Source organism: Porphyrobacter sp. AAP60, from assembly GCF_001296025.1.
Lineage (GTDB): Bacteria > Pseudomonadota > Alphaproteobacteria > Sphingomonadales > Sphingomonadaceae > Erythrobacter.
This window is the reverse complement of the sequence record NZ_LJHV01000002.1, coordinates 110105-222693: the sequence shown is the minus strand read 5'-3', so window position 1 is coordinate 222693 and position 112589 is coordinate 110105. Positions and strand designations below refer to the sequence as shown.

The 112589-nt window shown below is 62.5% G+C and carries 110 protein-coding genes, 5 tRNA genes, 1 other RNA gene and 1 pseudogene (2 of these 117 running past the window's edge); 47 read left to right on the top strand and 70 right to left on the bottom strand.

Features of this window, described 5'->3' with window-relative positions; all coding sequences use genetic code 11:
• The 10 genes from IP79_RS01605 to IP79_RS01565 all read right to left on the bottom strand — a co-directional run.
• A protein-coding gene (locus tag IP79_RS01605) for a potassium transporter Kup (protein ID WP_054117498.1) crosses the window boundary here: on the bottom strand, nucleotides 1-1741 show its 5' portion. It extends 194 nt beyond the left edge of the window; 1741 of the gene's 1935 nt are visible here — the first part of the coding sequence; its start codon is at nucleotides 1739-1741; its stop codon lies beyond the left edge, outside the window.
• A 149-nt stretch (nucleotides 1742-1890) separates the two neighbouring features.
• Nucleotides 1891-2541, bottom strand: a complete 651-nt coding sequence (locus tag IP79_RS01600; protein WP_054117497.1) for a tetratricopeptide repeat protein — start codon at nucleotides 2539-2541, stop codon at nucleotides 1891-1893.
• A complete protein-coding gene (locus IP79_RS01595) occupies nucleotides 2538-2972 on the bottom strand; it encodes a cytochrome c-type biogenesis protein (protein WP_054117496.1) in 435 nt (144 codons plus the stop codon). The genes IP79_RS01600 and IP79_RS01595 overlap by 4 nt, the downstream gene beginning before the upstream one ends.
• The gene (locus IP79_RS01590; protein WP_054117495.1) at nucleotides 2969-3499 is read right to left on the bottom strand and encodes a DsbE family thiol:disulfide interchange protein; all 531 of its coding nucleotides are present in this window, start codon (nucleotides 3497-3499) and stop codon (nucleotides 2969-2971) included. Before IP79_RS01590 ends, IP79_RS01595 begins: the two co-directional genes overlap by 4 nt.
• Before the next feature lie 3 nt (nucleotides 3500-3502).
• Entirely contained in the window at nucleotides 3503-5488 is a 1986-nt protein-coding gene (locus IP79_RS01585) for a heme lyase CcmF/NrfE family subunit (RefSeq protein WP_054117494.1), read from the bottom strand.
• A 27-nt stretch (nucleotides 5489-5515) separates the two neighbouring features.
• Nucleotides 5516-5977 carry a cytochrome c maturation protein CcmE gene (gene ccmE, locus IP79_RS01580; protein WP_054117493.1) on the bottom strand — a complete coding sequence of 154 codons (462 nt, stop codon included), beginning with the start codon at nucleotides 5975-5977 and terminating at the stop codon, nucleotides 5516-5518.
• A 12-nt stretch (nucleotides 5978-5989) separates the two neighbouring features.
• Nucleotides 5990-6133, bottom strand: a complete 144-nt coding sequence (locus IP79_RS15360) for a hypothetical protein (protein ID WP_156318013.1) — start codon at nucleotides 6131-6133, stop codon at nucleotides 5990-5992.
• Nucleotides 6130-6888, bottom strand: a complete 759-nt coding sequence (ccmC, locus tag IP79_RS01575; RefSeq protein ID WP_054117492.1) for a heme ABC transporter permease CcmC — start codon at nucleotides 6886-6888, stop codon at nucleotides 6130-6132. The genes IP79_RS15360 and ccmC overlap by 4 nt, the downstream gene beginning before the upstream one ends.
• Before the next feature lie 97 nt (nucleotides 6889-6985).
• The gene (locus IP79_RS01570) at nucleotides 6986-8053 is read right to left on the bottom strand and encodes a Leu/Phe/Val dehydrogenase (protein ID WP_054117491.1); all 1068 of its coding nucleotides are present in this window, start codon (nucleotides 8051-8053) and stop codon (nucleotides 6986-6988) included.
• A 47-nt stretch (nucleotides 8054-8100) separates the two neighbouring features.
• A tRNA-His gene (locus tag IP79_RS01565) sits at nucleotides 8101-8177 on the bottom strand.
• A 234-nt stretch (nucleotides 8178-8411) separates the two neighbouring features.
• Here IP79_RS01565 and IP79_RS01560 point away from each other — a divergent pair.
• The gene (locus IP79_RS01560) at nucleotides 8412-9047 is read left to right on the top strand and encodes a prolyl hydroxylase family protein (RefSeq protein ID WP_054117490.1); all 636 of its coding nucleotides are present in this window, start codon (nucleotides 8412-8414) and stop codon (nucleotides 9045-9047) included.
• 96 nt (nucleotides 9048-9143) lie between these two features.
• Here IP79_RS01560 and rpmE read toward each other — a convergent pair whose 3' ends face one another.
• The 10 genes from rpmE to pyrH form a co-directional block, all read right to left on the bottom strand.
• Nucleotides 9144-9368 carry a 50S ribosomal protein L31 gene (gene rpmE / locus IP79_RS01555; protein WP_054117489.1) on the bottom strand — a complete coding sequence of 75 codons (225 nt, stop codon included), beginning with the start codon at nucleotides 9366-9368 and terminating at the stop codon, nucleotides 9144-9146.
• A 114-nt stretch (nucleotides 9369-9482) separates the two neighbouring features.
• The gene (fabZ, locus tag IP79_RS01550) at nucleotides 9483-9959 is read right to left on the bottom strand and encodes a 3-hydroxyacyl-ACP dehydratase FabZ (RefSeq protein ID WP_054117488.1); all 477 of its coding nucleotides are present in this window, start codon (nucleotides 9957-9959) and stop codon (nucleotides 9483-9485) included.
• Between the two features lie 19 nt (nucleotides 9960-9978).
• Nucleotides 9979-10659: an OmpH family outer membrane protein gene (locus IP79_RS01545; RefSeq protein ID WP_054117487.1), complete on the bottom strand. Its 681-nt coding sequence runs from the start codon at nucleotides 10657-10659 to the stop codon at nucleotides 9979-9981.
• Entirely contained in the window at nucleotides 10659-13427 is a 2769-nt protein-coding gene (gene bamA / locus IP79_RS01540; protein WP_082336946.1) for an outer membrane protein assembly factor BamA, read from the bottom strand. Before bamA ends, IP79_RS01545 begins: the two co-directional genes overlap by 1 nt.
• Nucleotides 13428-13654: 227 nt before the next feature.
• Nucleotides 13655-14752, bottom strand: a complete 1098-nt coding sequence (gene rseP, locus IP79_RS01535) for an RIP metalloprotease RseP (RefSeq protein ID WP_054117486.1) — start codon at nucleotides 14750-14752, stop codon at nucleotides 13655-13657.
• Nucleotides 14753-14768: 16 nt separating this feature from the next.
• Nucleotides 14769-15935, bottom strand: coding sequence for a 1-deoxy-D-xylulose-5-phosphate reductoisomerase (gene dxr, locus IP79_RS01530; RefSeq protein WP_054117485.1), 1167 nt, complete (start codon nucleotides 15933-15935; stop codon nucleotides 14769-14771).
• Nucleotides 15936-15942: 7 nt separating this feature from the next.
• Entirely contained in the window at nucleotides 15943-16707 is a 765-nt protein-coding gene (locus tag IP79_RS01525) for a phosphatidate cytidylyltransferase (protein ID WP_054117484.1), read from the bottom strand.
• Complete coding sequence (gene uppS, locus IP79_RS01520; RefSeq protein ID WP_054117974.1) at nucleotides 16694-17335, bottom strand: polyprenyl diphosphate synthase; 642 nt, start codon at nucleotides 17333-17335, stop codon at nucleotides 16694-16696. The genes IP79_RS01525 and uppS overlap by 14 nt, the downstream gene beginning before the upstream one ends.
• 139 nt (nucleotides 17336-17474) lie before the next feature.
• A complete protein-coding gene (gene frr / locus IP79_RS01515; protein WP_054117483.1) occupies nucleotides 17475-18032 on the bottom strand; it encodes a ribosome recycling factor in 558 nt (185 codons plus the stop codon).
• Between the two features lie 34 nt (nucleotides 18033-18066).
• Nucleotides 18067-18786 (bottom strand): UMP kinase, encoded by a 720-nt coding sequence (pyrH, locus tag IP79_RS01510; RefSeq protein WP_054117482.1) that lies wholly within the window; start codon nucleotides 18784-18786, stop codon nucleotides 18067-18069.
• An 84-nt stretch (nucleotides 18787-18870) separates the two neighbouring features.
• On the opposite strand from pyrH, the gene IP79_RS01505 reads away from it, so the two are divergent.
• Nucleotides 18871-19713, top strand: a complete 843-nt coding sequence (locus IP79_RS01505) for a metallophosphoesterase (RefSeq protein ID WP_054117481.1) — start codon at nucleotides 18871-18873, stop codon at nucleotides 19711-19713.
• A gap of 42 nt (nucleotides 19714-19755) precedes the next feature.
• Here the strand turns inward: IP79_RS01505 and tsf are convergent, their stop codons facing one another.
• Together tsf and rpsB are read right to left on the bottom strand one after the other, a co-directional pair.
• Nucleotides 19756-20682 (bottom strand): translation elongation factor Ts, encoded by a 927-nt coding sequence (tsf, locus tag IP79_RS01500; protein ID WP_054117480.1) that lies wholly within the window; start codon nucleotides 20680-20682, stop codon nucleotides 19756-19758.
• A 143-nt stretch (nucleotides 20683-20825) separates the two neighbouring features.
• Nucleotides 20826-21608 (bottom strand): 30S ribosomal protein S2, encoded by a 783-nt coding sequence (gene rpsB / locus IP79_RS01495; protein WP_054117479.1) that lies wholly within the window; start codon nucleotides 21606-21608, stop codon nucleotides 20826-20828.
• A 290-nt stretch (nucleotides 21609-21898) separates the two neighbouring features.
• Between rpsB and IP79_RS01490 the strand changes: the two genes are divergently transcribed.
• Complete coding sequence (locus IP79_RS01490; protein ID WP_054117478.1) at nucleotides 21899-22165, top strand: hypothetical protein; 267 nt, start codon at nucleotides 21899-21901, stop codon at nucleotides 22163-22165.
• Here IP79_RS01490 and pssA read toward each other — a convergent pair.
• The 4 genes from pssA to IP79_RS01470 form a co-directional block, all read right to left on the bottom strand.
• Nucleotides 22101-22997, bottom strand: coding sequence for a CDP-diacylglycerol--serine O-phosphatidyltransferase (gene pssA, locus IP79_RS01485; protein WP_082336943.1), 897 nt, complete (start codon nucleotides 22995-22997; stop codon nucleotides 22101-22103). The two genes, IP79_RS01490 and pssA, sit on opposite strands and share 65 nt — an antisense overlap.
• 10 nt (nucleotides 22998-23007) lie before the next feature.
• The gene (locus tag IP79_RS01480) at nucleotides 23008-23760 is read right to left on the bottom strand and encodes a phosphatidylserine decarboxylase (protein ID WP_054117477.1); all 753 of its coding nucleotides are present in this window, start codon (nucleotides 23758-23760) and stop codon (nucleotides 23008-23010) included.
• A gap of 40 nt (nucleotides 23761-23800) precedes the next feature.
• Nucleotides 23801-24961, bottom strand: coding sequence for a beta-ketoacyl-ACP synthase III (locus IP79_RS01475; RefSeq protein WP_233994044.1), 1161 nt, complete (start codon nucleotides 24959-24961; stop codon nucleotides 23801-23803).
• Nucleotides 24962-25419: 458 nt separating this feature from the next.
• A tRNA-Tyr gene (locus tag IP79_RS01470) sits at nucleotides 25420-25505 on the bottom strand.
• 169 nt (nucleotides 25506-25674) lie between these two features.
• Between IP79_RS01470 and rlmB the strand changes: the two genes are divergently transcribed.
• Complete coding sequence (gene rlmB, locus IP79_RS01465; protein ID WP_054117476.1) at nucleotides 25675-26466, top strand: 23S rRNA (guanosine(2251)-2'-O)-methyltransferase RlmB; 792 nt, start codon at nucleotides 25675-25677, stop codon at nucleotides 26464-26466.
• A 48-nt stretch (nucleotides 26467-26514) separates the two neighbouring features.
• Nucleotides 26515-27405 carry a hypothetical protein gene (locus IP79_RS01460; protein ID WP_054117475.1) on the top strand — a complete coding sequence of 297 codons (891 nt, stop codon included), beginning with the start codon at nucleotides 26515-26517 and terminating at the stop codon, nucleotides 27403-27405.
• An 82-nt stretch (nucleotides 27406-27487) separates the two neighbouring features.
• On the opposite strand, the gene IP79_RS01455 is transcribed toward IP79_RS01460, so the two are convergent.
• The 8 genes from IP79_RS01455 to IP79_RS01425 all read right to left on the bottom strand — a co-directional run bounded on the left by IP79_RS01455 (nucleotide 27488) and on the right by IP79_RS01425 (nucleotide 36725).
• Nucleotides 27488-27760, bottom strand: a complete 273-nt coding sequence (locus IP79_RS01455; protein ID WP_054117474.1) for an HU family DNA-binding protein — start codon at nucleotides 27758-27760, stop codon at nucleotides 27488-27490.
• Nucleotides 27761-28006: 246 nt separating this feature from the next.
• Complete coding sequence (lon, locus tag IP79_RS01450; protein ID WP_054117473.1) at nucleotides 28007-30415, bottom strand: endopeptidase La; 2409 nt, start codon at nucleotides 30413-30415, stop codon at nucleotides 28007-28009.
• 126 nt (nucleotides 30416-30541) lie between these two features.
• Entirely contained in the window at nucleotides 30542-30883 is a 342-nt protein-coding gene (locus tag IP79_RS01445; protein WP_054117472.1) for a YbaB/EbfC family nucleoid-associated protein, read from the bottom strand.
• Nucleotides 30884-30897: 14 nt separating this feature from the next.
• On the bottom strand, nucleotides 30898-32685 hold the full coding sequence (locus IP79_RS01440) for a DNA polymerase III subunit gamma/tau (protein WP_054117471.1): 1788 nt from the start codon (nucleotides 32683-32685) through the stop codon (nucleotides 30898-30900).
• A 59-nt stretch (nucleotides 32686-32744) separates the two neighbouring features.
• Nucleotides 32745-32839, bottom strand: an RNA gene (gene ffs, locus IP79_RS15150) — signal recognition particle sRNA small type.
• A gap of 35 nt (nucleotides 32840-32874) precedes the next feature.
• On the bottom strand, nucleotides 32875-33153 hold the full coding sequence (locus IP79_RS01435) for an ETC complex I subunit (RefSeq protein ID WP_054117470.1): 279 nt from the start codon (nucleotides 33151-33153) through the stop codon (nucleotides 32875-32877).
• Between the two features lie 111 nt (nucleotides 33154-33264).
• On the bottom strand, nucleotides 33265-35694 hold the full coding sequence (hrpB, locus tag IP79_RS01430) for an ATP-dependent helicase HrpB (protein WP_054117469.1): 2430 nt from the start codon (nucleotides 35692-35694) through the stop codon (nucleotides 33265-33267).
• A gap of 20 nt (nucleotides 35695-35714) precedes the next feature.
• Nucleotides 35715-36725 carry a polyprenyl synthetase family protein gene (locus IP79_RS01425; protein ID WP_054117468.1) on the bottom strand — a complete coding sequence of 337 codons (1011 nt, stop codon included), beginning with the start codon at nucleotides 36723-36725 and terminating at the stop codon, nucleotides 35715-35717.
• A gap of 68 nt (nucleotides 36726-36793) precedes the next feature.
• On the opposite strand from IP79_RS01425, the gene IP79_RS01420 reads away from it, so the two are divergent.
• Nucleotides 36794-37114, top strand: coding sequence for a chorismate mutase (locus IP79_RS01420; RefSeq protein WP_054117467.1), 321 nt, complete (start codon nucleotides 36794-36796; stop codon nucleotides 37112-37114).
• Here the strand turns inward: IP79_RS01420 and IP79_RS01415 are convergent.
• The 5 genes from IP79_RS01415 to IP79_RS01395 all read right to left on the bottom strand — a co-directional run bounded on the left by IP79_RS01415 (nucleotide 37111) and on the right by IP79_RS01395 (nucleotide 41071).
• Nucleotides 37111-37512, bottom strand: coding sequence for a hypothetical protein (locus tag IP79_RS01415; RefSeq protein ID WP_054117466.1), 402 nt, complete (start codon nucleotides 37510-37512; stop codon nucleotides 37111-37113). The two genes, IP79_RS01420 and IP79_RS01415, sit on opposite strands and share 4 nt — an antisense overlap.
• A 183-nt stretch (nucleotides 37513-37695) precedes the next feature.
• On the bottom strand, nucleotides 37696-39039 hold the full coding sequence (locus tag IP79_RS01410; protein ID WP_233994043.1) for a sensor histidine kinase: 1344 nt from the start codon (nucleotides 39037-39039) through the stop codon (nucleotides 37696-37698).
• A 121-nt stretch (nucleotides 39040-39160) separates the two neighbouring features.
• Nucleotides 39161-39838, bottom strand: coding sequence for a response regulator transcription factor (locus tag IP79_RS01405; RefSeq protein WP_054117465.1), 678 nt, complete (start codon nucleotides 39836-39838; stop codon nucleotides 39161-39163).
• A 122-nt stretch (nucleotides 39839-39960) separates the two neighbouring features.
• Nucleotides 39961-40278 carry a PepSY domain-containing protein gene (locus IP79_RS01400; RefSeq protein WP_054117464.1) on the bottom strand — a complete coding sequence of 106 codons (318 nt, stop codon included), beginning with the start codon at nucleotides 40276-40278 and terminating at the stop codon, nucleotides 39961-39963.
• A 67-nt stretch (nucleotides 40279-40345) separates the two neighbouring features.
• The gene (locus IP79_RS01395; protein WP_054117463.1) at nucleotides 40346-41071 is read right to left on the bottom strand and encodes an SIMPL domain-containing protein; all 726 of its coding nucleotides are present in this window, start codon (nucleotides 41069-41071) and stop codon (nucleotides 40346-40348) included.
• Between the two features lie 114 nt (nucleotides 41072-41185).
• Here IP79_RS01395 and IP79_RS01390 point away from each other — a divergent pair, with 114 nt between their 5' ends.
• From IP79_RS01390 to IP79_RS01380, 3 genes are read left to right on the top strand one after another with little or no spacing between them, the layout of a single operon-like run.
• Nucleotides 41186-43030, top strand: a complete 1845-nt coding sequence (locus tag IP79_RS01390; protein WP_054117462.1) for an ABC-F family ATP-binding cassette domain-containing protein — start codon at nucleotides 41186-41188, stop codon at nucleotides 43028-43030.
• Nucleotides 43027-43644 (top strand): uracil-DNA glycosylase family protein, encoded by a 618-nt coding sequence (locus tag IP79_RS01385; protein WP_233994042.1) that lies wholly within the window; start codon nucleotides 43027-43029, stop codon nucleotides 43642-43644. Before IP79_RS01390 ends, IP79_RS01385 begins: the two co-directional genes overlap by 4 nt.
• A gap of 43 nt (nucleotides 43645-43687) precedes the next feature.
• Complete coding sequence (locus tag IP79_RS01380; protein WP_054117461.1) at nucleotides 43688-44044, top strand: nuclear transport factor 2 family protein; 357 nt, start codon at nucleotides 43688-43690, stop codon at nucleotides 44042-44044.
• A 10-nt stretch (nucleotides 44045-44054) separates the two neighbouring features.
• Here IP79_RS01380 and IP79_RS01375 read toward each other — a convergent pair whose 3' ends face one another.
• Complete coding sequence (locus tag IP79_RS01375; protein WP_054117460.1) at nucleotides 44055-44537, bottom strand: DUF6456 domain-containing protein; 483 nt, start codon at nucleotides 44535-44537, stop codon at nucleotides 44055-44057.
• Nucleotides 44538-44634: 97 nt separating this feature from the next.
• On the opposite strand from IP79_RS01375, the gene IP79_RS01370 reads away from it, so the two are divergent.
• Complete coding sequence (locus tag IP79_RS01370) at nucleotides 44635-45213, top strand: helix-turn-helix domain-containing protein (protein ID WP_054117459.1); 579 nt, start codon at nucleotides 44635-44637, stop codon at nucleotides 45211-45213.
• Nucleotides 45214-45238: 25 nt separating this feature from the next.
• Nucleotides 45239-46423: a glycosyltransferase gene (locus tag IP79_RS01365; RefSeq protein ID WP_054117458.1), complete on the top strand. Its 1185-nt coding sequence runs from the start codon at nucleotides 45239-45241 to the stop codon at nucleotides 46421-46423.
• Nucleotides 46424-46540: 117 nt separating this feature from the next.
• Here IP79_RS01365 and secF read toward each other — a convergent pair whose 3' ends face one another.
• The 3 genes from secF to yajC are packed head-to-tail and all read right to left on the bottom strand — an operon-like array spanning nucleotide 46541 to nucleotide 49516.
• Nucleotides 46541-47518: a protein translocase subunit SecF gene (gene secF / locus IP79_RS01360; RefSeq protein ID WP_054117457.1), complete on the bottom strand. Its 978-nt coding sequence runs from the start codon at nucleotides 47516-47518 to the stop codon at nucleotides 46541-46543.
• A 13-nt stretch (nucleotides 47519-47531) separates the two neighbouring features.
• Nucleotides 47532-49130, bottom strand: a complete 1599-nt coding sequence (secD, locus tag IP79_RS01355) for a protein translocase subunit SecD (protein WP_054117456.1) — start codon at nucleotides 49128-49130, stop codon at nucleotides 47532-47534.
• A gap of 56 nt (nucleotides 49131-49186) precedes the next feature.
• Nucleotides 49187-49516 (bottom strand): preprotein translocase subunit YajC, encoded by a 330-nt coding sequence (gene yajC, locus IP79_RS01350; protein ID WP_054117455.1) that lies wholly within the window; start codon nucleotides 49514-49516, stop codon nucleotides 49187-49189.
• 197 nt (nucleotides 49517-49713) lie between these two features.
• On the opposite strand from yajC, the gene IP79_RS01345 reads away from it, so the two are divergent.
• Nucleotides 49714-49790 (top strand) — tRNA-Pro (locus tag IP79_RS01345).
• Between the two features lie 310 nt (nucleotides 49791-50100).
• Here IP79_RS01345 and IP79_RS01340 read toward each other — a convergent pair.
• Both IP79_RS01340 and IP79_RS01335 read right to left on the bottom strand, forming a co-directional pair.
• Nucleotides 50101-51843 carry a BCCT family transporter gene (locus tag IP79_RS01340; RefSeq protein WP_082336942.1) on the bottom strand — a complete coding sequence of 581 codons (1743 nt, stop codon included), beginning with the start codon at nucleotides 51841-51843 and terminating at the stop codon, nucleotides 50101-50103.
• A gap of 619 nt (nucleotides 51844-52462) precedes the next feature.
• Nucleotides 52463-52816 (bottom strand): hypothetical protein, encoded by a 354-nt coding sequence (locus tag IP79_RS01335; protein WP_054117454.1) that lies wholly within the window; start codon nucleotides 52814-52816, stop codon nucleotides 52463-52465.
• Nucleotides 52817-52993: 177 nt separating this feature from the next.
• Between IP79_RS01335 and IP79_RS01330 the strand changes: the two genes are divergently transcribed.
• Genes IP79_RS01330 through IP79_RS01300 form a run of 7 tightly spaced genes read left to right on the top strand, consistent with a single transcriptional unit; the run spans nucleotide 52994 to nucleotide 59296 of the window.
• Nucleotides 52994-54142, top strand: a complete 1149-nt coding sequence (locus tag IP79_RS01330) for a glycosyltransferase (RefSeq protein ID WP_233994041.1) — start codon at nucleotides 52994-52996, stop codon at nucleotides 54140-54142.
• Nucleotides 54142-55062 (top strand): glycosyltransferase, encoded by a 921-nt coding sequence (locus IP79_RS01325; protein WP_054117453.1) that lies wholly within the window; start codon nucleotides 54142-54144, stop codon nucleotides 55060-55062. The genes IP79_RS01330 and IP79_RS01325 overlap by 1 nt, the downstream gene beginning before the upstream one ends.
• Complete coding sequence (locus IP79_RS01320; protein WP_054117452.1) at nucleotides 55059-56111, top strand: glycosyltransferase; 1053 nt, start codon at nucleotides 55059-55061, stop codon at nucleotides 56109-56111. The genes IP79_RS01325 and IP79_RS01320 overlap by 4 nt, the downstream gene beginning before the upstream one ends.
• Nucleotides 56108-57211, top strand: coding sequence for an acyl-CoA dehydrogenase family protein (locus IP79_RS01315; RefSeq protein ID WP_054117451.1), 1104 nt, complete (start codon nucleotides 56108-56110; stop codon nucleotides 57209-57211). Before IP79_RS01320 ends, IP79_RS01315 begins: the two co-directional genes overlap by 4 nt.
• A gap of 47 nt (nucleotides 57212-57258) precedes the next feature.
• The gene (locus tag IP79_RS01310) at nucleotides 57259-57873 is read left to right on the top strand and encodes a PIG-L deacetylase family protein (protein WP_233994040.1); all 615 of its coding nucleotides are present in this window, start codon (nucleotides 57259-57261) and stop codon (nucleotides 57871-57873) included.
• A complete protein-coding gene (locus tag IP79_RS01305) occupies nucleotides 57870-58451 on the top strand; it encodes an SAM-dependent methyltransferase (RefSeq protein ID WP_054117449.1) in 582 nt (193 codons plus the stop codon). The genes IP79_RS01310 and IP79_RS01305 overlap by 4 nt, the downstream gene beginning before the upstream one ends.
• Complete coding sequence (locus IP79_RS01300; protein WP_054117448.1) at nucleotides 58448-59296, top strand: glycosyltransferase family 2 protein; 849 nt, start codon at nucleotides 58448-58450, stop codon at nucleotides 59294-59296. The genes IP79_RS01305 and IP79_RS01300 overlap by 4 nt, the downstream gene beginning before the upstream one ends.
• A gap of 32 nt (nucleotides 59297-59328) precedes the next feature.
• Here the strand turns inward: IP79_RS01300 and IP79_RS01295 are convergent, their stop codons facing one another.
• Entirely contained in the window at nucleotides 59329-59967 is a 639-nt protein-coding gene (locus IP79_RS01295) for a DUF1989 domain-containing protein (protein ID WP_054117447.1), read from the bottom strand.
• Nucleotides 59964-60725 (bottom strand): guanitoxin biosynthesis heme-dependent pre-guanitoxin N-hydroxylase GntA, encoded by a 762-nt coding sequence (gene gntA / locus IP79_RS01290; protein WP_233994039.1) that lies wholly within the window; start codon nucleotides 60723-60725, stop codon nucleotides 59964-59966. The genes IP79_RS01295 and gntA overlap by 4 nt, the downstream gene beginning before the upstream one ends.
• 305 nt (nucleotides 60726-61030) lie before the next feature.
• On the opposite strand from gntA, the gene IP79_RS01285 reads away from it, so the two are divergent.
• Nucleotides 61031-61387: a PRC-barrel domain-containing protein gene (locus IP79_RS01285; protein ID WP_054117446.1), complete on the top strand. Its 357-nt coding sequence runs from the start codon at nucleotides 61031-61033 to the stop codon at nucleotides 61385-61387.
• Nucleotides 61388-61546: 159 nt separating this feature from the next.
• Here IP79_RS01285 and IP79_RS01280 read toward each other — a convergent pair whose 3' ends face one another.
• Complete coding sequence (locus tag IP79_RS01280; RefSeq protein ID WP_197273705.1) at nucleotides 61547-62224, bottom strand: Crp/Fnr family transcriptional regulator; 678 nt, start codon at nucleotides 62222-62224, stop codon at nucleotides 61547-61549.
• 566 nt (nucleotides 62225-62790) lie between these two features.
• Between IP79_RS01280 and IP79_RS01275 the strand changes: the two genes are divergently transcribed.
• Both IP79_RS01275 and IP79_RS01270 read left to right on the top strand, forming a co-directional pair.
• On the top strand, nucleotides 62791-64929 hold the full coding sequence (locus tag IP79_RS01275) for a PAS domain-containing protein (RefSeq protein ID WP_054117445.1): 2139 nt from the start codon (nucleotides 62791-62793) through the stop codon (nucleotides 64927-64929).
• Nucleotides 64930-64943: 14 nt separating this feature from the next.
• Nucleotides 64944-65309, top strand: a complete 366-nt coding sequence (locus tag IP79_RS01270; protein WP_054117444.1) for a response regulator — start codon at nucleotides 64944-64946, stop codon at nucleotides 65307-65309.
• A 41-nt stretch (nucleotides 65310-65350) separates the two neighbouring features.
• Here the strand turns inward: IP79_RS01270 and IP79_RS01265 are convergent, their stop codons facing one another.
• The 3 genes from IP79_RS01265 to IP79_RS01260 are packed head-to-tail and all read right to left on the bottom strand — an operon-like array spanning nucleotide 65351 to nucleotide 66720.
• Complete coding sequence (locus IP79_RS01265) at nucleotides 65351-66190, bottom strand: Crp/Fnr family transcriptional regulator (RefSeq protein ID WP_082336940.1); 840 nt, start codon at nucleotides 66188-66190, stop codon at nucleotides 65351-65353.
• Nucleotides 66191-66244: 54 nt separating this feature from the next.
• Nucleotides 66245-66394 (bottom strand): hypothetical protein, encoded by a 150-nt coding sequence (locus IP79_RS15610; RefSeq protein WP_197273704.1) that lies wholly within the window; start codon nucleotides 66392-66394, stop codon nucleotides 66245-66247.
• Nucleotides 66391-66720 (bottom strand): nuclear transport factor 2 family protein, encoded by a 330-nt coding sequence (locus tag IP79_RS01260; protein WP_054117442.1) that lies wholly within the window; start codon nucleotides 66718-66720, stop codon nucleotides 66391-66393. The genes IP79_RS15610 and IP79_RS01260 overlap by 4 nt, the downstream gene beginning before the upstream one ends.
• A 105-nt stretch (nucleotides 66721-66825) precedes the next feature.
• Here IP79_RS01260 and IP79_RS01255 point away from each other — a divergent pair, with 105 nt between their 5' ends.
• The 3 genes from IP79_RS01255 to IP79_RS01245 are packed head-to-tail and all read left to right on the top strand — an operon-like array spanning nucleotide 66826 to nucleotide 70808.
• Entirely contained in the window at nucleotides 66826-67731 is a 906-nt protein-coding gene (locus IP79_RS01255) for a LysR family transcriptional regulator (protein WP_054117441.1), read from the top strand.
• A 55-nt stretch (nucleotides 67732-67786) separates the two neighbouring features.
• Nucleotides 67787-69751 (top strand): SLC13 family permease, encoded by a 1965-nt coding sequence (locus tag IP79_RS01250; protein ID WP_082336939.1) that lies wholly within the window; start codon nucleotides 67787-67789, stop codon nucleotides 69749-69751.
• 52 nt (nucleotides 69752-69803) lie between these two features.
• Complete coding sequence (locus tag IP79_RS01245) at nucleotides 69804-70808, top strand: XdhC family protein (RefSeq protein ID WP_054117440.1); 1005 nt, start codon at nucleotides 69804-69806, stop codon at nucleotides 70806-70808.
• 26 nt (nucleotides 70809-70834) lie between these two features.
• On the opposite strand, the pseudogene IP79_RS15735 reads toward IP79_RS01245, so the two are convergent.
• The 3 genes and pseudogenes from IP79_RS15735 to IP79_RS01235 form a co-directional block, all read right to left on the bottom strand.
• Nucleotides 70835-71314: pseudogene (locus IP79_RS15735) on the bottom strand (nucleotidyltransferase family protein); the annotation flags it as partial.
• A 1-nt stretch (nucleotide 71315) separates the two neighbouring features.
• Nucleotides 71316-73580, bottom strand: coding sequence for a xanthine dehydrogenase family protein molybdopterin-binding subunit (locus tag IP79_RS01240; RefSeq protein WP_054117439.1), 2265 nt, complete (start codon nucleotides 73578-73580; stop codon nucleotides 71316-71318).
• On the bottom strand, nucleotides 73580-74068 hold the full coding sequence (locus tag IP79_RS01235) for a (2Fe-2S)-binding protein (protein WP_324608158.1): 489 nt from the start codon (nucleotides 74066-74068) through the stop codon (nucleotides 73580-73582). The genes IP79_RS01240 and IP79_RS01235 overlap by 1 nt, the downstream gene beginning before the upstream one ends.
• Before the next feature lie 211 nt (nucleotides 74069-74279).
• Here IP79_RS01235 and IP79_RS01230 point away from each other — a divergent pair, with 211 nt between their 5' ends.
• The 6 genes from IP79_RS01230 (at nucleotide 74280) to IP79_RS01205 (ending at nucleotide 79616) form a co-directional block, all read left to right on the top strand.
• Nucleotides 74280-75188, top strand: coding sequence for an HpcH/HpaI aldolase/citrate lyase family protein (locus tag IP79_RS01230; protein ID WP_054117438.1), 909 nt, complete (start codon nucleotides 74280-74282; stop codon nucleotides 75186-75188).
• A 70-nt stretch (nucleotides 75189-75258) separates the two neighbouring features.
• The gene (locus tag IP79_RS01225; protein WP_054117437.1) at nucleotides 75259-75672 is read left to right on the top strand and encodes a holin family protein; all 414 of its coding nucleotides are present in this window, start codon (nucleotides 75259-75261) and stop codon (nucleotides 75670-75672) included.
• Nucleotides 75673-75720: 48 nt separating this feature from the next.
• Nucleotides 75721-76161, top strand: a complete 441-nt coding sequence (locus IP79_RS01220) for a type II 3-dehydroquinate dehydratase (protein ID WP_054117436.1) — start codon at nucleotides 75721-75723, stop codon at nucleotides 76159-76161.
• Between the two features lie 107 nt (nucleotides 76162-76268).
• Nucleotides 76269-76781 carry an acetyl-CoA carboxylase biotin carboxyl carrier protein gene (gene accB, locus IP79_RS01215; protein ID WP_054117435.1) on the top strand — a complete coding sequence of 171 codons (513 nt, stop codon included), beginning with the start codon at nucleotides 76269-76271 and terminating at the stop codon, nucleotides 76779-76781.
• Between the two features lie 4 nt (nucleotides 76782-76785).
• A complete protein-coding gene (accC, locus tag IP79_RS01210; protein ID WP_054117434.1) occupies nucleotides 76786-78135 on the top strand; it encodes an acetyl-CoA carboxylase biotin carboxylase subunit in 1350 nt (449 codons plus the stop codon).
• A 170-nt stretch (nucleotides 78136-78305) separates the two neighbouring features.
• The gene (locus IP79_RS01205; RefSeq protein ID WP_054117433.1) at nucleotides 78306-79616 is read left to right on the top strand and encodes an NAD(P)/FAD-dependent oxidoreductase; all 1311 of its coding nucleotides are present in this window, start codon (nucleotides 78306-78308) and stop codon (nucleotides 79614-79616) included.
• Here IP79_RS01205 and IP79_RS01200 read toward each other — a convergent pair.
• The 3 genes from IP79_RS01200 to IP79_RS01190 are packed head-to-tail and all read right to left on the bottom strand — an operon-like array spanning nucleotide 79613 to nucleotide 80919.
• Nucleotides 79613-79987 carry a hypothetical protein gene (locus tag IP79_RS01200; RefSeq protein WP_156318011.1) on the bottom strand — a complete coding sequence of 125 codons (375 nt, stop codon included), beginning with the start codon at nucleotides 79985-79987 and terminating at the stop codon, nucleotides 79613-79615. The two genes, IP79_RS01205 and IP79_RS01200, sit on opposite strands and share 4 nt — an antisense overlap.
• 24 nt (nucleotides 79988-80011) lie before the next feature.
• Entirely contained in the window at nucleotides 80012-80404 is a 393-nt protein-coding gene (locus IP79_RS01195; RefSeq protein WP_233994038.1) for a GFA family protein, read from the bottom strand.
• A gap of 53 nt (nucleotides 80405-80457) precedes the next feature.
• Nucleotides 80458-80919, bottom strand: coding sequence for an Lrp/AsnC family transcriptional regulator (locus IP79_RS01190; protein ID WP_054117430.1), 462 nt, complete (start codon nucleotides 80917-80919; stop codon nucleotides 80458-80460).
• A gap of 272 nt (nucleotides 80920-81191) precedes the next feature.
• Between IP79_RS01190 and IP79_RS01185 the strand changes: the two genes are divergently transcribed.
• From IP79_RS01185 to IP79_RS01170, 4 genes are all read left to right on the top strand, one after another.
• A complete protein-coding gene (locus IP79_RS01185) occupies nucleotides 81192-82967 on the top strand; it encodes a histidine kinase dimerization/phospho-acceptor domain-containing protein (protein ID WP_054117429.1) in 1776 nt (591 codons plus the stop codon).
• Nucleotides 82968-82984: 17 nt separating this feature from the next.
• Nucleotides 82985-83986 carry a polysaccharide deacetylase family protein gene (locus IP79_RS01180; protein WP_054117428.1) on the top strand — a complete coding sequence of 334 codons (1002 nt, stop codon included), beginning with the start codon at nucleotides 82985-82987 and terminating at the stop codon, nucleotides 83984-83986.
• Between the two features lie 79 nt (nucleotides 83987-84065).
• Nucleotides 84066-84138, top strand: a tRNA-Ile gene (locus tag IP79_RS01175).
• 27 nt (nucleotides 84139-84165) lie between these two features.
• Nucleotides 84166-84242 (top strand) — tRNA-Pro (locus IP79_RS01170).
• A gap of 111 nt (nucleotides 84243-84353) precedes the next feature.
• Here IP79_RS01170 and IP79_RS01165 read toward each other — a convergent pair.
• The gene (locus IP79_RS01165) at nucleotides 84354-85769 is read right to left on the bottom strand and encodes a M28 family peptidase (protein WP_054117427.1); all 1416 of its coding nucleotides are present in this window, start codon (nucleotides 85767-85769) and stop codon (nucleotides 84354-84356) included.
• A gap of 121 nt (nucleotides 85770-85890) precedes the next feature.
• Here IP79_RS01165 and ettA point away from each other — a divergent pair, with 121 nt between their 5' ends.
• Nucleotides 85891-87564 (top strand): energy-dependent translational throttle protein EttA, encoded by a 1674-nt coding sequence (ettA, locus tag IP79_RS01160; RefSeq protein WP_054117426.1) that lies wholly within the window; start codon nucleotides 85891-85893, stop codon nucleotides 87562-87564.
• A gap of 113 nt (nucleotides 87565-87677) precedes the next feature.
• Nucleotides 87678-88322, top strand: coding sequence for a diguanylate cyclase domain-containing protein (locus tag IP79_RS01155; protein ID WP_156318009.1), 645 nt, complete (start codon nucleotides 87678-87680; stop codon nucleotides 88320-88322).
• A gap of 2 nt (nucleotides 88323-88324) precedes the next feature.
• On the opposite strand, the gene IP79_RS01150 is transcribed toward IP79_RS01155, so the two are convergent.
• Complete coding sequence (locus IP79_RS01150; protein ID WP_054117424.1) at nucleotides 88325-88912, bottom strand: pyridoxamine 5'-phosphate oxidase family protein; 588 nt, start codon at nucleotides 88910-88912, stop codon at nucleotides 88325-88327.
• 190 nt (nucleotides 88913-89102) lie between these two features.
• Here IP79_RS01150 and IP79_RS01145 point away from each other — a divergent pair, with 190 nt between their 5' ends.
• Complete coding sequence (locus tag IP79_RS01145) at nucleotides 89103-90194, top strand: RcnB family protein (protein WP_054117423.1); 1092 nt, start codon at nucleotides 89103-89105, stop codon at nucleotides 90192-90194.
• A gap of 54 nt (nucleotides 90195-90248) precedes the next feature.
• On the opposite strand, the gene IP79_RS01140 is transcribed toward IP79_RS01145, so the two are convergent.
• Nucleotides 90249-90806: a cytochrome b gene (locus tag IP79_RS01140; RefSeq protein ID WP_233994037.1), complete on the bottom strand. Its 558-nt coding sequence runs from the start codon at nucleotides 90804-90806 to the stop codon at nucleotides 90249-90251.
• Between the two features lie 106 nt (nucleotides 90807-90912).
• Here IP79_RS01140 and IP79_RS01135 point away from each other — a divergent pair, with 106 nt between their 5' ends.
• Nucleotides 90913-91581 carry a prolyl hydroxylase family protein gene (locus IP79_RS01135; RefSeq protein ID WP_054117421.1) on the top strand — a complete coding sequence of 223 codons (669 nt, stop codon included), beginning with the start codon at nucleotides 90913-90915 and terminating at the stop codon, nucleotides 91579-91581.
• A 9-nt stretch (nucleotides 91582-91590) separates the two neighbouring features.
• Here IP79_RS01135 and IP79_RS01130 read toward each other — a convergent pair whose 3' ends face one another.
• Nucleotides 91591-93207 carry a lysine--tRNA ligase gene (locus IP79_RS01130; RefSeq protein ID WP_197273703.1) on the bottom strand — a complete coding sequence of 539 codons (1617 nt, stop codon included), beginning with the start codon at nucleotides 93205-93207 and terminating at the stop codon, nucleotides 91591-91593.
• Between the two features lie 215 nt (nucleotides 93208-93422).
• On the opposite strand from IP79_RS01130, the gene IP79_RS01125 reads away from it, so the two are divergent.
• Together IP79_RS01125 and IP79_RS01120 are read left to right on the top strand one after the other, a co-directional pair.
• The gene (locus IP79_RS01125; protein ID WP_233994078.1) at nucleotides 93423-96062 is read left to right on the top strand and encodes an ATP-dependent DNA helicase; all 2640 of its coding nucleotides are present in this window, start codon (nucleotides 93423-93425) and stop codon (nucleotides 96060-96062) included.
• A complete protein-coding gene (locus tag IP79_RS01120) occupies nucleotides 96059-96598 on the top strand; it encodes a SixA phosphatase family protein (RefSeq protein ID WP_054117418.1) in 540 nt (179 codons plus the stop codon). The genes IP79_RS01125 and IP79_RS01120 overlap by 4 nt, the downstream gene beginning before the upstream one ends.
• On the opposite strand, the gene IP79_RS01115 is transcribed toward IP79_RS01120, so the two are convergent.
• Complete coding sequence (locus IP79_RS01115; protein ID WP_054117417.1) at nucleotides 96595-97224, bottom strand: SOS response-associated peptidase; 630 nt, start codon at nucleotides 97222-97224, stop codon at nucleotides 96595-96597. The genes IP79_RS01120 and IP79_RS01115 overlap by 4 nt on opposite strands.
• A 6-nt stretch (nucleotides 97225-97230) precedes the next feature.
• Nucleotides 97231-98163: a 4-hydroxybenzoate octaprenyltransferase gene (ubiA, locus tag IP79_RS01110; RefSeq protein WP_054117416.1), complete on the bottom strand. Its 933-nt coding sequence runs from the start codon at nucleotides 98161-98163 to the stop codon at nucleotides 97231-97233.
• Between the two features lie 38 nt (nucleotides 98164-98201).
• Between ubiA and IP79_RS01105 the strand changes: the two genes are divergently transcribed.
• A complete protein-coding gene (locus tag IP79_RS01105) occupies nucleotides 98202-98960 on the top strand; it encodes a 16S rRNA (uracil(1498)-N(3))-methyltransferase (protein WP_054117415.1) in 759 nt (252 codons plus the stop codon).
• 84 nt (nucleotides 98961-99044) lie between these two features.
• Entirely contained in the window at nucleotides 99045-100415 is a 1371-nt protein-coding gene (locus IP79_RS01100; protein WP_054117414.1) for a glutamate--cysteine ligase, read from the top strand.
• Nucleotides 100416-100424: 9 nt separating this feature from the next.
• Here the strand turns inward: IP79_RS01100 and IP79_RS01095 are convergent, their stop codons facing one another.
• The 5 genes from IP79_RS01095 to IP79_RS01075 form a co-directional block, all read right to left on the bottom strand.
• On the bottom strand, nucleotides 100425-101828 hold the full coding sequence (locus IP79_RS01095) for a methyltransferase family protein (protein WP_054117413.1): 1404 nt from the start codon (nucleotides 101826-101828) through the stop codon (nucleotides 100425-100427).
• 138 nt (nucleotides 101829-101966) lie between these two features.
• Nucleotides 101967-103313 (bottom strand): PQQ-binding-like beta-propeller repeat protein, encoded by a 1347-nt coding sequence (locus IP79_RS01090; RefSeq protein WP_054117412.1) that lies wholly within the window; start codon nucleotides 103311-103313, stop codon nucleotides 101967-101969.
• 25 nt (nucleotides 103314-103338) lie between these two features.
• The gene (locus IP79_RS01085) at nucleotides 103339-104124 is read right to left on the bottom strand and encodes a tetratricopeptide repeat protein (RefSeq protein WP_054117411.1); all 786 of its coding nucleotides are present in this window, start codon (nucleotides 104122-104124) and stop codon (nucleotides 103339-103341) included.
• 177 nt (nucleotides 104125-104301) lie between these two features.
• Nucleotides 104302-105435, bottom strand: a complete 1134-nt coding sequence (locus IP79_RS01080; RefSeq protein ID WP_054117410.1) for a glycosyltransferase — start codon at nucleotides 105433-105435, stop codon at nucleotides 104302-104304.
• A gap of 5 nt (nucleotides 105436-105440) precedes the next feature.
• Entirely contained in the window at nucleotides 105441-106307 is an 867-nt protein-coding gene (locus tag IP79_RS01075) for an alpha/beta fold hydrolase (RefSeq protein ID WP_054117409.1), read from the bottom strand.
• A 73-nt stretch (nucleotides 106308-106380) separates the two neighbouring features.
• Here IP79_RS01075 and IP79_RS01070 point away from each other — a divergent pair, with 73 nt between their 5' ends.
• Entirely contained in the window at nucleotides 106381-107808 is a 1428-nt protein-coding gene (locus tag IP79_RS01070) for a protein adenylyltransferase SelO family protein (RefSeq protein ID WP_054117964.1), read from the top strand.
• A gap of 112 nt (nucleotides 107809-107920) precedes the next feature.
• Nucleotides 107921-109333 (top strand): succinylglutamate-semialdehyde dehydrogenase, encoded by a 1413-nt coding sequence (gene astD / locus IP79_RS01065; protein WP_054117408.1) that lies wholly within the window; start codon nucleotides 107921-107923, stop codon nucleotides 109331-109333.
• A gap of 115 nt (nucleotides 109334-109448) precedes the next feature.
• On the opposite strand, the gene IP79_RS01060 is transcribed toward astD, so the two are convergent.
• Nucleotides 109449-110150, bottom strand: coding sequence for a hypothetical protein (locus IP79_RS01060; protein WP_197273702.1), 702 nt, complete (start codon nucleotides 110148-110150; stop codon nucleotides 109449-109451).
• 280 nt (nucleotides 110151-110430) lie between these two features.
• Here IP79_RS01060 and rarD point away from each other — a divergent pair, with 280 nt between their 5' ends.
• Entirely contained in the window at nucleotides 110431-111363 is a 933-nt protein-coding gene (rarD, locus tag IP79_RS01055; protein ID WP_054117406.1) for an EamA family transporter RarD, read from the top strand.
• A gap of 115 nt (nucleotides 111364-111478) precedes the next feature.
• Here rarD and pyrC read toward each other — a convergent pair whose 3' ends face one another.
• The gene (gene pyrC, locus IP79_RS01050; RefSeq protein WP_054117405.1) at nucleotides 111479-112516 is read right to left on the bottom strand and encodes a dihydroorotase; all 1038 of its coding nucleotides are present in this window, start codon (nucleotides 112514-112516) and stop codon (nucleotides 111479-111481) included.
• 38 nt (nucleotides 112517-112554) lie between these two features.
• Here pyrC and IP79_RS01045 point away from each other — a divergent pair, with 38 nt between their 5' ends.
• A protein-coding gene (locus IP79_RS01045) for a YgfZ/GcvT domain-containing protein (protein WP_054117404.1) crosses the window boundary here: on the top strand, nucleotides 112555-112589 show its 5' end (the start). It continues 700 nt past the right edge of the window; 35 of the gene's 735 nt are visible here — the first part of the coding sequence; its start codon is at nucleotides 112555-112557; its stop codon lies beyond the right edge, outside the window.

The window sequence follows — 112589 nt, the reverse complement described above, 5'->3', positions numbered from 1 at the left end:
CGCAGCGCTCCAGCTTTTTCAGCCCGAGCGGCACGTCGGTTTCCTCCATGAAGCCATAATGCAGCACGGCACGGTAGAATCCGTCGCCCAGATCGGTCATCTCGCAGCGCGCTTCGGGATCGACATAGGGGACATCGGCAATGCTGATCGTCAGGATCACCACACGTTCGTGCAGCACCTTGTTGTGCTTGATGTTGTGCAGCAGCGCAGACGGCACGCCTGCCGTGCTCGATGCCATGAAGATCGCTGTGCCGGGGACGCGGAAGGCGGAGTTCTTGGCCGACTTGGCGAAAATCTCCAGCGGCAGCGCGCTTTCGCTCATCCGTTCGCGCATCAGCGTGCGTCCGCGCGCCCATGTGGTCAGCAGCGTGAAGATCACGAACCCGATGGCAAGCGGCACCCACCCGCCCTGCGGCACCTTGATGAGGTTCGCGCCGAAATAGGCGACATCCACGATCAGGAAGGCGATCACCAGCGGCAGCGCCTTCCACAGCGGCCAGCGCCACAGCGAGAGCAGCACCGCGGCCAGCAGCAGCGTGTCGATGAACATCGCGCCCGTCACCGCGATGCCATAGGCGGCAGCCAGATTGCTTGAAGACTGGAAGAACAGAACCAGCAGGATCACCATCACCATCAGGCCCCAGTTGATCGCCGGAATATAGATTTGCCCTGCCGCCGAAGCGCTGGTGTGGCGAATGTCCATCCGCGGGATGAAGCCCAATTGGATCGCCTGCTGAGTCAGACTGAAAGCGCCGGAAATCACCGCCTGGCTGGCGATGATCGTGGCCAGCAAAGCGAGGATGATGACCGGCACCCGCACCATATCAGGGATCATCAGGAAGAACGGATCTTTGATCAACGCTGCCGCCGCCTCGGGCGAGGTTTGCGACAGCACCATCGCGCCTTGACCCATGTAATTGAGCATCAGCGCGGGAAACACGAAGGTCAGCCACGAAATGCCGATTGGCTTGCGGCCGAAGTGGCCCATGTCCGCATAAAGCGCCTCGGCCCCAGTCACCGCCAGCACCACGCTGCCGAGCGCGACAAAGGCGACAAAGCCATCGGTGACGAAGAAATTGACCGCATTCAGCGGATTGATCGTTTCCAGAATAATTGCCGGATTGGCGGAGAGATGCATCACGCCAAGCGTCGCCAGCATGCCGAAATAGGTCAGCATGATCGGGCCGAACAGCTTGCCTACCCGTTCCGTCCCGCGGGATTGGAGCGCGAACAGGCATACCAGAATCGCCACCGCTGTCGGCACGATCCACGGTTTGAAGCCGGGGACAATGTATTGCAGACCCTCGGTGGCAGACAGCACCGAGATAGCGGGCGTAATCATGCTATCGCCATAGAACAGTGCCGTGGCGAACACGCCCAGCAGGATCAGCGGCGCGGTCCACCGGCGATTGTCCGATGCGCGGCGGATCAGCGCCAGCAGCGCCAGACTGCCCCCTTCACCCTTGTTGTCGGCGCGCATGATGGTGAAGACGTATTTGAGCGTCACCACCATCATCATCGACCAGAACACGAGGCTCAACACCCCGTGGATATGGGCGGCATCCGGGGTGATGCCCGGCACGCCGTTGTGCGAAGCGAAGGTTTCGCGAAACGCGTAAAGTGGGCTGGTGCCGATATCGCCAAAAACCACCCCAACTGCGCCTGCGGCAAGCGTCAGGGTGGAGGCTTTTGGCCCATGGGCATGAGCGGCCGAAGCGGCGGGTGATGCTGTGGTGATCATCTCAATCGGATTTCCCGCTGCTCCGGTACTGCCCATCCCGTCCAGACGACTCGTCTAGTGGACACTGGCCGGAAAGGCCGCGCGCCTAGCACTACGCTTTCGCACCTGCAACATTGCCGCGCCGGTGACAAGCTGGAGACATAATGCTGCTATTGCCCCTGCAACATCGGAGCGCGGGCGATCATGTCATCCAGCCGGGCGATTTCCGCCTCCAGATCCGCACGCCAAGGCGCATCGGGCGGGGAATTTGCGACAAGTCCGGCCCAGACATTGCGCGCCGCGCGGACTTCACCGCTTTGCAGGTAGGCCACGCCAAGAATGTATTCCGCGCCCGGATGGGCCGGATCAACCGCCTTGGCCCGCGAAAAAGCCTGCACGGCCGGCGGCGTGACAAAGCCATCGGCATGGCCAACCAGCGCCATTCCCAGCGCCAGCCAGCTTTCCTGATCATCCGGGTTCTCGGCCAAGCCCCTCCGCAGCATCGTCGCCGCATCGGCGAACTGACCGCGCCGGGCAAAGGCATCGGAGGTCAACAGATAGGATGGTGGCGGCTGCGTGCGATCGAACAAAGCGGCGCGCCCTTCAACCATCGCCTCGCCTTGCGTGCTGGCCGCGGCAACAGGCCCTTGTTTGGGTGCGGCGGGCTGACCGGGCACGCCCTGCCAGGCATAGCCTGCGAGGCCGAACACCAGCGCCGCGCCGAACAGCGTCAGGCCTTCACGCGGGAGCTTCAGAACCAGCACCGCAAACGCAAATGCCGCCAGCGCCAAAGCGCCCACTGCCAGCCAGCCTTCGATCATGTCGGCTCTCCATCGGCAGCGTCGCTGCGCCGCTTGCCCAGACGCCGTGCCAACACCGCGCCGACGATCAGGATCAGCACCACAGGAATTGCAAACAAGGGCCACGTCGTCGCACTGACGGTGGGGTTATAGCTGACATAGTCGCCATAGCGCGCAATCAACCAGCTGCGGATCTGATCCGGGCTTTCGCCTGCCAGAATGCGGCTGCGCACCTGATGGCGCATGTCGCCTGCCATCGGCGCATCGCTATCAGCGATGCTTTGCGATTGGCACTTGAGGCAGCGCAGCGTGTGCATCAGCGCGGTGGCCTCGGCCTCCAGCCGGGGATCGTCGAGCTGGTTATAGGCATAGGGCGCAGGCGGCATTGCGTCCTGCGCGGTCAGGGGCATCGCAAGCAGCGCTGCGAGGAAAGCCAGCACAGCGCGGATCATCGGGCCTTCTCCAGTTCCGCCAACAGCAGCGCCACGTCATCTTCGCGGATATCGCCGATGTGCTGATACCGGATCACGCCCGCCGCATCGATCACGAAGGTTTCCGGTACGCCCGACGATCCGATGGCGAGCTGCACCTCGGAAATATCGTCTGCCCCGACGCGGCTGTAGGGATTGCCATAACGGGTGAGGAAGTTGGCAACATCGGCAGGCCGATCGCGAATGGCGATGCCGATAATTTCCACACCCTGCGCTTGCAGTGCTTCAAGCTGCGGGGCTTCGGCAATGCAGGGCAGGCACCAGCTCGCCCAGATATTCAGCAGGCGCGGCTTGGTGCCGACAAAGTCCGCCTTGGCCGCTCCGGGCAGGCCTTCAAACGCGGGCTTCAACGCGAAGTCCGGCAGCGGCTCACCGATCATCGTGCTTTCGACGAACTGGCTCTTTTCCTGCGTAAGCATATAGCCTGCCAGTCCCGCGAAAAAGGCGAACAGGGCGAGCGGCACCCACAGGAACAAACGGTTGCGCATGGCTTACTCCGCCGGCACCGGCGCAGCAGCGCCCAGTGCCGCGAGATCGGCGCGGCGCTCTTCGCCCACCTCGCTTGCATGGCGGCGCTTCACATCAACCCGCACGCGGCCGACGATTGCCAATATGCCGCCCAGCGAGATCAGCAATGCGCCGTACCAGATGAACGTCACAAACGGCTTCCACCACATGCGGATTTGCCAGCGCCCGTCTGCGGCCTGATTGCCGAGAACAGCGTAAAGCTGTCCGTCCCAGCGGGTCAGCAGCGCGCTTTCGCTGGTCGATTGCTGCGGCGACCAGAAATTGCGGGCCTGAGGAACAAGGATCACCGGCTCTCCGCCATCGCGGCTGACGGCAATGCGCGCTTCCAGTGCTGTCCAGTTTGGCCCCGCCACGGGCGTTACGCTTTGCAAGGTGAAGCTGAAATCACCGACCTGTTCGGTTCCACCCGGAGCGACCGCGGCAAGCCGTTCCTGACTGAACGCGCCTTCGCAAGCCATCCCGAACAGCGAAACCGCCACGCCGAAATGCGCCAGCACCATGCCCCAGGTTGCCAGGGGCACACGGGCGAGTTTGCGTCCGCGCAATGGCAGGAATGATGCCAGTGCCAGCGCGGCAGCCAGCCCAAGGCCGAGCAGTGGCAGGAACGGATAGTCGCCAACCATCGCCGTAACCGCGATCACTGCGATCAGCACGGCCGCAAGCATCAGCATTTCAAACTGGATGCGCGCAGGCTTGTCTTCCTTCCAGCGCAGCAACGGGCCAACCGCCATGACAAGGAACATCGGCACCGCGAAAATCGCGCTTGCCGGGTTGAAATAAGGCGGGCCGACTGAAACGCGCACGTCGAATGCCTCGGTCACCAGCGGGTAAAGGGTGCCTAGCAGCACGATCGCCAGAATCGCGGAAAGCATCACGTTGTTGAACACCAGCGCGCCTTCGCGGCTGGAGAAGGAAAAGCGCTTGCCCTCGGCCACGGCGCCCGCACGCAGGGCGAAAATGGTGAACGCCCCGCCGATATAGAGAAGCAGCAGGACAAGGATGAACGCCCCGCGTTCGGGATCGACGGCGAAGGCATGGACGCTGGTCAGCACACCCGACCGCACCAGAAACGTGCCCAGCATCGACATCGAAAAGGCCAGCACGCCCAGCATGATCGTCCACGTCCGCAGCGCATCGCGCGCGGCCAGCACACTGACCGAATGCATCAGCGCGGTCGCCGCAAGCCATGGCATCAACGAGGCGTTTTCAACCGGGTCCCAGAACCACCAGCCGCCCCAGCCCAGTTCGTAATAGGCCCAGTATGATCCGGCGGCGATCCCGAAGGTAAGCAGTACCCATGCCCCCAGCACCCACGGGCGCAGCACCCGCGCAAAGGCCGGGTTGACCTGATTGGTGAGCAATGCGCCCATCGCCAGACTGAAGGCGACCGAAAGGCCGACATAGCCTGCATAAAGCGTTGGCGGATGGATCGCGAGGCCGATGTCCTGCAGCAGCGGGTTCAATCCGGTGCCCTCCATCGCAGGTACGGGCAACCGTTCAAACGGGTTCGAAGACAGTAACAGGAACGCGTAAAATCCCAGCGCCACAAACCCCTGCACCGCCAGCGTGGCACCCATCGTGCGTTCGGGCAGGCGACGCTCGAATGCGGCGAGCAATCCGCCCGACGCGGCCAGCACGCCGACCCATAGCAGCATCGATCCTTCGTGATTGCCCCAGGTGCCGGTGAGTTTATAGACCAGCGGCTTCATCGAGTGGGAATTGCTGGCAACCAGTTTGATCGAAAGATCGGTGATCGCAAAGGCCCACAGCAGCAAGGCGAAAGCCAGCACGGCCAGAAAGGCCTGCACCACGGCGGCAGGGCGCGCATAGATCGCCAGCGGGTTGACCTCGCCTTCGGCGGCCTTGAGCGCAAACGCGCCCGAAACCATTTGCAGCACCGCCAGCGCAGCGGCGAGCCACAGGGCAGCCAATCCGATTTCGGCAATCATTGCTTGGCCCTCGTTGGTGTCACGCTGCTAATCCAGACCCACTGTGGTGTCGGCAGCCATCTTGGCGGCCTGCTGCGTGCCCATGCCTTCCAGCTCTTTGGGCACGTAATTCTCGTCATGCTTGGCGAGCAGGTTGGTGGCCATGAACACGCCGTTCGGGCCAAGGCTTCCTTCGGCCACCACACCCGAATTTTCAACGAACAGATCGGGCAGGATACCGCTGTAACGCACCGGGATCGCGTCGGCAGTGTTGCCGGTGACCATGAAATTGACTGTTACGCCGTCGGCTTCGGTTTTGATCGATCCGGCCTGCACCATTCCGCCCAGACGCACCGCCTGCCCCACTTCGGGCGGGGTCGCGGCCATCTGTTCGGGCAGGTAGAAATAATTCGCCTGATTGCGCAGGCTCCACGCCGCCAGCAACCCGGCACCGATGATCGCCACCAATGCGATAACGACAAGAATCAGACGTTGGTGCTTGGCTTTCATTTCGGTTTCCTGTCAGCGCCGTTTGGTCGCATCGCGCCGTGCCTCGGCCTGCGTCATCGCGCGCCATGCCCATAGGATCAGCGCCGCCAGTGCTATACCGCCGACAGCATAGGCCAACAGCACGAAATCCCACTGGTTCAATTGTTCGCGCATCATGCCTGCTCCATCGCCGGAGCAGCGGCGAGCGGCGCATCATCATCCAGCGCCCGGCGGCGCAGGCGTGCCTCGACCTGTCCCTGGGCGATCAGGGCGCGCATCCGCATCAGCACAATCGCGCCGAACAATAACGAAAAGCCCGCCACGGCGACCAGCAGCGGCACCAGAAATGTCGCCTCGATCGCGCTTTTGCCCGCGGTGATGCTGGGCGGCTGGTGAAGCGAGTTCCACCATACCACGCTGCGGTTGATTATCGGAACATTGACCGCGCCCACAATCCCGAAGATCGCGGCGATCTTGTTCGACCCGCCCTCGCGCGCGGTGGCCTGCGTCAGGGCGATATATCCGGCGTAAAGAAACAGCAGCACCAGCATCGAAGTCAGCCGCCCGTCCCATTCCCACCAGGTGCCCCAGGTCGGACGGCCCCAGATCGATCCGGTGGCAAGGCAGATCGCGCAGAACACCATGCCCGGCACGGCAATCGCCCGCGCGGAAATCGCGGCGAGCGGGTGCTTCCAGATCAGCAGCATGGCGCTGGAAATCGCAATTCCGGCCCATCCGCCCATGCCCAGCCATGCGGCGGGCACGTGAATGAACAGGATGCGCACCGTCTCGCCCATCAGCCGGTCTGGCGGCACCATGAACAGGCCCCACGCCACAGACCCGACAGACAGCAGCAGCCCGCCCCAGAACAGGAACGGTGTCAGCCACTTTGCAAGGGCAAGGAATCGGGTGGGGTTGGCGTAAATGTGCATGGGTTTTCGCGTCTGGCCGGGCTTGTAGCCTTACACCCGTTCCCGACAAGAGAGCAAATGGTGCAACGGGTGTTTCGTTCCCGGTGCAAAGCTTGCTTCAGCCGCGCCCGATGAGCTTCTGGGCCATCCGGTCAGCCACCACATCGGACGAAATGCCCGTCGCCGCGCTTTCCTGCCAGATCTGTTCCAGCCTTCCGGGGATTTGCGCCACCAGCGCGTTCACTTCGGCAATGTCCCCGATGCGCCCCTGATTGCGCGCCAGATACTCGGTCGCGACCGAGATGATGCCGCCCGCGTTGATGACATAGTCGGGCGCATAAAGGATGTCGCGCGCCGCCAGCAAGGCGCCGTGACCGGCCCGGGCCAGCTGGTTGTTCGCCCCGCCCGCCACAATTGCGCAATCCAGCCCGGCGATGCCTGCATCATCGAGAATCGCACCCAGCGCATTGGGGCTGAACACGTCGCACGGCGTTTCCATGATCGCATCGGTGCTGGCGGTTGCCGCGCCCAGTTCCTGCGCGAGCGCGGCGGCGCGCGAAGCGTTGATATCGGCCAGCGTCAGCTTCGCGCCGTCCTTCGCCAGCAGGCGGGCAACCCCGCCGCCGACGCTGCCTGTACCTTGTACAGCGACGTGAACGCCCGCGAGGCTATCCTTGCCCAGCTTGTGCGCCACGGCCGCCTTGATCCCGAGATAGATGCCGTAAGCGGTGAAGGGGCCGGGATCGCCGCCCGCACTGCCCTCGCCCGCAACGGGAAGCCCCGAAACATGCGCCGTGCGGCTCGAAACGGCGACCATATCCGCCTCGGAAATGCCGACATCTTCGGCGGTGACGTAACGCCCGCCCAGCCCTTCGACTGCATCGCCGAAGGCGGCGAGCATTTCGGGCGTCTTGATCCGCTGTTCATCAGCCAGAATCACTGCCTTGCCCCCGCCCATCGGCAGACCGGCCATGGCGTTCTTGTAGCTCATGCCCCGCGACAGGCGCAGCGCATCGCGCATCGCGCCTGCGGGATCATTATAATGCCAGAAACGGGTGCCGCCCGCTGACGGGCCGAGATGGGTGGAATGCACCGCGATAATCGCTGTCAGGCCGCTTGCCCGGTCATGCACCAGCTGCACAAGTTCGTGTGCATCGAAATCGGGTTCGGCCCAGAACGCGGTCATATCAGTCCCCTGTCCGGCGCGGAACCAAACTGGCCGGGAGGGGATGATGGGGCGACCGACGGGGTTCGAACCCGCGACCTCCGGTACCACAAACCGGCGCTCTAACCAACTGAGCTACGGTCGCCACATGTCCCTGCCCGCATACCACCGTAACGGTCGCTGCCAAGCCCGCGCGAAGAAGGCGCGGTTTACGCATGGCTGATGCGCGGTCAACCCCGGTTTCGGCAGGGTTCGCGCCTCTTGCACAAAGGCCTGTTCAAGGGAAGCGAAAACTGTTTTCCCATGGTTTGCACGCAAGATTGTTACGCGGCCTGTGAAACCATTGCCAAGTCTTGCGCCGGAATTATCCTTGAAAGCGATGAACCAGACCAGCGAATCCATCGCCGCACGGCTTTCAGCGCATTCAGGCATGCAGCGCTTGCCCAGCCCCAAGGCCGAACTGTTCCAGCACAGGCGATTCGCAGACCCCGATCTGTGTGCGGCCCTGATCGCGCTGATCGAGCAGGATCGTCGCCCGTCCACTATCGCGGATGACAATGGCGATCCGGTGTTCCGCACCAGCGAGACCTGCGATCTTGCCGCCGATCTTCCCGCAGTCCGCCAGATCGAAGCGATGATCACCGCGCTGTCCGGTATTGACCCGGCGTTTGGCGAACCGCTGCAAGGCCAGCGTTACGATGTCGGGCAGGAGTTCAAACCGCACACGGATTTCTTTGCGCCGGGCGGGCGTGATTTCCAGAAGTTCTGCGCGCTCTCGGGCAACCGCACCTGGACCTACATGGTTTATCTCAATGATGTCGCAGCAGGCGGCGCAACGCGGTTCAAGCTGCTGGACAAGACGTTCCAGCCCGAAGTCGGCAAACTGCTGTGCTGGAACAACCGGTTATCCGACGGAGGCGTCAACCACGCGACGCTGCATCACGGGATGAAAGTGCGTAAGGGCGTCAAATACGTGATCACCAAATGGTATCGCGAAAAGGAATGGCACGGCTGACGCCAGAAACGAAAAAGGCGACCCCGTCAGGCCGCCTTCCTCCCACGGTCTTGCGACCGCGAACTGTTGCGCGCGGCCCGTGGGCCGCACAGCATCTTACTTTTTGAGGCTGAGCCCGCCGAAACGCTTGTTGAACTGGGCCACGCGGCCACCTTCGGAAGCCTGCTGACGGCCACCGGTCCAGGCCGGGTGGCTCAAGGGGTCGATTTCAAGCGACATGGTGTCGCCTTCCTTGCCCCAGGTCGAACGGGTCTGATATTCGGTACCATCGGTCATCTTGACCGTGATCAGGTGGTAATCGGGGTGACCTTCGGCCTTCATGATGCGTGTCCTTTGCAGCGTGGCGCCGGTACCGACCGGCGCTGCTATGAATGGGAAGCGCGCGCCTTAGTGGGGAACGCGGGGGAATGCAACCTCGGATGACGACTCCCGCGATCAGGCGGGCGGATCAGTCATCATGGCCGTAAACTCGACCTCGCAGGTCGTCTTCCCCTCGACGCTTGCCACACCCTTGAACTTGTAGACGCGGCTGCGCTTCTGGGTGAATTCGACGTGCAGGTCGAGCAGACAGCCCGGTGTCACGGGGGCGCGGAACTTGGCGTTTTCGATCCCCATGAAGATCACTAGCTTGCCGGTGCCAGCCAGCTCCATTGTCTCGATACCGAGAATGCCGGCAGCCTGCGCCAGCGCCTCGATCTGCAGCACGCCGGGCATGATCGGCGCGCCGGGAAAATGGCCCTGGAAGAACTGTTCGTTCATGCTCACGGCCTTGACCGCGTGGATCCGCTCACCCAGCGTGATCGACCTGACCCGGTCAACCAGCAACAGCGGGTAACGGTGCGGCAAGGCCTTGAGGATCTTGACGATGTCGTAATCCAGCACCTCGGCCGGTGCGTTACCCGCTTCGCTCATTACTCGTGCTCCGTCAGTATCAGCGGCCAACCGGCGCAGTGGTGGCGGCAGGCTGGGCCTGCTGCTGTTGCTGCGCCATCTGCGCGGCGATCAGACGCTGCTGGATTTCCTGATAGAGAGACACGCCCTCACGGCTCGGCTGCCAGCCCTGCGGCGGGACCACGCCGGCCGATGGCACCTTGGCGTTCAGCGCAGTGGTCACCTTCTGGGTGATGTCGGCTTCCGGCGGTGCATAGAGCAGCGAGCCCGGATCGATCACGACCTTGATCTGGTCGCGCGTCGTCACGTCCTGCAAGGCGGCGGCATACTGCACGATGATCTGTTCGATCGCATAGATACGCGCACCGTCGATCTGGTTGTTGAGTGCCTGAATTTCCTGCTCCAGCGTCTGCAGCTTGGTGAAATCGGCAGAACCCTGCTTGGCAGCGAGTTCGGCATCGTCAACCTGCTTGTCGCCATTGGTGTCGAACGAGCCGAGCAGCGTCTGGCGCTCCTGCGCCTTGGCACGGCGCAGGTCGTTCTGCTGCGCGTAGGTCTGGTTGATCTGTTCGTAGGCGTTCTGGAACGCGGTGGTGCCGATGATCGTGCGCGAAACATCGACCGTCGCCATCCGGCCTTCGACCTGGGCCTGAGCGGGAAGCGCAACCAGCGCGGTCAAAGCAAGACCAGCCGGAGCGAGAATCGTCTTGAAGATAGTCATCAGAATTGGGTTCCTACGTTGAATGTAAAGCGGCGCTCGTCATCGCCCGGCACCTTGCGGATGGTCTGGGCGAAATCGATGCGGAACGGTCCGAAGGGCGAGTTCCAGTTCACCCCGATCCCGGCGGTGATACGCGGGCTGGGCGAATCGCCAAGGAAGGTTTCCCTGATCGCGCTGCCCTGCCGCACAAACCGTTCGTTAGCGGTGCCATCGGGCGCAAAAGCGGCGGTGGTGGCATCAAGCACCGGCTGACCGCCGATAAGCACCGGCTGACCGGCGTCGTCAAGACGGGTAGTCAGGAACAGCGGGTTACCCTGCGCATCACGCTGCTGCAAACCGGTCGGGTTGTCCTGCAGAACCGGCGTTTCCACGCCCCACAGCGCGCCGATGTCGGCCCAGATCGAGGGACGCAGACCCAATTCGCGAGCGCCCGAACCAAGCGGAATTTCCAGCTCGGCGCGGCCCAGATAGTAATTGCGACCGCCAATGGCGTCGTCGCGGGTCTGGTTGCGATCGGTAATCAGCACAGGAGTGCCATCGGCGCCGGTCACATAACGCTGGGTCAGGATGCGCGGGCCGACGCCGCGAATCCGGAAGCCGCGGAACTGGGGTTCGCCCAGGAAGAAACGGTCGTTGAGGAAGATATCGTCAACGCCCTCGCCCGTCCTTTCGCTCAGCGGTATGATCGTGCCGCCTTCAGCCAGAACCGAGAAGATGAAGCCCGAATTGCCGAGACCCCAGAACTGCTGCGCACGGCCGCGGAACCGTACGTAGCGCACGTCCCCGCCCAGGCCAGCAAATTCGCTGCTGAGCGAAACGGTCTTGCCGCGGGAAGGACGTATCCGCGAGTTCAGCGAGTTATAATTGAGGCTCAGGCCGACGATCGAGCTCAACCGCGTGCCGATGGCATCGCACAGGAAACGCCCGGCCAGCAGCGGATCGCATTCGCGCCTGCCGTCACCATCAAGATCGGAGAAGAACAGGTTCTCGTCGAGCGTCACGTCTTCGTAGTTCAGCGTGTAGCTGCCGATCAGCGACATATATTCCGTCAGCGGCACACCGGCACGCATCGAAAAGCCGGTGGTCGATTGCTTGAAGGTCGTGTTGCGATCGCGGTTGGTGAAGTTGAAGCTGTTGAAATCGCGGCGGTAGATATCGATCCCGCCGGAAATATTGCGATCGAAGATATAGGGATCGGAAAAACTGACCTGCGCCGAGCGCGAGAATTGCGAATAGTTGACGCTGAGCCCGATCGTCTGCCCGCGACCGCGGAAGTTCCGCTGGCGGATCGAGCCTGCCAGAATGAACTGTTCGATTGACGAGAAACCGGCCGAAAACTGCAATTCGCCCGTGGGGCGTTCCTCGACGTTCGCTTCCAGAATGATCCGGTCAGGCGCGCTGCCTTCGGTCTGGCTGACTTCGAAGTTTTCCTGGAAATAGGCCAGCGAATTGATGCGCGCGGTGGTGCGCTGCACGCCCAGGCTGTTGAAGGCATCGCCTTCTGCCAGGCGGAACTCGCGGCGTACGACCTTGTCCTGCGTCAGCGTATTGCCGTTGATATCCACCCGTTCGACATAGACGCGCGGCGCCTCGCGCAGGATGAAAGTCACGTTCATCTTGAGATTTTCAGGATCGCGGCTGAAGCGCGGCTGCACGTCGGCAAAGGCGTAACCGAAGCGGCCTGCCAGCTCGGTGAGCTGCTCGACCGTGTCCTCGACCGTCTTGGCGTTGTAGAAATCGCCTTCCTTCATAGGCAGCTGAGTGCTCATCACGTCACTGTCGAAGTCGCGCAGCTGGCTGTCGACCTTGACCTCGCCGAAGTTGTACCGCTCGCCTTCCTCGACCACGTAGGTGATGATGAAATCGCGCTGATCGGGCGTCAGTTCGGCCACCGCCGAAACAACCCGGAAATCGGCGTAACCTTCGGTCAGGTAGAACTGGCGCAGCTTCTGTTGGTCAAACGCCAGACGATCGGGATCGTAGCTGGTGTTGGAGCTGAAGAAACTGGTCAGGCGTGCCTGCTTGGTCACCATTTCGCCGCGCAGTTCGCCGTCCTTGAACTTCTCGTTACCGAGAATGTTGATCTGGCGCACCTTCGACTTCGGGCCTTCCGAAATCTCGAACACGATATCGACCCGGTTCTGCGGCAACTGCACCAGCTTGGGTTCGACCTTGGCGGCGAAACGGCCCTGACGCTTGTACAATTCGATGATGCGCGAAACATCGGCGCGCACCTTGGAACGGGTGAAAATCTGGCGCGGCGACAGCTTGATTTCGGGCAGGATCTTGTCGGGCTTGAGGCGCTCGTTGCCCTCCAGCACGATGCGGTTGATCACCGGGTTTTCCACCACGGTGATGACAACATTGCCGCTGTTATTGGCAATCGACGCGTTGGCGAACAACTCGGTCGCGTAGAGATCTGAAAGCGCCTCGTCAGCGGCAACCGCGGTGTATTCCTGCCCGGCGCGCAGCCGGATGTAGCTGAGGATAGTGGTCGGCTCGAGCCTTTCGGCCCCGACGACGTTGATTGTCCTGATTACGTTGGCGCTGGCGGCAGGTGCGGGCGCCGCAGTAGCTTGGCCAGTGGTTTGCGGAGCAGCTTGGGAAGCAGGCTGCGGCTGGGGTGCGCCGGTTTGCGCCTGCGCAAAGGCCGCGCCGGGCATGCCGGCCAGCATCGAACCACAGCACAGCATCGCGGCATAGCGGCCGCGCCGCGCTTTCGAACGTGCTGAAGTGCCATTGACCGGCACTGCGCCCGTCTCGCTCATTCGGTTCATGCAGCTAAAATCCCGTTCCAACCGTCCGTGTCACGTCCCTGCGACCCTGAACGTGCAAACTTGCAAGTGACTTTGCGCGACCCCCAACCGGATCGTGCCTCGGCCACGGTTCCCGCCTCTGCCCGATGTGCCTTGCGCAATCAAGCCGCCGGGGCGCGGATTGCGCCCCGCTCACCGTGCTTTTGCACGGCAAACCATCCGCGCATCCCGGCCCGGCCTCAACTTCCGAACAGGGGTAGCGAGAACAGATCATTCACCGTCACCACCACCATCAGCGTCAGCACCAGCGCGATGCCGGTGCGGTAAGCCCACTCGGTCGCCTGTGGCCCCACCGGCTTGCGGCGAATAGCCTCGGCCGCGTAGAACACCAGATGCCCGCCATCCAGCGCGGGGATTGGCAAGAAGTTGATGAATGCCAAATTAAGCGAGATCATCGCGGCCAGCTGGATAAAGGCAACCAGACCAAGACTCATCTGTTCGCCCGAGTATTTCGCGATCTTCAGCGGGCCGCCCAGTTCCTTGATGGATCGTTCGCCGCCAATGATCTGCTTGATACCGGTGATCATCATCATCGTGGCTTCGCCGGTCTGGCGGACGGCGAGCGGGATCGATTCGATCACGCCCACATCTTCCAGCACATATTCTCCGCCCGAAGGTGCAACGCCCAGCAAGCCGATATCGGTCTTGTTGCCGAACTTGTCGGCTATGCCGACCCGCGCCGTGGTCACCGGAATATCAAGCTCGGCTCCCGCACGTTCCACGGTGAACACCATCCGCGTGGCGGGGCGCAGGGCCACCTGCGTCTTGAGATCGCTGAAATCGATCACTTCGGAACCATTGATGGCTATAATGGTGTCGCCCACCTGCATCCCGGCCTGCTGTGCCACGCTGTCTTCGGAAAAAGCACCGATGGTGCGCGAATCCTCGGCCCCGGCGATGGTCGGCTTGCCCATGATGGCAAACAGCGCGGCAAAAATGGCGATTGCCACCACAAGATTGGTGACCGGCCCCGCCGCCACGATCAGAGCGCGTTTCCACAAGGCGGCGTGCTGGAAGCTGCCTTCCTCGCGCGGAGCCGAAGCATCCGGAACGCTCGCCGGGTTCATATCGCCCTTGAACTGCACATAGCCGCCCAGCGGGAGCGCCGACAGCTTCCAGCGGGTGCCTTGCTTATCGGTATAGCCGGCCAGTTCCTTGCCAAACCCGACCGAGAAGGCATCCGCCTTCACGCCAAACAACCGGCCGACCAGCAGGTGGCCAAGTTCATGCAAGGTGATCAGTGGGCCGAGCAACAGCAGGAACCCGACCACGTACATCCAGAAAGGGGGTGCTTCAAACAAGGGCGTTGGTCTCCAGCAGGCTGCGGGCTTGCAGCCTTGCAGATTGGTCTACGGCCAGCACTTCATCAAGGCTGGCAGGGCGCGGCGCATCATTGCTGCGGGCCAGCGTCTCTTCGACCAGTGCCGCGATCCGGGTGAACCTGATCTGACCGGCGAGGAAAGCGGCGACCGCAATTTCGTTGGCGGCGTTGAGGATTGCGGGCGCGCTGCCCCCTGCCCGGATCGCCTCACGCGCCAGCCGTGTGGCGGGAAAACGGGTTTCGTCAGGCGGGAAAAAGGTCAGCTCGCCAATCGCTGCCAGATCCAGCGCGGGCATAGGCGTATCCATCCGCCGCGGCCATGCAAGGCACGAGGCGATCGGCACGCGCATGTCCGAAGGACCAAGCTGTGCCAGCGTCGACCGGTCGCGGAACTCGACCATCGAATGGATCACGCTTTGCGGGTGGATCACAATGCCCAGCTTTTCGAGCCCGACGGGGAACAGGTGATAGGCCTCGATATATTCGAGCCCCTTGTTCATCATCGTGGCCGAATCGACGCTGATCTTCGCCCCCATCGACCAGTTCGGATGCGCCACGGCTTCGGCGGGAGTGGCAGCGTGAAGGCGTTCGGCCGACCATGTCCGCAGCGGGCCGCCGCTGGCTGTCAGCGTGATCTTCGCCACATCGGACATGCGATTGCCGCTGAGGCACTGGAAAATCGCATTATGTTCGGAATCGGTGGGAAGCAGGGTCGCGCCGTGCTTGGAGACCGCCTCCATCATCATTTCGCCAGCCGAAACCAGCGCTTCCTTGTTGGCGAGCGCGATGGTGCCGCCGCGTTCGATTGCCGCCATGACCGGGGCCAGCCCTGCGCAGCCGACAATCGCCGCGACCGTCATATCGACCGGACGCGCAGCTGCTTCGACCAGCGCGGCGCGGCCACCTGCGGCTTCGATCCCGCTGCTGCCGAGCGCATCGCGCAATTCGGGCAGGCAGCTCTCATCGCTGACCACCGCAAGTTTCGCGCCGAATTCAATCGCCAGCGCCGCCAGTTCCGCCGCGCTGCAATGGGCGGTCAGCGCGTCGATCTGCCAGGCGTCACGATTGCGCCGCACCAGATCGAGCGTCGATGCGCCAATCGATCCGGTGGCACCAAGCAGGGTGAGCGTGCGTGTCATCCCCGCATCATCCCAGCAAAACGGGCACTGTGGCAATCACAAACAGCATGAAGAACACCGCGAGAAAGCCGTCGAGCCGGTCAAACAGCCCGCCATGCCCCGGAATCAGCGCGCCCGAGTCCTTCACCCCTGCGCGCCGTTTCATCCAGCTTTCGAAGAAATCGCCCGCCTGCGCGAGCACCGCGATCAGCACCCCGCCGACCACCGCCATACCCAGACCGAGCGCGGTGTAGCCGGGCATGACCGCCGGGCCGAAATCGCTGATCTCCACCACCACGCCCACCAGCGCGGCCAGCACCGCCCCGCCGCCAAGCCCGGCCCAGGTCTTGGACGGGCTGATGCGCGGCGCGATCTTCGGCCCGCCGATGGCGCGACCAGCGAAATAGGCGCCGACATCGACGGCAACGACGGGAAGGATGAACGCTGCAAGCACTTCCAACGGGCCATATCCTGTGGCCTGCGGATCGAACGGAAACACCTGCCGCCCGTTGCGCACCACGAGCATCGCCAGCGCCGCCCCGCCGATATAGATCACCCCGCCGAAGAACCACAGGGTTTCAACCACAGCCGATGCGCCGAAGCGACCCACCAGCTTGTTCCATTCCCACAGCACACCGAGCCCCAGTGCGAGCACGAATGCGGTCCAGAACCAACCGCCCAGCCACAGCGCCCCGCCTGCGATCACCAGCATGACGATGGCCGAAGCCAGCCGCACCGGCAGATCGGTCACGCCTGCCTTGGGATTGCGCACTCTGATCTTACCGTCCGCCAAAGCGCCGCTCCCTCCGGGCAAAATCATCAAGCGCCTGCGCCAGATGCGCAGGTTCGAAATCGGGCCATAGCGTATCAACGAACAGCATCTCGGCATAGGCCGATTGCCACAGCAGAAAATTCGACAAGCGGATTTCGCCGCTGGTGCGGATCAGCAGATCGAGCGGTGGCAGATCGGCGGTGTCGAGATTGGCCGCGATGCTATCCACCGTCACCGAACCTTCCGCTGCCGCCTTGGCCGCAGCCCGCGCAATTTCATGCTGCGCGCCGTAATTCAGTGCCACCGCCAGCGTCTGATTGCCGTTTGCGGTCTGCGCCAGCGCATCTTCCAGCATCGCGACGATATCGGGCGCGAGCGATTGCCAATCGCCGATGATCTTCAGTTTGACGTTGTTGGCGACGAATTCGGGCAGATCGGATTTGATGAACTTGCGCATCAGGTTCATCAGATCATCAACCTCGTCTTCCGACCGTTTCCAGTTTTCGGAAGAAAAGGCGTACAGCGTCAGGCATTCCAGCCCCATCGGGCCAAGCCCGCGCACCAGCCGCCGCACCGCTTCGACCCCGCGCTGATGCCCCACTGCGCGCGGCAACGCCCGTTTCTTGGCCCAGCGGCCATTGCCATCCATGATGATGGCGACATGCCTGGCGCGGTCGGTAGTCAAAACTGTCCCCACGCATTCCGTTCGTGTCGAGCGAAGTCGAGACACTGGCGCAAGGCCTCTCGACTACGCTCGAGGCGAACGGAAAAGGAGGCGTCGCAGCCACTCACTGCGTCAGGATTTCCTGTTCCTTCTTGGCGGCTGCCTCGTCGGTTTCCTTGACGTATTGATCGGTCAGCTTCTGCACCTGCTCTTCGGAACGCTTGCGATCGTCTTCCGAGATTTCCTTCTTCTTCTCGTCGGTCTTCAGGCTTTCCATCGCATCGCGGCGCACGTTGCGGATCGCGATCTTGGCCTTTTCGGCATATTGGCCCGCCAGCTTTGCGAGTTCCTTGCGGCGATCCTGCGTCAGATCGGGGATCGGCAGACGCAGCGTCTGACCGTCGATAATCGGATTGAGGCCCAGATTGGCGTGGGCGATGCCCTTTTCCACCGGGGTCATGTTCGATTTATCCCACACCTGCACGCTCAGCATCCGCGGTTCGGGCGCGGAGACTGTGGCGACCTGCGACAGCGGCATCATCGAACCATAGACCTCGACCATCACCGGATCGAGCAAAGTGGTGTTGGCACGGCCGGTGCGCAGGCCCTGAAGATCGCTTTTCAGCGCTTCGACTGCGCCCTTCATCCGGCGCTCGACATCGGCCTTGTCATATTGCGGCATGGGTTGGGTTTCCTTTTGTCAGCTGTCTTGCACGTTACTGGTCTTGCACGATGGTCTGGACGCCCTCGCCCGACAATACGCGGGCAAGGTTGCCTTTCTCGCGGATCGAAAAGACCACGATCGGGATCTTGTTATCACGGCACAGCGCCACGGCGCTGGCGTCCATCACCCTGAGATTGTCTGCCAGCACGCGGTCATAAGTTACTGTATCGAAACGGGTTGCCTGCGGATTATGCTTGGGATCGCTATCATACACCCCGTCAACGCTGGTGCCTTTCAGCAGCGCATCGCATTTCATTTCGGCAGCGCGCAAGGCTGCGCCGCTATCGGTGGTGAAGTACGGCGCGCCAACACCTGCGGCAAAGATCACGACGCGGCCCTTTTCCAGATGGCGTTCGGCGCGGCGGCGGATCACCGGTTCGCAAACCTTGTCCATCTCGATCGCGGATTGCACGCGGGTCTGCACACCCAGTTGTTCCAGCGCGTTCTGCATGGCGAGCGCGTTCATCACCGTCGCCAGCATCCCCATGTAATCGGCCTGCGCACGGTCCATCCCCTGCGCCGCGCCCGCCATACCGCGAAAGATATTGCCGCCGCCGATGACGAGGCAGATTTCGAGCCCCGTTTCCTTGGCAGCCTTCACCTCGCCCGCAAGATCGGCGACAAAGGCCGGATCGATCCCGAACTGCTGATCCCCCATCAGCACTTCACCTGAAAGTTTCAGGAGGACGCGCTTGATTTCGGGGATGGACATAGGGAAATGGCTCTCTGGCGGAAAACGGCTGCGGTGCGGCCTTTATCGGGGCGTGGCGGTGCTGCCAAGGGGATAGCGGTGCAAATGGGCAAGACAATGTTCCGCAGGGCGGCCTTGCTGGTGCTCGCACTCGCCTGCGCGCTTGCCGCGAAGGTCTGGTATGACACGATGCGCGACCCCGTGGTGGAACGGCTGGTGGTGGAAAGCCCCGCCCTGCCCGCAAGCGCTGCGCCCGTCACCATCGCGCTGCTGGCCGATATCCATGTCGCCGGGCCGGACATGCCGCCCGAACGGCTCGAACGGATTGTTGCGCAGGTCAACGCGCTCGAACCCGATCTGGTCGCGATCGCGGGCGATCTCGTCAGCGAGAAACGCACCGCCACGCGGGTTTACTCCGCTGCCGAGGTTGTTGCCCCGCTGGGCCGGCTTTCCGCGCCGCTGGGGGTGATCGTGGTGCCGGGCAATCATGATCACTGGTTTGCATGGGATGCGCTGGCCGCTGAACTGGCGCGCTATCCGCAAATAACGGTTCTTCGCAATCAGGCGGCGCAGCGCGGCCCACTGGTGATCGGCGGCGTGGACGACGATTTCACCGGCCGCGCCGATCTGTCTGCCACCGCCGCCGCGATGCCGCGCGGTGCGGGCGCGCGGATCATCTTGACGCACAGCCCCGACATTTTCCCGCAGGTTCCGGTCGATGTCGATCTTGTGCTGGCCGGGCACACGCATTGCGGCCAGATTGCATGGCCATGGGGCGGCGCGCCTGCGACGATGTCGGATTATGGCAACCTTTATGCCTGCGGGGTGACGCGCCAGCACGGCAAGACTCTGGTGACCAGCGCGGGCCTTGGCACAAGTCTCCTGCCGGTGCGCCTTTTTACCCACCCGGAAATCTGGCTGATAGAAATACGGCCGCCGCAGCGATAAGCTGCGACGGCCGTTTTTTTCCGGTATCCGTAGGAAGAAGGATCAGCCCTTGACGGCAGCAGCCACTTCAGCGGCGAAATCGACTTCTTCCTTTTCGATGCCTTCGCCCAGCTGGAAGCGGACATAATCGACCAGCTTGATCGACTTGCCAGCATCCTTGGCAGCCTTGGCGATGTATTCTTCAACCGTCGCCTTGCCATCCTTGACGAAGATCTGGCTGAGCAGGGCGTTTTCCTTGGCGAACTTCTTCACCGCGCCTTCAACCATCTTGGCCTGCACGTCAGCAGGCTTGCCGCTTTCGGCAGCCTTTTCGGCGGCGATCTTGCGTTCACGCTCGATCACTTCGGCGTCGAGGCCGTCGGCATCGAGCGACTGCGGGAACATGGCGGCAGCGTGCTGCGCGATGTCCTTGCCCAGCGCGTTCAGCGTGTCGGCGTCCGCATCCGATTCCAGCGCCACGAGCACGCCGATCTTGCCGAGGCCATCGGCGGCCGCATTGTGGACGTAAGGCACAATCGCGCCCTGCGTCACGCTGACCGACTTGATGCGGCGGATCTGCTGGTTTTCACCAATGGTAGCGACGTTGTCGGTCAGCTTTTCAGCGACTGTCCCGCTATCGGGATAGGCAGCGGTCTTGAGCGCTTCGACATCATCGTTGCCCTGGGCCAGCGCCACAGCGGTGGCCTTGGTGACGAAGTCCTGGAACTTGTCATTCTTGGCGACGAAATCGGTTTCCGAGTTGATCTCGACCGCAACGCCGCGGGTGCCTTCGACCCTCACGCCGACGAGGCCTTCAGCCGCAGTGCGGCTCGACTTCTTCTGGGCGGTGGCGAGGCCCTTGGCACGCAGCGCGTCAACCGCAGCTTCGATATCGCCGCCCGCTTCGGTCAGCGCCTTCTTGGCGTCCATCATGCCAGCGCCGGTGCGCTCGCGCAGCTTCTTCACATCGGCGACAGAAATATCGGCCATGGGAAATTCCTTTTCTTATGTTTGTCAGACGCCCGGCCCTGCCGTCCTTTGAGGGGGGCAATGCCGGGCGCGCTATACAGGGATTGTGACGCGCGATTGACGGAAGGGGCCAATAAAGCCCCTTCCGCCGATCACGCTTGAAATCAGGCTTCGGCGTCTTCCGCAGCCGGTTCTGCAGCAACAGCTGCTTCTGCCGGGGGCTCAGCCATCGCGCCGAAATCGCTCGACACGTCAGCCTGGAACTTGCCCTTGCCGGCCAGTGCCGCTTCGCCGATGGCCTGGCAGTACAGACGCACCGCACGGCTCGCATCGTCGTTGCCCGGAACCGGGAAAGCGATGTGGCTGGGATCGACATTGGTATCAAGGATGCCGATCACCGGAATGCCGAGCACGGCTGCTTCCTTGATCGCGAGGTCTTCCTTGTTGGCGTCGATCACGAACATCACGTCCGGAATGCCGCCCATGTCGCGGATGCCGCCAAGCGACATTTCCAGCTTCTCGCGTTCGCGGGTCAGCTGAAGCACTTCCTTCTTGGTCAGGCCGCTGGTGTCGCCCGAGAGCATTTCTTCAAGGCTCTTGAGACGGCGGATCGAACCCGAGATCGTCTTCCAGTTGGTGAGCATCCCGCCCAGCCAGCGGTGGTTGACGAAGTGCTGGCCCGACATGCGCGCAGCTTCAGCGATCGGTTCCTGCGCCTGACGCTTGGTGCCGACGAACAGCACCTTGCCGCCCGAACGCACAGTCGATTCGACGAAATCGAGCGCACGCGCGAACAGCGGCACGGTCTGCGAAAGGTCGATAATATGCACACCGTTGCGCGCGCCGAAAATATACGGCTTCATGCGCGGGTTCCAGCGGTGGGTCTGGTGGCCGAAGTGAGCGCCGGCCTCGATCAGTTGCTGCATCGTGACGACTGGTGCCGCCATAGGTAATTCCTTTCCGGTTGTTCCTCTGGAAGACTGGAACCGCGCTGCGGAGATCCCGCAAACGGCACCGGTATGTGCGCCTTCCATGTGAATTTGCAGCGGGAGCGGGCTGAATGCCCGCCTCGCTGCGAGCGCGCCCTTAGCGACAGGTTGGAACAAAATCCAGCCCTGTTTCCTTATCCCCGACGAATAATCGCCCGCGCTCTCAATGAAAGCCGCTTGACACGCCGGAACATGTAGGGAACAAAGCGACGGGAACAAAGATCGAACACACGTCAGGGGAAACCACCATGATCGCCGCCATGCTCACCTTTGCCATTGTCTTGTTGTTCACGTTCATCGGCGCAGCCGCGGTGCTGACCATTGCCGATTGCGCCGTGAAGGCACGCCATGCCTATGCGCAGCTGATGCGCGAAGCTGCTCTGATGGAAGCCGGGTTTGCCGTGCAGGTTCCCACGCAGGAATTGCGGATGCGGCGCGCGCCTGTGCGGCTTACGCCGGATCGCCGTGCGGTGCCGATGCGGCTGCGGCAGCTTCCTGCCTGCGCCGTTGCTTGATCCGCCCGTATTTCACCAGTCCGTAAGGCATCAGCCCAAGATAGACGATGTTGATCGCAGCAAGCGTCCACCAGGGCTCCAGCAGCAGCGCGGCAAAGGCAAGGCCGACAAACGCGATCAGGCCCAGCCGGATCGACCGGCGCGGACGCAGCGAAGCCCAGCTGATGGTGGCCATGTTGGAAATCATCAGCACTGCAATCACTGTCAGCCACACAGTCATCAGCATCGGATCGCGGAAAAACTCCACGCCGGTTTCATTCCACAGATAGAACGGCGTGAAGGCCAGCCCTGCCCCGACGGGAGCGGGCACACCTGTCAGAAACCCGGCAGACTTGTGCGGCTGGTCTTCGGTATCGATCCGGGCATTGAACCGCGCCAATCGCAGCGCGCAACAGATCGCAAAGGCAAGCGCGGCAAGCCAGCCGAAGCTGGGCCATTCCTTCAAAGACCACATGAACAGGATCAGCGCAGGGGCAACCCCGAAGGACAGCGAATCCGCCAGACTGTCCAGCTCCGCACCGAACCGCGACTGGGCGTTGAGCATCCGCGCCACCCGCCCATCGACCCCGTCAAGCACACCGGCCAGGATCACCAGCAGGATCGCGTAAGACCAGTTGCCTTCGATCGCAAAACGGATGCCCGTCAGCCCGGAACACAGGGCGGCGGCGGTAACCGCATTGGGCAGCATGGCCCGCAGGCTCAATCCGCCTGCACTGGCATCACGCACAATAATCACCTCATCTTCGTCCTCGGCGGCCTTGGGGCCAACCCGGGCTTGGAAAAACGGCAGCCGGCGCGGCTTTCGCCCGCCTGTTTCCGGGGTTCTGCTCATGATCGCAGTCTCACTGGGCTATCCCCTCGATCAGGCCGCGCTGGCCGATTTCGGCAATCACCGTCTCGCCGGCAATCGTGGTCTGTCCGATCATCACTTTGGCATCGGTTCCGGCAGGCAGATAGACATCGACCCGGCTGCCGAACCGGATCAGGCCCACGCGTTGGCCCTTCGCAACCATATCGCCCGGCTTCACGAAGGGCACGATCCGCCGCGCGACCAGCCCGGCGATCTGGGTAAAGCCAACCTTCAACCCGTCGCCGCGTTCGATCAGGATATGCTGGCGTTCGTTCTCGTCGCTCGCCTTGTCGAGATCGGCGTTCATGAATTTGCCCGGCACATAGACCACGCGGCGCACCGTGCCCCCCACCGGCGTGCGGTTGATGTGCACATCGAACACCGACATGAAAATCGAAACCCGCGTCACCGGCCCGGCGGGCAGTCCGGCATAGCCCGATCCGTCATCGATCCGGAATTCGGCCGGCGGTTCGACCAAGTCGATCAGCGTCACCAATCCATCAGCCGGGGCAATGATCCCGGTTTCGCCTTGCGGCACCACCCGTTCGGGATCGCGGAAAAATGCGAATATCCCCGCAGCCAGTACCAGCGCGGGCCAGCCGATCAGTTCCCAATCGAGCACGAACAGGAAAAACAGGCTGACCGCGGTCGCGATAAGCCCGAACTTCCGGCCTTCCGGATGGATTGCGGGCCAGTTCCAGCCCGCCTCGCCGCGGCCTTTGTTGTCGAGAATTTCGCCTGCCATCGTTCAGCTTCTAGGGTGCGCAGCGCGGGGCCGCAAGCAACTACCCCACCTTCCGCACGAACACCGTGCCCGCAGAATAGCCCGCGCCGAAGCTGCAGATCAGCCCGGTATCGCCCGCCAGCAGATCATCGCTGTGCTGATGAAAGGCGATAATCGAGCCCGCGCTGGAGGTATTGCCGTAGGTATCAAGCACGGTCGGGCTTTCGTCCTCGCTTGCCTCGTGCCCCAGAACCTTGTGCGAAATCAGCCGGTTCATACCCGCATTGGCCTGATGCAGCCACAACCGCCGCAACCCTGCGTGATCCAGTCCCAGCCGCGCGGCTTCATCAAGGATCATCTGCGCCACCATCGGCACCACTTCCTTGAAGACCTTGCGCCCTTCCTGCACGAACAGCTTGTCCGCCGTGCCCGCATTTTCAGGCGCGGCGCGGTTGAGGAAGCCGAAATTGTTGCGGATGTTGTTGGAGAACACCGTTTTCAGCTTGGTGCCCAGGATGTCCCAATGCTGCGCAGGGGCAATCGCGGTATCTTCCACCAGCACCGCAGTGGCGACATCGCCGAAGATGAAGTGGCTGTCGCGGTCGCGCCAGTTGAGGTGGCCCGAAGTGATTTCGGGGCTGACGACCAGCACGCTTTTCGCATTGCCGGCGCGGATATAATCCGCCGCCGTCTGGATGCCGAAGGTGGCCGAAGAACAGGCGACATTCATGTCAAAGCCGAAGCCGTCGATCCCCAGCGCCTGCTGGATTTCGATCGCCATCGCCGGATAGGCGCGCTGCATGTTCGATGCCGCGCACAGCACCGCATCGACATCTTCAGGACGGCGACCGGCGCGCTCCAGCGCCTGCTTTGCCGCAGCCACGCCGATTTCGGCCATGATCGAGATTTCGTCATTGCCGCGTTCGGGCAGGCGCGGGCACATGGTCGCGGGATCGAGGATCGGCGCCTTGCTCATCACATGGCGCGCCTTGATCCCGCTCGCCTTTTCGATGAACTCGGCCGAGGAATGGGTCAGCGCTTCGGCCTCGCCTGCGGCAATCGCATCGGCGTGCGCGGCATTGTGCCGGTCGACAAAGGCGTTGAAGCTGGCGACCAGTTCATCATTGGAGATGCTGTCAGCGGGGGTGAACAGGCCGGTCGCGGAGATCACGGGGCGACCTGTCAGGGTGATTTGCGTTTCCTGCATGGGGTTCTCTTGCATGGGAGGCGCGCTTTACTGCCCGGCCCCGCTGCCCGCAAGTCCCGCAGGCGCAGGTTTCAGATCGAGCACGTCCTTCAGCAGCGGATTGAAGAAAGTGCGCGCAGGGACAAAAGCGCTTCCTGACGCTTTTGGGGAACAATATATCATCCTTGCGCGTTTTTCGATGCCGCCTGTTCAAGGGTCGCAATCTGCCGGTACTCTGGCAGGGCGAGCAGGCGGCACCCTTTCGCGGGTGCCTTTCAGCCCCGGTTTTGCGCGTTCCAGACCGGCCCCAGAGTCCGCCAGGTGCCGGTTAGACCCCTGCTAGACCCCCTCTAGGTCAGTGTTTCACGTGAAACATCCGAGGAAAGTGGTGGACAGGGCTGGATTGTCGCCTGCGGCGTCTTTGCTTCGCAAAACCACCCCAGCGGCCCCCGCTTCGCGGTGGCTGACGCTGGTTCTCCGGTAAGGCTGGAAAGTGGTGGACAGGGCTGGATTCGAACCAGCGTACGCTTGCGCGGGCAGATTTACAGTCTGCTGCCTTTAACCACTCGGCCACCTGTCCACACAGTCCCCTGCTTGAGGGGGGCAATCCTGAGCGTCAAACGCTCTGAAAAAGCGCGGGTCCGTAACCGGGCCCGCAGCCGAGAGGCGCCCCTTTGGCGAAGCACTGCTTGCCTGTCAATGCCCCTGCTGGCAGGGGACGCGCTTGATGCCGCCACGAAGGAGCGAAGATGGCCAAGGAAGAACGCAAACGTGCCCTCAGGGGGCGCGCAGGCCGCATGAAAGGCGGACGCGGTTCGGGCCGCGCGAGCACCGGGCAAGTGCGCCTGTGGGGCCGTCACGCAGTGGAAGCGGCGCTCAGGAACCCTGAACGCCAGCATCGCAAATTGTGGGCCACGCCCGAGGGGCTCGAAAGCCTCGACGGTGAATTGCCCGCAGGCTTTCCGATCGAACATGCGCAGGCAGCAGACCTTGCGCGGCTGGTTGCCAAGGATGCACCGCATCAGGGGCTGGTGCTGGAATGCGCACCGCTGGAAGACGTGTTCCTCGACGAAGTCGCCTTGGGCGAAGCAGACCGTCCGATCGTGATACTCGATCAGGTCACCGATCCGCACAATGTCGGCGCAATCCTGCGATCGGCCGCAGCATTCAACGCGGCGGCGATCGTGACGCAGGATCGCCATGCACCGATCGAAGGCGGCGTGCTGGCCAAGGCAGCCTCCGGCGCGCTGGAGACTGTGCCCTGGGTGCGGGTCGTCAACCTGGCCCGCGCGCTCGATGAACTGGCCGAGGCCGGCTATTGGCGGATCGGGCTGACGGGCGACACCGAAGCGGTGCTCGCCGATGTCATGCCCACCGGTCCGCTGGTGATCGTGCTGGGCGCGGAAGGCGAAGGCATGCGCCAGAACATCGCCGCGCATTGCGACGTGCTCGCCAAACTGCCGATTGCCTCCGCGATCGAGAGTCTCAATGTCTCGAACGCTGCCGCAATTGCGCTTTATGCGATCGCCACACGCGGTTAAAAGCCCAGTCGGGGGACACGTGCGCCACGCGCATCAAGGGGGGACACCATGACCACAATGACAGCAATCCGCCTGCGGGCCGGCGCCGTGCTGACAGGCTTTGCACTCGTGCTGACGGGCTGTTTCATGACGCCGGGCAAGTTCACATCGGAACTGGCCCTGACCGGCCCGGACAGCTTTACCTTCAGCTATGACGGCGAGATTTTCTTCCTCGGCCTCAGCAAACTCGCCCAGATGGGCGCGGCCGCCGAGGAAGGCTTCAGCGCCGACTGCTATGACGATGACACCTACGAAAGCCGCGATTGCACCCCTGAAGAAGAAGCGATGCAGCGCCAGGAGTGGGAGGAAGGCGTTGCTGCCCGGGCAGAAGAGTCGAAGAAACAGGCCCAGCAAATGGCCGCAATCATGGGCGGGATCGATCCGTCCGATCCCAAGGCAGCCGATGAACTGGTCAAGCTGCTCCAGCGCCAGAAGGGCTGGGAACGCGCTGTGCACAAGGGCGACGGGTTGTTCGATGTCAGCTACCGCGTGTCCGGCACGCTGGGCCATGATTTCCTGTTCCCGACGATCGAAGGCTTCCCGGCGACCAATCCTTTTGTCCAGATGATCCAGCGCAAGGGCGGTCAGGTGCGGGTCAATGCGCCCGGTTTTGCCGCGCAAAGCGGCGATATGGGCGGAATGGGCGCGATGATGGGTATGGGCTCGCTCGCAGGTCTCGCCGCCATGGGCGCGGCCGAAGAGGCCGGCAGCGCCGAAGCGATGCCGGGCATCCCGATGATGGACGGTACATTCACGCTGCGCACTGCGCCAGGAATGCGGATCTTGGCCAACAACACCGACGAAGGCCCGGAAGCGGGCACTGCCGACGAAGTGCTGACGTGGAAAATCACCGCCCGCACCACTCAGGCCCCCACAGCGCTGATTGCTACCGGCAATTGATCCTGCCGCGCATAAAACAAAACCCCGTCAGCCACACCGGCTGACGGGGTTTTGTGTAACTATGAAAGGCACTGCGCCGTGATCAGTTCACCGCGTCTTTCAGACCCTTGCCTGCCTTGAACTTGGGCTGGTTGGAAGCCTTGATTTTCATCGGCTCCCCGGTGCGCGGATTGCGCCCGGTGGAAGCCTTGCGTTTGGCCACCGAGAAGGTGCCAAAGCCCACCAGTCGCACTTCGTCGCCGCCCGAAAGCGCTTTGGTAACGACATCAAAAACGCTTTCAACCGCGTTCGAGGCATCGCTTCTGGACAGGCCGCTGGTTTCGGCCACGGCACTGATAAGGTCGTTCTTGTTCATGCGGGAACCCCCTCACTTCATGATTTCTTGAATTGGTATGAATCGCACTTGGCGAAAGCGCGGAGTTTGAGACGTTTTTGATAGGGCTGTCAAAGGCAAATAGCCCGAGTTGAACGCCCGTTACAAAAGCATGGATGTTTCCGCGCCGAACAGCTGTCCGTCGCGACAGATCGAACGGATATCGCCGTTTTCGAAAAAAAATGCGCACTTGCCGCGAATCACGGCAAGTGCGCGCTTTCTAACGCCTCAATGTGCGGTTGGCACCTCTGAAGCGACAGGGCTTACCGCCGGACTGGCACCGCCCGGCTGGCTCGCCAGATCATCCGCCTCGGTCCATTCGATCGCCTCCAGCGGTTCGACCAGCGCGCGGGCGAGCACTTCGTCCACATGACTGACCGCAATGATCTCCAGCCCTTCCTTCACGTTGGCGGGAATTTCGGTCAGATCCTTGACGTTGTCTTCGGGAATGAGGACAATTTTGATCCCGCCGCGCAGGGCGGCAAGCAGCTTTTCCTTGAGGCCGCCGATTGCCAGAACCCGCCCGCGCAGCGTGACCTCGCCGGTCATCGCCACGTCGGGCCGCACCGCAATCCCGGTCAGGGTCGATACGATCGAAGTGACCATGCCAATCCCGGCACTTGGCCCATCTTTGGGCACAGCGCCTTCGGGCAAGTGGATGTGCACATTCTTGCGGTTTATCAGGCTCGGCTTGATGCCATAGGCTGGCGCGCGCGCCTTGACGAAGCTGAAAGCGGCCGCGACGCTTTCATTCATCACCTGCCCCAGCTTGCCGGTGGTCTTGACCTCACCCTTGCCTGGCGTGGTGACACTTTCGATGGTCAGCAACTCGCCGCCCACCGATGTCCACGCAAGACCTGTGACCGCACCGACCTGCGCTTCTTCCTCGCTGACCCCGTGCTTGAACTTGCGTACCCCGGAATAATCACCAAGGTTCTCAGGCGTGATGGTGACGCTGGCGGTTTTCTTTTCGAGGATCTGCCGCAGGCTTTTGCGGCACAGCTTGGCAATTTCCCGCTCAAGCGTCCGCACCCCGGCCTCGCGGGTGTAATAGCGGATCAGATCGCGCAGAGCGTCTTCCTCAAGCGTGAATTCGTTCGCCTTCAGCCCGTGCGCCTCGACCTGTTTTTCAACCAGATGGCGCTGGGCAATTTCGACCTTCTCGTCCTCGGTATACCCTTCGAGCCGGATGATCTCCATCCGGTCAAGCAGCGGCTGCGGCAAGTTCAGGCTGTTGGCGGTGCACACGAACATGATGTCCGACAGATCAAGATCCAGCTCCAGGTAGTGATCCTGGAACTTGCTGTTCTGTTCGGGGTCGAGCACTTCCAGCAAAGCGGACGCCGGATCGCCGCGGAAATCCTGGCCCAGCTTGTCGATCTCGTCGAGCAGGAACAGAGGGTTCGCGGTTCCGGCCTTCTTGAGGTTGGCCACGATCTTGCCCGGCATCGATCCGATATAGGTGCGCCGGTGACCGCGGATTTCGGCCTCGTCCCGCACCCCGCCCAGCGACTGGCGTACGAATTCACGGCCCGTTGCCTTGGCAATCGATTTGCCCAGCGAAGTCTTGCCCACGCCCGGCGGGCCGACAAGGCACAGGATCGGGCCTTTCAGCTTGTTGGTGCGTGCTTGCACTGCAAGATATTCGACGATCCTGTCCTTGACCTTTTCGAGCGCATAATGATCGGCATCGAGCACGTCCTGCGCCTGAGCGATGTCCTTTTTCAGCTTCGATTTCTTGCCCCAAGGCAGGCCGAGCAGCACATCGAGATAGTTGCGGATCACCGTCGCCTCGGCGCTCATCGGCTGCATCGAACGCAGCTTCTTCAGCTCAGCCAGCGCCTTGGCCTTGGCTTCCTTGCTAAGCTTGGTCTTTTCGATCTTCTCGGTCAGTTCGGCAATTTCGTTGCCTTCGCCATCATCGCCGCCGCCAAGCTCGCTCTGGATCGCCTTCAACTGTTCGTTGAGGTAATATTCGCGCTGGGTCTTTTCCATCTGACGCTTCACGCGCCCGCGGATGCGGCGTTCAACCTGCAAGACCGAAAGTTCGCCTTCCATGAAGGCCATCACCAGTTCGAGCCGCTTCAGAGGATTGGTTTCGGTCAGCAGGCCCTGCTTGTCCGATACCTTGGCGCTGATCGCAGCGGCAATGGTATCGGCCAGTTGCCCGGCATCATCGACGTCCGACAGGTCGATCCCGGCATCTTCGCCCAGCTTTTTGTTGAGCTTCACATATTCGCCGAATTGTTCGACCACCTGACGCATCAGCCCGGTGACTTCACTGCCTGAAACAGTGTCAGGCGCGATTTCGTGCACCTCGGCAAGAAGGTATGTGCCGACATCCTCCAGCGCGGAGAGCCGCGCGCGGGTCTTGCCTTCCACGAGCACGCGCACCGTGCCATCCGGCAGCTTGAGCAGTTGCAGCACCTGCGCAATCACGCCGACATCGTAAAGATCATCGCCTTCGGGATCGTCACACCCGGGATCAAGCTGGGCGAGCAGGACAATGTCCTTGGAAGCCTCCATCGCCGCTTCAAGCGCAGCCACGGATTTGTCGCGCCCGACGAACAGGGGAACGACCATGCCGGGGAAAACGACAATGTCACGCAAGGGGAGGAGAGGGAAAGTCTGGGTCATGTCTTTGTGTCCATGGCGGCCATTTGGGCCAACCTTTAAAGGCAATATGGGAAGCCCTTATCGCCCTCGCAATGGCGCCCTGCCGGTAAGCTGTGGACGCGGCGCCAGGCCTTCACCCAGGCCAGCTCACCCCAGACCGGGCAGATTGAACCCCGGCGGCAGGCCCATCGAGCCCTGCATCTCGCGCATCTGCTGTTCCGACACCCTGTCGGCCCGGTCGCGCGCATCATTGAAGGCGGCCGCAACAAGATCTTCGAGGATCTGCTTGTCATCCGGCACCATCAGGCTGTCGTCGATAGCGACGCCAAGGATCCGGCCCTTGGCGCTGGCGCGCACCTTGACCAGCCCGCCCCCTGCAGAGCCTTCGACCTCGATCGAATCGAGCTTCACCTGCATATCGTTCATCTGCTTCTGGATGGTCTCGGCAGCCTGCTGGGCTGCGGCCATCATTTCTTCCATCGATTTCATTGCGCGGGTTCTCCTCAATTCCAGGGGGGGCTGCCGGCGCCAGCTGCGGCGCGGCCAGGGGTGGTGATCAACTCGGCCTGGGGAAAGGCCTCGAAAGCGGCTTTGACCAAGGGGTCGGCGCGAATGCGCGCATCTGCGGCCGCAGCCTCGGTCTCGGCAATCTCGCGCAAGGACGGGTTGGCCGCGCCGGTGCCGCGCTCGACCAGCCAGCGCTTGCCCGTGACCTTGAACAGCGCCTCGCGGATATCGGGGGCCGGATCATCGGAGAAATTATCGGCCTGCTCAAAGACCAGACGCTCCGCGCCGAGCTCGATCACACGCACACGGTCGCGCATCATCTGTGCGACGCGCAACTGGCCGGAGGCATCGACTGCCTCGACAAGCGCAGTCCAATCCTGTGCCGGAGTGGCCGCAACGGGCGCTGCGCTTTGCACATCGCCGGGCGCGGATGGCGCAGCGGCAATACCGCTCGCGGCAAGTTCTTCGATCCGCTTTGCCAGCTTGCCGGGATCGGGCATTTGCGCTGCGTGAAGTATGCGCAGCAGCGCCATTTGCAGCGAGACAAGCGGATCGGGGCCGGTGCGCACCTCATCATGGCCCTTGATCAGCAATTGCCACAAGCGGTGCAATTCCGCCGCGCCAAGCCGGGCTGCAAAATCGGCCAATGCAGCGCGTTCTTCCTCCGCCGGCGCATCGGGTTCGCCGCCGCCAACCTGCGCCAGCGTGATCCTGTGGGTGAGATCCATCAGCGCGCGGATCAATGCCAAAGGCTCCACGCCGAGCGAATATTGTTCGTCCACCGACGCCAGCAACGCCTGTGCATCGCCTTCGAGCAGGTGTCCCAGCACCCTGCGCTGCGCGGACTTGTCAGCCAGACCCAGCATGTCACGCACGCGGGCTGCTGTGACCTTGCCTTCGCCATCAAGATCGGCGTGGGCGATCGCCTGATCAAGAATCGAAAGGCCATCGCGCACCGATCCTTCGGCGGCAGCGGCAATGATCCGCAAGCCTTCGATATCAGCTTCGACCTTTTCCAGCCCGCAAACCTTGGCGAAGTGATCTGCCAGCATTCCGGCAGGAATACGGCGCAGATCGAACCGCTGCGTGCGGCTCAGCACCGTGACCGGCAGCTTGTCGACTTCGGTGGTGGCAAACAGAAACTTCACATGCGGCGGTGGTTCCTCAAGCGTCTTGAGCAAGGCGTTGAACGCATTGCGCGTCAGCATGTGGACTTCGTCGATAATGTAAATCTTGTAGCGCGCCGAAACCGCTGCATAGCGAACCTGCTCGATGATCTCTCGCACATCATCCACGCCGGTGTTCGATGCTGCGTCCATCTCGATCACATCGATATGGCGGCCCTCGGCGATGGCGGTGCAGGGTTCGCACTGGCCGCAGGGGTCGATCGTCGGCCCGCCCTGCCCGTCCGGCCCGACGCAATTCAGCGCCTTGGCGATCAGCCGCGCGGTCGAGGTTTTACCCACTCCGCGCACGCCGGTCATCAGGAACGCATGCGCCAGCCGTTCACGTGCGATGGCATTGGCAAGCGTGCGCACCATCGCTTCCTGCCCGATCAGTTCGGAAAAAGTCTGCGGACGATATTTGCGCGCCAGCACGCGGTAAGGTTGGCTGGCCGGGGCCGGCGAAGCGGCTTTCACAGATGGCGGTGCCAGTGCCGCTTCCGGTGCGGGCGACGGCGACGGGGGGGCATCACCGAACAGCGCATTCTGCCCGGCAGCCTCCAGTTCGGCCGCACTCGGGCCGGTGGTATCCTCAGGCAGATCGGGATCGGAATCGCTCATGGTGCCAAACTAGGCGCTTGGGCCGGGTTTGTCATGCAGCGCATACCAGCGATGTCGGTGAAAAAGGAGCCGGGCGACCCGCTGCAATCTACCTTGGCTGCTTCCTTCCGGACCTGACCAGGTGAGCAGACGCGAACGTCCACCCGACTCCCAGGCGAGCATATGGCGCGGCTCACGCGAAAAATCAACTCAGCGAAAATTATCCGCGTAAGCCTGCAGCTTGAGCCGCTTGGGCGGGGTCGCATGCACCCTCGCGGAAATGCCGTACTTGTCGGCATAGGCCTTGGCTTCATCCTTGCCGGGAAAGGTCAGCTTGACCTGCGACTGCGTGTCGCCCGACCCCGTCCATCCCATCAGCGGATCGGCGAAACGCGCTTCGGAAGGAGCGAATTCGAGCACCCAATCATCGGTATGCGCCTTGCCCGATTGCATCGCGTGCTTGGGCTGCTGAAAAATACGTGCGGTCATTTTTTCTCTTGCGATCCTCGCTCATACTGGCGTCCCAGCGTCGCTGCGGGCGGTCAGCCGCCCTTGCGAGACGTTTCGCGTCCCGAATTGCACCCGTCCGATAGCTTGATTCTATTCGCGGTTGAAGGCGTTTTTCGTCTTCATGCTGGGCTTTTCCAGCCACGGCTGATCGGGCCAGCGGTGCTTGGGATAGCGGCCCTTCATATCCTTGACCACATCGCGCCAGCTGCCACGCCAGAAACCGGGCAGATCGCGGGTCGATTGCACCGGCCGCCCGCCAGGGCTGGTAAGCTTCAGCAGAAGCGGAGTCCTGCCGATCATCGGTTGGCTATCCAGCCCGAACAGACCCTGCACCCGCACCTCGACACTGGGCGCATCATCACCTGCATAGTCGATAGCGTGGCGCGTATCGGCAGGCGAAATGAAATGAGTGGGCGCCGCGCGGTCGAGCGCCTGACGTTCGCTCCAGTCGAGCAGTCCCAGCGCCGCTTCGGCAAAGCGGTGTTGAGGAAGGTCAAGATCGCGCCTTCCGGCCAAGAGCGGCCCAAGCCAGTCGCCAGTCCGCTGGCGCAGGGAGTCTTCCGACAGCGCGTCGATCCCGGCAAAGCGGGCGCGGGGCAGGAAGCCAGCGGGCAACACCTCATCCAGACGCTCCAGCGCCTTTGTCACAAGGATATCCAGACACAGTGCCGGGTCGGGGGCGGGTTCCGGCACGCTCGCCAGCACAATCGCGCCAAGCCGCCGTTCGCGCCGTGCCTCGACACGGGCCTTTTCATAATTCCAGCGCGTCGTGATGCGTTCCTGAAGTGCGCAGGCAAACAGCGCTGCAATTCGGTCAGACGCGATTTCTGCACCCGCCGTGATGCGAGCGCCCTTGGCCAGACCTTGCGCATCGCCAATCACGATCCATTCAGCCCGCGCCAGCGGCGAGGCAGGATCAAGCTGATAGCCGCGCCCGCCGGCGCTCAGCCAATACTCGCCCGAAGGGTCGCGGCGGCGGGCCACGAAATCGGGCCGCGCAAGGCCAAGCACCTCGGCAGCGTCCGCCGCAGGGCTTGTGCCGATGACGGCAGCAAGCTTGTCAGCCTGCTTTGCCCAACCTTTGGCAATCCGGGCCGCTGCCACGCTCCTCGGCGCATGATCGCCGCGCCAGCGGGCGAGTCGTTGCAGCAAGTCTTCACCGCGCCCGCCCAGCCCGCGCTCTTGCAGCAGCATGACCAGCCGCGCAGCATCCTCGCCGCAGCCGGCTTTCGCACCGTGAAGCACGGCGGCAGCCTGATCCGGCGCCATCGGCAGGCTTGCAATCGCCTCGCCAAGCGGCGTGATCCGCCCGCTCAAATCGAGCGCGCCAAGCGCTTCAAGCGCCGCACGCGCCGCAGCGACCGAGGCTTCAGGAGGCGGATCGAGCCACGGTAAATCCCCCGGATCACTCGCCCCCCACCGCGCCAACCGCAGCAACAACGTTGCCAGATCGGCCGTCATGATCTCAGGTGGAGCAAACTCTGGGCGGCCTGCGTGCCCCGCCTCCTCCCACAGGCGGTACGCCACCCCCGGCCCTTGCCTCGCCGCTCGCCCGGCGCGCTGCGCGGCCGAGGCCTGACTGGCCCGGCGGGTCACCAGATGGGTCGTGCCCGCCGCCCGGTCATACTCGGCAAGGCGCGCAAGCCCTGAATCGACCACCACGCTTACCCCGTCCAGAGTGAGCGAGGTTTCTGCAATTGCGGTAGCGAGCACAATCCGGCGGCGGCCTTGCGGATCGCTGCGGATGGCCGCGCGCTGGGCAGAGGGTTCGATCTGGCCGTGAAGCGAGTGGATCGGCACATCTTTCAGCCGCAGCTCCAATCGCTCGCGCACCCGTTTTATCTCGCGCACACCGGGCAGAAAGGCGAGGATATCGCCCGCTTCCTCGCGCCACGCAGCAAGCACAGCCGCTGCCATCCGGTCTTCGATGACCTGCGAGGCATCACCGCCAAGCCATTTGATCGCCAGCGGAAAACTCTTGCCTTCGCTTTCGATCACCTGCGCGCCATCGCCCAGCAGCCGGGCAAAACGGGTGCCATCAATGGTGGCTGACATCACCAGCACGCGCAGGTCTTCACGCAATACAGCGCGGGTTTCAAGCGCCAGCGCCAGACCCAGATCACTATCCAGGCCGCGTTCGTGCGCCTCGTCAAACAGTAGCGCTGAGACACCCGGCAGTTCCGGATCATCGATCAGCCGGTTCACCAGAATAGCATCGGTCACAACAATGATCCGGGTTCTGGCTGACGTCTTGCTGTCGAGCCGGGTCATGTAGCCCACAGTCTCGCCCGGCCTTTCGCCCAGCATCTCGGCCATGCGTTCGGCAGCAGCGCGGGCAGCGACGCGGCGGGGCGAGGTAAGGATGATCTGACCCGTGCACCACGGCTGACCCAGCAAATCGGGCGCGACCGCAGTGGTCTTGCCCGCACCCGGCGGCGCGATCAGAACGCCCGCGCCCCTGTCCGCCAGTGCAGAGCTGATTTCAGGAAGAACAGCGTGTATAGGCAGGACGGGGAGCATTGCCCCGTCCGATAGCCCGATCAATGCCCGCGCGCGACCGCGAATTGCGCCGCTTCGGCCATCGCCGCACGCGCCTTGCCATCAGGGAAGATCGAAATTGCATCAATGGCACGATGGGCGAAGTGCCGTGCCCGCTCGCGCGTATCTTCCAGCGCGTTATGCTTGCCGATCAGCGCGATTGCGTGAGCAAGGTCATCGTCAGACGAACGGTGCCCGATGATCGCGTCCTTCCAGAACTTGCGTTCTTCCTCGTTGCCGCGAGCATAGGCGAGAATTACCGGCAGGGTCATCTTGCCTTCGCGGAAATCGTCGCCCTGATCCTTGCCCATTTCAGCGGCATCGGAATCGTAATCAATGGCATCATCCACCAGCTGGAACGCGACCCCAAGATTGCGCCCATAGGCTTCCAGCGCGCGCTCCTGTTCGTCCGAACACTCCGCAACCACTGCGCTGATCTGGCTCGCGGCGGCGAACAGAGCAGCGGTCTTCGCCCCGATGATGTGGAGGTATTGCTCTTCACTGGTATTGATCTGGCGCTGCGCGGATAATTGCGACACTTCGCCTTCCGCGATCACGGCGCTGGCCCGGCTGAGAATCGAAAGGACACGCAGGCTGCCATCTTCAGTCATCAGTTCGAAAGCGCGGCTGAACAGGAAATCGCCAACCAGTACGGTTGCCGGATTGCCGAAGATGATATTGGCCGCAGCCTTGCCACGCCTCAGCTCGCTGCCGTCAACCACGTCGTCATGCAGCAGCGTGGCGGTATGGATGAATTCGACAGCCGCGGCGAGCTTGTGATGGCGAGTGCCCTTGTAGCCGACCAGCTCTGCCCCCGCGAGTGTCAGCATCGGCCGCAGCCGCTTGCCCCCGCCCGAGATCAAGTGCCCGGCCAGACGCGGGATCAACGGAATTTCGCTCTGCATCCGGTCAAGTATGACGGCGTTGACCGAGTTCATGCCCGCAGCTGTCAGCGACAGCATCGGATCGAGTGTCGGCGCCTTGCGCGGCAGGGGAATAATATCGGCACTCATACTTTCGCGGCTCTAGGGCGGGCCCAGTGTGCTTGGCAAGCGCAGAATTGCTGCTACTTTCGCCGCCAATGTCGCAAGAAACGCAAATCCCCGCCCAGCCCGATCCGGCACCTGATGCCGTGCTGGCTGCCTTTCGCAAAAGCATCGACAATATCGATGCCGCGCTGATCCACATCCTTGCCGAACGGTTCCGGATCACTCAGGCGGTGGGCGAATACAAGGCCAAGGTTACCCTACCCCCTGCAGACCCCGATAGAGAGGCACGGCAGATCGCGCGTCTGCGCAAGCTGTCGGAAGAGGCCGATCTCGATCCTGAATTCTCGGAAAAATTCCTGCGCTTCATCATCGAGGAAGTGATCCGCCACCACGAACGCGCAGCGGCGGGTTAATTCGGTTCGGCAGCGTTTTCGGCGCGTGAAAGTGCTGGCGGCTCCGATGAAGGCGGCGGCGGCGGATCGCGCAAAGCATCGATTACTTCAGCCCTTTCGCGAAGGATATCCGCACGTTCCCGAAGGATACGGGCCTGGGCGCGTGTAAGGCGAACAATATCGCCGTTTCTCAATGTTGCGATGCGCCCCCGGTCCACGCGAACGACGACCGCTTCAAGGCATGTCGCGTCACGTCCGATGCTGACATCGCACTGCGGGCCAATGCCGGTGCGATCGATCAGCGGTGTGGCGTAGGGGTTATTGAATACCGTGCGTTGCCCGACCTTTTGATCGACCGTTGCGCAGGCGGATAGGAGTGCAGTTGCGATTATCACGCTGGCACGCGGGAGAAGCGTCATGGGTATCCATCCCCGAAACTTTGATCGCCTGAGCAATGGTTTACCACGGTTGAACCGCTTCTGAACCTCACTGCATCGTCATATTCGGCAGGCGGCGAAGCAATTGGCCCCGTATGCGTTGACGATTGGCGGACTGTCGCACCTGAAACGCTCGTTCGGCGAACCCTTCGGTGCGGCTGAAAATCAGTCCGCGCGCGGCAACCGCAGTTCCACCAGCAGGCCGCCCAGATCCTCGCTGGTGCCCAGCTTGACGCTGCCGCCGTAAATCTCCGCCACATCGCGCACGATGGCGAGGCCAAGGCCCGTTCCGGGCTTGTCGGTATCCAGCCTGACGCCGCGATCAAAGATCCGGATCCTTTCGACTTCAGGGATGCCCGCGCCATCATCCTCGACCCAGATCAGGCATTGCTTGGGGTCGCGCGGAGCATCGTCATCTTCCGGATCGATTGTAACAAAGACGCTACCGCCGCCATATTTCGCAGCATTCTCGATCAGATTGCCGAGCAATTCGTCCAGATCCTGCCGTTCAAGCGCGACATTGGCAGATTTGCTCCCCGCAATATCAAGCCGGCCTTCGGGATAAAGCCGCTCGACCGCGCGGCGCACCGCCTCGGCACTTTCGCGCACATTGGTGCGCGCATGACCAACTGCACGGCGACCGACAGCCCGCGCGCGCGCGAGGTGGTGATCCACATGGCGCTGCATCGTGCGGGTTTCGCGCATCACCGCCGTTCCCAGATCGGGTGCACGTGCGGTGGCGGCGTTGGTCAGAACGGTCAGCGGGGTCTTGAGCGCATGAGCAAGATTGCCCGCATGTCGGCGGGCTTCCTCTGCCTGCTTTTCGGAGTGATCAAGCAGCCCGTTCAGTTCTTCCACCAACGGCTGCACTTCCAGCGGCAGCGGCTCGGTAATGCGGTTTGCGCCCGTGGTGCGAAGGTTCTGGATGGCAGCGCGCACCCGCCTGAGCGGCGAAAGGCCATAGCGGATTTGCAGCAACGCCATGACCAGCAGGCCGAGGCCCAGTACCGCAAAACTCCAGATCAGGATCAGCCGCACCCGCCCGATCTGGGTGTCCATCTGCTCGGTTGCGCTGGCAACCGCGAAAGTCCAGCGGGTCTCGCTGCCGGGCAGGATCACAGTGCGCTCGGCAATTCTCAATGGTTCGCCATTGAATTGACCGGAGTTGTAAAAATGGGCCTCGCTGTCGAAATGCTCGCCCTCGCTTGGCCCGCCTTCGAGCGTGAGCGTACGATCCCAAAGGCTGCGTGAAGGCCATGGATCGTAGTTTCCGCCACTAATCTGCCAATAGAGGCCGCTGCCCGGTTCCAGAAACCGCTGATCACCCAGAGTGCGATAGAAATACACCTCGCCGTTGGGGTCGATTTCGGCAGAGGCAATCATGGCGGTGAGGATATATTCGAGCTGTTCGTCGAAATTCGCCTCGACCTGCGAAGTCAGTGTGCGTTCGAGCGCAACCCCGCCGCCCAGCAGCAGTACAAAAATCCATACCGCCGCAATAAGGCCCATCCGCCGCGCAAGGCTGGCGCGGGGCGGAGGAAGAGTGACAACGGCTTCTCCAACGCCCGGCACAGATGCGGCCCCGCCCTCGGGCAAGGCCTTGCGTGCGTCTCCGCCCGCGTCCGGCGCCTCAGGCGCGCGGAGCGTCGGCGGGGTCGTCGAGGCTGTAACCGAGGCCACGGATAGTTGTAATCACGTCTGCGCCAAGCTTCTTGCGGATGCGGGTTACGAAAACTTCGATTGTGTTCGAATCCCGGTCGAAATCCTGATCATAGATGTGTTCGATCAGTTCGGTACGGCTGACGACCTTGCCCTTGTGATGCATAAGGTAGCTCAGCAGTTTGTATTCCTGCGCCGTCAGCTTCACCGGCTCGCCATCCAGCGTCACCCGGCCCGAACGCGTGTCCAGCCGCACGTCGCCGGCAGTCAGTTCGGACGATGTGTTGCCCGATGCACGGCGGATCAGCGCGCGCAGCCGGGCAATCAGTTCTTCGGTCTGGAATGGCTTGGCCAGGTAATCATCGGCGCCTGCATCAAGCCCGGCGACCTTGTCCGACCAGCTATCGCGCGCGGTCAACACCAGCACCGGGAAGGTACGCCCTTCGCGGCGCCACATGCCGAGCACGGTCAGCCCGTCAATCTCGGGCAGGCCAAGATCAAGCACCACCGCATCGTAATCTTCGGTCGAGCCCATGAAGTGCCCGTCTTCGCCATCGGTCGACAGGTCGACCGCATATCCCTGCTGCTCCAGCGTCGACTTGAGCTGCGCGCCGAGGGTCGGTTCGTCTTCGACGATCAGAATGCGCATAAACCACCATTTTCCTGCGTTGTCGTTGGTTGAGTCGTGCGCTTTCGCAACACAGGCGTCAAGCGAACCACTTGCGTCAGCGACCCCGCTTTCCCCCGATAGCCTCGCAACTTGCCCGCCTCTTACTTCGAACGGCCGATGATCCGGCCGGTACGGGCATCCACATCGACATAAGTCACCCGGCCATCGCGGATGAATTTCAGGCGATAAGCCCGCACCGTCGAGTCATAAGCCGGGCCAAGATATTCGGCCCCGCTCATCTGCGGCAGAACACGCCGTTCGATTTCGCGCAGGGAAAGCTGCGTGCCAGCCATCGCCTCGCGGCGTGCCTCGCCTTGATCACCGCGCGGCTTGTCCTGCGCGGCGGCGGCCGGCGCCACCAAGGCGACCATCGCAAGCGCAGCGACAATTCCGGCAAAAAGTGAGCGAACAGCTTTCATAACATCGTCATGCCTAGCGGGCGTCCATTGAACAAGCCGTGAATACGGCTGGCGGTGATCCGACAGCTTAATCCTTCACAAGCTCATAGGTTATGGTCAGACTGATCCCGGCTGCAACCATCCCCGGTTCTACGGGCGGCGCAGCGGCCACATCGGCGCTCGTCTTCATCACTGCCATTTCCGGCATCGGCCCGCGCCCTTCGATGCTTTCAGCAATCGCCAGTACGCGAGCATTGTTGAAGCCGAGCATTTCGGCATAGGCCTTGGCCCGCGCCTGAGCCCGTTCGACCGCACGCTTGCGCGCTGCATCCTTGGCTGCATCGTCATTCTCCAGCGCGAAGCTGGGGCCGTTGAGGTCATTCGCGCCCGCTTCGACCAGCGCATCGAGCACCCGCCCGGCGTCGCCGATCTTGCGCAGGACCACGCTGACCCGGTTGGCGGCCTGATAACCGCGGAAAACCTGGCGCATGGTTGTCTGATCGTAATCATACTGCGCGTTCAGGTTGATGCCGGTGGTCTGGATGTCCTTATCGGCGATGCCCAGCGACTTGATGCGCGCGACGACCTTCTGCATTTCTGCCGAATTCTGCCGCAGCGCTTCTGTGGCGGTAGGCGCCGTGGTGGTAACGCCAGCGCCGATCGTGGCGATATCCGGCGCGACCGACACGCTTTCGGACACGTTGATTTCAACGACCGGGCCGGTTGCCGCAATCTCGACATCGGCGGCGGCAAGTGTGTTGGCGGGAAGCGCCATTGCGCTCGCGGCCAGCAGGACGACAGGGTAACGGATCATAAGACAACTCCTCCAGTTGCCGCAGCCTTTGCACCAGCCCGGCTTTCGCGGGAGTGAACCGCCATGTCGCACAGGCTTGTCGCGCGGCAATCCTGTCCCTAAGTGCCGCCTGCCATGGCGCAACCTCCTATCCTATCGCTCGAAGGGCTCGCCTTGCAGCAAGGCGGGCGCTGGCTGTTCGGCGGCCCTACGCCAACAACCGGCGCAGCGCCGATCGATCTGCACGTTTTGCCCGCAGATCGCCTCGCGCTGATCGGGCGCAATGGCGCGGGCAAAACCACGCTGCTGCGACTTGTCATGGCACAGATCGATCCGGATCGCGGAATGCGGCGAGTGAAATCGGGCGCCCGGATCGTGTTTCTGGAACAAGAACCCGATTTTTCCGGCGCCGGAACGCTGATGGATTTCGCGCTGGGCGGCGATGATGCCCCTGCCGCGCATGAGGTCGAAGCAATTGCGGGCCAGCTCGGCATTGATATGGGCCGCCTTTCAGCCACCGCCAGTGGCGGCGAACGGCGGCGCGCTGCCATCGCCCGGGCCTTGGCACAGGATCCCGATCTCATCCTGCTGGACGAGCCGACCAACCACCTTGATCTGTCCGCGATCGATTGGCTGGAAGACTGGCTGACCCGCTATCGCGGCGCTTTTATCACCATCAGCCATGATCGCACCTTTCTGACCCGGCTGACCCGGGCAACCCTGTGGCTCGACCGCGGAACACTGCGGCGCAAGGAAGTCGGCTTTGGCGGATATGAAGCGTGGGAAGAGCAGATCTACGCCGAAGAAGCCCGCGCCGCCGAGCGGATGGATGCCAAGCTGAAGCTTGAAGCCCACTGGCTGGAACGCGGCGTGACGGCGCGGCGCAAGCGCAATCAGGGGCGTCTTGAAAAGTTGTACCAGATGCGTGCTGCACGGGCTTCGATGATCTCGGGCACAGGTACGGCAAAGCTGAAGCTGTCCAGCGATGATGACTTCAAATCGAAGTCCGTCATCGTGGCCGAGAATATCTCCAAAACCTATGGCGACCGCGCCATTATCAAGCCGTTTTCCCTGCGAATTCAGAACGGTGACCGCATCGGGATCGTCGGCGCGAACGGTGCCGGCAAGACCACTTTGCTGAAAATGCTCACCAAGGAACTGGAATCCGACACCGGCACTGTCACCCATGCCCGCACCCTTTCAGGCGTGATGATCGACCAGCAGCGCAAGCTGCTGGAACCGGGCGCTACCGTGCGCCAGATCCTGGCCGAAGGGGGCGACTGGATCGATGTTCGCGGGGTGCGCAAGCATGTGATGGCCTACCTCAAGGACTTTCTGTTCGATCCCGGTCTGGTGGACACGAAAGTGGGTATCCTTTCGGGCGGAGAGCGTTCGCGGTTGCTGCTGGCACGCGAATTTGCCCGCACCGCAAACCTGCTGGTGCTGGACGAGCCGACCAATGATCTTGACCTTGAAACGCTTGATTTGCTTCAGGAAGTCATCGCCGATTTCGACGGAACGGTGCTGATCGTCAGCCACGACCGCGACTTTCTCGACCGCACGGTCACCGTCACCCTTGGCCTCGACGGGTCGGGCAAGGTGGACATTATTGCGGGCGGTTACGCCGATTGGGAGGCGAAGCGCAAACAGGGGTCTAACCCGGGTCAGGCCGGGTCTAACCCGAAGCAAGCGCGACCTGGCGGGGGTCAAGACGAGGCTAGCAAGGGGGTGCCTGTCAAAGCGGGCGCGCCAGTGAAACTGTCCTACAAGGACCAGCGCGATTACGAAATCCTGCCCGCCCGGATTGATGAACTGGAAACGGCAATCGCGAAAGGCGAGGCCCTGCTGGCTGACCCGGAACTTTATTCGAAAGAACCGCAGCGGTTCGCTACGATCAGTCAGGGCATCGCAAACGCCAGAGCCGAGAAGGACGCGGCTGAAGAACGCTGGCTGATGCTGGCGGAAATGGTCGAGGGGTGAACGGGGACACCATCGGGGGCACTGGCGAGACGAAGGTGAAGGCGCTCCGGGCGCAAATCGCTGCCTGCACTTTGTGCGCCGAATACCTGCCGCTTGGTGCCCGCCCGGTTGTCCAGTTTTCCGCCAGCAGTCGCTTGCTCATCATAAGTCAGGCGCCCGGCACCAAAGTTCACGCAAGCGGCATCCCGTTTGACGACAACAGCGGCGATCGGCTGCGGGGTTGGCTGGCCCTTCACAAGGCACAGTTTTATGATCCGCAGTTCGTGGCGCTGATGCCGATGGGCTTTTGCTATCCCGGTAAGGCGAGTGGCGGCGATGCCCCGCCTCGCAATGAATGCGCCCCGCAGTGGCACGAAGCGGTGTTGGCCGAAATACCGGAGGAGCGGTTGACGCTGCTGGTCGGCAGCCACGCACAGGCGCGCTATCTCCCCGAAGCCAAGGGCTGGTCAATGACCGAACGGGTGCGCGCCTTTGGCCAATTCGGGAACAGGATCGCCCTGCCCCACCCGGCGTGGCGTTCGCGCATATGGATGGGCAAGCACCCGTGGTTCGAACGCGACATTATCCCGCAGCTGCGCCTCCGGGTGGCAGCGGCACTGCAGGACCGACCGTGATTTTGCTATAATGGCGCGCTAAGCACGCTTTGGGAGAGCCATCATGTCAATCGAACAATTCGCCAAGGATTTCACCGCCGCGGTCCGCGACGATGATGCCAAAACCTATCAGGCCATGTGGGCCGACGATATCGTCAGCATCGAACCCGGCGCTGGCGAAGACGCGCGTACCGAGGGGCGCGAGGCTCTGATTGCCAAACATGCGTGGTGGGAAGCCAATGCGGAAATGCACGGCTTTACCGCCGAAGGCCCCTATATTCACGGGGACCAGTTTGCATTGCGCTTCGCCATGGATGTGACGATGCAGGGCGATCGCGTGCAAGCGACGGAAATAGCGCTCTATACTGTCAGGGACGGCAAGATTGCCGAGGAACGGTTCTTCAGCGACGCAGGCGCGTGACCGGGCCGGATCACCCGATCCGGTAATATGCCGCGACCCGTTCCAGCGCGATCTTCAAGACCAGCTTGCCGCTGCGGGCGGGCCATTGGAGCGTTTTTTCCGCTTCGGGCAAGCCTTCGCCCGCACAGACCACGCGCCACAGAATATCCTCCAGCCCTCGACCAGCAGCGGCAATCGCGCCGTTGAACCGCTGGCGCGCAACGATCTGGCGTTCGGTGGGGGACAAGCCGCGTTCACTCGTGGTCTTCACGCGCACCGGATCCCAGCGCATCGTTACGCTCGCAGATAATTGCGCCTGTTCATAATCACTGCGCAATTTTTCGCCCGCTTCGAAAAGCCGGTCTTCCAGATGACCGCGCGCGTGGAGCCATGCCAGCGGCGATTCCGCGAGATTGACCGTCACCGTTCGGGACGGGCGGGATGCGCCTGCTTTTGGCGCATCGCGGCGCGGGCCTTCGGGGGTCAATTCGCGTTCAACGAGCTGGCGCTTCATTGGCTCTCCTTCCTGTGTGTTAGCCAAGGCAGGGCTTGCCAACGCGGCGCATCTGTAGGAAAGCGCAAACCATTCCGGTTAAATCGAAAAGGCCATAATGACCAACCGTATCCGTGACATCCGCAAGGCAAAGGGCCTGACACTGGCCGATCTGGCCGCCGCCTGTGATCCGCCAACCACCGCGCAGACCATCGGGCGGCTGGAAACCGGGATGCGCAGCCTTTCGCTGACATGGATGAACCGCATTGCACCCGCGCTGGGCGTTGATCCGGCGAGCCTGATGCGCGCCGATACGGCTGCGCCTGCGCAGATCATTGCCGAACTGGGGGCTCACGGCCCCGAAGCGCTGACTGCTCCGCGCGAAGCCCTGTTGCCAAGCGAACTTGCCAGTGAAGACGCCCCTGCCCCGCTGGTGCTGGCAATCCGCGACAGTGTCGGCGAATATCGTCCGGGCGATCTTTTGTGGCTGCGACAGCTAGACCCGGACGACATTTCCGGCGCTATCAACCGCGATTGTCTGGTGCCCCGCTCCGGCGGACGCTTCGCCTTCGGGCGGCTGATCGACCGGCGCGGTACGCTGATCGGCCTGCTGCCTCCGGGTGCAGGGCAAAAACAGGTGGTAGTGGATAACCCGGCATGGATCGCGGTAGCGATGATGCTGGTCAGGCCGCTTTAACCCGCGTGGGAAGAGGATCTCCCTTGTGAAGCACGTTGTGGCCTTGTCGACGCTGTATCCCAATGCGGTGAATCCGCGGTTCGGCACCTTCGTCGCCCGATCGCTGGAGGGTTTGGCGCGGCGCGGCGATTGGCGGGTGACACTGATCAACCCGATCGGCCTGCCGCCGCTGGCGCTGGGGCGTTATCGCCCGCTGGCAGAGCTTGCGCCGCTGGCAGAGGAAGGCGGGGTTACCGTCCACCGCCCGAATTTCACTCTGATCCCGCGCATCGGCGCACGTCGCAATGCCACCGCGATTGCCCGCGCAGTGTTGCCGCTGGTGCGCCGCATCCATGCCGAAACCCCGATCGACATTCTCGACGCGCAATTCTTCTTCCCCGATGGTCCCGCCGCTGCCGAAATCGCAGGCGCAACCGGCTTGCCACTATCGATCAAGGCGCGCGGCAGCGACATCAGCTTCTGGGGCGAACAGGGCTTTGCGCGCAACCAGATGCTTAGCGCCGCGCACACCGCAACCGGATTGCTCGCCGTCAGCCACGATCTGGCAGCACAAATGGCGGCGATGGGCATGGATGCAGACAAGATCACAGTGCATTACACCGGGCTGGACCGGGACCGGTTCCGTCCTTTCGACCATCCGCAATTGCGCAGCCAGTTGAGCCGCGAGCTTGGCTTTGTCCTGCCCGATAATGCGCCGGTTCTGGCCTGCGTCGGCGCCTTGATCGAGCGCAAGGGTCAAGGCATCGCTATCGCTGCCCTGTCCGCGATCCCCGATGCCCGGCTGGTGCTGATCGGCAAGGGCGAGGACGCGGCCCGCCTGCGCGCACTGGCAATCAGCGAAGGCGTGGCCGACCGCGTACACTTTGCCGGATCGGTTGATCACGATCTGATGCCGCTGCTGCTGTCGGCCGCCGATGTAATGGTGCTGCCGACCGTTGCCGAAGGTCTGGCCAATGCCTGGGTCGAGGCGCTCGCATGCGGCACACCCGTGGTGACAAGCAATGTCGGCGGTGCGCGCGAACTGATCACCTGCGACACCGCAGGGCGGCTGGTGGAGCGATCGACCGAAGCAGTGGTCGCCGGGATCAAAGCTGTGCTTGCCAACCCTGCGCCACGTACAGAGGTTGCCGCTTTGACGGAGGCGTTCAGCTGGGAAGCCAATGCCGCAGCGCTGGCTGCGCATTACGAAAGTCTGGTGGACGCAGCCTAGGCCGCGCCGCGCATTGCACCAGCGCGCCAAGATGCTGACGCATCACGCGCTGGAAATGCTCATGCGCAGCACGGGCTTGACCAATGTCCGATGAACCAAATTCATCGGACATTGGTATCACACTTCGCCGCGCGCGATCTTTTCCTGCCGGTCCATCGCGGATTCTTGCGGCACGAAGCTGTTGGACGTCACCCCCATCCAGATCAGCAGCGGGCCGGCCATGTAGATCGACGAATAGGTGCCGATGAACAGGCCCGCCGTGATCGCCGCGACCATGCCGAACAGGCTTGGCGGGCCGAAGAGCAGCAGCGGGACCAGCGCGATGAACAGCGTCAGCGATGTCATCACCGTGCGTGCCAGCGTTTCGTTGACCGAAAGATCAAGCAATTCCGGCAGCGGCATCTTGCGATATTTCTTCAGGTTTTCGCGGATACGGTCATAGACCACGATCGTGTCGTTCAGCGAATAGCCGATGATCGCAAGGATCGCCGCGACGATCTGCAAGCTGAATTCCATCTGCGTCAATGCAAACAGGCCGACAGTCACCGACACATCGTGCACCAGCGCGAACATCGCGCCGACACCGAACTGCCATTCGAAACGGATCCAGATATAGAACGATACCGCCGCCATCGCTGCGAGCAAGGCAAGCACGGCCGAATTGCGGAACTCGCCCGCAACCTTGCCTGACACCGTGTCGTTACCATCGGTGCGTGCGTCGGGATATTCCGCCGCGATCGCGGCAATTACCCTGTCGCCGATGGCAGTGGCGGCGCCCGGCGTGTCTTCAGCGTCCTCGGGCAGGCGAACACGGATCGACACCGCGTTCGGCCCGCCGAATTCCTGCACCACCGGCTCGCCATAGCCAAGCCCGCCAACCAGTTCGCGCAAGCTAGGGATCGGCGCGGTCTCGCGCTCCTCGAAGGTCATGCGCACTTCCTGGCCGCCAGCGAAATCGACCCCGAAATTGAGGCCGTTGACCGCCACCGCTGCCCAGCTTCCGATAATCAGCACAATGCTGAGTACGAAGAACGGCACACGCAGTTTCAGGAACTTGATGTTGGTATTGTCAGGGACGAGCTTCAGGAGTTTCATCGTCTCGTGCTCCTCAGATTGTGATGTCGGTGGGGCGCGCCTTGCGCAGCCATCCGGCAACCATCAGGCGGGTCAGGGTTACGCCGGTGAACACCGAAGTGAACAGGCCGATCACCAGCACCACGGCAAAGCCCTTCACCGGGCCGGAACCGAATGCGAACAGCATGATCCCCGCGATGAAGTTGGTGAAGTTGGCGTCATAGATCGCGCGGCCGGCTTCCTTGTATCCAGTTTCAACCGCGGCAATCACCTTGCGCCCGCGCAGGCGTTCTTCGCGGATGCGCTCGTTGATCAGCACGTTGGCATCGACCGCTGCGCCGATGGTAATGACAAAGCCCGCGATCCCCGGCAGCGTGAGAGTGAAATTGCCGAGCGCCATTATGCCAAGCAACATCAACACGTTGCACACCAGCGCGATTGTAGCGTATACGCCGAAACGGCCATAGCTTGCCACCATCAGCGCAATCACCGCAAGGCTGCCGATGGTCATGGCAAGCAGACCCTCGCGGATCGAATCCGCGCCCAGATCAGGGCCGACTGTGCGTTCCTCAACTACGGCCAGCGGCACCGGCAGAGCGCCTGAACGCAAGGCGATGGCAAGGCTGTTCGCGCTTTCCGCCGTAAAGCTGCCCGAAATCTGCGCGCGCCCGCCGATGATCGGTTCGTTGATGTTCGGGGCAGACAGAACCTGTCCGTCAAGAATGATCGCAAACGGCTTGCCGACATTCTCCGTCGTTAGCTTGGCGAACTTGGCCCCGCCCTGCGCGTCGAAGGTGATGTTGACGACGTTCTGGTTGCTGGTTGGATCAACCCCTGCCTGCGCGCCGGTCAGGCTGTCCCCGCGGATACCGCCCAACCGCCGCACTGCTTCGAACTGGCCTTCCTGCGGGCTGCCCGCGGCATAGGGGAACACCTCGCTGCCGGCAGGCGCGATGCCTGCCTGAACGTTTTCCGGAAGCGCATTCAGATCGACCAGCTTGAATTCGAGCTGCGCCGTCTGGCCCAGCAGGCTTTTCAGGGCATCGGGATCTTCCAGACCCGGCACCTGCACCACGATGCGGGTGTCACCCTGACGGATGATCGTAGGTTCACGCGTGCCGAGTTCGTCGATCCGGCGGCGCACCACTTCGGTGGCGCTGTCCATCGCATCGTCAATCGCCTGATCCACGCCCGCGTCGGTCTGGGTGAGCACCATGCGCTGGCCATCGACCACCGCCAATTCCCATTCGCGGGTGGTGCTGGCACCCTGCATCGCCGGTTCGATCATCCCGCGTGCACGATCAATATCGGCGGCATTTTCGAGCATGAAGGACAAGCGCCCGTCGCCCGTGGAAACATCGCCTATCCGGATACGCGGGGTGGCATTGCGCATCAGCTGCCGAACATTTTCTTCCATGTTCTGAAGACGCTGGGCGCGCACATCATCGGCCCTTGCTTCCAGCAGCAGGTGCGAGCCGCCTGCAAGGTCAAGCCCGAGATTGACCTGCGGGTTGGGCAGCGATGCAGGCCAGTCCAGCCCGGCAACATTGAACAATGAAGGCAACGCCAACAGCGATGCTGCCAGCGTCAGGCCCCACAGCCAGATCTTTTTCCAGAGGGGAAATTCGAGCATTGCGTCAGGTTCTCACGCGCAAAAGGGTTGTGGCAGCGTGCATTTCGGCAGGCAGATCAATCGTTGGCGGGGGTGCCGCCGGGCGGGATGATATCACCGATGGTGGCCTTGATCGCCTTGACCCGGACATTGGTGCCCAACTCCAGTTCGACATAGACATCATCAACCTTCAGCACCTTGCCGACGAGGCCGCCAGCGGTGACCACCTGATCGCCCTTTTTCATCTGGGCAACTTTCTGCTGATGTTCCTTCTGCCGCTTCATCTGCGGGCGGATGATCAGGAACCAGAAAATCGCGATCATGCCGATGATCGGCAGGAAGCTGATCCAGGCAGGGGGTGCGCCAACGGCGCCCGCTCCGGCGGCGGCAAGAAGATCGAATGTCATGCGATAAAGTCCGTCAGAAATCCGTAAACAATAAGCAGAGCAATCAGCCCTGCCGTTCAAGTGGGCGCGCCTAGCAGCAATGCAAGCGCCCCGCAATCGCGCCGGGATGCATGCGATGCAACCAAGTCACACCACTTCCTTGCCAAACCCGCTTGCCAGCCTGAAACCAGCGCCCTATAGGCCCCGCTCCACTGGAACGGGACGTAGCGCAGCCTGGTAGCGCATCACACTGGGGGTGTGGGGGTCGGAGGTTCGAATCCTCTCGTCCCGACCAGTGGACCCTCTTTCTCAGAACAATGCCGCAGGATTCCTCGACTTTTGAGGAATTAAGCGATGCAGTTCGGAGTCTTGAGTCCCAAAGTGTGCACCAATGATCGTGCCCAGCCCAAAGGTCGCTCACAAAACCCGCCCGAGAGATCGCAATCAAGTGGCAGCGGCCGATGAGTATCTATCGGCGAGGTGCCGTGTTCTGGTGGCGACGCCGGCTCACCGTGAACAACCTTGATGCGCGATGTGATCCAGTGGCGCCGCCCTTGGGTCACCGCTACCCGTTTGCCCTCGCGGTTGGCGAGGATGTGGTTGAGTTATCCGGCGGCGGATACTTTCTCGTCCCATTCTTCGCACGCCTGCGCGGTGGCCGGGATGCCATGCCGCTTGCGGATCAGATCGAACACCACGGCCTTGATGATCGCCACGCCCATCAGCGCGACGACAAAGGAAAACGGCAGCGCGCCAATGATCATGGTGATACGTATCGCCTCGATCCCGCCGAGGATCAGCATCGAACCGACCACGAAAGCGATGGCCGCCCCCCAGAACAGGATGTGATAGCGGCGGCTGCCCTCATCCTCGCCCGCGCCATTGATGGTGTTGACGATCAGGATCGCGCTGTCCGCCGAGGTGACCAGATAGGTCATCAGCAGCAGCACCACGAGCCCGGACACCAGTAATGCCAGCCCCGGATCGAGCAGTACCGCCAGCGTCGCGAACAACTGGTCCGACATCGGCGCGCTGACGATCTGCCCGCCCGCCAATCCTGACAATTCCAGCTCGATTGCGGTGCCCCCCACCAGCGCCATCCACACAAAACACATCAGCGAAGGCACCACTGTTACCCCGAACATATATTCGCGGATCGTGCGCCCGCGCGAGATACGCGCGATGAACATGCCGACAAACGGCGCGAAGGCGATCCACCAGGCCCAGTAGAACACGGTCCAATCGAGTTGCCACCGGTTGAGCGCCGCGCCCAGTGCGGTGCCGTCCTGACTCCACAGCTTGAGCGATTGCTGCGGCAGGGTGCCAAGGTAGTCCCACAGGCCAATGCCCAGCAGTTGCAATCCGTAAAGCCCTGCACCCAGTACCGCGAACAGCGCCAGCAATGCGACCGACAGGCCCATGTTGAGGTTCGACAGCCACTTGATCCCGCGCCCCACGCCCGACAGCGCGCTGATCGTGGAAGCGCCCACCAGCATCACCAGCGAAGCGATAATCGCCACTGACGATGCCGATCCGTCGTCGGCCAGCAGCCAATCGCCCAGCCCCATGCGCGCAAGACCGGCGACGAATTGTTCGACCCCGAGGCCCATCGTCACCGCCACGCCAAGGATGGTCGCGACCACCGCGACAATATCGACGACATGGCCCAGCGGCCCTTCCATGACCTTGCCAAATAGCGGGGCGAGCGCCGAGCGGATAGTCAGCGGCAGATCGCGGCGATGTGCGACATAGGCGATCGCCAGCCCGACCAGCGCATAGGTGCACCACGCCCCCAGCCCCCAGTGCAGGAAGGTGTACATGTACGCCGGACGCACTGCCTCGCGGCTTTGGCTTTCGGCCATTCCGCGGATGATATCGGGATTGTTGATGAAATGGGCCAGTGGTTCGCCGGTTGAATAGGTCAGCATCCCGATGCCGATGCCTGCGCCGAACAGCATCGAAAACCACGAGAAGCGGTTGAATTCGGGCTTTTCGCCGGGAGGGCCGATCCTGAGCGAGCCTGTCGCCGGCACCAGTGCCAGCACGAGGCAGGTCACGATCAGGCTGGCCACCAGATAGACATACCACCCTCCAAAGGTCGCGATAATAGTTGAATTGGCGGCGCCCAGCGTATTGCCGGCATTTACCGGAAAGAAGATCGCCCACATGATCAATAGCGAGACGATTACCTTCGCGGGAATAGTCACCGCCCGGCTGAAACCGTCGTAGAAACCGCGGTCATGGGTGTTGATATCAAGTTCGACCAATGGCGGATCGATTGGCCAATCGTCCTGTTCCTGCGTCAGGATCTGCGTCTTCGAGGGTATCTCGCCTGGCGTACTGCTCATCGCGTTCGTGTCCCGGATGCGAACCGTGGCAAAAAGGCGACGCAGGATCACGCTGCCGGCATTGCTGCCAAGGCTCTGTCCGTTTTCTTGAAAATTCAGGGAAATGCGCGCCGCGCTCTACGGCAGCGCGAAGGACATGGCCTTGGCCGCAGTGTCTGATGCCCCAAATGCGGAATTTATGGTGACAACATGCTAAGCCGTTTGAGGCTGTTTGCAACCCCGCGGGGGGCAATCTCGCCCACGGCAGTTCATCCTCTGCTGCACACCTTCAAGAGACGCGTCGTCTATCAGACCCACTGCAGCGGCACATAGAAGGATTGAAAAGAGTAGAGAACAGTCCGTAAAAACAGTTCCCGCTCGTCACCAGCGAGCATAAGAAATGGCCGGCCCAGGGAAATCGCGGATCAAGCCGGGGGTGACTGTATTAAATGGCAGAATTCCGCTCCCTCGGTCATTCCGCGCAGAGCGGAGCCCCCCAACCCCGAACGGGTAGCTGACGCGGAATTGTTGGCGAAGGCGGACTTTCAGAAGACCAGTAGGACGGGATTCAATCCGCCTTCCTTTTACACTTTCAGTTGCAATGCTCACCGATTGCGACTGAAGGATCCCGATCCGTATTTTACTGCGGCTCGGGCCTTTGATCCTTGATCTCTTCAGCGCCGGTCATCTCCTCTTCTTCATGCTGCATGTTCGGGTTCATCTTGACGTCAACGTCGTCAATATCCTGACCCTCTGCAGTACCCAGATTGGGATTGGGCTGACCATTGTCTCCGCCCATCATGTCCGACGTCCCGTCGGTCTGTTGTGTTGCCGCTTCATTGGTCGTGTCGCGACCCGACCCGCAACCCACCACTGCAAGGCTGACCAACGATACTGCAACAATCCCGCAAATCTTCTTCATGTTGAGCCTCTCCAAATTCCCAATGTCGATGATCGGAATTAATGTTGCGATGAAGAGTGACGCAATCTTCAAGGGGGCACCTTAACATAGGTGGTAAGGACGCGAACATGGCGCGACAGGAGATGGCTACGAAGGTCAGTCGGAGCCGCGATCCGCCACAATTGGCCAGCCGGGCCGCCCAAATCGAGCTCGCAACATTAAAACCTAAGATTCACACAGGGATTAGAGAAAAATCCGGTGCGATGTTGGATGGGTGTTGGCCGCTCGCAGCACCAACTCTCTAAGGCACTGGCATTGAAGATCGCGATCATTGCGCATTTCAGGTATGCAATTGCTGAGCCGTTCGCCGGTGGCCTCGAGATGCATACGCACTTATTGGCCAAATCGCTGCGTAACCGTGGTCATGACGTAACCTTGTTCGCTTCGCTCAAGTCGGATCAGGACTTGGGCCTCGAAGCAATCTGTGAGGAAACGTCGCTGCTGCAAACCGGGCTGGCCGAGGCCGGGGATGTAACCTTTTTCAGGGAACACCACGCATATCTGCGCCTCATGACAATGTTGCAGGAACGATCATTCGACGTCGTCCATAACAATTCCCTGCACTACCTGCCGTTGACGATGGCTGCGACCCTTCGCGCGCCCACCGTGACAACCCTGCACACTCCGCCCTTCTGCTGGCTTGAAAGCGGCGTGCGTCTTGGCCGCCAGGCGAACACTATTGTGGCTGTGTCGCAAGCCACTGCCGATATGTGGCGGGGGGTGGCACACGTCGATGGCGTTATCCCGAATGGCATCGAGCTTGACCTCTTTCCCTTCTCGCCTCGCGCGGCAGCAACCCCATATCTGGTCTGGTATGGCCGGATCGTTCCTGAAAAGGGCCTGCACCTTGCCATCGACGCGGCGCGAGCCTGCGGCTTGCCACTGAAATTTGCGGGTCCGCGCTCCGACCCGCGCTATTTCGATGCAGAAATCGCTCCGCGACTGGAGGACGGGGTCGATTACGTCGGGCATCTCGCTCACCGCGAATTGGCACAGCTGATCGGCGGTGCACGGGCCGCGATCTGCACGCCGTGCTGGGAAGAACCTTACGGCCTTGTTGTCGCCGAGGCCGTGGCAACCGGCACTCCGGTCGCCGCCTTTCGCCGGGGCGGAATACCCGAAATCCTCGATGAAACTTGCGGAGCGCTGGCGGAACCGGGCGATGTTGCCAGTCTAGTCGAAGCGATCCGCCGTGCTTTGTCGCTCGACCGTGCGGCGTGCCGCCGGCGGGCAGAACGATATTGTGATGCGCGCACGATGGTCGATGCCTACGAGCGCCTTTATCGCGACCTGATCGAAGTTCGCGCAGCCGTCGCCGAGCGCCCGGCAGGCGGCGTAGCCTACGCGGTCAGTGCGTGATGCGCACGCTCGCTGTCTGCGTCCCGGCACGCAACGAAGCCCGGCGGCTGCCCGTGTTGCTTGAAGCCCTTGCGGCGCAAGATGTGCCCTTCGCCGTCAATGTCGCATTGTGCATCAACAACAGCACCGACGGTAGCGCACAGGCCGCGCAGGCGGCTGCGGCCAAGTCCGATGGCCGGCTGCGATTGAAGCTGGCTTGCCGAGAATTTCCACCGCACCTCGCGCATGCCGGATCGGCGCGCCGTGCTGCCATGGAACTCGGCGCTGATTGGCTAAATGCCGAGGACGCGCTGCTTATCAGCACGGACGCGGATTGCCGTCCGCCCGCGCACTGGCTTTCGGCCAATCTGGCGAATATGGGCGCGATGCGGATCGTCGGCGGACGTATCGAACTGGACGATTCCGAGGCGGAACGATGGCCTCAGCTGTTTGCGATGCGGCGCAGGTTTGATGACTACTGGCAAAAAGTCCGGGCGATCGAAGATGAAGTCGATCCAGTGCGGTGGGATTTGCCACCGCGGCACGGCGACCATACCGGGGCCAGCCTTGCGCTTACTGTTGGCCTCTACCGCGCCGCCGGGGGCGTTCCGCTGATCGCTTCGGGCGAAGACCGCGCATTGGTTGGTGCCGCCTTGGCAGCTGGAGGCCAGTTGATGCACCCGCAAAACGTCTGGACGCGCACCTCTGCCCGGCCCACTGGCAGGGCCGCCGGGGGAATGAGCGAAGAGATGAGCCGCTGGCTCGCTGCCGGACAAGGCCGTGCTGCGCCTCGCGTTCCGGCCTATCATCACTGGCGTCGTCGCGCGCTCTGGCGCCGTGAGATGCGCCCTGTGCTTGGGCCGGGCCTACTGATGGAGGCAGAGGAAAAGTTGCCGCCGATGCCTGCAGAAATGCCGTTACCAGAGGCGGCGCAAATATGAATGGTCTTATCGGCTACTACGTCCACCATCAGGGGGAAGGCCATCGGCAGCGCGCCGCGGCCATTGCTGCCGCCTATCGCGGGCCGATGACTCTGATCGGAACCGGACTGGCAGGCATGCCCGGCAATATCCCCAGCCTCGACCTTCCTGACGACCGCCTGCCTCACGGAGCATTCGATGGAGCAGACGGGGCAATGCGGCCACCGTCGCTCCATTACGCGCCCCTGCACCATTCCGGTCTGCGCCAGCGGGTCGCCATGATCGCTGATTGGATCGCGGCATCACGGCCGCATTTTATGATTATCGATGTTTCGGTTGAAGTCGCGATGCTCTCCAGACTTGCGTCAGTCCCGATCATTTATGTCCGGCTGAACGGACGCCGCGATGATCGACCGCACCGCGATGCTTACGCTTCTGCTGCAGCCTTGCTTGCTCCCTTTCCCGAGCTGTTTGATGACCCTTCAACGCCTGACTGGGTGAAGGCCAAGACCTGTTACGCGCCCGGTATTGTCACCGCCAAGGCTTCGGCCACCGTCGATCCGGGCCGGGTACTGGTTGTAGTGGGTAAAGGCGGCGCGGCGGCCGATGGGGACATGTGGGCTGCGGCTGCGGCTGCGGTTCCCGAGCGTAATTGGCGGGTGATCGGACCGGCGACCCAGCCCACGCGAACACCGGACAATCTCGAGATTTGCGGCTGGGTCGACAACGCGGAAGGCGAAATCGCCAGCGCCGGGGTCGTGATCGGGGCGGCAGGGGATGGATTGGTCAGCGCCGTCCTTGCCAATGGGCGGCCCTTCATCTGTCGCCCCGAGCCGCGCGCATTCGACGAGCAAGTGTGCAAGGCCGAAAGGCTTGCAGCGCTTGATGCCGCGATCGTAGTCAGCCAGTGGCCGCAGCCCGCGCACTGGCGATCACTGCTTGAGGCAGCCGAGCCTCAGGCAAAAAGGCGCCTGCCCGCCCTTCACGCATGTGATGGCGCGGCCCAAGCCGCACGCTGGCTCGAGCGAATGGTTGCCTGGCCGCAGCCTGTGATGGAGGCCGGATCGTGAGCGCCGGGGCCAAAGTCTGCGACAAGGCAGAGACAGGATTGGCTGAAGGGCTGGCGCAGCTTGGTGAGCGCTATGACGCGGCGTCACTTTTTCCCGTCGACAGCCTGGCTTTGATTGCCGCTGCCGGTCTGCACCGCCGGTTTGCCGCGCCGGAAGCAGGCGGAGAGCAATTCGCCAGCGAACAAACTCGCTATGCCGCGATGCTGACTGCTCTTTGCGATGTAGGAAGGGGAGACCTCAGCGCCGGGCGCCTGTTCGAGGGGCATGTCAACGCCCTGCTCCTGTTCGAATGGTATGGATCGCACGACCAAAAGCGATGGCTTCGAGACCAGCTGGAGAAAGGGGCCTGGTTTGGCGTATGGGCCAGTGAACCCCAGCCGGGTGTGCAAATCCAGAACGCCGGTTGCATCTGCCTGACCGGTGCCAAGTCTTTTGCCAGCGGTGCTGGCGGCATCAACTGGGCGCTTGTGACGGCAAGCCAGCAAGGCGCGGAACGCCGGTTGGTCACTATTCATGCGAATGACCCGAAGCGGGCCGATCTGTCGGGCTGGCGGGTGCGGGGAATGAGGGCCAGTGTCAGCGGCCATTACGATGTGACAGGCGTCGAAATTACCGAGGCGAACTTGCTGGGAAGCCCGGGCGATTATGACCGTGAGCCGCGTTTTACGGCCGGTGCTTGGCGGTTCTGCGCAGTGCAGCTCGGCGGCATCGAAGCGCTGATAGCGGAAACCGCGCACCACATGAGCCCCAAAGCGCGCGCGGATACACTCCTGCGCCAGCGCTTTGCCAAGGCCTACGTTGCTGCCCGCAACGCACGCTTCTGGGTTGAGGAGGCAGCCAGCAAAGCGGCTGACGAAACCGCCGACGCTATCACGACCGCGCGCATCGCCCGCGGCGCGGTGGAGGATGCGGGTCTGTTGGCGATCGAAACCGCTGCACGCATTCTTGGCACGCGCAGTGCCTTCGATGGGGAGCGCGCGGACAAGATTGCCCGTGATCTCTCGCTCTACTTGCGACAGGCCGGGCCTGATTATGCGCGTGATGAGGCGGCAAAGGCGATCCTTTCGCGGGAATTTGGCGAGCGAGGCGAGATCACGTGATACCCGGCTTGCTTGATCGTAGCCCTTGGCGGCGGACGCGCTGGCTGGTGATTGCGCCGCATCCTGATGATGAAACACTCGGAGCAGGGGCGCTAATCCATGATGCAGGCGCACGAAAGCGTCTGGCAGGGATCGTCTACCTTACCGATGGCGGGGGTTCGCACCCCCGAGGCACCGCGGGCCTGCGTGCGGTGCGCAGACGTGAAGCACGCCGTGCCGTCAATCTGCTGTCAGCAACATCGGTTCCCATCGACTGGCTCGGCTGGAAAGACGGCGAACCATGCAAGGCCGGCAGCCTTCGGTTCGATCGCACGGCGATGCGATTAGCGGCCACGATCCGTGCCCGGCGTATCGATGCGCTCGCGGTTTCCGACCCCGGAGACAGCCATTGCGATCACATCGCGGCGTTCGAACTCGCTTGCGAAACCCGTGCCCGGTCGCGTCGCAAGCTGCAGATTTTCACCTATTCGGTGTGGGATGAACCGGCCTGCCGGGGGACGCGATTTCGTACGTTGCCGATGCCGGTCAGCCTGCGCCGAAGGGCCTTGTGCGCGCACCGCAGCCAACTCTCTCCAAGTATGGGTCAGGGCTTTCGTCTCCCCTCGCCCATGCTGCGAATGCGCGCGGCTGACTGTGTTGTCGCGGTAAACTGGCCACGATGACCGCACCCCGCAGTCTTGGCGCTGACTATTTCGAGGGCATCTTCATGTCTGACGAGGATCCCTGGAACCTCGCCACTAGTGATTACGAGCGACGCAAATTCGACCGGACTATCGCTGTGCTGCAAGATCGCCGCTACACCGCCGCCCTTGAAGTGGGATGCGCACACGGGGTGCTTACCGAACGTTTGCATCATCTGTGCGACCGCCTTCTGGCGATTGATATCAGCCAGACAGCGCTGCGCCGGGCGAAAGAAAGATTGGCAAATCGTACGCACATTACCTTTGCGAATATGGCATTCCCCCAACACAGCCCAACCGGCACATTCGATCTCTGCCTTATGTCGGAAGTGGCCTATTACTGGGATCCGGACGACTTGGCAGTAGCCGCGCGGTGGATGAATGATCATCTTGCGCCCAACGGGCGGGCGCTTCTGGTGCATTACACTGGCCCCACCGATTATCCCTGCAGCGCGGATGAGGCCGTAGCCGTACTCGAGCGCGCGACGGCTGGGCACTTCGCACGCTGCATGGCAGAGCGCCATGCCGGCTATCGTCTCGATCTGTGGGAGCGCCGATGAGCTTTTCGGTCCTCACCATTGTCCGCAATCGAACGGCCCATCTCGTCAATCTGCTCGAAGGCGTGCGGCGAAGCGCGACCCAGCCTGACGAATTGATCGTTGTCGACATGAGCGATGCGCCGGTTCGCCTGAGCGGGCTGCAAGCCTACGTGCGGATCGAGCGGTTCGAGACATCCGGGCTGCCCTTGGCAATGGCACGCAACCATGCCGCGGCGTGCGCCACCGGTGACCGGCTAATCTTTCTGGATGTCGATTGCATCCCCATGGGCGAATGCTTAGCCCGGCTCTCGGCTGCGATCGACGAGACCGACGGTCTGGTATGCGCCGAGGTGCGCTATCTCGGGCCGGGCGATACAGCGGAAGGTTGGGACGAGGCGTCACTGATCGCTAAAGGCAAGTCTCACCCGGTGCGTCCGTTTCCGCGTGACGGGCTGGAATCGGTTAGCAACCCCGGATTGTTCTGGTCTCTCGCATTTGCAGTCCGGCGCAGCACCTTCGAGCGCATCGGCGGGTTTGACGAGCGCTTCACCGGCTACGGCGGAGAAGACACCGATTTCGGATTCGCGGCAGATCAGGCAGGCTGCCCTCTCTATTTTCTGGGCGGCGCGCTGGCTTGCCATCAGTATCACGACACTTTCGACCCGCCCTTGCAGCATCTTGAAGACATAATCGCCAACGCCAACCGCTTTCATCGCAAGTGGGGCATCTGGCCTATGGGCGGTTGGCTCGATCAATTCTCGCAGTCGGGGCTGATCACGTGGGAAACCGATAAAATCCGGATGCTGCGTCGTCCAAGCGAGGAAGAACTCGCCAGCGCCTTGAGCGTCTGGCCCAGCGATGGATAATGGTGCCGGGACCGGTCAGGATGAGAGGTAACTCACTGATGCACACCGCGCCGCTCAGCCCCCTGTTCCACATGATCGCCGTCGCTGACCTGACGCGTGATTTCGTAGTCGATCGGCTTGAAACTACCTCCGTTGGAGGCATAGGCCGAACAGGCGGTCAGCCCGATCACCAGATCCATCTCGGCTTGCAGGCACACAAAGTCACCCGGCCGTGTTTCGGGGGGAAGCACCGCAAGCCTTCCACCAGCTCCGACCGTGACATTCATGAACACATTGAAGGCGGTCGGGATTTGATCCGGTTCGATCCCATGCGGTGCCAATGCTTCCGCCAGATTGCCGAAGCAGCCGCGGTGCAACGGCTTATCCGGATAAAAGTGACGAAAGGTGTCGTACGAACACGGCGTCAGCAGGAAATCGTGATGCGGCGCGTGATCTTCAACGATGGTCAGCATCACGCGCGACCGGTTCGACCATAGCCGCGAACCACGGGTCAGCCGCAAACCCTCTTCGTAATCGAATGTCCGTCCATTTGAGAGCATCTCTCTGGGATCCTGGGCGCTCACTGCCAGCAGATCGCTGACCTGACCACCGTCAGGATCGATCACCGTTAACAGGTCGCCCCGATTGAGATGCACGGCGACCCCGGTGCGCGGTTTGATGCGCTCGATCATTTCGCACCGCGCGGCGAAAGCGGACAACGCCAATTACTGCCTACCGCACGCCCACTGTACTGCCGCGCCTCACTGATCTCTCCATGGCGTGCGACCATCGGATTGGGTTCGCCATCAAGATCCGCGTCGCGCGTCAGAATAACCTCGCGCATGCGTTCGTAATTCTGCTCCGCGCGCAGCCGTTTGAATTGGTCGTGAGGATTGAACATGATTGCAGGGAAAGGTAGCCGGCGTGCCTTGCGCGAAGCTTGCGGGTGGAGGCCGACGGCAAACATGGCCTGGCCCCCAAAACTCAGCGCGAAATGCGGATCATCCGGGTCGTCGCTAAAATCGGGAGCATAGTTGTATCCGCGTTGCCTGTCTTCGGCCATCAACGCGCCGAGCCTGCGCCACAGCGCGGTCTCGAAATCAGGCTCGCGCAGGTTTTGGGGGCCCGCAAAGATTACGGCGAGGCTGCGAAAGCTCTGAACCCCCGCATCATCGACCGAGCCGAGGCGCAGCAATGCATCATGGATGCGCAGATCATCGCTTGTCGCAGAGATCGCTCCGACCGTAAGGATCGTCAGGCCGCCTTGGGCCAGCGCTGATTTCGCACCTACACATGGGAAATCAGATTGCCCGATATGCTCTATAATACAACGGCGCAAAGTTTCTTTCGCTGAAGATCTAAAGATTTTACCGGACACTTGCGGTTCAAAATTAGCACTTCCATTATTTTTAAGCGTGGGAATTTTTTCCAACAACATTTCGGCTTCCAAATTTTTATTGCAATCCCGCCAGACCTTAAAGATTTATCCATTGCTATCTTTAACTTGGATGGGGAACCTCGGCGGTTGGTCGCCTATTGGCGGCGGATCAGCGTAATGGGTCCGGCGTACCGGCTCACCGTCTGATCGCAGTTCAAACCCCACTTCGTACCAGTGAAAAGCCAATGCGTTTCATCGTGTGATTGGGGCGGTTCAGGCCGGACAGCGGGCCAAACCTGAATGAACTGACCTATGTAAATTTTGCCGTGTGTTTCGTGCAGTAGCGTCAGCTATGCCTATCAAAGGAGGATATTCTGATGGCTGATACGATTAATACAGACGAAACCAACGCGCTGATTGCTTCCAACAAGGTGGAAGGCACAACTGTCTACAATGTGCGCGGAGAGCGGATCGGAACGATCAATAATTTTATGGTCGACAAGATTTCAGGACAAGCTGAATATGCCGTACTGCAATTTGGCGGCTTCCTCGGAATCGGAGCCGATTACTATCCAATCCCGTGGAATATTTTGAGCTACGATGTCGAGCAGGGCGGTTATGTCGTCGATATCGATAAGGACCGGCTCGACGCGGCGCCGCGCTACAGCGACCAGGAGCCTTCGTTTGACGCGCAATATAACCAGCAAGTTTATTCCTACTATGGCGTGAACTGATTGCGAAACGATCCCGCCTGTCTGCCTGTTTAACTGGTTGGCGGGCGGGATCATCACAGCTGGGCAATAAACGTATCTGCGATCGCTGGTCCTGCGCTGGTGCAGCCAGATTATCGACATCCCCAACAGGCCCTTCCCACAGTCGGGCACGCGTCTCGATTAGCGATTGAAGTGCAAATAGCTGCGCTTGAACATCGCAACCCGCTTCAGTTCGTCGAGATCGACAATCCGCAATTGCCGGTCAGCCAGTTCGATCAGCCCCGCGCGTCGAAGCTCCTGTAAAGTCCGATTGAGATGGACGAGACTCATACCGTTGGCTTCAGCCAAATGGTGCTGCGTGATCGGAAAATCGAATGCCAGATCATCCACCAGATCGACCGCCCGGAGGCGGTAATAGAGCTCGACAAACAGGTGAGCGAGCCGTTCGAGCGGTGAACGCTGGCCGATGGACAGCAGCCATTCGCGCTGGATACCCGATGTGACCAATTCGTGCCAAAGCAATGCCCGCGTGAGGTGCGGACGGGCGTCGATCACCTCTTGGAACTGGTGCGGCTGAATCTCGAAGTAACGCACATCGGTGAGCGCGCCGATCGAATGGTCAAGCTCGCTCAGGATGTAGACGTTAAGATCGCAGAAATCGCCGGGCAAAAAAAAGCCAACGATCTGGCGGCGTCCATCGGGAAGGTCTTTGTAGCGACACGCCCAGCCCGAAACCAGCAGGCGGATCACAGTAGGCTTATCGCCTTCACGGGCGATATCGGTGCGCGCCTCGCGCTGGAGCAAAGTGCCCACCATCAACCCGGAAAGGGCTGCACGATCTGCCTCGTCGAGCGGCATGTACCGGCTAAGGAGACGGAGAAGCGGCTCTATCGCCGTAACATTTTCTTTCGCCCCGATTGTCGTCATAGCGTCCATAACGGTTACCTTCGGCAATCATACAGCAACAGAAGCCGATACCGTGAATCCGCAGATATGATTCCGACACACTTACCTAGATTAGACGCATAAAACATTTTTTCCAGCCGCCGCTTCAGCGCCAACTTTCCCGGCCAAATGCGGCATCCGGCAAAGGCTGAAAGTCAATGGTTGCCGGGAGGGTCGCTGTCAAAGGCCGCATCATGCTGCGGTTGCTGGCCGCGACGTGGGAGCGCGTATCCCGCAGCACCGATGGCGAGCAAAAAAACAACGAGCCTCATGACGATCTCCCGTTACAACGGCGGTTTGCGACCGGCCGCCGATCTTACGGTAGAGTCTCGGCGCTCAGGCGATAGCGGTACTATCTTCCGCCGCGCGCTCGTCCTTATCGTGGAACAGACGCCCGGGATGGCACGGGAGGAAGGCAACCTATGTTAGGCAATTAATGCGCCTGATCGCCTAATTCCGTGCATCGAGAGGCAAAACTGATGACGGATTTCGATCAAGACGGCCAGCACAGCCTGTTGGGTGCGGCGTTCTCGGCCCTGCCGGATGCCGCCTGCATTCTCGAACCGGTTGGCCGACTGGGCGAGACGGATCGGAACTGGCGCTATCTCGCCGTCAATCCGGCCATCCAACGGCTGCTGGATCTGGGCGATGTGATAGGCATGACTCTTCGTGAGCGGTTTCCGCGAGCGGCAGAAATCTGGTCGCCTGATCTGGAAAGGGTATTGAAAAACGGGGTCGCCGAAGTGCTGGTCCGTCAGGGTTCGGAGACCGGGCAAGTGCTCGAGATCACCCTTGCCCCGCTCCAATGCGGCCAAACCAGCGCCGTCATGGCGCTGATCCGTGATGCCACCGGCGAACATCGCGCGCAGGAAAAGCGGCGTGCGGCTGATGCGCGCTACAAGTTGCTGTTCGATGCAATCGATGAAGGCTTCTGCATCATCGAGGTGCTGTTCAACAATGAGGGCCAAGGGGTCGATTACCGCTTTCTGGAGGCCAACAGTGCTTTTGCAGCGCATACCGGTCTGGACAATGCGGTCGGCCACCTGATCCGCGAGCTACAACCCGATATCGAGGATCACTGGTCAGCCGTTTATGGCCGGATCGCCATGTCAGGCGCGGCCGAGCGGTTCGAAAGCCAGTCGACGGCTTTAGGCCGCTGGTTCGATCTGTTTGCATTTCCTGTGGGAGAGCAGGCACCATTTCACGTGGGTATCCTGTTCTCCGATGTCACCGGCCGCAAGCAAATGGAACAAACGCTGCGCCACAGCGAAAAGCGCCTGCAATCGCTAATTGACGCAAGCTCGGACCTGCTGTTCAAGATCAACGCCGATGCCACATTGATGGAGCAGGTCGGCGGCAAGCCGCTGATCGATGATGTTGGCGAGGCCAGCAACTGGATCAAACGGTTCGTGCACGACCGAGACCGCCCAAAGGTCCAGCGGGTTGTCGATGAGGCGATCCGGCGGCGCGAACCGTTCGAAATCGAACACCGGTTTCTTGCTACCGATGGCTCCACCGGATGGCTTCACTCACGCGCCGTGCCGGTGTTGGCCGAAGATGGCAAAGTTGCCGAATGGTTCGGGATGGCAACCGACATCACGGCCCGCCGCAAGATCGAGCAGCAGCTTGCCCACGGCACGCAAATGCTGCGCGTTGCCAGCGAGATGGGGAAGGTGGGGCTGTGGGAATGGAATGTTGAAACTGGCGAAATGACCTGGTCAGCAGAACATTACCGGATGGAGGGATACGCGGTCGACGAGGTCGTGCCGACCTATGATCTGTGGGTGGACCGGGTGCATCCCGAAGATATTGTCGCGGCAGAAGCCAAAGTATCAAAAGCGATGGAATCGGGTGTGGATTATGTCCACGAATACCGCGTGATCCATCCCACCGGCGAGATCCGCTGGCTTTCAGCGCGGGGGCGTTTTCTCTATGACGAAAAAGGACAACCGGTGCGGATGTTAGGGGCGATGATCGACACCACGCAGCGACGGCGCGAGGAGGAATGGCAAAAGCTGTTGGTCGCCGAATTGCAGCATCGCGTTAGAAACCTGATCAGCATGGTCCGCTCGGTCGCGCGACTGTCAGCATCAAGCCACCGCAATGTCGATAATTATGTCGATCACCTGATCGGACGTCTTCAGGCAATGGGCCGCACCCAAAGCACGCTTACCCGCTCGCCAGGGCGGAGCGTGGATCTGGCCGAACTGGTGCGCGAGGAATTGCTGGTGCACGCAGCGCGGCCGGATCAGAACCTTGTCGATGGGCCGGAGGTAGCGCTTTCGCCGCACGCAGCCGAGATCGTGACACTTGCGATCCACGAGCTTGCGACCAATTCGATCAAATATGGCGCGCTGGGCGATACCGGATACATTCGGATCACTTGGGCTACCGAGGAAAAGGAAGGGACAAAATGGGTCCATCTGAGGTGGCAGGAAACCTCGCCGCCGAGCAAGTCCAAGCGGGGCCGCAAAGGGTTTGGACGCAAGCTGATCGAGGAACGGGTTCCATATGAACTCCAGGGCATCGGCCGCTTCGAAGTGCATGATACCGGCGTGCTTGCGCAGCTTGAGTTCCCACTGATAGATGGGCCGAGCATTCTGGAAACCGGATCATGAGAGGCCCAGCGGCAATGAACAAACCCGTTCTGTCCGGCCGGCGCATCATCATCCTGGAAGATGACTATTTCCAGGCCAATGATTGCAAACAAATGCTGGAACAGGCTGGAGCATCGGTGATTCTGGTGTCTGCTGTGGTGCCCGACTTGTCATCGCTTAGACAGAAAGGGCCTATCGACGCCGCGCTGATCGACATCAATCTTGGCCAAGGGCTTTCGTTCGATTTCGCGCGGCAACTGCGCGACCAAGGCATCCCCTTCGTATTTCTGACCGGCTATGATTCCGCGATACTGCCTGAGGACTTGTCAGGCTCTACATGGATCAGCAAACCGGCTGCTGGTGCGCAGGTATTGGCGCTGCTGGCCGGCCAGCCGATCTAAATTAACAACAGCGTGCCCGGCGGCGCAATGCCACTGGCAGTTCAGGCTGCCACAGGCCGCCGTTCATAGGCAGGTGCCGGCCGGGTCTGCGGCGCGAGATAGGCGCTATCAAACCCGGCGATCTGTTGCAAACCGCGCAAATCCTCAATGGTCAGCTGCTTTGATCGCAGCGTAATGAGGTTTTCCTGCCGGAGCTGCTGAAGCTTGCGATTGATATGCACGGGCGTCAGCCCGAGCACGTCGGCAAGGTCATCCTGCGTCAGCGGAAAATGGAACTGGCCATCCTTCACTCCATCAATAATCTGAAGCCGGTAATGAGTTTCGCACAGCAAATGCGCCATCCGCTCAAGCGCATCGCGCCGCCCGATGTTCACGATCCATGATGATTGAACAGCGTTTTCCATGCGGCCATATTGCAGCATTGCCTCACCGATCAAAGGGAAGCGATTGATCGTGCGCTCCATGTCGGAATAAGGAATTGTGACAACACGGCAAGGGCTTAGCGTCACCACCTCTTCTATCGCAGTTCCGTTGGGCGAGGCATCGAAATAGAACGCATCGCCGGGCAAAAGCAGACGCGTGATCTGGCGTGCTCCGTTTCGCAGGATCTGGTAACGCGCCGCCCAGCCGCTGAGCACGACAGGGAAGGAGGCAATCTCGTCTCCCTCACGGGCCAGATACTTCTTCGCGCCGATATCGCGCGCTTGCCGGCACAATTCCTCGAAAACTTCGAGTTCGACGCACGTAAGGTCGGTTGCATGCCTCAAGCGTTGCAGGAAAAGATTGAACACAGCGAACCTCCAAGATTGCACAATTTGCAATTTGCCCGGTTCGCGGAATGTCTGCTCCGTCAAAAGACATACCCATGCGCCGTTTTTCAACCATTCGTCCCGTCAACGGCTCCAAATGGCCCGCAAGGTTCGGCCATGTTGCCTTCAGAGGATAGAACATACGTGATTGCACGCTCTCCTGTCATCTGTGACCGGAGTGAGTTGTTCGAACAGCGCCACCGTGGCTGCGCCGGCTCCGCGGGTGCCCGATGTGACTAGCGCGCGCTTGCCCTCCAGCGTGATGAAGGGGATCATGGCACGATCTCCAGTGCTGCGATCAAATCGCCTTCGAGCGCGAAGAGATAGCGCAGGTCTACCGGGCTTCCCGGGAAATTGCCCGCGAGATGGCTGGTCACCATAATCCGCCCCCCGTCATGCGCGAGTGCGAACGGTTCGACGGTGTAGGCATACTGGGTCGACGCATTCGCCAGCCACTGGCGGATCGCTTCACGCCCGACAAAGGTGTTGCCTTCGTCGATCACGGTTCCATCAGGGGTAAAACAGGCGGCAAGCGAGGCAGGATCGCTGCCTTTGTCGGCTGCGAAGTAGTGAGCGATGGGGCCGGGCAATTCGATGCTCATTGTCGTTCTCCAGGTGGATTTGCTGCTGTCCCCACCCCAATAGAGCTTTGACGTTATCCGGATAAGCAGGATAAAGGAGGATGTGACGTTACGGATATCAGGACAATGCGGAACTTCAGCCTTGCCGATTTCGATGCGGTTCTCGCCATCGGGCGCAGAGCATCGTTCCGTGCGGCTGCGCTCGATCTCGGCATGTCGACGAGCGCGCTCAGCAACACGATCGCCAAACTTGAGAGCCAGTTGGGCGTGCGTCTATTCAATCGCACCACGCGCAGCGTTGCGCTGACCGATGCGGGGCGCCGATTCATCGAGCAGGTCTCGCCCGCGCTTTCGGATATCCATCAGGCGCTCGACACGGTTCGCGCGCAGCAAGACACGCCGGCCGGTATCCTGCGCATCAATACCTTCGCCGCCGCCGGGCGCGAGGTGCTGGTGCCGCTGGTGCTGGAATGCCTCAAGCGCTTTCCGCAGATCGGAGTTGACCTGGTGACCGAGGGCAATCTCGTGGACATCGTTGCCCATGGCTTCGATTTCGGGATCCGCAGCCAGAACCTTGTGCCCGAGGACATGATCGCCATTCCTCTCGGGCCCGCACGCCGTCATGCGCTGGTGGCCTCGCCTGCATATCTGGCCGAGCACGGCGTCCCGCGCGTGCCTTCGGACCTGTCGCGACATGCCTGCATCCGCACGCGGCTCCCCAATGGCGCACTGTTGCGCTGGCCGTTTGAAGCCGAAGGGCAGCCGCTGCCGGTCGATGTCCACGGCCCGCTCACGCTCGACGAGGCTAGTCTAGCACGTCTTGCGGCGCTCGCCTCGGTCGGGATCGGGTTTTTCATGGAGTCCGATGTGCGCGAGGATATCGCGGCCGGGACGCTGGTGCGGATTTTGGAGGCTTGGACGCCGCCTCTGGCGCCGCTTTGCCTTTACTACCCCAGCCGCCGCAATCCGCCTGCGGCCTTCAGGGTCTTCGTCGATCTAGCTCGTGAGGTGGCGCGGGCCAACGCAACGTAAACGGCTACTCAAGCATGTGCTGGCGCGCTTCGAGTTGTTGAGCTAGCCACCGGCGATGCAATCCTTGCTCGACGAATACATCAGTCCACACGGGCCCTATATCGGGCTGGCGCTGCTTGTCGGCATCTTTGCGGCATTCGCGACGGAGCGGAGACCGCCGGTTGTCATCGCCGTTATCGGCGGCGTGCTGATGATGGCGCTAGGATTTCTGCCACCGCGCGAACTGCTGGGGGTGTTCAGCAATTCGGCGCCGATTACGATTGCGGCCATGTTCGTGCTGTCGGGGGCACTGCTGCGCACCGGTGCGCTCGAAGAAGTGTCGGGCTGGATTATCCGCCGAACCTTGCGCAAACCCAGGTTGGCGGTGGCCGAGATCGGTGCCGGCACAATCGCCGCATCGGCATTCATGAACAACACGCCGGTCGTGATCGTCATGATCCCGATTGTCCAGCGCCTCGCCCGCGTGCTCGGCATTGCGGCCACGCGGTTGCTGATCCCGCTGTCTTATATCTCCATCCTCGGAGGAACGCTGACGCTGATCGGCACCTCGACCAACCTGTTGGTGGATGGGGTGGCGCAGCAACAGGGCCTCGCGGCGTTTGGCATCTTCGAGATCACCATCGTCGGCCTGTGCGCGTCTGCAGCCGGTCTTGCGATGCTGACGCTGACAGGCAAGTTCCTGCTGCCAGACCGGGCAGCGCACGCGATGGACGAACAGGGCGAAAGCGATGCCTTCCTGTCGCACCTGACGCTTGTTGGCGAAAGCCCGCTGGTAGGCCGGAAAATCGGGGACGTTGCCCTTTTCCGTAGGCCAGGTTTGCGTCTGGTAGGCGTCCAGCGCGGCAAGACGATTAATCGCCGCGGCTTTGACGAATGGCCGCTGGCGGCAGGCGATCAGCTGATCGTGACTGCCAGCCCGACCGAGCTTGCATCGCTGGCCGAGGCGCACGATTTCAAGGTCGGGTTGATGGGCATGGGCGGCGGCGTGGCGACAGCCGGGCCTGACCGGCCCAAGGACATGCGACTGGTTCAGGCGGTGATTTCACCGTCCCACCCGATGATCGGGCGTCGGCTGGCCGAGATACCATTGCTGTCTCGCCTGAAGGTGCGTGTGCTCGGACTTGTCAGGCCTCGGCATATCGCCGGCCCCGATCTAGCGAATGCCCGCGTGCGGGCAGGTGACCGGCTGCTGATTGCGGGAGGCAGCGATGCCGCCCAGGCGCTACAGTCGAACGTCGGCCTGACCGATGTCAGCGAGGCCAGGGCCCGCGCTTTTCGTCGTGCTCAGGCGCCTATCGCGATCGGCACGCTTGCCGGTGTCGTGCTCCTCGCTGCCGCATTCGGATGGCCGATAGAAGCTCTTGCCATAGCCGGGGTCGGGATCGTGATGCTGTTCCGCTGCCTTGAACCCGAAGAAGCATGGGGCGCGATCGACGGGAATACCCTGGTGTTGATTTTTGGAATGTTGGCCGTCGGCAGGGGGCTGGAGAACGCCGGCACGGTCGAACTGATCGTCTCCAGCCTCGAACCCTTGCTGACCACCATGACGCCGCTGTTGCTGCTTGTGGCGGTCTATGCCGTCACCAGTATCTTGACTGAAACTGTTACCAACAATGCCGTGGCTGTGATCATGACCCCGATCGCCATCGGTCTGGCCCCGATTGCCGGGATCGATCCTCGCCCGCTCGTGGTCGCGGTCATGTTCGGTGCCAGCGCCAGCTTTGCGACGCCGATCGGCTATCAGACCAACACACTGGTCTACGGCGCTGCCAATTACCGCTTCATGGATTTCGTGAAGGTCGGCGTGCCGATGAATATCGCGGTGGGCGTAGCCGTATGTAGGCGATCCACTGGCTTTACTGATCGCTCTGATAAGTGCCTGCTAAGTCGCCGCGCCGAGCACCAGCCCGCCAAGCGCACAAGCCGCGAGAATGCGGAATACCGACCAGCCGAACTTGAATGCCAACACGCAAGCGATGACAGCATGCCCGCGATTGCGCAGCGCTGCGTGCGGCGATAGGTTTACGCGTTGCCGACTAAGGCATCGCCTCTCACGAAAGCACGCCTCACGTATGAGCCGCTGGCGCCTGGCCGCACCAATCGACGATATCCGCGCGCCCTTGCAGGCAGTGCGCGGCTCAGCGACGCCTATCGCCATTGCCACTTTGGTGGAGGTCGATGGATCGGCCCCGCGTGATGTCGGGGCGCAGATGCTGATCACCGATGATGAATACTGGGGCTTTCTGTCGGGTGGCTGCATCGAGGCCGATGTCGCCCGCCACGGGCGTGAGGCGATGGCGGCGGATGCGCCACGCCTGCTGCGCTACGGCGAGGGCAGCCCGTGGATTGACATCAAGCTGGCCTGCGGATCGGGAATCACCGTGCTGGTCGAACCGGTTGCGGCTGATGATCCGGCACTTGCCGCCCTGTGCGACAGCTTCACAGCGCGCCAGCCGCTGCTGTGGTCAAGCGATGGGTCGCTGCGCCGGGCGCTCCGTGCTGACCATATCTTTGCCGATAGCTGGGACGGTGCCCGTTACTCCAGATACTTCGAGCCGCCGCTGCGGCTGGTGCTGGCGGGCGAGGATGGCGCTGCCCTGACGGCTGCAGCGCTGGCGCTGGAAATGGGCTGGCAGGTGGTGATGATTACGCCCGGCGGGCCCGATGCGCCGCCCTTCCCCGGCATTTCCTATCATCGCAGCAGTGCTGCCACCGCGATCGTCGCAACTGGCGTGGATCGCTGGACGGCGATCGCCGTGCTTTCGCATGACCGGGAGGATGACGAAAGCGGGCTGGCAGCCGCGCTGGCGAGCGATGCCTTCTATATCGGCGCGATTGGCGCACGGACGCGGCTGGAAGGTCGTTTGGCACGTCTGCGCGGGCACGGGGTGAGCGATGCGCAGATTGCGAGGCTGCACGCACCCATCGGGCTTTACGGCTTCGGCAAGTCCCCGCGCGAAGTCGCGCTTTCGCTGGTGGCAGAGGTTGCGCAGGCGTTCCACGCACGCTCGGCAGTCGCGAGATCTCCGGGCGTATCAATATCGAACAACACGCCGCCGGAATCGGTCTCGCAGTAAGCAACCTTTCCCGGGTGCTGTTTTAGCAGCGCGGCTGCACCCTGATCGCCGGTCAGGGTCAGAAGATCGGAAAAGGCGGCGCGGGAGAAGGCGACGGGGTGGCCGGGCTTGCCTGCGGCGCAAGGGCGCGCCGCGTAACCCGCCCCATTCGCCGCCGCGATCAGCGTGCCACAAAGATCGACCGGCACCAGCGGCATATCGCCAAGGAAGATGCACACGCCATCGCTGTCAGGCGAAATTGCGGAGACCCCGCTGCGCAAGGTGGCGGCCATGCCTTCGGCCCAGTCAGGCGCGTGAATGACCCTGCAGGCAAGGCCCCGCAAAGCCGATCCGATAGCATTATCATCAGCCCCCGTGACGACCAGAACCTCGGCAAAACGGCCTGCAACCACCTTTTCGACGACCCGCCGGATCACCGGCTGGCCAGCTAGCGATGCCAGCAGCTTTCCCCCGCCAAAGCGCCGACCTGCCCCGCCAGCGAGGATCAGCGCCGACCAGCCGTGCAACTTACGCCTTCGCCTGCGTCAGCAATGGCAGGGTGCGGATGCGCTTGCCGCTTGCCGTGCTGAGCGCATTGGCGAGCGCTGGCGAGGCAGGGGGCAGGCCCGGCTCCCCGATCCCTCCCGTTTTTGCGCCACTTTCGATGAAATAGACATCAATTGCGGGCGGTGCATCGGCCAGCTTGAGGATCGGGTAGTCGCTGAAATTGCTTTCTACCACCGCGCCCTTGTCGAGCGTTACCTGCTCGCCAATGGCAGAAGAAAGCCCCATGATCAGCCCGCCCGCAATCTGCGCTTCGGCGTTGAGCGGATTCACCGTGGTGCCGCAATCGACCACGGCCCATGCCTTGAGCACCTTCGGGCTGCCATCTTCTTTCACGCTGGCTTCAACCACTTCGGCGACAATGGTGCCGAAGCTTTCGACGATGGCAATCCCGCGTCCTACGCCTTCGGGCAGCGCACTGCCCCAGCCCGATCGTTTGGCCACCATATCCAGCACTGCGAGATGCCGCGATCCTGCGGGCAGGTGCTTGCTCCGGAACTGGTATGGGTCTGCCCCCGCCGCCGCGGCGAGCTCATCCATGAAGCTTTCGGTATAAAACCCGATCTGGGTTGCGTTAACCGAGCGCCACGGGCCGTCGATCTGGTTCGACTGATAGGCAAAGTGACGGCGCGATATGGCCGGGATGGCGTAGATGAACGGCACCTCGCCTTCGGCATTGCCGCTTTGCACGTAATCGGTGCGCCAGCCGGTGATGTTCCCGTCCTTGATCGAGGCTTTCAGCCCGGCGGATGATTGCGGGCGGTAAGTGCCGCGGCGCACGTCTTCTTCGCGGCTCCAGACCAGTTTGACGGGGTATGGCACCTGCTTGGCCAGAACCGCGATCTGATCGATGGCCTCGACAATATCGGGGAAGCGCCGGCCGAAACCGCCGCCCATGATCATCGGATTGAAGACGACGTTATCGACATCGATCCCCGCCGCCTTGGCCGCGCGGGCGCGGGTGGAGAGCGGGTCTTGCAAGCCGCCCCACAGCGTCAGCGTGCCATCCTTGTAATGGCCGGTCAGCGCAAACGGTTCCATCATCGCGTGGTGGAGGAAGGGGACGCGGTACTCTGCTTGGACCACCTTCGCGCCCGCCGTCTTGAACGCAGCGTCGACATCGCCTTCGCCGCCTTCATTGTCGGCCTTGCCCCCGCTGCGCAGCTTGTCCTGCGCGGCGTAGATTGCGGGTGAAGAAACCGCGGCATGGCCGCCGTCAGTGAACGTGGGGCTCAGCGCAGCCAATCCCTTGGTCGCAGGCCAATAGCCCTTGCCCACCACGATTACCGCATCTTCAAGCTTCACGACCTTCTCGACACCCTTGACCGCCAACGCGGGAGATTCGTCCACCGATTCCAGCTTGCCGCCGCGTACGGGCGCCGCAGAGATGGTCGCCACGCGCATATCGGGCAGGGTGAAATCGATCCCGTAAACCGCGCTGCCATCTACCTTGGCGGGAATATCCCGGCGCGGCACTGGCTTGCCGATCAGTCTCCACTGATCGCGGGTCTTGAGCACCGGATCTCCAGTAAGCGAGCGTTCCGCCGCGCCCGCCGCCAGCTCGCCGTAACGCAGCGACTTGCCCGATGCTGCGTGCAGAACCTTGCTATCCGCCGTGGTCAGTTCCTCAGCAGGAACGCCCAGCCTGTCAGCCGCTTCGGCGACAAGCGCCGCCCGCACTGCTGCGCCGGTCTTGCGCATCCCGACTTCGCCCGTGAAACGGATCGCGGAGGAACCGCCCGTGATCTGAAGCGGCAAAGAGCGCGCCATCATGCCAATGATCGCATCGGGCAGAAGGCCCGCTACCATTTCGCCCACCATCTCGGGCAGGAAGCCTTTGGCCAATGCCGCATTGGCGAAGGCGAGATCAGACGGCGCCTGTTCGATCTTCACCTTTTCCCAATCCGCATCCAGTTCGTCAGCCAGCATCTGGCCGAGCGCGGTGTGCGATCCCTGACCAAAATCGATGTGGGGCGAGTACACAGTCACCGTGTCATCTTCGGCGATTTTCATCCAGGTGTTGAAGCTGTGCTCGCCATCACCCGTAGTGAGCGCCTTGCCGCGCGCCTTGACGCTGCTGTCCGTCCACCAAACGCCGAAAATGCCGCCGCCCACCAGCAGCGCGCTGCCCGCAAGGAAGATACGGCGCTTTACGCCCTTCTTCTTCGGCTTGGTCGCGAGCGCTTCAGCCTCGGCGTAATCGAGTTCGGGATTGGGATTATCGGCCATCAGGCGTCTCCCTGCGGTGCGGTGGTTGCAGCGGCCTGACCGGTCGCTGTCAGGATGGCCTTGCGAATGCGCGGATAGGTGCCGCAGCGGCAGATGTTGGTCATCGCCTCGTCAATCTGCGCGTCCGAGGGAGAGCCGACCCGTTCGATCAGAGCCACCGCCGCCATGATCTGGCCGGACTGGCAGTACCCGCATTGCGGCACCTGCGCATCGATCCATGCCTGCTGGACTTTGTGCAGCGCCCCGTCAGCGCCTTTCAGCCCCTCGATCGTGGTGATGGATTTGCCCGCTATTTCGCTCAGCGGAACGCTGCAAGACCGCGCAACTGCGCCATCAATATGCACCGAACAGGCCCCGCAGGCGGCGATGCCGCAGCCGAATTTTGTGCCGGTCATCCCCAGATCATCGCGCAGCGCCCACAGCAGCGGCGTATCAGCCTCTGCCTCCACGCTCACAGGCTTGCCATTAACGGAAAATGCGATTGCCACAGCTGGCTCCCCCGGCTGGTTGAATATCCGTCTCTCATAGCAACCCGCTTGGTCTTGGGCCAACGGAAAGCGACGGCCTTGCCGACAAGCGCTTCGGCGGGTCCGGGGCCAAGTGGCAGGATGACGCATTGCTGCCGCTGTGCGTGGGCGTGGTGAAGGCTTGCAGCAGGCAAGCGCGCTTCGTAAGCGGGGGTGAGAGAAGGATTGCCCCATGCCCCACACCGCCCCCGCCCTCACCATGCCCAGAATGCGCTCGTGGCTGTTTGCCCCCGGCGATAGCGAGAAGAAGATGGGCAAGGCGATTGCCAGCCCGGCCGATATCGCGCTGCTGGATCTGGAAGATTCGGTTGCGCCCGAAAACAAGCCTGCGGCGCGGGCGATGGTGGCTGAACAAATTGCTGCGTCGGATGATCGCGCGCGGCTGTGGGTGCGGATCAATCCCATTTCAGGCTCGGATTGCATCGCTGATCTGGCTGCGATCATCCCCTCCCGCACCGGCGGGGTGTTTCTGCCCAAGGCCGAGGGCGCGGCCGACATTGTCCAATTGCATCACTATCTCACTGCGCTGGAAGCCGCGAACGGCATCCCCCTGGGCCGCACCCTGATTGCAGCGCTGGTGACGGAAACGGCAGCTGCGATGTTCAAGACGGGCGATTATGCGGGCGACTATCCCGGTAAGGCGCGGTTGGCGGCGATGAGCTGGGGTGCGGAAGACCTGTCCTCGGCATTGGGCGCACGCGAGCAGCGCGGCGCGGATGGCGGCTATTCGCACACTTACGAAATGGCGCGCAGCCTGTGCCTGATCGGCGCTTCGGCCGCGGGCGTGGCGGCGATCGAGACGGTACAGCCGGAGTTCCGTGATCTCGTGGCGTTGGAAGCCCGCGCCAAGTCGGTGCGGGCACAGGGCTTTCGCGGGATGCTGGCGATCCACCCCGCGCAGGTCGATCCCATCAACACTGCCTTCACGCCGAGCGTTGATGAACTGGCCCATGCCCGAAGCGTGGTCCAAGCCTTCGCCGATCACCCAGGCGCAGGCGTAGTGGCGCTGGACGGCGCAATGCTCGACCGCCCGCATCTGGCACTGGCGCAGCGACTATTAGCCGAAGCGGGCAAGAAGTAGGTTAAAACTCTTTCCTACGTTAACCTGATTGGTCATTTTTAGTGCGACTCATTCAAAGGGAGCGCAAAAAATGGCCATTCTCGACGTGCTGATCGGCCCGATTTCCTCGATCATCGACAAGATTATCCCCGACAAGGAGGCGCAGGCCCGCGCGAAGCTGGAATTGATCGCGCTCGAAGGGACGCAGGAAATGCGGATGATCGAAGCGCAATTGCAAGCGATCGTTGCTGAGGCCAATTCCCACGACCCCTGGACCAGCCGCGCCCGCCCCAGCTTCCTTTATGTGATGTACATCCTGCTGCTTACCGCCCTGCCAATGGGGGTGCTGAGCGCCTTCCACCCGCTGGCCGCGAGGGACATCGCGGCGGGAATGAACGCCTATCTGAATGGCCTGCCCGAGCCGCTCTATGCGCTCTTCGGCACAGGCTACCTCGGCTACACTGCAGCGCGCCAGTGGGGGAAGGTAAAGGGTGTGGATCGGTAGGGTCGAGAGCCCCTTCCCCACCCCCCACCTTCCCGCTATCTCCGCGCCATGACCAACCTCGTCTATGTCCTCAACGGCCCCAACCTAAATCTCCTCGGCACGCGCGAGCCGGAGATTTATGGCACCACCACGCTCGATGATATTGCCGGGATGCTTGAAGATCGCGCCCGCGATCTCGGGCTCGAGATCGAGATGCGCCAGACCAATCACGAAGGCATGATGGTCGATTGGCTGCATGAAGCGCAGGCCGAGGGCGCGCGCGCGGTGCTGCTCAATGCGGCGGCCTATACCCACACCTCCATCGCACTACTTGACGCGATAAAGGCGATCCGCACGCCGGTGATCGAGGTGCACCTCTCCGATCCCAAGACCCGCGAGACATTCCGCCATCTTTCCTATGTGGGGATGGCTGCTGCGATGACCGTTGAGGGCCACGGCGCGGATTCCTACCGCATCGCTCTCGAAGCCGTAGCGTCAGGCGAAGTCTGAATCGTCACCAGACTTTCACAATTTGCATCCTTGCCACTTGCCAGCCGCAATTCGCGGCAATAGTCCCCTGACGCTCAACGGGCGTTACACAATAACAAGGGACATACATGGCAAACGACGGTGGCCAAGGCAGCAAGTCGAACGGGCGCAAGTCCGGCATGAACATCGATACCGCGCTGGTGCGCGAACTCGCCGAATTGCTCAATGAAACCGGCCTGACCGAGATCGAGGTCGAGGATGACGACCGCAAGATTCGCGTGTCACGCGGCGCGGTTGCTGCGGCTGCGCCGGTCTATGCCGCTGCACCTGCGGCCGCTGCTGCGCCCGCGCCCGTCGCCGCCGCACCATCACCCGGCGAACCTGCCGCCCCCACCGGGCCGGACATGACCAATGCGGTCAAATCGCCGATGGTCGGCACCTGCTATCTCACCCCCGAACCGGGCGCTGCGCCCTTCGTTACGGTTGGGCAGGCAGTGAAGGAAGGCGACACGTTGCTGATCGTGGAAGCGATGAAGGTGATGAATCCGATCACCGCGCCGCGTGCTGGCACCGTCACCGCAATCCTGATCGAAACCGCCCAGCCGGTCGAATTCGACCAGCCGCTGGTCGTGATCGCGTAAGATCATGGGTATCAAACGCATCCTGATCGCCAATCGCGGCGAGATTGCGCTGCGCATCCACCGCGCGGCGCATGAAATGGGGATCGAGACGGTCGCGGTGCACTCCACCGCCGATGCCGATGCGATGCATGTGCGACTGGCGGATCACGCCGTCTGCATCGGCCCGCCCGCAGCTTCGGAAAGCTATCTCAACATCGCCAACATCATCTCGGCGGCGGAAATCGCGCAGTGCGATGCGATCCACCCTGGATACGGTTTCCTGTCGGAGAACGCCAAGTTCGCCGACATCGTCGAAGCGCATGACATCATCTGGATCGGCCCCAAGCCCGAACATATCCGCACCATGGGCGACAAGATCGAAGCCAAGCGCACCGCTGGCGTGCTGGGTCTACCGCTGGTCCCCGGCTCTGACGGCGCGGTTTCCGATATCGTCGAAGCCAAGGCGATTGCCGAAGCCGCTGGCTATCCGGTGATCATCAAAGCCGCTTCGGGCGGCGGCGGCCGCGGCATGAAAGTGTGCAACAGCCCGGACCAGCTTGAAACCCTGATCCAGCAAGCCGGATCGGAAGCGAAAGCAGCGTTCGGTGACGCTACTGTCTACATCGAAAAATACCTCGGCAACCCGCGCCATATCGAATTCCAGGTGTTCGGCGACGGCAAGGGCAATGCGATCCACTTGGGCGAGCGCGATTGTTCGCTACAGCGCCGCCACCAGAAAGTGCTCGAAGAAGCGCCCTCGCCCGTCATCAGCCCCGAAGAGCGCGCCCGCATGGGCGAGGTTTGCTCCAAGGCGATGCGCGACATGGCCTATCGCGGCGCGGGCACAATCGAATTCCTGTGGGAAAACGGCGAGTTCTATTTCATCGAAATGAACACCCGCCTGCAGGTCGAACACCCGGTGACAGAAGCGATTACCGGCGTCGATCTGGTGCGCGAACAGATCCGCATCGCCGAAGGCCGCCCGCTTTCGGTGACGCAGGATGAACTGGAGTTCCAGGGCCACGCGATCGAGTGCCGGATCAACGCCGAAGACCCGTTCAATTTTGCGCCGTCGCCGGGCCTCGTCACATATTACCACGCAGCAGGCGGGATGCATGTGCGCGTCGATAGCGGGCTGTATGCGGGCTACCGAATCCCGCCCTATTACGACAGCATGATCGCCAAGCTGATCGTTTACGGCCGCACCCGCGAAGGTTGCATCATGCGCCTGCGCCGCGCGCTGGAGGAAATGGTGGTCGAAGGGGTCAACACCAACATCAAGCTGCATCAGGAATTGCTGCGGCAGGATGACGTACTGAACGGCGATTATTCCATCAAATGGCTGGAAAAGTGGCTGGACGAACGGGTGGCGTGAAGGCTTCGTTCCACAAAGCAAGTCTCTGATGGAATTGATGCTGCATTGCAGCGCATAATCGCGTATCGCACCTGATAAGGGGCTGGATCGGGGGGCTCTTTTGCCATTGCGGCAAAGCTTCTCCCTGATCCCTGCCGCAACTGCGCCGCGGGGGCGCACAGGAGTGATGGATGAACCGCAAGACCCAGATCGTTGTCGTCGGCGGGGGCGCAGGCGGGCTTGAACTGGTCCGGCGGCTCGGCGCGAAATACGGGCGCAAGCGACACGACATCATTCTTGTCGACAAGAACCTCAGCCACATCTGGAAGCCGTTGCTCCACGAAGTTGCCGCTGGATCGCTCGACGCCAATCTCGATGAGGTCGGCTATCGCGGGCATTGCCACCGCTGGGGGTATCGCTTCTTTCAGGGCAGTCTTGACGGGATCGACCGGCAGGCCAAGACCATCAGCCTCGCGCCGGTGAAGGACGAGGACGGCAGCGAACTGATCGAAGCCCACACCATCCGCTATGATATTCTCGCGCTGGCGATGGGATCGGTGTCCAACGATTTCGGCGTACCGGGGGTGAAGGAACACTGCCTGTACCTCGATTCGCGTGTGCAGGCTGATCGCTTCCGCACCCGGCTGCTCAACCACTGTCTGCGCGTCAGCCGCGCGATGATGAACGATCCCGGCGCCAACGAGCAGGTACGCATCGCCATCGTCGGCGGCGGGGCGACTGGGGTGGAACTGGCGGCAGAGCTTTACAATGCCGCCGGCGCGCTGCGCCATTACGGGCTGGAAGTGTTCGACGAGAGCCGGTTGCATGTCACCCTGCTCGAAGCCGGACCGCGTATCCTGCCTGCCCTGCCGGAAAAGCTGGCTGCGGCGGCCAAACACGAACTGGGCCAGTTGGGTGTGCAAGTTCGCCCCGACGTGCAGGTGGTAGAGGCCCGTCCGCGCCAACTCGTCACCAAAACGGGCGAAGTGATCGAGGCGGATCTGATCGTTTGGGCGGCGGGCGTCAAAGGCGCTGAATTCGTGTCGGAACTGGGCCTTGAAACAAATGGCCGCAACCAGATCCTGGTGACCGACACGCTGCAGACGACAGTCGATCCGTCAATCTTCGCTATGGGCGATTGCGCCAGCTACACCGCGCCGGGCGAGGATCGCCCCGTGCCGCCGCGTGCGCAGGCGGCGCACCAGATGGCTGCAGTGGTGTTCGACAATATCTGCCGGATGCAGAAGGGCCGCCCGCTCAAGCATTTCGTCTATCACGACAATGGCTCGCTGGTGTCGCTCAGCCGGTTTTCGACCGTCGGCAGCCTGATGGGCAATCTGATCGGCGGCAGCATGGCGATCGAAGGGCGGCTGGCGCGGTTCATCTACACATCGCTGTACCGGATGCACCTGATCGGCATTCACGGCTGGGTCAAAGCCACGTTCCTGATGCTGGTTGGCCGGGTCAACCGTATCGTACGGCCCAAGCTAAAGCTGCACTAGAAGTCGATCTTGAGGCGTACCTCGCCGCCGTTCGCGTTCCAACCGCCGACACCCTTGTTGATCAGGTTCGCCTCGGCTGCAGCCTTGTCGGACAGCTTCAGGCGCGCGCGCGGGATGGCGCTGGCGAAACCGTCATCCACAGGGCCGACCAAAGGGCCGATGCGGGGCGAATAGCTGGTTCGATTGCACACTACGATTTCCCGATTGAAGGGATCTGGCACCTCTGGGGCACATTCTTGCGCCGCGTGGGCCAGCGGGCGCAGATCAATCACCAGCGTCCCATCGGCCCGTTGCTCCATCGGCAAGTGCGTCGGCACCTCGGCTTCGGCATGGATCGGTGGCGCTTGCGGCGGGAAAGGTGGTTCGGTCACCGGCATTGCCCCCTCCCGCCTTGTTCAATCGCCGAAGCTGAGACCCTGCGCCATCGCCTCGGCGATTACCTCAGGCCCCGTCAACATCGGGCTTTCCTGAGCAATATCATACCAATCGGGCTTCTCGTCGACGAAAATCTGCTGCTCGATGCCGAAGCCTTCGGGCAAATCAAACAGCCCCGCCAGAAACGAGCGCCCGCCGGTGGGGAGGAAGCGATACCAAAGGTTGCTGCCGCAGGTGCCGCAGAAGGCGCGCTCGGCCCAATGGCTGGAACGATAGACGGTCACAGCGTCCTCTCCCGACACCTCCGCCACCTCTCCCTTAACACCGGCATAAAACGCACCGCCCCAGCGCTGACACATCGCGCAGTGGCAGATATCCACCTCGGCCTGCATCGCCGTGACGGTGATCGTCACCGCGCCGCACAGGCAGTGCCCAGTTATGGGCTCAGCAAGGCGGGCAGCTTCGCTCACAGGGGGACGCCGGGTTCCTGTTTGGCGGTGCGGATCGTCAGCGACGTTTTCACGCTTTCCACATTGGGCGCGGGCGTCAGCTTGCCGGTCAGAAATTCCTGAAAGCTCTGAAGATCCTTGCTTACAACTTTGAGAATAAAGTCGATTTCGCCGTTGAGCATGTGGCATTCGCGCACTTCGGGCAGCGCCCGCATGTGTTCCTCGAACTCGCGCAGGGAGCTTTCTGCCTGGCTCTTCAGACTGACCATCGCAAACACGGTGATGGCAAAGCCCAGCTTGGATGGATCAAGATCGGCGTGATAGCCGCGGATCACTCCATCTTCTTCCAGCCCGCGCACGCGGCGCAGGCATGGCGGCGCAGTGAGACCGACGCGCTGCGCCAGTTCGACATTGGTGACGCGGCCTTCCGCCTGCAATTCCGCCAGCAGGCGGCGGTCGATTTCGTCAAGATTGGCCACTTGGCTGAAGCTCCCCAAACACACCCGCATTCACCACCCGGCAACGCCCTGTGCGCTATATTCACAATGAAACAAGAGGCGCGCCCAATGGCTCGCTTCGCTAATATTATTAGGTCTGCCAGCAATTGTCCCGCTTTGCAACGCGCCTTGAACGGCTGCGTGTGACAATTGCCGCATCCTGATAGAACGAGCAGTAAGGATGGGGGTGCTGCGCCCTCAAACCGGTCTTGCATGCAGCGATTCGGCGCAGTGCGCCGCCACGGGAGTGTCTTTTGTTTTTCGATGACCGCCTTGCCACAGTGCTGCGACAGCGCGCCACGGGCGAGGCGGGCTTGCGCACGCAATACCGGCAATTGCTTGATCTTCTGGGCAAGGATCGCGCGCGCGGAGGTGAAACAGCGGATCACAGCCTGCTGGCAGCGGCGTGGCTGCGGATGGACTTTCTGGCCGAGGCAATTCCTGCGGCTGAACGCGCCCACATGATCCGCGAGCCCGGCTGGCGGTTCCGCAGCCCCGATCTTGCAGCCCATCTTGCCGAACACGAACCCGAAGTGGCTTCGGCAGCGCTCAACCGGGCTGATCTTGCGAACGAGGATTGGGCCGCGCTGATCCCGCGGCTGCCGGTGCGTGCCCGCGGGTTCCTTCGCAACCGCCGCGATCTGCCGATCGATGTCGAAGCGCTGCTGGCGCGGCTGGGCGTGCATGATCGCGGTCTGCCTGCGCCTGATGCCGTTGTTGCCGCAGCCCCGCCGCCAGCGCCCGGCCCGGTCGCGCCCCGCGGCGATACGCCAACCATCGTACCGCTGCGCACCGTAGCCACTGTGCCACCCATGCGCGATCGTGACCGCGATGATACGGGACGCACCGAAATTTCAGCGCTGGTCGAACGTATCGCCCAGTTCCGGCGTGACCGCAGCGAAACACAGCCGGATCTCGAACGCTCCCCCCGCCTGCCGCTCGGCGAACTGCCCGAGCGCGTCAATCGCATTGCGACGAGCTTCGGCTTTGCCACCGACACCACCGGGCGCATCACGTGGGCCAGCACCGAAGTTGCCCCGATGGTGATCGGGACACGATTGTTCGCAGGGTCGCGCCTCGGCGAAGACGATGCGGAAGGCGTCGCAATCGAACGCGCCTTCGCGCGCCGCCAGCCGATAACACGGGCACCGATAAACCTTGAAGGCGCGCCCGCAATCACCGGCGCATGGATCATCGATGCGGAACCGCGATTCAGTGAGGTAGGCCATTTCGCCGGCTATTTCGGTCGTCTGCGCCGTTTGTCGGCACAGCCCGGCGCCGAAGACAGGCCAGAGGCACGCGAGGCTGACCGTATCCGCCAATTGCTGCACGAACTGCGCACCCCTGTCACCGCTGTGCAAGGTTATGCCGAAGTGATCCAGCAGCAATTGTTCGGCCCGGCCCCGCACGAATATCGGGCCATGGCCGCAGCGATTGCTGCGGATGCGGCACGCATTCTTGCAGGATTCGAGGAGCTTGACCGGTTGGCCCGGATGGAAACCGGCGCAATGGCGATGGATGCGGGCGAAACCGATCTTGCTGCCCTTGTTCGCAGGACCGCCGGACAGATTGCGCCGGTGCTGGAACCGCGCGGCGCGGGATTGGTGCTGACTCTGCCGGAAACCACCATCATGCTCGCCGCCGTTGACCCTGATGACGCCGAGGCGCTGGTGTGGCGCATGCTGGCCAGCCTGGCAGCCGCCTGTGACGCGGACGAACAGCTCACAATCGGGATCGAACCCCTGATCGGGGCTAAAGGCGCATTCGTGCGCCTTACCTGCACCCTGCCCGTCCGGCTTGCCTGCGAAGACAATCTGTTTGCGGCTACAACCCGCACATCCGACAGCGCGATCAATGCCGGTCTGTTTGGGGCCGGTTTCGCGCTGCGGCTTGCCCGCGCCGAAGCGCGCAGCGTTGGCGGCACCTTGCTGCGCGATGGTGATGCGCTGGTACTGTCCCTGCCGCTATTGACCGGAGCGGGCGACCTTCCTAGCGCCGCAACCGGTGACGTTCACGCAAACTCGGCGTGATACGCGGGGGACGCGCGATGGCGACCAGATCGATGCTTGATGTGCCGCCCGCCGGCACCGCAGCGGCATTTGCGCCCGATTTCGGGCAGCGGGTGCTGCTGACAGTGGATACCGAAGAGGAATTCGACTGGAAGGCTCCTTTCCGGCGCGACGGGTACGGGCTCAGCCATGTCGCTGCGATCGCCCGCTTCCAGAGCTTTTGCGAAAACATCGGCGCGCGCCCTGTCTACTTGGTCGATTGGCCGATCGTGAACGATGACCGCGCGGTAGAGATCATCGGGGATGCAGTGCGGCGCGGCACGGCCGAGGTTGGCTTGCAACTGCACCCCTGGGTCAATCCGCCCTTCGATGAAGAGCTTTGCGTGCAGAACTCTTTCGCAGGTAATTTGCCGCGGGATCTGGAGGCCGCAAAGTTCATGGCCCTGCGCGATGCGATCGAAGCCGCCTTCGGCGCCGCGCCGCTGTGCTACCGCGCGGGCCGGTACGGGCTTGGCCCGCATACTGCAGACTTGCTGAAATCCGCCGGGATCAGGCTGGACACCTCGGTACGAACGCTGTTCGATTACAGTGCGCAAGGCGGCCCCGACTATAGTCGCCACCCGCTGCTGCCGTACTGGGTCGATGACGATCAAGAGTTGCTGGAGCTGCCTGTTACCAGCGTTTATTGGGGGGCATTGCGCAGGTTCGGGCCGTTTCTGCACCGCGCTCAGCGGCATGTGCCGACCTTCTTTTCGGGCTTTTCGCGCTTCAATCTGCTCGAACGCATCGCGCTGACACCCGAAGGGGTCACGCCCGAAGAGGCGCTGCGCGGTATCGAAATCGCGCTCGGCGCAGGTGTGCCGGTGCTGGTGCTGTCATTCCACAGCCCGACACTCGCCCACGGCCACACGCCCTACACGGCTACTCCGCAAGCGGTGGAGCGATTGTATGACTGGTTTTCGGCGATCTACGCGGAACTGGCGCAGCGCGGGGTGCAATCGACCACTGTGGAAGAAATCATCGCAGCCAGCGACAAGTAAGGCTGCATCACCGCTTGTTTCCATCGCAATCGCAGAGTAGGGGCGATCCTCGTTCTGCAGACCGGTGCCCTTTCCCAGGGGGCCTGTAGCTCAGCGGTTAGAGCTGGCCGCTCATAACGGCTAGGTCGCGGGTTCGAATCCTGCCGGGCCCACCGGGGCGGGGCGAGGTGAAAAAGTGTCGGGGAGTAGCGCAGCCTGGTAGCGCATCTGGTTTGGGACCAGAGGGTCGCAGGTTCGAATCCTGTCTCCCCGACCACTTTACCTTTTATCAAGCAGCCTGACGTCTACCGGCTCTGCCCAGCCAGGCCAAGATGGCCGGGGCTGCTTCCTGCCACTACACGGACTGAAAGCAGCACGCCGCCCCCGCCTATTGCGCCTGCATGATTGCGGGCGCAGCCGGAACCGGGGTGCCGGTGGGGATTGCGGTTTCCTCGTTCGCGAGAATGCCCACCACCTGCGTCCACACCGCAACATTCTGGCGCAATTGCACGATGTCGATCTTGTCGAGCGTGTCGTCCGGCGTGTGGTGCAGATCGAAGTAGCGGGTGCCGTCTTGCTGCAAGTCGATCAGCGCGCCCTTCTGGTCGCGCACGATGTTGAGATCGGCCCCGCCAGTGGCGGCATCGGTGCCGGCCGAAACGCCGAAGCGGGCCACGGCAGATGCAATACGCTTGTGCAGCGCGGGGTTGGTTTCGCGGAAGTTCGAATCGAACCGCCAGATGCGATCAGCGCCGAAATCGCTCTCCAATCCAACCGCGATAGGCTCCTCCAGGTGCGCCTTGCTATAGGCTTGGCTGCCCCAGAGCCCGGTTTCCTCCGCTCCAGCCATCAAAACACGGATCGTTCTGAGCGGCTGGCCCGATTGTTTCACGTGAAACATTGCCGCTGCAATAATGCCGCAACCCGCGCCGTCATCAAAAGCGCCCGGCGCGTTCCACCAGCTGTCGATATGGCAGGCGAGCAGCACCGGCGGCAGCGACGGGTTCCGCCCGACAACCTCGCCCACCACATTGCCGCTTCGGGTCTGGCCCAATTGGCGCGGGTTCAGTTCCAGTTTCAATGTGATCGGACGCCCACCGGCGCGCGCGAACATCCTTTCGAGATTTTCCGCGTCAGGCAGGCTCAACGCGCCCGCAGGGGTCGGCTTCACGCCTTCGGGAAAACTGGTGCCGCCGGTGTGGGGGTTGCGGTGGTAATCCGTGCCGACCGACTTGATGACAGTGGCAATCGCGCCCTTGCTCGCCGCGATCCCAGCGCCAACCCAGCGTGCCGGCCCGGCAAATCCGTAATGCGAACCATCCTGCGCGGGGCGCATCTGGTGGCTGATATAGGCGATCTTGCCCTTCAGGCTGCCCGCAGGCGCGGCGCGTAGTTCATCGACCGTGCGGAAGAAAACCACTTCGCCCTCGATCCCGCCCGCATGGGTAGCGGCGGAATTGCCCAGCGGCAGCACCACCAGATCCTGCGCAAACGGGCCGGTCACGCGGGCGCGGGCGATGTCGCCGGGCACCCAGGTGTCCATCATGAAGGGCTCGTCAGCGACATTGGCAAAGCCTTTGGCCTTCAGCCATTCCACCGCCCATGCACGCGCACGCGCTTCGGCCTCGGTTCCGGCCTGCCGCGGGCCGACTTCGGTTGTGATCCCCTCGACGAAGTCCCAGGCTACCGTATCGGATGCGAGCGCCTGATCGGCCTGCGCCTCCAGCGTCGGTGCCTGCCCAACGGCAGCGGTGGAAAGCGGGGCGAGCGAAAGCGCAAACAGCGCGGCAAGTGTGCGGTTCATGGGCAGCAGTGCTATCGTCCGCCTGCTCGCAAGTCTAGCCGCTTGCCCTTGCCTCTCCCCTTCCCTATTTGCGCAGCCAAACCTGCCGACCTTAATTCTTGATCCTTGAAGGACTGATCCGATGGCCGCCCAATACGCCTTTGTCATGAAGGACATGACCAAGACCTTCCCCGGTGCCCAGAAGCCGGTGCTCTCCAATATCTCGCTGCAATTCTATCAGGGTGCAAAGATCGGCATCGTCGGCCCCAACGGTGCGGGCAAATCGACCCTGATCAAGATCATGGCGGGGATCGACACCGATTTCACCGGCGAAGCATGGCCGGGCGAAAACATCACTGTCGGTTATCTGGAGCAGGAGCCGGAGCTTGATGAGAGCAAGACCGTGCTCGAAAACGTCAAGGATGGCGCACGCGGGATCGCCGACATGGTTGACCGCTTCAACGAAATCAGCGCGCTGATGTGCGAGCCGGATGCCGATTTCGATACGCTGGGCGCGGAAATGGGCGAATTGCAGGACAAGATCGATTCGGTCGATGGCTGGACGCTCGACAACCAGCTCGAAGTGGCGATGGAAGCATTGCGCTGCCCACCGGGCGACTGGCCGGTGAAAGACCTGTCAGGCGGGGAAAAGCGCCGCGTCGCGCTGACCCGGCTGCTGATCCAGAAGCCTTCGATCCTGCTGCTGGACGAGCCGACCAACCACCTCGATGCCGAAAGCGTACAGTGGCTCGAAAACCACCTCAAGGAATATGCCGGCGCGGTGCTGATGATCACCCACGACCGTTACTTCCTTGATAATGTGGTGGAATGGATTCTCGAACTCGATCGCGGCAGCTACTACCCCTACGAAGGCAACTACTCCACCTACCTGGAGAAGAAGGCCAAGCGGATGGAGCAGGAAAACCGCGAGGAAAGCGGCAAGCAGAAGGCCTTGCAACGCGAGCTCGAATGGATCCGCCAGACCCCCGCCGCGCGTCAGACCAAGAGCAAGGCGCGCGTGCGCAAGTTCGAAGAATTGCAGAACGCGCAGGATAATCGGGCGCTTGGCAAGGCGCAGATCGTGATCCAGGTGCCCGAGCGGCTGGGTAGCAAGGTAATCGAGGCGAAGAACATCACCAAGGCTTATGGTGACAAGCTGTTGTTCGAAAACCTCAGCTTCATGCTGCCGCCGGGCGGCATCGTCGGCATCATCGGCCCGAACGGCGCAGGCAAGTCCACGCTGTTCAAGATCATCACCGGAAAGGAACAGCCCGATAGCGGCACGATCGAAATCGGCAGCACCGTACACCTTGGCTATGTTGACCAGAGCCGCGACCATCTGAACCCGGCCAATAATGTGTGGCAGGAAATCAGCGACGGGCTGGATTACATGACCGTCAACAAGCAGGAAACCTCGACCCGCGCCTATGTTGGCGCGTTCAACTTCAAGGGCGCAGACCAGCAGAAAAACGTCGGCAAGCTTTCGGGCGGTGAACGTAACCGCGTGCACATGGCCAAGATGCTGAAACAGGGCGGCAACGTGCTTCTGCTTGACGAGCCGACCAACGATCTGGACGTCGAAACGCTGGCCGCGCTGGAAGATGCGATTGAAAACTTCGCGGGCTGCGCGGTGGTAATCAGCCACGACCGCTTCTTCCTCGATCGCCTCGCCACCCACATCCTCGCCTTTGAAGGCAACAGCCATGTCGAATGGTTCGAAGGCAACTTCGAAGCCTACGAGGAAGACAAGCGCCGCCGTCTGGGCGATGCGGCCGACCGCCCTACCCGCCTCGCTTACAAGAAGCTGACGCGGTAAGCCTTGGAAACTGCGGGGTGCGGACGCGCGCACCCCGCTTCGTTTACGCTCCCTTAACCAGACCTACGTCACTCTCCTTAGCGATAAGATGATCGCAAGGGGGCAGCGGGGGCGTGTTTACCGGAATCGAAGTGCCACTTGAGGTGGCGGTAGTTCTGTGTGCGTTGTGCCTTGGCGTGGGCGCAGCGGTCAGACATCGACAATTGCTGCACCGTGCTGTGCCGCGCCGCAGCCCGCTAAAGGATTTGTTGAGCCGAGATACGCTCGGTCCGGCAATCAATTTGGCCAACCGCCGCAAGGCGATGCGCCAGACATCCCACGCCGTGTTGCATGGGCGGATCGACCAGATGGAAGGTATGCACGGTGTCTGGAACGCCGAATTGCGCGATCAGGTCGCCAATATCATGCGGGCAGGATTACGGCGCGGCGACAGCTTTTCAGACATTGACGGGGATGGCTTCACGATCGTCGTTCCCGGCGCCGACGAACAGAACGCCAGCCGGATCGCCCACCGCCTGCGCCGCAGCCTGGCGCAGCTTCGCGATACCTATCCAGCCGGATTATCCGGCATTACCGCAAGCTTCGGTGTCGCTGCTGGACACCGCTGTGACAATGACAATCTGATGATCATGCGCGCGCGGGCGGCGCTGAAGGCAGCAATTGCTCGCGGCGAGGATCATGTCATCGCCGCAAGCGATATCGAGGAAGTCATGTATCTTCCTGCCCCTGCTCCTTCATCGACAGCTTCTGCAGCCTGAACCTAGGGCGCGACCCAGCGGCCCTGCCAGTCCGGCACCTCACCACGGCGTGAAAACTGTGCGCGGACATGGCCGGTGTGGGCAAGATAAAGCCAGTCGAGATCGGTAATGGTGATCATCAGCAACGCGAAGTTCTCGCGTGCCGGGATCAGTTGCGTATCATCGGGTTCGGCCCCTTCGAACTCTGCCGGAAGGCCCGATGTCGGCGTATCTGAAGCCGCCCCTGGCCCATCGCCCAGATAACACCGCCGCGCAAAATTGGTGCTGGCAGCCCACGCATCATCGACCAGTTGTCCGGTGGTCAGAATCTCCCCCTTGCCCCGCGCCCGGATCTGCACCTTGGCGCCCTTGTCATAAAACAGGACTGCGACGCGGGGGTCGGCCGCAATGACCCTGGCCTTGGGAGCGCGGGCATCCGTGTGCAATCGCAGCGTCATGTGCGTGCTGTCAAAAGCGCGCAGCACCATCACCCGCGCATCGACATCGCCCGTGACGATGACCGGTGCATGCATCGGTGATTTGCGATCACGTGGTGCGCGGATCAGGCGGTTGAGGCAATCGGTGCGGACGTCTTCAAGCGTTTCGAACATTGCACGCAGCCTTTGGTCGCAATCCCGATCCCGTCAAGATGCAGGAAGTCGGAACGCAAGATTGTTCATTTTATCCGCATTTTTTCTGAATATCGGCAACCCGGTTAATCGCCGCGACAGTCTGCATCGTCTATTCCAGACTTCTCAACTAGCCGCTTGTGGTGGGCCGGCGATACTGGAGGTACTCACGATGACGAACCTTTTCGCCAAAAGCGGATCGCTGGCAGCTTTGGCGCTGGCGCTCGCCTTTACCCTTCCCGCCACGCCCGCCGAAGCACAGAACCGGTCAGAAGCCCGCGGGCAGGCCCGTGCCGACCGGCCGCAGATGCGCTCTGAAAACCGCGGTGGCCGCTCCGAAGCGCGGGCACAGCGTGCCGTTCGCCCGCAGCGGGCCGAATCGCGCCCCGACCGGCCTGCTGCGCGCGGGTTTGGCAGCGATGTGATCAACCGCGCACAGCAGGTTGAACGCGCCCAGCGGGTCGATCGCCGGAGCGAGGTGCGCGCCAATCGTATCGACCGCCGCAGCGAGGTGAGGGCCAATCAGGTCGACCGCCGCAGTGAAGCGCGGGCCAACCAGGTGGAGCGGCGCGGAGACTTCCGTGCAGGCCAGCTTGATCGCCGAGGCCGCGACGTTGCCGCCGCGCGGGTTGACCGTCGCACCGATATCCGCGCCGATCGTATCGAACGTCGCGGGGATGTCCGCGCCAACCGGATCGAGAATCGCGGGGATCGCCGCGCTGACCGGGTGGAGTTCCGCGGAGACCGGCGCGCCGACCGCATCGAAACCGGTCGCAATGGCTGGCGCGGCAACGATATTCGCCGTGACAACTGGCGCGATGGTCGCCGTGACAATTCGCGCGATGGTCGCCGTTACGATGGCCGGGGAAATGACTGGCGGCGTAACAACTGGCGGCAGGATGACTGGCGCTGGAACTGGCGCGGCCGTGATGGCTGGGACAACCGCAATTTCAGCCGCTGGGATCGCGGCTGGCGTTCGAACCGCAGCTACAACTATGTCGATTTCCGGCGCAGCAACCGCTTCCATTATCGCCCCGGGCCCTATTACGCCCCATTCCGGTCGCACGCTTACAGCCGGGTCGGCATCGGGTTCTTTCTCGATAGCCTGTTCTTCCAGCCGCGGTTCTTCATCAGCGATCCGATCTCCTACCGCCTGCCTCCGGCCTATGGCCCTTACCAGTGGGTGCGGTATTATGATGATGTCCTGCTGGTGGATATCTACACCGGCGAAGTGGTCGATGTGATCAACGACTTCTTCTGGTAAGGCAAACTACATTCGAAGAACCCCGCCAGAGCAATCCGGCGGGGCTTTTCTTTGTTAGCCCCTGACCTTGCCGAAAGGCAGTATCCGGAAAATCGTGCCATCCTTGTCAATCAGCGTGTGCTTGAGCGTGGCGAGGATGTGCACCGCAATCAGCACCAGCAACGCAGTGCCGGAAATCGCGTGGATATCGAAAATCTGGCCGGCCAGATCGGGGTTTTCAGGCACGGGCAAAGGGGGGACGGTGATGATGTTCCAGACATTGATCGGCGCACCGCGAAGCGACATTGCAAACCAGCCCGCCAGCGGCATCACCAGCATCAGCGTGTACATGGCAAGGTGCGTAGCCTTGGCCAGCCTGCGCTCCCAACCGGAATGACCTGCCACCGGTGGCGGCGGAGCGTTAATCTGTCGCCAGATGAAGCGCGTTGCGACGAGTGCGAAAATCACCACGCCCAGCGCAAAGTGGTTGCCCATGATCTCGCTACGCGCCGCGCGGTCGGGTGCGTGTTCGGCCGCTTCGGCAATCCGCCAGGTGACAATGACCGCGATTCCCACCAGCCAGTGCAAGGCCATGGCCAGACCAGAATATTTTGACTTCGGATTAAGGCTCATCAATATCCCTCCGCGATCCCCGGCAACAAGGTCTAGCATTCCTGCAAGCCCGCGCAATCAGTCTGATGCTTTGCACCGCCCGCCCGGCTTGCTAGCGTCTCAGGCGATGAATGCAGCAAGCCTTATCCCCGATCAGCACGCGCTTGCCGAAGCCGGGTCGCAGGTGCGCACGCGGTTGGCGGCGAATGCAGCGGCCTACCGGATCGAGAACCCGGCGGTCGAACTGTTCGCCATTGGCGATTTCGTCGGTTCGGCAGAGTGCGAGACGCTGTGCGCGATGATCGACGCAGTGGCGCGCCCGTCCTCGCTTCACGAGGTCGATTACGCGAGCGGCTTTCGCACCTCATATTCCGGTGACCTTGATCCGCGTGACCTGCTTGTCACAGCAATTTCTTCGCGGATTGATGCGCTGCTGGGCCTCGATCCTGCGATCGGAGAGCCGATCCAGGGCCAGCGTTATCGTCCCGGCCAGCAATTCAAGCCGCATAATGACTGGTTCTACACGTCGGAAGCTTACTGGCCGCAAGAAGAAGCGCGCGGCGGGCAGCGTTCATGGACGGCGATGGCCTATCTCAACGATGTTGAAGCTGGCGGCGCGACCTTGTTCAGCGCGCTCGGCATTCAGATCGAGCCCAAGGCGGGCGCGCTGCTGGTGTGGAATAATGCCTTGCCCGATGGCAGCCCCAACGAAACCACGCTCCACGCCGGGATGCCGGTGCTGGCTGGCACGAAATACATCATCACCAAATGGTATCGCACCCGCCAGTGGCGATAGGGAAGCGGGCTATGCCTTAGCCAGCGCCTCGGCGATCAATTGGCGGGTTGGCGTGATGCCATAGAGTGCGATGAAGCTGCCCATGCGCGGGCCTTGTTCGCTGCCCAGCAGGGTTTCATAAAGCGCCTTGAACCAGTCTCGCAGGCTCTCGAAGCCGAACTCCTCCTGCTTGCCGATTTCATAGACTATGGTCTGCAGGTCTTCGGCGCTGGTGGCCGGATCGGCTGCGGCCAGCGCATCATCCAACGCCCTCAAAGCGGCCACCTCGCCGCCGGCTGGCGCGCGCTTGGCGAGCGTGGGCGCGACGAAATCGCGGTTATAGGCGAGCGCCTTGATCACCAGTGTATCAAGCGCCGGATGCGCGGCAGGATTGGCATCCGCGACATAATTGCCGAGATACGACCACACCGCTTCGCGCGTCGCGCCCGCACCCAGCACGCCGACAAGGTTCAGCAGCAGGCTGAATGGCACGGGCAGCGCATCGCCCGCCCCCGGGGCTTCAGCGCCTGCGTGGCTTTCATTAGCGCGCAGCAGGTGCCACACCGGATTGCCCAATTGCTTGTCGATATCCTGCCCCGGCAAGGCAGCACGGAACTGCCAGTAATCATCCACCGCCTTGGGGATTACGCCGGCGTGAAGCTGCTTGGCGCTTTTGGGATTGGCGAAGATGTAATGACCAAGGCTTTCTTCGCTGCCATATTGCAGCCAGTCTTCGATCGACAGGCCATTGCCCTTGGACTTCGATATCTTCTCGCCCTTGGCATCCAGAAACAGCTCATAGATCAGGCCTTCGGGCTTGTGGCCGCCCAACACGCGGGCGATCTTGCCCGACTGGATGCCGGAATCGGTCAAGTCCTTGCCATACATCTCGTAGTCGACGCCGAGCGCCACCCAGCGCATCGCCCAATCGACCTTCCACTGGCACTTCGCCATACCGCCCAAGGCCGATTGTTCGACCGTGCTGCCGTCCTCGTCGGTGAAGCGGATGAGCCCGGCCGCCGCGTCCACGACTTCAATCGGCACCTGAAGCACAGCACCGGTTGTCGGGCTGATCGGCATGACCGGCGAATAGGTCTGGCGCCGCTCCTCGCCCAAAGTCGGCAGCATGATGTCGAGAATCGCGCCGAAATTGGCGAGCACGCCCTTCAGCGCATCATCGAACTTGCCCGAATTGTAGCAGTCGGACGAACTGACGAATTCATATTCGAACCCGAACTGATCAAGGAAGTCGCGCAGCATCGCATTGTTGTGCGCGGCAAAGCTATCGAACTTTTCGAACGGATCAGGGATGCGCGACAATGGCTTGCCAAGATGCTGCGCCAGCATTTCGCGGTTCGGCACATTGTCGGGCACCTTGCGCAGCCCGTCCATATCATCCGAAAACGCCACCAAACGCGTCGGCGCGCCGCCGGTCAGCGCCTCGTAAGCGCGGCGGACGAGTGTGGTGCGCAGCACTTCCTGAAAGGTGCCGATATGCGGCAAGCCCGACGGACCATAACCGGTTTCGAACAGCACGCCGCCGTCTTTGCCCTGCGGCAATCGCTTCGCAAGGCGCTGCGCCTCCTGAAACGGCCAGGCTTTGGAGTTTTGGGCTGCGGTGATGAGAGCTTGCGGAGTGATGGTCATGGTGCGGTGGCTATTAGGCATGGCGGACAGGCTTGCAAGCGTGCGTTTACAATCCCGCCGCCCTCCCCCATCTTGGCCGCGTGACCTCTCCCGCTGTCTTGCCCGATCCTGTCAACCTGCCCGCACTGCATGCCAGCCACGGCGGGCATTGGCTGCGCGTTGGCGGCCAGAGATCAGCAAGTCCGACGAGCGCGGTGTCCAAGGGCGATGCGATCATGGCCGCCGCAGATACGCCGGTGCTGCTGATCAACGCGCCGCTGGTGGCTAGCAGGCTGGGCTATCCCGACCTGTCAGGGCTTGATGTGCTGGAAGCCTTCGCTTTCATCCACCCCGCCCGCTTCTGCGTGCCGACCCCGCGCGGTCTCGCCGAAGCGCTGGGCCTGCCGGTGCCCGGTGGTGACGAGGACGTGCCGGAAATGCTCCAGCGCGCGGCGGGGGCATTGATTGCCGCATGCCGCGATCCCGAATGGTTCGAACGCGAAGGATCATGGAGCGCGCTTCAGTCGCTCGAACGGCTGCGCTGGCCGTGGGCGCAGGTGCTGAAACCGCATATCGCCAAGCCCGAAAGGGCCGAACGCTGGCTGTTCGCCAAACTGCCGGAGTGGGAGGAGACGCCCGAACGTGCAGCCCCGCGGCAAGTCGAACTTGCCGGCCCGGCAGTGGTCGAACAACTCGCCCGGATGACGGGAGAAGGCGCAGAACAGCGCGAAGGCCAGCGCGCCTATGCGCAGGATGTCGCCCGCATTTTCGCCCCCCGCTCCGCGCCGGGCCGCCCGCATCTGGGGCTGGCGCAGGCGGGCACCGGGATCGGCAAGACGCTGGGCTATCTCGCACCTGCTTCGCTATGGTCAGCGCAAAGCGGCGGGACAGTCTGGGTATCGACCTTCACCAAGAACCTGCAACGCCAGCTGCGCGCCGAAAGCAGGCGGGCGTGGCCTGCCAAGCGCGCCGATGGCACCCCGCCGGTGGTGGTAAGGAAGGGGCGCGAGAATTACCTCTGCCTGCTCAATCTGGAAGATGCGCTGCAAGGCGGGTTCGCCGGACGTGCGGCGATTCTGGCGCAGCTGGTGGCGCGCTGGGGGGCCTATACCCGCGATGGCGATATGGTGGGCGGTGATCTGCCGGGCTGGCTCGGCACGCTGTTCCGCAAGCGCGGGATTGCAGCGCTGACCGACCAGCGCGGCGAGTGCGTTTATGCCGGGTGCCCGCATTACCGCAAATGCTTCATCGAACGCGCCGCAAGGGACAGCGCGCAGGCCGATCTGGTCATCGCCAACCATGCGCTTGTCATGGTCAACGCGGCGCGAGCGAGAGACCCCAACCAGCGCCCGACCCGGTTGATCTTCGACGAAGGCCACCACGTTTTCGACGCAGCGGATTCGACCTTCGCCGCCACGCTCAGCGGGCAGGAGACGATCGAACTGCGCCGCTGGATCATCGGCCCCGAACGCGAGGCACGCGGGCGCAGGCGCGGTCTCGCCGCGAGACTGGCAGACCTGGCAAGTTACGACGAGGCAGGTGCCGAAGCGATCGCTGCTGCGTGCAAGGCCGGACAATTGCTGCCGTCCGATGGATGGCTGCAACGCCTGACCGAAAACGCGCCCTTTGGCCCGATCGAAGCGCTGCTGGCGGCGGTCCGGGCTGCGACTTACGCTCGCGATGAAAGTGGCGGGGTTGATGCAGGTTACGGGATCGAGACCGAAGCGGCTGGCCTGCCGGGCGAAGTGATCGAAGCTGCGAGCAATGCTGCCGAGGCGCTTGCGGCCATCCGCGTGCCGTTGATCCGGCTGGGCGGGCGATTGGAAGCGATCCTTGCCGATCCGCCGGACTGGCTTGATGGCCAGGGACGGGCACGGATCGAAGGCGCTCGCTTTGCATTGACATGGAGGATCGATCTGATTGCAGCATGGGAAGCCCTGCTTGACCGGCTCGGCGGCCCGGCTGACCCCGAATTTGTCGACTGGCTGGCGGTTGACCGTTCCGACGCGCGCGAATTCGATGTCGCGATCCATCGCCGCTGGCTCGACCCGATGAAGCCCTTTGCCCGCGTGGTGCTGGAACCTGCACACGGCGTGCTGCTGACCAGTGCAACGCTGACCGACCGCACCACTAGCGACGATGTCTGGGCCAGCGCCATCGCACGTTCCGGCGCGGCGCATGTCGAAAGCGCGCCGCTGCTCTCGGCCGCAACAAGCCCGTTCGATTACGCAGCGCGGGCCGAAGTGCTGATCGTCACCGACATCAGGAAGGGCGATCTGCCCGCTCTCGCCGGAGCCTATGCGCGGCTGATCGAGGCTTCGGGCGGCGGGGTGCTCGGCCTGTTTACAGCGATCCGGCGTTTGCGCGCGGTCTATGGGCGGGTGGCTGACAGGCTCGCGAGGGCGGGTCTGCCGGTCTATGCACAGCACGTCGATCCGATCGACACCGGCACGCTGGTGGATATTTTCCGCGACGATCCGCGCGCCAGCCTGCTGGGCACCGATGCGCTGCGTGACGGGGTCGATGTACCGGGCCACTCCCTGCGCTGCGTGGTGCTGGAACAGGTGCCCTGGCCACGCCCCGATATCCTCCACAAGGCCCGCCGTGCCGCAGGTGGCGGCAGCACCTATGATGACCGCATCATCCGCGCCAAGCTGGCCCAGGCCTTCGGGCGCCTGATCCGCAGCAAGGATGATGCCGGCCATTTCGTCGTGCTTTCGCCGTCATTCCCCACGCGGCTGTTATCGGCCTTCCCGCCGGGCACTCCGGTGCTGCGTGTGACGCTTGATGAGGCTTTACATCGCGTCGCGGCTGGTGTTGGGGGCAAGGATATCGATCAGCAGTCAGCCGATGCTCCGGGAGCCTTTTTGCCGTGAAAATCCTTGGCCTCCTGCGCCACGCCAAATCGGATTGGGACGATACCAATCAGCGCGATTTCGACCGAGGGCTGAACGCGCGCGGCCGCAAGGGGGCCGAGCTGATCGGCAAGCACATCCGCGATCACGGGGTGAAATGGGACAGGCTGATTGCCTCGCCGGCCGTGCGGGTGAAGTTGACGCTGGAAGCGGGTTTGCCTGATCTCGCGCCGATCTACGATCAGCGTCTGTACCTCGCCAGCTTCGATACCATCGTCGAGACGATCGAGGCCCATGCGGGGCGCGGGGCCGATGAGGCGAAAACGATCCTCATTTCCGGCCACAACCCCGGCTTGCAGGACGTGCTGCTGGAACTGGTCGCGCCGGGCAAGGAAAACGCCCTGTTCAAGGAAGCGGTAGTGAAGTTTCCGACCGCCGCCTACGCCGTGCTGGAATGCGATATCGAACATTGGGCCGACTTGAAGCGGTACTGCGCGGAACTCGTCCACTTCGCCCGCCCCCGCGATCTTGATCCCGAACTGGGGCCGGAAAGCTAGAGCAATCCGGGCTGGCTGGCCGCGCCTTTGGCCCAAGGCTGCGCGGTGCGATCAATCGTCAAGCTCCCCGCCCACGGCTGGCACAGCGTCAACGCATCATCCGCAGGCGCGCCAAGCCAGCGGGCGTGATCTTCAGGTGCGATCAGAACCGGCATACGGCTGTGAATCTCCGCCGCATCCGATCCCGCACTGTCGGTCATCACCATGGCATAACATGCACCCCATTCATCGCTTTGCCGCCACACCCCGGCAGCCGCGAACAGCGGAGCATCGGGCAGCGACATCCATGTGCGTGTCATCCGCCCCTTGGCCCCTTGCGCCTCGGCCCAAGCAGTCAGCGGGATAAGGCAGCGGCGTTGCTCGAAAGACTGGCGCCAGAAAAAACTGCCCAGCTTGTCAGTACGCGCATTGTTGATTGGTTTGGGCTTGAGCGGCTGGCCCTGTTTGCCTTTGAGCACCAGCGGGAAACCCCATGCCATGGCCCGCACGGCCCCATCTGCCACCACCAGTCCTGGATAGCCGGGATAGACTTCGTCACCGAAATTCGCGCCGTCCGCCGCGTCCACCGCATCGAACCATGCAGCGACTTCGCTGCGGGCCTTGGTCATGCGGTAGAGGTTGCACATGTCGCCTCAGCCCCCCGCGTTGCCCACCACGAAGCAGGCTGCCGCCATCAGGGCACCGGCCCAGCGGTTTGACCGGAACCGCGCGAGCGGATTGGCGGGGTCGTCCGCATCCAGTGTCGCCACCTGCCAAAGGAGATGCGCGGCCACCGGCAGCAGAGTGAGAAGCGCGAGCGGATCGGGGCGATAAAGCCAGAACCCCAGCGCCCACAGCGCGATGGTTAAGGCATAAAAGCCGGCGATACCGCCCTTCACCCGCGCGCCCATCGCCAGCGCCGATGACCGGATGCCGACCATCGCATCATCCTCGCGGTCTTGCAGGGCATAGATTGTGTCGTAACCGATCACCCAGGCGATGCAGCCCGCATAGACGCAGGCCAGCGCAGGCCAATTGTCCCAGCGCAATTGCGTCCAGCCGACCAGCAGGCCCCAGTTGAACACCAACCCAAGCCAGGCTTGCGGCCACCATGTGATCCGCTTCATGAACGGATAGGCCGCCACCAGCGCCAAGCTGCCCAGCGCCACGGCTTGCGCTTGCCACCGCAATTGCAGCAGAACCACCAGCCCGATCAGACACAGTGCCAGCAGCCACATCCAAGCCGCACGTTTCGACACCCGACCACTCGCCACCGGACGCAGCGCCGTGCGCGCCACCTGCCGATCGAGATCGGCATCGACGATGTCGTTATAAACACATCCCGCCCCGCGCATCGCGATAGCGCCGAGCAGCAGCCAGCCGAGCAGCGCCCATTGCACGCCTCCGAATAAGCCGGCCTCCGCCTTGGCCCCCGCCAGCCATACCCCGAACACGCAGGGCCAGAACAACAGCCACCAGCCAATCGGCCGGTCGAACCGCGCCAGCATGGCAAGGTCACGCGGCAATTGCGGCAGTCGGGCGACGAGGCCACGATGTTCGGAATCTGGGACGATGTGTTCGGTCACGCTTGCTCCCTAGCGCCGCTTCCGCCTAGTGCAAAGCCATGCCCGCTACTCCCGCCTGGCCCCCGAAAAGCGCACCGCGCCTGTTTGTCGTCCAGCCACTGACGGCAGGATCGGTTGTGCGGATCGAGGGCAATCCTGCGCACTACCTTACCCGCGTCATGCGCGCCGCGCCTGGTGACATCGTGATCCTGTGCGATGACATTACCGGCGAGTGGGCGGCACGGGTCAGCAATGTCGGCAAACGCGATGTGACGCTTGAAGTGGTGGATCACTTGCGCCCGCGCGAAGCCGTGCCCGATCTGTGGCTGTGCCCAGCGCTGCTCAAGAAGGATCGCTTCGATCTGGTGCTGGAGAAAGCGACCGAACTGGGCGCGGCGCGGATCGCGCCGCTGGTCACCCGCCGCTGTGTGGCGGACAAGCTCAACCTTGACCGGGCCCGCACCATCACCACCGAAGCCGCCGAACAATGCGCCCGCACCGCACTGCCGCAGATTGCCGAACCGGTGAAGCTTGAGGCGTTGCTGGCGGGCTGGGCAGAGAATCGCAGGCTGTTCTTCGCTGACGAAAACGCCAGAGAAGAGGGGGGCGAACCTGCCGCGGCCGCCTTCTCCGCCCACAAGCGCTCCCCTGCCGCGATCCTCATCGGCCCGGAAGGCGGGTTCGACGATGCCGAACGCGCCGCCATCCGCTCCCACCCTTCCGCGCACGCCATTACCCTTGGCCCGCGTATCCTGCGCGGAGAGACCGCCGCTATCGCTGTCCTGTCGGTATGGATGGCCAGCGCGGGCGATTGGTAGCCGGGCTTCGTGCCGGCAAATGCGTTTTCGCTTCCCAGCGGCAAATCGGTTTTCTAAGGCAACCGGCCAAAGAGGGCCTGTTCGATGAGCACACGCGAAACCAGCACCGCAGATGATCCGATCATCGAGAGCCTGGATCAATTGGTCGCCCCCATGATCGGCGGCGAAAAGCCCCCGGCTGACTGGCGCATCGGCACCGAGCATGAAAAGCTGGTCTACAAGCGCGCCGATCACCGCGCGCCTTCCTATGACGAGCAATGCGGCATCCGCGACCTTCTGAAAGGTCTGGAGAAATTTGACTGGAGCCCGGTGGAGGAAGGCGGCAACGTGATCGCCCTGAAGGGTGATGACGGCGCGGTCAGCCTTGAACCGGCGGGCCAGCTGGAACTGTCCGGCGCGCCGCTGGAAAACCTGCACCAGACTTGTGCCGAGACTGGACGGCATCTGGCGCAGGTGAAAGAGGTCGGCGAAAAATGCGGTGTCGGCTATCTCGGCCTCGGCATGTGGCCCGACAAGACGCGGGCCGAACTGCCGATCATGCCCAAGGGCCGTTACGGCATCATGCTGCGCCACATGCCGCGCGTGGGCACGATGGGCCTCGACATGATGCTGCGCACCTGCACGATCCAGGTGAACCTCGATTACCAGTCCGAAGCCGACATGGTGAAGAAGTTCCGCGTCGGCCTTGCGCTGCAACCGCTGGCGACCGCGTTGTTTGCCAATTCGCCCTTCACCGAAGGCAAGCCCAACGGCTTCCTGTCATACCGTTCGCACATCTGGTCGGACACTGATCCGGCACGCACGGGGATGCTGCCTTTCGTGTTCGAAGACGGCTTCGGCTACGAACGCTGGGCGCGATATATGCTTGATGTGCCGATGTATTTCGTCTTCCGCGACGGGAAATATATCGATGCGGCAGGGCTCAGTTTCCGCGATTTCCTCGACGGCAAACTGTCCGTCCTGCCCGGCGAACGTCCGACGCAAAGCGACTGGTGGGATCATCTTTCCACGGCTTTTCCCGAAGTGCGGTTGAAGAGCTTCCTCGAAATGCGCGGCGCGGATGGTGGACCGTGGAACCGGATTTGCGCGCTCCCCGCATTCTGGGTCGGGCTGCTATATGATCAGGGCGCGCTCGATGCCGCATGGGATCTGGTCAAGGGTTGGTCGATGGAGGAGCGCCAACGGCTCCGTGGCGAAGTGCCGCGCCTTGCACTTGCCACCCGTTCACCCGATGGCGGCACATTGCAGGATCTGGGGCGCGAGGTGCTCAAGATCGCGCATGCCGGGCTGAAGGCGCGGGCGCGGCTTAATGCCAGCGGCGATAATGAAACCGGCTACCTCGAAACACTCGATGAAATCGTCGCCACAGGCAAGGTTCCGGCCCAGCGCCTGCTTGATGCCTATCACGGCGAATGGAACGGGGATGTCACCCGCGTTTACGAACAATCATTCTGATTTTGTTCGCTATTCTGCCGGAAATAGCGGCGCGGTATGGGGTTCGGCGCGCCCCTGCCCAGTGAAAAACCGCTTCAGCCGGGCGAGTGGTGCGGTGATCAATCCATGCTGTTCCATCCAGGCGTGATATTCGCGGTATTTGGCGTCTTCGGCCAGCAGGTGCGCCTCTTCCGTGCGGGCGCGCCAGTAATAGATACCATTGACCGCCAGTAGGAAAACGGAATTGCGCGCCGCATCGGCCAGTGATCCGGTGGTCACCAGAAACGGCAGCACCGAAGCCCACCAGAACAGGTTTTTCGAGAGGTAAGCCGGGTGGCGGGTGAAGCGATAGGGCCCATGGGTCATAACGCCGCGATAGGTGAGGTTTGAAAAGCGGATGCCGAACACCACCGTTGCCCAGGCGTAAATGCCTGTAAGAATTGCCAGAAGTCCGCCCCATGCCCACAGCAGCGCTTCCTGCCCGGCAAACCAGTGCGCCCAACCCGGCGTGCCGACCTCGTAACTGAGCACCTGATTATCCGCCCCGATAACACCCCACACAAACGGCGGATAACACAGCAGCGCCGCCACCCAGCCAGCGAGGAAGGGATTGCCCGAACGGATGTGAGCATCCAGCGGGCGCAGCGTGAGCAGGTATCCCACGGTGCCGATCTGTACGTCGATCACGAACAGCAGCGTTACCAGCAGCATCGCAAATTCAACCGGATTGCCAAACACTTGGGCAGTGTTAGCCGACACGACCTGCGCGAAACCGCCCGGCAGGATCGAGATCATGAACGCGCCGAAAAAGCCCTTGATGATCCACGCCCGCCAGTGTTTTGCAATCGCACCGTGATCCAACACATCGCGCCCGATCACCCCGCCGCCGAGTAGGAATGCACCGAAGTGCCAAGTGCCGTCGCGCGGCTCGATCAGGTGGCGGTCAAGCCAGATCACATAGGGCACCGAAAGCGCCACCAATGGCAGCACCGCGTAGGTCAGAACCTCCATCGCGAAAAGGTAACTTCCGCTCCAATACCAGCGCCCAAGCCCATAGAAACCTGCAAGAATTGCCCAGGTCGCCCAGAGCCCGCACAGCTTCACCACCGCCACCGGCATGACTTCGGCAAGGGGCCGCCTGATGGTCCAGTCGATCCCCGTGGATGGACGCCGGTGCACCTTGTCGACCAGCACCGACCACAAAGCCATCGGCAGCGCGGTAAACAGCATCGCAGCCAGCGCCGCTGTAGGGCCGGACAGTACGCCGCGCGCGCCAGAAAGGCTGCCCTCCAACCCCAACCCATCGGCGATCGCCGGGTAGGAGCGGCAGAACATGATCCACCCGAACAATCCCGCCAGCCCGGCAAGGCCCACACCGGTCGAAACATCGCTCGGCGGAAGGGCGGTAGGAATGGGGGCGCGGGCTGCGGACATGGTGCCAAAGCCCTACCCCATAAGGGTTAACAGCTTGGTTAAACCCGCTCGAATCGCCCCGAACCGGGGTCTAAGGGGGGTCTGGAGGGGGTCTAGCCGGGGTCTAGACGACACCTGGCCCAAACCCCCTGTTGGACATCACTTCCAGGCGTGAATCGTGCCGCTGTCATCCAACACGTAAAGATGGCCATCGGCCACGACCGGCGGCAAGCTGACCGGCTGTCCGATATCGGCAAACAACGAGGCGGAGCCTTCGCCAGCGCTCACCCGCCAAACCTCACCGCGCGAGCTGGCGACCCACAACTGGCCGCCTGCCAGCACCGGGCCGGTCCAGAAGATCGGGTTTTCATTTTTCTTTTCGTTCTTGAAGCCCTGCATCTGGGTGATCCAGCGCACGCGGCCCGAAGACCGGGCAATCGCCAGCAGCCGCGCATCATCGGTGAGGGTGAAGATCCATTCGCCTGCAATCGCCGGAGTGGAAATCCCGGCAAGGTTCAATTCCCAGATGCGCTGGCCGGTGACCAGTTCATAGGCGGCCATGCGCCCGCCCTGACCAAGCGCATAGACGCGGCCCGAATCGATGATCGGATCGGCATCGATATCGGTGATCGAACCCACAGTGGTGGAGATGTTGGTGCGCGCCAGCGCGTCCGACCACAGCGTGCGGCCGTTTTCATAACGGTAGGCTGAAAGCTCTCCGCTGGAATAGCCCGCGATCACGGTGCCCTGCCCGGCAGAAGGCGCGGCAACACCGAACACGCCCGATTGCGTGGTGGAACCCGATTCGTCCCACATCAGCGAGCCATCATTGATGTTGAGCGAGATGACCTGATTATCCTGCGTCATCACGAACAGCTGACCAAAGGCGATGGTCGGCGAACCGCGCAGCGGGCCTGCGGGCTTGACGTTCCACAATTCTGCGCCGGTTTCGGCGTTCAGCGCCATCACATCGCCCACGCCGTTGGTGGCGTAAAGCTTGCCCGCTTCAAAGCTGACCCCGCCGCCGAAGGCGGACGGTGCCTGATCCTTGGTCAGGGATTCGTCGCCGCGGCTCCACACCCGTGCGCCGCTGGCCTTGTCGAAAGCGTGGATCACACCGTCGGTACCGATTGCGAACAGCTTGTTGCCGCCCACCACCGGCGCTGAGGCAAGGCGCATCCGGTTGGTCGATCCGGCAACGCTCGCAGTCCACACCTTCGAAGGGTTTTCAGCGAGCGCCAGGTGCCCGTAGGATTTGCTGGCCGAACCGCCGGGCTGCGCCCATTCGGGATTGCTGCGCGCGGGCGGCAGTACAACCGAAATCGCGGCCAGTGCCGGATCGACTTCTGCCCCGCTTTCGATGCGCGACAGGATCGGCACGCGATTGCCCACGGTTGGCGTGGTCTTGTCATCTCCGCCGCCGAACAGGCCGCCCTTGCAGCCTGTCAGGCCCGCAGCAAGGATGCCCGCCAGCAGACCGGCGCGTGCAATTTTCGAAAATGTCATACCCGTCCGTTTCAAACCATTATCCTCAATTGGCCGCAGCCGCAGCGCCGCCTTCGCCACCGGACGGGACCACCCCTTCGTCCTTCAGCAATTTTTCGACATCCACAATCGCATCCACGCCCAGCAGGCCGGCCATCTGGCGGGCGCGTGAACGCAGCGTTTCGGGTTGATCTTCATTCTTGGCGATATCGGCAAACAGCTTGCCCGCCGCAGCCTTGTTGCCTGCTTCCAGATGGGCCATCGCCATCAGCTCTCCCGCGCTGCCGAAGAAGGCATTGCCGGGCTTTGCCAAGGGTTCCAGCTGCGCGATCACATCGGCAGGCTTCATAGTGTCGAAATTGGTGCTGACATCGCGCAGGCGGGCCAGATCGCGCAGCACGGTCGGCGCGCTGTTATCGGCGGCAATGGCTTTGTACAGCGCGGTCGCCTTGGCAGGCTCGCCCTGTTCCAGCGCCGCACCGGCCTGAAGAAAGCGCGCGGCCGTGCGGGCACCGGCGGAATTGCCATCGGCCAGCAGCGGAGCGACCTTTTCGTCCGCTGTCTTGAAATCGCGCTGATTGGCGTAATCGAGCGCGGAAATCAGCGTTTCGGACTGGGTTTCCAGCGCGCTTTCGCGGGAGTTATCCCATAGCATGTAACCGCCCATCGCAGCGATCAGCACAGCGATCCCGCCGAGCACCTTGACCCCGTGATTGCGCATGAAATCGAACACCGCGTCTTCGCGCACGGCCTCGTCGATCTCGCGGATCAGCACTTCATCTTCGGCCGAGGGGTTCGGTGTCGCAGGAGTGGTGGTCGGAATGCGCGCCATGCTGGCCAGTCTTTCTCGTTCAGAACATGCGCCGCTGTGCGGCCAAAGGGTCAGTGCGGCTCTTTAGGCAGGTGCTGGCCTGCACGCAATGGGCGCTCCTATTGCGCACACAGCGGAGGCCGCAGCTTGCGCGGGGCATGGCAAGCGCGGTTTGAACCGCAGATGAAGCGGGCCGCATCAGAAATCGCGCCCCATCGCGCCTGCATAGGCTGCGTGATAGCGGGCAAGCATCGCGGCAAAATCATACTCGGCCCGCGCGCGGGCCTGATTGGCGGCGCCGATCCGCGCTCGCACAGCCGGATCGGCGGCCAGCAGCGCCAGCGCCGTCCCCAGCGCCTGCGCATCGCCGGGCGCGGTGATGTGGGCGCGGTTATCAGCCGCCACCATCGCCGCGATATCGCCAACATCGGGCGCGGCGACGGGCAGGCCAGCCGCCATCGCTTCCACCACCGAAAGCGGAAATTGTTCGGAACGCGATGATAGCGCAAAGATATCGAACAGGCCGATCACGCTCGCCGGATCGTTGACCGCGCCGGGCAGGTGAACGCGGCTGGCGATGCCGTGTTGCGCCGCTGCGGCCATGATAGTCTCTCGCTCCGGCCCCTCGCCCACGATCACCAGATGCCAGCCTTCCGGCAGCATCGCCATTGCTTCGACCAGCAGCGGCAGGTTCTTGACCGCACGCAGACCCGCCAAGGTGCCGACCCAGTGTTGCCCCGCAGGTTTGGCAATCGGCAGAGCGGCTGGTTTGGGCGGCCCGCCAAAGGCGGCGGTGTCGATCCCGTTGACGATCCGTTCGACCTTCGCACGCGGCTGGTGCCAGATTTCACGCGCGATGCGTTCGAGCCCGGTTGAAGGCACGATCACTTTGGTCGCCCCGGCCAATGCAATGCGGCGATAGAGGTTGCGGGCGGGCTTGAGCCGCAGCGCCTCATCCTCGTTGAAGCCATCCTCGTGGTGCACCAGCGGCGGCAGGCCATACTGCTGCGAGAAGACGCGGTGCGCCATCACCACATCCATCGCGCCCCAGTTATAGGTGCAGACAAGGTCAAACCCCTGCATCGCCTTGGCAAGGGCCGCCAGCCTTGCAGGTGTAGGGCTTCCGGTCAGCGCGGGGAAACCTTGCGGGAAATGCACCGGCACCTGCGCCTCGATCAGTGCCGCCGCACCCATCGCTTCGGGCTGGCCGGAGATGACCGTATGATCCAGCGCCCGCCCCCAGCCATTCATCAGCCGTGCGCAGCGCACTTCCTTGCCGCCAGCCGAGAAAGTCGAATGGCAATGCAGAATGCGGGGCGCTTGCCCCGACACTTCTCTCACTCCACCCCGCCCAGCAGCGCGTGGATCGCGGCGCGCACCTCGGGCTCGTCGAGCGTGGGCGCATGGCCGACCCGCGGAACCGTGACGACCTGCATCGCCGGATTGCGCGCACCCATCTGCGCCACGGTCTGCGCGCTCAGCAGATCGGACATTCCGCCGCGCACCAGCAGCATCGGCACATTGTGCAACGCCTCGAACGCCAGCCACAGATCGGGCGGCGCGGCGTTGCCGGGTTTGGCGAAGGGTTCCGCAATCGCCATGTCGTAATCGAAGCTGATGCGCCCGTTCTGGGTGACCACCATGGTGCGCTTGGCCATTTCGAGCCATTGATCCAGATCATAATCGGGAAAGGCCGGGCCGTGTGCTTCGGACAAGGCGCGCGCGGCGTGGACCCAGGTGGGATAGCTGCGCCCCTGCCCGACATAGCCTGAAATGCGCGCAAGCCCGCCTGCGTCCACTTCCGGCCCGATATCGTTCATCACCACCGCCGCCATCCGGCCCGGCGCGGCAGCCGCCATCAGCATCGTCATCAACCCGCCCATCGACGTGCCGATCGGGATGAAGCGGGTGATGGCCTGTTCGGCGAGCAGCCTTTCCACATCCTGCACATAGGTAAGCGGCGTGTAGCTATCGGAATCGGAGGCATAATCGCTCTGCCCGCGCCCGCGCATTTCGGGCACGATCACCCTGCGCGTGACGCAAAGTTCATCGGCCAGCCCGGCGAAATCGCGGGCATTGCGGGTCAGGCCGTGCATGCACAGCACCGGCAGGGCCGTGCCGCCATCGGGGCCGGGATAGTTGCGGTAATGCAGGCTAAGCCCGTCGCCACTGGTCCAGAAGCGATCTTCGTAATTGGCAGCCATGAACGGCGATATTCCCTTTGATCGAATTGGCGAGCGGCTTGCACCGCTGCGCGCTTGCCCCCACTATCGCGGGATGAGCGATGCTGTGCAACACCCCGATGTTCCTGACACCTATCATCCTGACCCTGCGATCCTTGAACTGGCGGATTGGCTGGGCGATCCGGTAGCAGCGGCAGACTTTCCCCAAGCCCGCATCCGCTTCCGCAATGATCGCGCTGCGGCAAGCGTCGGGCTGGCGGGCCTTGATGACGCGCAATGGGCGGCGCATTTCGGGCGCTTCCAGCCGCTGCCCGGCAACCTTCCGCAGCCGCTGGCGTTGCGGTATCACGGGCACCAGTTCAGGGTCTACAACCCCGAAATCGGCGACGGGCGGGGCTTTCTGTTCGCGCAGATGCGCGGGGCCGACGGGCGGCTGATGGATCTGGGCACCAAGGGATCAGGCACCACCCCGCACAGCCGCAGCGGTGACGGGCGGCTGACGCTGAAGGGCGCGGTGCGCGAGATTCTGGCCACCGAGATGCTGGAAGCATTGGGCGTCAACACCTCCAAAACCTTCAGCGTGATCGAGACCGGCGAAAAGCTGTGGCGCGGGGATGAACCCAGCCCCACCCGCTCGGCGGTGATGGTGCGCCTCAGCCATTCGCACATCCGCATCGGCACCTTCCAGCGCCTGCTGGCACACGAACAGGCGGACGAAATGGCGGCGCTGGTCGATTACTGCCTCGCCAACTTCCCCGGCCCGCCCCCGCCTGCCGATGCGCCCGCCCTTGACCAACCGGCGGTGCGGCTGATGCACCATGTGGTCGAACGCATGGCCGATCTCGCCGCCAGCTACATGGTCGCAGGCTTTGTCCACGGGGTGCTCAATACCGATAACATGAACGTGACCGGCGAAAGCTTCGATTACGGCCCGTGGCGCTGGCTGCCCGAATGGGAGCCGGGCTTTACCGCCGCCTATTTCGATCACGCCGGGCTATACGCCTTTGGCCGCCAGCCCGAGGCGCTGCACTGGAATTGCGGGCAATTGGCGGTGGCGCTGCGGCTGCTGGCGGATTCGCCTCCGCTGATTGCCGCGCTCGAACGGTTTGGCCCGCTTTATATGGCGGCGGTCGCGCGGCGGTGGTGCTGGCGGCTGGGCGTTGTTCCGCAAGGGGTAGAGGCCGATACGCAGCTGGTCGCCGCCTGCGAGGCGCAGATGCGCGACGCGAAAGCACAGCCCGATGCATTTTTCTTCGCGCACAGGCAGGCTCTGGGCGGCGGGCGCGGAGCCACCGGGGGCGCCTTGGCCGAAGCGTTCGCTGCCTATCAGTCTGTTGGTGACACGCACCGATACTGGGCAGACCCGGCCCCCCAATCACTGTTGATCGACGAGGTCGAAGCGATCTGGGCCGCGATTGACGAAGGCGATGATTGGGCCCCGCTGCACGCCAAGGTCGCTGCATTGCGGCGCATGGGGAAGGCCCACGGCCCTGCCCCCGCGCCTGCCGGACACGCTGCCTGATGCGCATTACACCGGAACAGCCCTTATCAGCGCGCCCCCTATCTTTTCAGATGCATCCGCGATACCCGCACGCATCTGTGCATAGCGCGACACGCAGACAGGAAACGGCGGTTTGAGCGACAATATCCTCATCTCCCATGAACCGGCCAGTGGTGAAGAATTGTGGCGCGGTACCCGCGGCGATGTCGATGCCGCGGTCAGCGCCGCGCGCCGCGCCTGGCCTGCATGGGCCGCCCTGCCCCTGACCGAGCGGATCGGGAAACTGCGCGCCTTCTCCAACGAAGTCCGCCGCCAGGGAGATGCGCTGGCCGAACTGATCGCGCGCGAGGCAGGCAAGCCCTTGTGGGAAGCCCGCGCCGAAGTGGATGCTGTGGTGAACAAGGTCGATATCTCGGTGCAGGCCTATGCCGAACGCACCGGAAAGAAAAAGTTCGACAGCGGCGTCGGCGCCAGCGCTGCTGTGCGCCACAAACCGCACGGGGTGATGGCGGTGCTTGGCCCCTACAATTTCCCGATGCACCTGCCCAATGGGCATATCGTGCCTGCGCTGATCGCGGGCAATGCGGTGTTGTTCAAACCATCGGAGAAAACCCCGGCCGCAGGCGAGGCGCTGGTCGCCTGTTTCCACACTGCAGGCATCCCCGAAGATGTGATCCAGCTGGTGATCGGCGGGCCGGATGAAGGCAAGGCGCTGGTCGCCCATCCCGGCGTTGATGGCGTGCTGTTCACCGGCTCTGCCAATGCCGGGATCGCGATCAACCGCAAACTCGCCGCCAATCCGGGCAAGATCGTCGCGCTGGAAATGGGCGGCAATAATCCGGTCGTCGTGATCGACACGCCCAAATTGGCCGATGCTGCCGCGCTGATCATCCAGAGCGCCTTTACCAGCGCAGGCCAGCGCTGCACCGCCGCGCGCCGTCTGATCGTGAAAGAATCGGTCTATGAAGCACTGATGGAACAATTGCTGCCGCTGACGCGCAAGCTGATGGTGGGCGATCCGCTGGGCGAACCGCAGCCCTTCATGGGGCCGGTGATCGATAATGACACCGCTGATCGTCTGGTGGAAAGCTTCCTTGCGCTGCTGACCGGCGGCGGGCGCGCGCTGCTGCATATGCGCCGCAGCGTGCCCGACCTGCCGTTCCTCACCCCCGGCATCATCGATGTGACCGACATTCCGGAACGGCCCGACATCGAACTGTTCGGCCCGATCCTGCAAGTGGTGCGTGTGCCCGATCTCGACGCCGGGATTGCCGAGGCGAACAACACCCGCTTCGGCCTGTCGGCATCGCTCATCGGCGGAACGCCGGAGGATTACGGGCGGTTCTGGGCCAATATCCGCGCCGGGATCATCAACTGGAACGGGCCGACCAACGGCGCTTCGTCCAAGGCGCCGTTCGGCGGTATCGGGCTTTCGGGCAATCACCGCCCGGCAGCCTATTACGCGGCGGATTACTGCGCCTATCCGGTCGCCAGCACCGAAATGGATCAGCCCCGCGCTACTATCAATGTCGGCATGAGGCCGTAGCCCCTATCGCTTTATACCAGCGCGCTAAGATGCTGACGCATCACGCGCTGAAAATGCTCATACGCCGCACGGGCTTAACCAAAGTCCGATGAGTCAAGCTCATCGAACTTTGGTATTAGGGCGCGCGGTAGAGCAGATCGACGCTGGTGAGCCCCTTGGCGGGCTTGCGTGCGTGCACCACCAGCGTTTCATCGCGTGCGCCACTGGCAGCGATGATATCTTCGGGCGTCTTGTAGCGAAGCGACCGCAGCCCGGCCCGCACGGCCTGCGCATTGTGGTATTCCAGCACGTCCTCGATGGCAGCAGCGGTCTGATAGCGCACGATGCGGATGCCGCAGATCTGGGTGTCGGCACCGCCCGCTTGCAGCACCATGCCATGCGGCATGATCGATGCCACCGGCGGCAAATCGGCGGCATAGGTGAAGTTCTGGTCAAGCTGCCTCGCGCAACTGGCGGGCGCGCCCAGCGCCGCAATCAGATCAGCCGGACTTGCCATCGGCCCCAGCGCCTTGCCGCGCGCGTCGGTGCCCGGCAGCGGAAGATCGGGAATGGCGCCGCCTTCCAACAGTTCCAGCCGCCCGGCTTCCCGCGCCGCCTGCGCCGCGGAGGTGGTTGCGGCGAAGGTTGGCAGGGCGCTGCTATCGGCAAAACCGATGAGGGCATTGGCTTCGTTGCGACTGGCAAGATCGGGATCGGTCATCAGCGGATCGTTCAGCGCGCGGGCCACCACCGGGTCTTGCGCCATCATCGCCGCATCTTGCGCAGCCTGCGCCTCGCGATCGGTGCAGGCGGCAACGGCGGGAATCAACAGCAGCAAGGTCAGGGCAAGGCAGCGCATGGTTCAACCCATGACACGGCTTGGTTAATTTTTCGGTGAAAAAGCGAAAACGCCCCCGGATCCCTTGCGGAAAATCCGGAGGCGCTTTCCACGAAGCTCGCGACTCCGTGCTGGCGGCCGCTGGTGGGAACGGCTGCAAGTTGGTTGTTCATCTATACTAAGGTTATTCTGAACGAATCAGCTGCAATCGTGACAGCCGCCGTTCAGCCATCCACGCTGCTTGCGCCGCCGCGCTGCGCCCCCTAACGGCGCTTCATCCATGAGAACCCCTGAACCATCCGCCCCCGTGGCCAGCGCCCCAACCGCTCCGGCACCCTCGGGGCTGCTGCCCGCGATCGGCGCCTATGTGATCTGGGGTTTCCTGCCGCTTTATCTGCTGCTGGTGCAGAGCGTGCCGCCGTTCGAATTTGTCGGCTGGCGGATCATATGGACGCTGCCGCTGTGCCTCGCCATCGTTGCCTTCCGCCGCCAGTTCGGCGAGCTGCTGACCGCACTCAAATCGCCGCGCGCCATGATGGCGCTGGGGCTGAGTGCGGTGCTGATCGGGATCAACTGGTTCGTCTATATCTGGGCGATCATGGCGGGCGAGGTCTATGCTGCCTCGATCGGTTATTACCTCAACCCGTTGATCAACGTGCTGCTGGGGACGATGTTTCTGGGCGAGCGTCTGTCGCGCTGGCAATGGCTGGCGGCAAGCATTGCCTTGGTGGCGGTAGTGCTGCTGGCAGCGGGCGCTCTCACCAGCCTGTGGATCAGCCTGACACTCGGCTTCAGCTTCGGGCTTTACGGGCTTGTGCGCAAACAGGTTTCAGTGGGATCGCTGCCCGGCCTCACCATCGAAAGCGCGATCCTGCTGCTGCCCGCCTGCGGCATTGCCGCATGGTATGCGATGAGCCCGGCGGGATCATCCTTCGGGCAGGACTGGCAATTGAGCGGCCTCATCGTCTTTTCCGGCGTGGTCACCGCCGTGCCGCTGCTGTTGTTCGCAATTGCCGCGCGGCGGATGGATTATTCGACGCTGGGCTTCATCCAGTACCTGGCGCCCACCATCGTGTTTTTCCTCGGCCTGTTCGTGTTCGAACAGCCGCTGTCGCCAGTGAAGCTATTCAGCTTTGTGCTGATCTGGGTTGCGGTAGCGATCTTCGTGGCTGACCTGTGGGCGCGGAAGAGAGCGGCGCGGGTTGCCGGTTAACTCAAAATCCGCTCGTCCTGAGCCTGTCGAAGGACTGCTCTTCTTGAAGCCGGCAAACAAGTCGAAGTGAAGGACGGCCCTTCGACAAGCTCAGGGCGACCGGAAAATAGGGCCACTAACCGACGAACCGCCAACTCAGCGTCTGCCCGCCGTGCCAAGGGACGATGTCCTCTCCGGTCACGTGCAGGCACGGCGGCACCGCCACTTCGGCGCGTTCCAGCGTCACCATCTCTTCATTCACCGGCAGCTTGTAGAACGCCGGGCCGTGGAGCGAGGCAAAGCCTTCAAAGGCATCCAGCGCGCCTTCCTCGTCGAACACGGTCAGATAGCTCTCCAGCGCAAAAGGCGCACCGAAGATGCCCGCGCAGCCGCAGGCGCTTTCCTTGGCGCTGCGCAGGTGCGGGGCGCTGTCAGTGCCAAGGAAGAACTTGGGGCTCCCGCTTGTCGCCGCCTTGCGCAACGCCAGACGGTGGCTTTCGCGCTTGGCGACGGGCAGGCAGTAATTGTGTGGCTGGATGCCGCCCACCAGCATCGCGTTGCGGTTGATATGGAGGTGCTGCGGCGTGATCGTCGCGGCGACCTGCGGGCCTGAAGCCATCACGAATTCCACCGCATCGGAAGTGGTGATGTGTTCGAACACCACCCGCAGCTTAGGAAATGTTGAAACAATGGCGCACAAGTGCCTGTCGATGAATTCTTTCTCGCGATCGAACACATCAATGTCTGCATCGGTCACCTCGCCGTGGATGCACAGCACGATATCCTCCGCCTCCATCCGCGCCAGCACCGGATAAAGGTTTTCGATGTTCGAAACCCCGGCGGCCGAATTGGTGGTGGCGTTGGCGGGATACATCTTGGCCGCCGTGAACACGCCCGAAGCCGCGCCGCGCGCCAGGTCATCAGCATCGGTGCTGTCTGTCAGGTAACAGGTCATCAGCGGGGTGAAGCGCGTGCCAGCGGGCACCGCCGCCAAAATCCGGTCACGATAGGCCGCACCAAGTGCGGTCGTCGTCACCGGAGGGGTAAGGTTGGGCATCACGATCGCACGGGCAAACTGGCGCGCGGTATAGGGCACCACTTCGCGCATGATCGCACCATCGCGGAAATGCAGGTGCCAGTCATCGGGGCGGCGGATCGTGAGGCGGTCGGTCATCCCTTCCCCTTAGCCACGCGCCCACCTATCTGTCACGCATGACTGCAACCCAACTTACCACCCGCGCGCTGAT

Excerpts from the sequence above, each read along its gene's own strand:
- IP79_RS01600 (WP_054117497.1), bottom strand. The coding sequence starts at position 2,541 with ATGATCGAAGGCTGGCTGGCAGTGGGCGCTTTGGCGCTGGCGGCATTT.
- IP79_RS01595 (WP_054117496.1), bottom strand. The coding sequence starts at position 2,972 with ATGATCCGCGCTGTGCTGGCTTTCCTCGCAGCGCTGCTTGCGATGCCC.
- IP79_RS01590 (WP_054117495.1), bottom strand. The coding sequence starts at position 3,499 with ATGCGCAACCGTTTGTTCCTGTGGGTGCCGCTCGCCCTGTTCGCCTTT.
- IP79_RS01585 (WP_054117494.1), bottom strand. The coding sequence starts at position 5,488 with ATGATTGCCGAAATCGGATTGGCTGCCCTGTGGCTCGCCGCTGCGCTG.
- ccmE (WP_054117493.1), bottom strand. The coding sequence starts at position 5,977 with ATGAAAGCCAAGCACCAACGTCTGATTCTTGTCGTTATCGCATTGGTG.
- IP79_RS15360 (WP_156318013.1), bottom strand. The coding sequence starts at position 6,133 with ATGATGCGCGAACAATTGAACCAGTGGGATTTCGTGCTGTTGGCCTAT.
- ccmC (WP_054117492.1), bottom strand. The coding sequence starts at position 6,888 with ATGCACATTTACGCCAACCCCACCCGATTCCTTGCCCTTGCAAAGTGG.
- IP79_RS01570 (WP_054117491.1), bottom strand. The coding sequence starts at position 8,053 with ATGACCGCGTTCTGGGCCGAACCCGATTTCGATGCACACGAACTTGTG.
- IP79_RS01560 (WP_054117490.1), top strand. The coding sequence starts at position 8,412 with ATGAACCAGACCAGCGAATCCATCGCCGCACGGCTTTCAGCGCATTCA.
- rpmE (WP_054117489.1), bottom strand. The coding sequence starts at position 9,368 with ATGAAGGCCGAAGGTCACCCCGATTACCACCTGATCACGGTCAAGATG.
- fabZ (WP_054117488.1), bottom strand. The coding sequence starts at position 9,959 with ATGAGCGAAGCGGGTAACGCACCGGCCGAGGTGCTGGATTACGACATC.
- IP79_RS01545 (WP_054117487.1), bottom strand. The coding sequence starts at position 10,659 with ATGACTATCTTCAAGACGATTCTCGCTCCGGCTGGTCTTGCTTTGACC.
- bamA (WP_082336946.1), bottom strand. The coding sequence starts at position 13,427 with ATGAGCGAGACGGGCGCAGTGCCGGTCAATGGCACTTCAGCACGTTCG.
- rseP (WP_054117486.1), bottom strand. The coding sequence starts at position 14,752 with ATGTACGTGGTCGGGTTCCTGCTGTTGCTCGGCCCACTGATCACCTTG.
- dxr (WP_054117485.1), bottom strand. The coding sequence starts at position 15,935 with ATGACACGCACGCTCACCCTGCTTGGTGCCACCGGATCGATTGGCGCA.
- uppS (WP_054117974.1), bottom strand. The coding sequence starts at position 17,335 with ATGGATGGCAATGGCCGCTGGGCCAAGAAACGGGCGTTGCCGCGCGCA.
- frr (WP_054117483.1), bottom strand. The coding sequence starts at position 18,032 with ATGCCGCAATATGACAAGGCCGATGTCGAGCGCCGGATGAAGGGCGCA.
- pyrH (WP_054117482.1), bottom strand. The coding sequence starts at position 18,786 with ATGTCCATCCCCGAAATCAAGCGCGTCCTCCTGAAACTTTCAGGTGAA.
- IP79_RS01505 (WP_054117481.1), top strand. The coding sequence starts at position 18,871 with ATGGGCAAGACAATGTTCCGCAGGGCGGCCTTGCTGGTGCTCGCACTC.
- tsf (WP_054117480.1), bottom strand. The coding sequence starts at position 20,682 with ATGGCCGATATTTCTGTCGCCGATGTGAAGAAGCTGCGCGAGCGCACC.
- rpsB (WP_054117479.1), bottom strand. The coding sequence starts at position 21,608 with ATGGCGGCACCAGTCGTCACGATGCAGCAACTGATCGAGGCCGGCGCT.
- IP79_RS01490 (WP_054117478.1), top strand. The coding sequence starts at position 21,899 with ATGATCGCCGCCATGCTCACCTTTGCCATTGTCTTGTTGTTCACGTTC.
- pssA (WP_082336943.1), bottom strand. The coding sequence starts at position 22,997 with ATGAGCAGAACCCCGGAAACAGGCGGGCGAAAGCCGCGCCGGCTGCCG.
- IP79_RS01480 (WP_054117477.1), bottom strand. The coding sequence starts at position 23,760 with ATGGCAGGCGAAATTCTCGACAACAAAGGCCGCGGCGAGGCGGGCTGG.
- IP79_RS01475 (WP_233994044.1), bottom strand. The coding sequence starts at position 24,961 with ATGCAAGAGAACCCCATGCAGGAAACGCAAATCACCCTGACAGGTCGC.
- rlmB (WP_054117476.1), top strand. The coding sequence starts at position 25,675 with ATGGCCAAGGAAGAACGCAAACGTGCCCTCAGGGGGCGCGCAGGCCGC.
- IP79_RS01460 (WP_054117475.1), top strand. The coding sequence starts at position 26,515 with ATGACCACAATGACAGCAATCCGCCTGCGGGCCGGCGCCGTGCTGACA.
- IP79_RS01455 (WP_054117474.1), bottom strand. The coding sequence starts at position 27,760 with ATGAACAAGAACGACCTTATCAGTGCCGTGGCCGAAACCAGCGGCCTG.
- lon (WP_054117473.1), bottom strand. The coding sequence starts at position 30,415 with ATGACCCAGACTTTCCCTCTCCTCCCCTTGCGTGACATTGTCGTTTTC.
- IP79_RS01445 (WP_054117472.1), bottom strand. The coding sequence starts at position 30,883 with ATGAAATCGATGGAAGAAATGATGGCCGCAGCCCAGCAGGCTGCCGAG.
- IP79_RS01440 (WP_054117471.1), bottom strand. The coding sequence starts at position 32,685 with ATGAGCGATTCCGATCCCGATCTGCCTGAGGATACCACCGGCCCGAGT.
- IP79_RS01435 (WP_054117470.1), bottom strand. The coding sequence starts at position 33,153 with ATGACCGCACGTATTTTTCAGCAGCCCAAGCACGCGATGCAATCGGGC.
- hrpB (WP_054117469.1), bottom strand. The coding sequence starts at position 35,694 with ATGCTCCCCGTCCTGCCTATACACGCTGTTCTTCCTGAAATCAGCTCT.
- IP79_RS01425 (WP_054117468.1), bottom strand. The coding sequence starts at position 36,725 with ATGAGTGCCGATATTATTCCCCTGCCGCGCAAGGCGCCGACACTCGAT.
- IP79_RS01420 (WP_054117467.1), top strand. The coding sequence starts at position 36,794 with ATGTCGCAAGAAACGCAAATCCCCGCCCAGCCCGATCCGGCACCTGAT.
- IP79_RS01415 (WP_054117466.1), bottom strand. The coding sequence starts at position 37,512 with ATGACGCTTCTCCCGCGTGCCAGCGTGATAATCGCAACTGCACTCCTA.
- IP79_RS01410 (WP_233994043.1), bottom strand. The coding sequence starts at position 39,039 with ATGGGCCTTATTGCGGCGGTATGGATTTTTGTACTGCTGCTGGGCGGC.
- IP79_RS01405 (WP_054117465.1), bottom strand. The coding sequence starts at position 39,838 with ATGCGCATTCTGATCGTCGAAGACGAACCGACCCTCGGCGCGCAGCTC.
- IP79_RS01400 (WP_054117464.1), bottom strand. The coding sequence starts at position 40,278 with ATGAAAGCTGTTCGCTCACTTTTTGCCGGAATTGTCGCTGCGCTTGCG.
- IP79_RS01395 (WP_054117463.1), bottom strand. The coding sequence starts at position 41,071 with ATGATCCGTTACCCTGTCGTCCTGCTGGCCGCGAGCGCAATGGCGCTT.
- IP79_RS01390 (WP_054117462.1), top strand. The coding sequence starts at position 41,186 with ATGGCGCAACCTCCTATCCTATCGCTCGAAGGGCTCGCCTTGCAGCAA.
- IP79_RS01380 (WP_054117461.1), top strand. The coding sequence starts at position 43,688 with ATGTCAATCGAACAATTCGCCAAGGATTTCACCGCCGCGGTCCGCGAC.
- IP79_RS01375 (WP_054117460.1), bottom strand. The coding sequence starts at position 44,537 with ATGAAGCGCCAGCTCGTTGAACGCGAATTGACCCCCGAAGGCCCGCGC.
- IP79_RS01370 (WP_054117459.1), top strand. The coding sequence starts at position 44,635 with ATGACCAACCGTATCCGTGACATCCGCAAGGCAAAGGGCCTGACACTG.
- secF (WP_054117457.1), bottom strand. The coding sequence starts at position 47,518 with ATGAAACTCCTGAAGCTCGTCCCTGACAATACCAACATCAAGTTCCTG.
- secD (WP_054117456.1), bottom strand. The coding sequence starts at position 49,130 with ATGCTCGAATTTCCCCTCTGGAAAAAGATCTGGCTGTGGGGCCTGACG.
- yajC (WP_054117455.1), bottom strand. The coding sequence starts at position 49,516 with ATGACATTCGATCTTCTTGCCGCCGCCGGAGCGGGCGCCGTTGGCGCA.
- IP79_RS01340 (WP_082336942.1), bottom strand. The coding sequence starts at position 51,843 with ATGAGCAGTACGCCAGGCGAGATACCCTCGAAGACGCAGATCCTGACG.
- IP79_RS01330 (WP_233994041.1), top strand. The coding sequence starts at position 52,994 with ATGGGTGTTGGCCGCTCGCAGCACCAACTCTCTAAGGCACTGGCATTG.
- IP79_RS01325 (WP_054117453.1), top strand. The coding sequence starts at position 54,142 with ATGCGCACGCTCGCTGTCTGCGTCCCGGCACGCAACGAAGCCCGGCGG.
- IP79_RS01320 (WP_054117452.1), top strand. The coding sequence starts at position 55,059 with ATGAATGGTCTTATCGGCTACTACGTCCACCATCAGGGGGAAGGCCAT.
- IP79_RS01305 (WP_054117449.1), top strand. The coding sequence starts at position 57,870 with ATGACCGCACCCCGCAGTCTTGGCGCTGACTATTTCGAGGGCATCTTC.
- IP79_RS01300 (WP_054117448.1), top strand. The coding sequence starts at position 58,448 with ATGAGCTTTTCGGTCCTCACCATTGTCCGCAATCGAACGGCCCATCTC.
- IP79_RS01295 (WP_054117447.1), bottom strand. The coding sequence starts at position 59,967 with ATGATCGAGCGCATCAAACCGCGCACCGGGGTCGCCGTGCATCTCAAT.
- IP79_RS01285 (WP_054117446.1), top strand. The coding sequence starts at position 61,031 with ATGGCTGATACGATTAATACAGACGAAACCAACGCGCTGATTGCTTCC.
- IP79_RS01280 (WP_197273705.1), bottom strand. The coding sequence starts at position 62,224 with ATGCCGCTCGACGAGGCAGATCGTGCAGCCCTTTCCGGGTTGATGGTG.
- IP79_RS01275 (WP_054117445.1), top strand. The coding sequence starts at position 62,791 with ATGACGGATTTCGATCAAGACGGCCAGCACAGCCTGTTGGGTGCGGCG.
- IP79_RS01270 (WP_054117444.1), top strand. The coding sequence starts at position 64,944 with ATGAACAAACCCGTTCTGTCCGGCCGGCGCATCATCATCCTGGAAGAT.
- IP79_RS15610 (WP_197273704.1), bottom strand. The coding sequence starts at position 66,394 with ATGATCCCCTTCATCACGCTGGAGGGCAAGCGCGCGCTAGTCACATCG.
- IP79_RS01260 (WP_054117442.1), bottom strand. The coding sequence starts at position 66,720 with ATGAGCATCGAATTGCCCGGCCCCATCGCTCACTACTTCGCAGCCGAC.
- IP79_RS01255 (WP_054117441.1), top strand. The coding sequence starts at position 66,826 with ATGCGGAACTTCAGCCTTGCCGATTTCGATGCGGTTCTCGCCATCGGG.
- IP79_RS01250 (WP_082336939.1), top strand. The coding sequence starts at position 67,787 with ATGCAATCCTTGCTCGACGAATACATCAGTCCACACGGGCCCTATATC.
- IP79_RS01245 (WP_054117440.1), top strand. The coding sequence starts at position 69,804 with ATGAGCCGCTGGCGCCTGGCCGCACCAATCGACGATATCCGCGCGCCC.
- IP79_RS01240 (WP_054117439.1), bottom strand. The coding sequence starts at position 73,580 with ATGGCCGATAATCCCAATCCCGAACTCGATTACGCCGAGGCTGAAGCG.
- IP79_RS01230 (WP_054117438.1), top strand. The coding sequence starts at position 74,280 with ATGCCCCACACCGCCCCCGCCCTCACCATGCCCAGAATGCGCTCGTGG.
- IP79_RS01225 (WP_054117437.1), top strand. The coding sequence starts at position 75,259 with ATGGCCATTCTCGACGTGCTGATCGGCCCGATTTCCTCGATCATCGAC.
- IP79_RS01220 (WP_054117436.1), top strand. The coding sequence starts at position 75,721 with ATGACCAACCTCGTCTATGTCCTCAACGGCCCCAACCTAAATCTCCTC.
- accB (WP_054117435.1), top strand. The coding sequence starts at position 76,269 with ATGGCAAACGACGGTGGCCAAGGCAGCAAGTCGAACGGGCGCAAGTCC.
- accC (WP_054117434.1), top strand. The coding sequence starts at position 76,786 with ATGGGTATCAAACGCATCCTGATCGCCAATCGCGGCGAGATTGCGCTG.
- IP79_RS01205 (WP_054117433.1), top strand. The coding sequence starts at position 78,306 with ATGAACCGCAAGACCCAGATCGTTGTCGTCGGCGGGGGCGCAGGCGGG.
- IP79_RS01180 (WP_054117428.1), top strand. The coding sequence starts at position 82,985 with ATGGCGACCAGATCGATGCTTGATGTGCCGCCCGCCGGCACCGCAGCG.
- IP79_RS01165 (WP_054117427.1), bottom strand. The coding sequence starts at position 85,769 with ATGAACCGCACACTTGCCGCGCTGTTTGCGCTTTCGCTCGCCCCGCTT.
- ettA (WP_054117426.1), top strand. The coding sequence starts at position 85,891 with ATGGCCGCCCAATACGCCTTTGTCATGAAGGACATGACCAAGACCTTC.
- IP79_RS01150 (WP_054117424.1), bottom strand. The coding sequence starts at position 88,912 with ATGTTCGAAACGCTTGAAGACGTCCGCACCGATTGCCTCAACCGCCTG.
- IP79_RS01145 (WP_054117423.1), top strand. The coding sequence starts at position 89,103 with ATGACGAACCTTTTCGCCAAAAGCGGATCGCTGGCAGCTTTGGCGCTG.
- IP79_RS01140 (WP_233994037.1), bottom strand. The coding sequence starts at position 90,806 with ATGAGCCTTAATCCGAAGTCAAAATATTCTGGTCTGGCCATGGCCTTG.
- IP79_RS01135 (WP_054117421.1), top strand. The coding sequence starts at position 90,913 with ATGAATGCAGCAAGCCTTATCCCCGATCAGCACGCGCTTGCCGAAGCC.
- IP79_RS01130 (WP_197273703.1), bottom strand. The coding sequence starts at position 93,207 with ATGACCATCACTCCGCAAGCTCTCATCACCGCAGCCCAAAACTCCAAA.
- IP79_RS01125 (WP_233994078.1), top strand. The coding sequence starts at position 93,423 with ATGGCCGCCGCAGATACGCCGGTGCTGCTGATCAACGCGCCGCTGGTG.
- IP79_RS01115 (WP_054117417.1), bottom strand. The coding sequence starts at position 97,224 with ATGTGCAACCTCTACCGCATGACCAAGGCCCGCAGCGAAGTCGCTGCA.
- IP79_RS01105 (WP_054117415.1), top strand. The coding sequence starts at position 98,202 with ATGCCCGCTACTCCCGCCTGGCCCCCGAAAAGCGCACCGCGCCTGTTT.
- IP79_RS01100 (WP_054117414.1), top strand. The coding sequence starts at position 99,045 with ATGAGCACACGCGAAACCAGCACCGCAGATGATCCGATCATCGAGAGC.
- IP79_RS01095 (WP_054117413.1), bottom strand. The coding sequence starts at position 101,828 with ATGTCCGCAGCCCGCGCCCCCATTCCTACCGCCCTTCCGCCGAGCGAT.
- IP79_RS01090 (WP_054117412.1), bottom strand. The coding sequence starts at position 103,313 with ATGACATTTTCGAAAATTGCACGCGCCGGTCTGCTGGCGGGCATCCTT.
- IP79_RS01085 (WP_054117411.1), bottom strand. The coding sequence starts at position 104,124 with ATGGCGCGCATTCCGACCACCACTCCTGCGACACCGAACCCCTCGGCC.
- IP79_RS01075 (WP_054117409.1), bottom strand. The coding sequence starts at position 106,307 with ATGGCTGCCAATTACGAAGATCGCTTCTGGACCAGTGGCGACGGGCTT.
- IP79_RS01070 (WP_054117964.1), top strand. The coding sequence starts at position 106,381 with ATGAGCGATGCTGTGCAACACCCCGATGTTCCTGACACCTATCATCCT.
- rarD (WP_054117406.1), top strand. The coding sequence starts at position 110,431 with ATGAGAACCCCTGAACCATCCGCCCCCGTGGCCAGCGCCCCAACCGCT.
- pyrC (WP_054117405.1), bottom strand. The coding sequence starts at position 112,516 with ATGACCGACCGCCTCACGATCCGCCGCCCCGATGACTGGCACCTGCAT.